The sequence below is a fragment of the [Leptolyngbya] sp. PCC 7376 genome (assembly GCF_000316605.1).
In the GTDB taxonomy this organism is placed as follows: Bacteria; Cyanobacteriota; Cyanobacteriia; order Cyanobacteriales; family MRBY01; genus MRBY01.
Genome location: NC_019683.1, coordinates 2,940,240 through 3,055,582, shown reverse-complemented (window position 1 = coordinate 3,055,582; position 115,343 = coordinate 2,940,240). Strand labels below are relative to the sequence as shown.

101 protein-coding genes, 2 tRNA genes and 8 pseudogenes are annotated in these 115,343 nt (G+C 44.3%); 56 read left to right on the top strand and 55 right to left on the bottom strand.

Annotated features, from left to right (window positions below; genetic code table 11):
• Positions 1-112 precede the first annotated feature (112 nt).
• The gene (locus tag LEPTO7376_RS13670) at positions 113-583 is read left to right on the top strand and encodes an MBL fold metallo-hydrolase (protein WP_015134759.1); all 471 of its coding nucleotides are present in this window, start codon (positions 113-115) and stop codon (positions 581-583) included.
• Positions 584-764: 181 nt separating this feature from the next.
• On the opposite strand, the gene guaA is transcribed toward LEPTO7376_RS13670, so the two are convergent.
• Positions 765-2,312 (bottom strand): glutamine-hydrolyzing GMP synthase, encoded by a 1,548-nt coding sequence (gene guaA / locus LEPTO7376_RS13665; RefSeq protein ID WP_225901217.1) that lies wholly within the window; start codon positions 2,310-2,312, stop codon positions 765-767.
• 350 nt (positions 2,313-2,662) lie between these two features.
• On the opposite strand from guaA, the gene moaA reads away from it, so the two are divergent.
• Positions 2,663-3,652: a GTP 3',8-cyclase MoaA gene (gene moaA, locus LEPTO7376_RS13660; RefSeq protein WP_015134757.1), complete on the top strand. Its 990-nt coding sequence runs from the start codon at positions 2,663-2,665 to the stop codon at positions 3,650-3,652.
• Between the two features lie 11 nt (positions 3,653-3,663).
• Here the strand turns inward: moaA and LEPTO7376_RS13655 are convergent, their stop codons facing one another.
• On the bottom strand, positions 3,664-4,122 hold the full coding sequence (locus LEPTO7376_RS13655) for a molybdenum cofactor biosynthesis protein MoaE (RefSeq protein WP_015134756.1): 459 nt from the start codon (positions 4,120-4,122) through the stop codon (positions 3,664-3,666).
• 169 nt (positions 4,123-4,291) lie between these two features.
• On the opposite strand from LEPTO7376_RS13655, the gene upp reads away from it, so the two are divergent.
• The 10 genes and pseudogenes from upp to LEPTO7376_RS27665 all read left to right on the top strand — a co-directional run.
• Positions 4,292-4,945, top strand: a complete 654-nt coding sequence (gene upp, locus LEPTO7376_RS13650) for a uracil phosphoribosyltransferase (protein ID WP_015134755.1) — start codon at positions 4,292-4,294, stop codon at positions 4,943-4,945.
• A 175-nt stretch (positions 4,946-5,120) separates the two neighbouring features.
• Positions 5,121-5,417, top strand: a complete 297-nt coding sequence (locus LEPTO7376_RS13645) for a hypothetical protein (protein WP_015134754.1) — start codon at positions 5,121-5,123, stop codon at positions 5,415-5,417.
• 76 nt (positions 5,418-5,493) lie between these two features.
• On the top strand, positions 5,494-5,760 hold the full coding sequence (locus tag LEPTO7376_RS13640) for a YggT family protein (protein ID WP_015134753.1): 267 nt from the start codon (positions 5,494-5,496) through the stop codon (positions 5,758-5,760).
• 206 nt (positions 5,761-5,966) lie between these two features.
• The gene (locus LEPTO7376_RS13635; protein WP_015134752.1) at positions 5,967-6,242 is read left to right on the top strand and encodes a hypothetical protein; all 276 of its coding nucleotides are present in this window, start codon (positions 5,967-5,969) and stop codon (positions 6,240-6,242) included.
• Between the two features lie 145 nt (positions 6,243-6,387).
• Positions 6,388-7,731, top strand: coding sequence for an acetyl-CoA carboxylase biotin carboxylase subunit (gene accC / locus LEPTO7376_RS13630; RefSeq protein ID WP_015134751.1), 1,344 nt, complete (start codon positions 6,388-6,390; stop codon positions 7,729-7,731).
• A gap of 107 nt (positions 7,732-7,838) precedes the next feature.
• The gene (locus tag LEPTO7376_RS13625; protein WP_015134750.1) at positions 7,839-8,126 is read left to right on the top strand and encodes a YggT family protein; all 288 of its coding nucleotides are present in this window, start codon (positions 7,839-7,841) and stop codon (positions 8,124-8,126) included.
• 87 nt (positions 8,127-8,213) lie between these two features.
• Positions 8,214-8,696 carry a hypothetical protein gene (locus LEPTO7376_RS13620; protein WP_015134749.1) on the top strand — a complete coding sequence of 161 codons (483 nt, stop codon included), beginning with the start codon at positions 8,214-8,216 and terminating at the stop codon, positions 8,694-8,696.
• Positions 8,697-8,772: 76 nt separating this feature from the next.
• Positions 8,773-10,083, top strand: a complete 1,311-nt coding sequence (locus LEPTO7376_RS13615) for a homoserine dehydrogenase (RefSeq protein WP_015134748.1) — start codon at positions 8,773-8,775, stop codon at positions 10,081-10,083.
• Positions 10,084-10,258: 175 nt separating this feature from the next.
• The gene (locus tag LEPTO7376_RS13610) at positions 10,259-11,107 is read left to right on the top strand and encodes an IS982 family transposase (RefSeq protein ID WP_015134747.1); all 849 of its coding nucleotides are present in this window, start codon (positions 10,259-10,261) and stop codon (positions 11,105-11,107) included.
• Between the two features lie 39 nt (positions 11,108-11,146).
• Positions 11,147-11,278, top strand: a pseudogene (locus LEPTO7376_RS27665) (IS630 family transposase); the annotation flags it as partial.
• A 270-nt stretch (positions 11,279-11,548) separates the two neighbouring features.
• On the opposite strand, the gene LEPTO7376_RS25750 reads toward LEPTO7376_RS27665, so the two are convergent.
• Positions 11,549-11,725, bottom strand: coding sequence for a helix-turn-helix domain-containing protein (locus tag LEPTO7376_RS25750; RefSeq protein ID WP_015134746.1), 177 nt, complete (start codon positions 11,723-11,725; stop codon positions 11,549-11,551).
• Positions 11,726-12,385: 660 nt separating this feature from the next.
• On the opposite strand from LEPTO7376_RS25750, the pseudogene psbD reads away from it, so the two are divergent.
• Positions 12,386-13,446 (top strand): annotated as a pseudogene (psbD, locus tag LEPTO7376_RS13605) (photosystem II D2 protein (photosystem q(a) protein)).
• Positions 13,447-13,543: 97 nt separating this feature from the next.
• Entirely contained in the window at positions 13,544-14,272 is a 729-nt protein-coding gene (locus LEPTO7376_RS13600) for a DUF2993 domain-containing protein (RefSeq protein ID WP_015134745.1), read from the top strand.
• Here the strand turns inward: LEPTO7376_RS13600 and LEPTO7376_RS13595 are convergent.
• Together LEPTO7376_RS13595 and ileS are read right to left on the bottom strand one after the other, a co-directional pair.
• The gene (locus LEPTO7376_RS13595) at positions 14,269-14,979 is read right to left on the bottom strand and encodes a diacylglycerol/polyprenol kinase family protein (RefSeq protein ID WP_015134744.1); all 711 of its coding nucleotides are present in this window, start codon (positions 14,977-14,979) and stop codon (positions 14,269-14,271) included. The genes LEPTO7376_RS13600 and LEPTO7376_RS13595 overlap by 4 nt on opposite strands.
• Before the next feature lie 46 nt (positions 14,980-15,025).
• Complete coding sequence (gene ileS / locus LEPTO7376_RS13590) at positions 15,026-17,917, bottom strand: isoleucine--tRNA ligase (protein WP_015134743.1); 2,892 nt, start codon at positions 17,915-17,917, stop codon at positions 15,026-15,028.
• Between the two features lie 326 nt (positions 17,918-18,243).
• On the opposite strand from ileS, the gene LEPTO7376_RS13585 reads away from it, so the two are divergent.
• The 3 genes from LEPTO7376_RS13585 to LEPTO7376_RS13575 all read left to right on the top strand — a co-directional run bounded on the left by LEPTO7376_RS13585 (position 18,244) and on the right by LEPTO7376_RS13575 (position 21,753).
• Positions 18,244-19,164 carry an AZOBR_p60025 family cell surface glycopolymer formation protein gene (locus LEPTO7376_RS13585; protein ID WP_051188778.1) on the top strand — a complete coding sequence of 307 codons (921 nt, stop codon included), beginning with the start codon at positions 18,244-18,246 and terminating at the stop codon, positions 19,162-19,164.
• A gap of 463 nt (positions 19,165-19,627) precedes the next feature.
• A complete protein-coding gene (locus LEPTO7376_RS13580) occupies positions 19,628-20,581 on the top strand; it encodes a homocysteine S-methyltransferase family protein (RefSeq protein ID WP_015134742.1) in 954 nt (317 codons plus the stop codon).
• Between the two features lie 125 nt (positions 20,582-20,706).
• Entirely contained in the window at positions 20,707-21,753 is a 1,047-nt protein-coding gene (locus LEPTO7376_RS13575) for a tetratricopeptide repeat protein (protein ID WP_015134741.1), read from the top strand.
• A gap of 32 nt (positions 21,754-21,785) precedes the next feature.
• Here the strand turns inward: LEPTO7376_RS13575 and LEPTO7376_RS13570 are convergent, their stop codons facing one another.
• Complete coding sequence (locus tag LEPTO7376_RS13570) at positions 21,786-22,226, bottom strand: phosphate-starvation-inducible PsiE family protein (RefSeq protein WP_264308898.1); 441 nt, start codon at positions 22,224-22,226, stop codon at positions 21,786-21,788.
• Positions 22,227-22,530: 304 nt separating this feature from the next.
• Between LEPTO7376_RS13570 and LEPTO7376_RS13565 the strand changes: the two genes are divergently transcribed.
• From LEPTO7376_RS13565 to LEPTO7376_RS13550, 4 genes are all read left to right on the top strand, one after another.
• Positions 22,531-23,385 (top strand): hypothetical protein, encoded by an 855-nt coding sequence (locus LEPTO7376_RS13565; RefSeq protein ID WP_015134739.1) that lies wholly within the window; start codon positions 22,531-22,533, stop codon positions 23,383-23,385.
• 130 nt (positions 23,386-23,515) lie between these two features.
• Complete coding sequence (locus tag LEPTO7376_RS13560; RefSeq protein ID WP_015134738.1) at positions 23,516-23,806, top strand: hypothetical protein; 291 nt, start codon at positions 23,516-23,518, stop codon at positions 23,804-23,806.
• Positions 23,807-23,939: 133 nt separating this feature from the next.
• Positions 23,940-24,551, top strand: coding sequence for an outer membrane beta-barrel protein (locus LEPTO7376_RS13555; protein WP_015134737.1), 612 nt, complete (start codon positions 23,940-23,942; stop codon positions 24,549-24,551).
• 156 nt (positions 24,552-24,707) lie between these two features.
• Positions 24,708-26,036: a (Fe-S)-binding protein gene (locus LEPTO7376_RS13550; protein ID WP_041763611.1), complete on the top strand. Its 1,329-nt coding sequence runs from the start codon at positions 24,708-24,710 to the stop codon at positions 26,034-26,036.
• 141 nt (positions 26,037-26,177) lie between these two features.
• On the opposite strand, the gene LEPTO7376_RS13545 is transcribed toward LEPTO7376_RS13550, so the two are convergent.
• Together LEPTO7376_RS13545 and LEPTO7376_RS13540 are read right to left on the bottom strand one after the other, a co-directional pair.
• On the bottom strand, positions 26,178-26,417 hold the full coding sequence (locus tag LEPTO7376_RS13545; protein ID WP_216700243.1) for an NfeD family protein: 240 nt from the start codon (positions 26,415-26,417) through the stop codon (positions 26,178-26,180).
• A 247-nt stretch (positions 26,418-26,664) separates the two neighbouring features.
• Positions 26,665-28,245: a TldD/PmbA family protein gene (locus LEPTO7376_RS13540; RefSeq protein WP_264308897.1), complete on the bottom strand. Its 1,581-nt coding sequence runs from the start codon at positions 28,243-28,245 to the stop codon at positions 26,665-26,667.
• 140 nt (positions 28,246-28,385) lie between these two features.
• Here LEPTO7376_RS13540 and LEPTO7376_RS13535 point away from each other — a divergent pair, with 140 nt between their 5' ends.
• On the top strand, positions 28,386-29,552 hold the full coding sequence (locus LEPTO7376_RS13535; protein WP_015134733.1) for a response regulator: 1,167 nt from the start codon (positions 28,386-28,388) through the stop codon (positions 29,550-29,552).
• 14 nt (positions 29,553-29,566) lie between these two features.
• Here the strand turns inward: LEPTO7376_RS13535 and LEPTO7376_RS13530 are convergent, their stop codons facing one another.
• The 7 genes from LEPTO7376_RS13530 to mraY all read right to left on the bottom strand — a co-directional run bounded on the left by LEPTO7376_RS13530 (position 29,567) and on the right by mraY (position 45,107).
• Positions 29,567-35,764, bottom strand: a complete 6,198-nt coding sequence (locus LEPTO7376_RS13530; protein ID WP_015134732.1) for an AAA family ATPase — start codon at positions 35,762-35,764, stop codon at positions 29,567-29,569.
• 381 nt (positions 35,765-36,145) lie between these two features.
• Complete coding sequence (locus tag LEPTO7376_RS13525; RefSeq protein WP_160148458.1) at positions 36,146-36,676, bottom strand: dihydrofolate reductase family protein; 531 nt, start codon at positions 36,674-36,676, stop codon at positions 36,146-36,148.
• A gap of 163 nt (positions 36,677-36,839) precedes the next feature.
• Entirely contained in the window at positions 36,840-37,019 is a 180-nt protein-coding gene (locus LEPTO7376_RS13520; protein ID WP_015134729.1) for a hypothetical protein, read from the bottom strand.
• 395 nt (positions 37,020-37,414) lie between these two features.
• The gene (gene hutH, locus LEPTO7376_RS13515) at positions 37,415-39,172 is read right to left on the bottom strand and encodes a histidine ammonia-lyase (protein WP_015134728.1); all 1,758 of its coding nucleotides are present in this window, start codon (positions 39,170-39,172) and stop codon (positions 37,415-37,417) included.
• Between the two features lie 185 nt (positions 39,173-39,357).
• A complete protein-coding gene (gene clpB / locus LEPTO7376_RS13510) occupies positions 39,358-41,952 on the bottom strand; it encodes an ATP-dependent chaperone ClpB (RefSeq protein ID WP_015134727.1) in 2,595 nt (864 codons plus the stop codon).
• Between the two features lie 190 nt (positions 41,953-42,142).
• Positions 42,143-43,957 carry a penicillin-binding protein 2 gene (gene mrdA / locus LEPTO7376_RS13505; RefSeq protein WP_015134726.1) on the bottom strand — a complete coding sequence of 605 codons (1,815 nt, stop codon included), beginning with the start codon at positions 43,955-43,957 and terminating at the stop codon, positions 42,143-42,145.
• Between the two features lie 64 nt (positions 43,958-44,021).
• Positions 44,022-45,107, bottom strand: coding sequence for a phospho-N-acetylmuramoyl-pentapeptide-transferase (gene mraY / locus LEPTO7376_RS13500; protein ID WP_015134725.1), 1,086 nt, complete (start codon positions 45,105-45,107; stop codon positions 44,022-44,024).
• Between the two features lie 184 nt (positions 45,108-45,291).
• Here mraY and LEPTO7376_RS13495 point away from each other — a divergent pair, with 184 nt between their 5' ends.
• Positions 45,292-46,128 carry an alpha/beta fold hydrolase gene (locus tag LEPTO7376_RS13495; RefSeq protein WP_015134724.1) on the top strand — a complete coding sequence of 279 codons (837 nt, stop codon included), beginning with the start codon at positions 45,292-45,294 and terminating at the stop codon, positions 46,126-46,128.
• Positions 46,129-46,251: 123 nt separating this feature from the next.
• On the top strand, positions 46,252-46,704 hold the full coding sequence (psbQ, locus tag LEPTO7376_RS13490) for a photosystem II protein PsbQ (protein WP_015134723.1): 453 nt from the start codon (positions 46,252-46,254) through the stop codon (positions 46,702-46,704).
• A 143-nt stretch (positions 46,705-46,847) separates the two neighbouring features.
• On the opposite strand, the pseudogene LEPTO7376_RS29105 reads toward psbQ, so the two are convergent.
• Positions 46,848-47,719: pseudogene (locus LEPTO7376_RS29105) on the bottom strand (IS630 family transposase).
• A 319-nt stretch (positions 47,720-48,038) separates the two neighbouring features.
• Between LEPTO7376_RS29105 and LEPTO7376_RS13475 the strand changes: the two are divergent.
• Positions 48,039-48,357, top strand: a pseudogene (locus tag LEPTO7376_RS13475) (transposase); the annotation flags it as partial.
• Between the two features lie 98 nt (positions 48,358-48,455).
• On the opposite strand, the gene LEPTO7376_RS13470 reads toward LEPTO7376_RS13475, so the two are convergent.
• Positions 48,456-48,806 (bottom strand): transposase, encoded by a 351-nt coding sequence (locus LEPTO7376_RS13470; RefSeq protein WP_071880692.1) that lies wholly within the window; start codon positions 48,804-48,806, stop codon positions 48,456-48,458.
• Between the two features lie 406 nt (positions 48,807-49,212).
• Here LEPTO7376_RS13470 and LEPTO7376_RS28705 point away from each other — a divergent pair, with 406 nt between their 5' ends.
• The 5 genes and pseudogenes from LEPTO7376_RS28705 (at position 49,213) to LEPTO7376_RS13455 (ending at position 51,886) form a co-directional block, all read left to right on the top strand.
• A complete protein-coding gene (locus LEPTO7376_RS28705) occupies positions 49,213-49,356 on the top strand; it encodes a hypothetical protein (protein ID WP_315861522.1) in 144 nt (47 codons plus the stop codon).
• A 143-nt stretch (positions 49,357-49,499) separates the two neighbouring features.
• Positions 49,500-50,310 (top strand): annotated as a pseudogene (locus LEPTO7376_RS23610) (IS5 family transposase).
• Positions 50,311-50,327: 17 nt separating this feature from the next.
• Positions 50,328-50,747 (top strand): annotated as a pseudogene (locus tag LEPTO7376_RS13460) (IS982 family transposase); the annotation flags it as partial.
• Positions 50,740-50,880, top strand: a complete 141-nt coding sequence (locus LEPTO7376_RS26455) for a hypothetical protein (RefSeq protein WP_160148457.1) — start codon at positions 50,740-50,742, stop codon at positions 50,878-50,880. The pseudogene LEPTO7376_RS13460 and the gene LEPTO7376_RS26455, both read left to right, overlap by 8 nt.
• Before the next feature lie 124 nt (positions 50,881-51,004).
• Positions 51,005-51,886, top strand: coding sequence for a carbohydrate kinase (locus tag LEPTO7376_RS13455; protein ID WP_015134721.1), 882 nt, complete (start codon positions 51,005-51,007; stop codon positions 51,884-51,886).
• Positions 51,887-51,911: 25 nt separating this feature from the next.
• On the opposite strand, the gene LEPTO7376_RS13450 is transcribed toward LEPTO7376_RS13455, so the two are convergent.
• Positions 51,912-52,658, bottom strand: coding sequence for a TIGR01548 family HAD-type hydrolase (locus tag LEPTO7376_RS13450; RefSeq protein WP_015134720.1), 747 nt, complete (start codon positions 52,656-52,658; stop codon positions 51,912-51,914).
• A 401-nt stretch (positions 52,659-53,059) separates the two neighbouring features.
• Between LEPTO7376_RS13450 and LEPTO7376_RS13445 the strand changes: the two genes are divergently transcribed.
• On the top strand, positions 53,060-55,300 hold the full coding sequence (locus LEPTO7376_RS13445) for a ShlB/FhaC/HecB family hemolysin secretion/activation protein (RefSeq protein ID WP_015134719.1): 2,241 nt from the start codon (positions 53,060-53,062) through the stop codon (positions 55,298-55,300).
• 27 nt (positions 55,301-55,327) lie between these two features.
• Positions 55,328-55,771, top strand: a complete 444-nt coding sequence (locus tag LEPTO7376_RS13440; protein ID WP_015134718.1) for a hypothetical protein — start codon at positions 55,328-55,330, stop codon at positions 55,769-55,771.
• Between the two features lie 40 nt (positions 55,772-55,811).
• Here the strand turns inward: LEPTO7376_RS13440 and hisIE are convergent, their stop codons facing one another.
• The 4 genes from hisIE to LEPTO7376_RS13420 all read right to left on the bottom strand — a co-directional run bounded on the left by hisIE (position 55,812) and on the right by LEPTO7376_RS13420 (position 58,376).
• Positions 55,812-56,444 (bottom strand): bifunctional phosphoribosyl-AMP cyclohydrolase/phosphoribosyl-ATP diphosphatase HisIE, encoded by a 633-nt coding sequence (gene hisIE, locus LEPTO7376_RS13435; protein WP_015134717.1) that lies wholly within the window; start codon positions 56,442-56,444, stop codon positions 55,812-55,814.
• A gap of 138 nt (positions 56,445-56,582) precedes the next feature.
• Positions 56,583-56,849, bottom strand: a complete 267-nt coding sequence (rpmA, locus tag LEPTO7376_RS13430; RefSeq protein WP_015134716.1) for a 50S ribosomal protein L27 — start codon at positions 56,847-56,849, stop codon at positions 56,583-56,585.
• 72 nt (positions 56,850-56,921) lie between these two features.
• Positions 56,922-57,272, bottom strand: a complete 351-nt coding sequence (gene rplU, locus LEPTO7376_RS13425; RefSeq protein WP_015134715.1) for a 50S ribosomal protein L21 — start codon at positions 57,270-57,272, stop codon at positions 56,922-56,924.
• Between the two features lie 174 nt (positions 57,273-57,446).
• The gene (locus LEPTO7376_RS13420) at positions 57,447-58,376 is read right to left on the bottom strand and encodes an L-lactate dehydrogenase (RefSeq protein ID WP_015134714.1); all 930 of its coding nucleotides are present in this window, start codon (positions 58,374-58,376) and stop codon (positions 57,447-57,449) included.
• A gap of 179 nt (positions 58,377-58,555) precedes the next feature.
• Here LEPTO7376_RS13420 and LEPTO7376_RS13415 point away from each other — a divergent pair, with 179 nt between their 5' ends.
• The 3 genes and pseudogenes from LEPTO7376_RS13415 to LEPTO7376_RS26815 all read left to right on the top strand — a co-directional run.
• Positions 58,556-59,194 carry a type II CAAX prenyl endopeptidase Rce1 family protein gene (locus LEPTO7376_RS13415; RefSeq protein WP_015134713.1) on the top strand — a complete coding sequence of 213 codons (639 nt, stop codon included), beginning with the start codon at positions 58,556-58,558 and terminating at the stop codon, positions 59,192-59,194.
• A 222-nt stretch (positions 59,195-59,416) separates the two neighbouring features.
• Complete coding sequence (locus LEPTO7376_RS28405; RefSeq protein WP_264308896.1) at positions 59,417-59,542, top strand: hypothetical protein; 126 nt, start codon at positions 59,417-59,419, stop codon at positions 59,540-59,542.
• 112 nt (positions 59,543-59,654) lie between these two features.
• Positions 59,655-59,872: pseudogene (locus LEPTO7376_RS26815) on the top strand (transposase); the annotation flags it as partial.
• 9 nt (positions 59,873-59,881) lie between these two features.
• Here the strand turns inward: LEPTO7376_RS26815 and lexA are convergent.
• From lexA to LEPTO7376_RS13350, 14 genes are all read right to left on the bottom strand, one after another.
• Complete coding sequence (lexA, locus tag LEPTO7376_RS13410; protein WP_015134712.1) at positions 59,882-60,490, bottom strand: transcriptional repressor LexA; 609 nt, start codon at positions 60,488-60,490, stop codon at positions 59,882-59,884.
• Between the two features lie 413 nt (positions 60,491-60,903).
• Positions 60,904-62,319: a folate/biopterin family MFS transporter gene (locus LEPTO7376_RS13405; protein WP_015134711.1), complete on the bottom strand. Its 1,416-nt coding sequence runs from the start codon at positions 62,317-62,319 to the stop codon at positions 60,904-60,906.
• A gap of 66 nt (positions 62,320-62,385) precedes the next feature.
• Positions 62,386-63,018 carry a transaldolase family protein gene (locus LEPTO7376_RS13400; RefSeq protein ID WP_015134710.1) on the bottom strand — a complete coding sequence of 211 codons (633 nt, stop codon included), beginning with the start codon at positions 63,016-63,018 and terminating at the stop codon, positions 62,386-62,388.
• 176 nt (positions 63,019-63,194) lie between these two features.
• Complete coding sequence (gene psb27, locus LEPTO7376_RS13395) at positions 63,195-63,608, bottom strand: photosystem II protein Psb27 (RefSeq protein ID WP_015134709.1); 414 nt, start codon at positions 63,606-63,608, stop codon at positions 63,195-63,197.
• Positions 63,609-63,696: 88 nt separating this feature from the next.
• Positions 63,697-64,701 (bottom strand): YdcF family protein, encoded by a 1,005-nt coding sequence (locus LEPTO7376_RS13390; RefSeq protein ID WP_216700242.1) that lies wholly within the window; start codon positions 64,699-64,701, stop codon positions 63,697-63,699.
• Positions 64,702-64,850: 149 nt separating this feature from the next.
• On the bottom strand, positions 64,851-65,318 hold the full coding sequence (panD, locus tag LEPTO7376_RS13385; RefSeq protein ID WP_015134707.1) for an aspartate 1-decarboxylase: 468 nt from the start codon (positions 65,316-65,318) through the stop codon (positions 64,851-64,853).
• Between the two features lie 67 nt (positions 65,319-65,385).
• On the bottom strand, positions 65,386-66,015 hold the full coding sequence (hisH, locus tag LEPTO7376_RS13380; protein ID WP_015134706.1) for an imidazole glycerol phosphate synthase subunit HisH: 630 nt from the start codon (positions 66,013-66,015) through the stop codon (positions 65,386-65,388).
• Positions 66,016-66,093: 78 nt separating this feature from the next.
• Positions 66,094-66,660, bottom strand: coding sequence for a DUF4340 domain-containing protein (locus LEPTO7376_RS13375; protein ID WP_015134705.1), 567 nt, complete (start codon positions 66,658-66,660; stop codon positions 66,094-66,096).
• A complete protein-coding gene (aroQ, locus tag LEPTO7376_RS13370; RefSeq protein WP_015134704.1) occupies positions 66,660-67,124 on the bottom strand; it encodes a type II 3-dehydroquinate dehydratase in 465 nt (154 codons plus the stop codon). Before aroQ ends, LEPTO7376_RS13375 begins: the two co-directional genes overlap by 1 nt.
• A gap of 62 nt (positions 67,125-67,186) precedes the next feature.
• On the bottom strand, positions 67,187-67,330 hold the full coding sequence (locus LEPTO7376_RS26810; protein WP_015134703.1) for a hypothetical protein: 144 nt from the start codon (positions 67,328-67,330) through the stop codon (positions 67,187-67,189).
• Between the two features lie 201 nt (positions 67,331-67,531).
• Positions 67,532-68,791 (bottom strand): competence/damage-inducible protein A, encoded by a 1,260-nt coding sequence (locus LEPTO7376_RS13365; protein WP_015134702.1) that lies wholly within the window; start codon positions 68,789-68,791, stop codon positions 67,532-67,534.
• Positions 68,792-68,854: 63 nt separating this feature from the next.
• Positions 68,855-68,927, bottom strand: a tRNA-Thr gene (locus LEPTO7376_RS13360).
• Positions 68,928-68,985: 58 nt separating this feature from the next.
• Complete coding sequence (locus LEPTO7376_RS13355) at positions 68,986-69,630, bottom strand: response regulator transcription factor (RefSeq protein ID WP_015134701.1); 645 nt, start codon at positions 69,628-69,630, stop codon at positions 68,986-68,988.
• A gap of 98 nt (positions 69,631-69,728) precedes the next feature.
• Positions 69,729-70,136, bottom strand: a complete 408-nt coding sequence (locus LEPTO7376_RS13350) for a ferredoxin (protein ID WP_015134700.1) — start codon at positions 70,134-70,136, stop codon at positions 69,729-69,731.
• 140 nt (positions 70,137-70,276) lie between these two features.
• On the opposite strand from LEPTO7376_RS13350, the gene LEPTO7376_RS13345 reads away from it, so the two are divergent.
• Positions 70,277-71,017, top strand: coding sequence for a DUF561 domain-containing protein (locus tag LEPTO7376_RS13345; RefSeq protein ID WP_015134699.1), 741 nt, complete (start codon positions 70,277-70,279; stop codon positions 71,015-71,017).
• A 223-nt stretch (positions 71,018-71,240) separates the two neighbouring features.
• On the opposite strand, the gene LEPTO7376_RS13340 is transcribed toward LEPTO7376_RS13345, so the two are convergent.
• The 5 genes from LEPTO7376_RS13340 to LEPTO7376_RS13315 form a co-directional block, all read right to left on the bottom strand.
• Entirely contained in the window at positions 71,241-71,429 is a 189-nt protein-coding gene (locus tag LEPTO7376_RS13340; RefSeq protein ID WP_015134698.1) for a hypothetical protein, read from the bottom strand.
• Positions 71,430-71,659: 230 nt separating this feature from the next.
• Positions 71,660-72,433, bottom strand: coding sequence for an imidazole glycerol phosphate synthase subunit HisF (gene hisF / locus LEPTO7376_RS13335; protein ID WP_015134697.1), 774 nt, complete (start codon positions 72,431-72,433; stop codon positions 71,660-71,662).
• A 102-nt stretch (positions 72,434-72,535) separates the two neighbouring features.
• Complete coding sequence (locus LEPTO7376_RS23605; protein WP_015134696.1) at positions 72,536-73,135, bottom strand: LexA family transcriptional regulator; 600 nt, start codon at positions 73,133-73,135, stop codon at positions 72,536-72,538.
• A gap of 319 nt (positions 73,136-73,454) precedes the next feature.
• Complete coding sequence (gene rph / locus LEPTO7376_RS13320; protein ID WP_015134694.1) at positions 73,455-74,180, bottom strand: ribonuclease PH; 726 nt, start codon at positions 74,178-74,180, stop codon at positions 73,455-73,457.
• 133 nt (positions 74,181-74,313) lie between these two features.
• Positions 74,314-74,385: transfer RNA gene (locus tag LEPTO7376_RS13315), tRNA-Lys, on the bottom strand.
• A gap of 278 nt (positions 74,386-74,663) precedes the next feature.
• Between LEPTO7376_RS13315 and clpS the strand changes: the two genes are divergently transcribed.
• Both clpS and LEPTO7376_RS13305 read left to right on the top strand, forming a co-directional pair.
• Positions 74,664-74,957, top strand: coding sequence for an ATP-dependent Clp protease adapter ClpS (clpS, locus tag LEPTO7376_RS13310; RefSeq protein WP_015134693.1), 294 nt, complete (start codon positions 74,664-74,666; stop codon positions 74,955-74,957).
• On the top strand, positions 74,958-75,248 hold the full coding sequence (locus LEPTO7376_RS13305; protein ID WP_015134692.1) for a DUF2103 domain-containing protein: 291 nt from the start codon (positions 74,958-74,960) through the stop codon (positions 75,246-75,248).
• An 8-nt stretch (positions 75,249-75,256) separates the two neighbouring features.
• Here the strand turns inward: LEPTO7376_RS13305 and LEPTO7376_RS13300 are convergent, their stop codons facing one another.
• Complete coding sequence (locus LEPTO7376_RS13300; RefSeq protein WP_015134691.1) at positions 75,257-77,506, bottom strand: ATP-dependent helicase; 2,250 nt, start codon at positions 77,504-77,506, stop codon at positions 75,257-75,259.
• 401 nt (positions 77,507-77,907) lie between these two features.
• On the opposite strand from LEPTO7376_RS13300, the gene LEPTO7376_RS13295 reads away from it, so the two are divergent.
• From LEPTO7376_RS13295 to glgA, 6 genes are all read left to right on the top strand, one after another.
• Positions 77,908-79,122, top strand: a complete 1,215-nt coding sequence (locus tag LEPTO7376_RS13295; RefSeq protein ID WP_015134690.1) for a septal ring lytic transglycosylase RlpA family protein — start codon at positions 77,908-77,910, stop codon at positions 79,120-79,122.
• A 118-nt stretch (positions 79,123-79,240) separates the two neighbouring features.
• Positions 79,241-80,221 carry an ATP-binding cassette domain-containing protein gene (locus tag LEPTO7376_RS13290; protein WP_015134689.1) on the top strand — a complete coding sequence of 327 codons (981 nt, stop codon included), beginning with the start codon at positions 79,241-79,243 and terminating at the stop codon, positions 80,219-80,221.
• A gap of 144 nt (positions 80,222-80,365) precedes the next feature.
• Entirely contained in the window at positions 80,366-81,022 is a 657-nt protein-coding gene (gene clpP / locus LEPTO7376_RS13285; protein ID WP_015134688.1) for an ATP-dependent Clp endopeptidase proteolytic subunit ClpP, read from the top strand.
• Between the two features lie 43 nt (positions 81,023-81,065).
• Positions 81,066-82,406 carry an ATP-dependent protease ATP-binding subunit ClpX gene (gene clpX / locus LEPTO7376_RS13280; RefSeq protein WP_015134687.1) on the top strand — a complete coding sequence of 447 codons (1,341 nt, stop codon included), beginning with the start codon at positions 81,066-81,068 and terminating at the stop codon, positions 82,404-82,406.
• Between the two features lie 16 nt (positions 82,407-82,422).
• Positions 82,423-83,256 carry an alpha/beta fold hydrolase gene (locus tag LEPTO7376_RS13275; protein WP_015134686.1) on the top strand — a complete coding sequence of 278 codons (834 nt, stop codon included), beginning with the start codon at positions 82,423-82,425 and terminating at the stop codon, positions 83,254-83,256.
• Positions 83,257-83,337: 81 nt separating this feature from the next.
• Positions 83,338-84,774 carry a glycogen synthase GlgA gene (gene glgA / locus LEPTO7376_RS13270; RefSeq protein ID WP_015134685.1) on the top strand — a complete coding sequence of 479 codons (1,437 nt, stop codon included), beginning with the start codon at positions 83,338-83,340 and terminating at the stop codon, positions 84,772-84,774.
• An 18-nt stretch (positions 84,775-84,792) separates the two neighbouring features.
• Here glgA and menD read toward each other — a convergent pair whose 3' ends face one another.
• The 3 genes from menD to LEPTO7376_RS13255 all read right to left on the bottom strand — a co-directional run bounded on the left by menD (position 84,793) and on the right by LEPTO7376_RS13255 (position 87,824).
• Positions 84,793-86,514 (bottom strand): 2-succinyl-5-enolpyruvyl-6-hydroxy-3-cyclohexene-1-carboxylic-acid synthase, encoded by a 1,722-nt coding sequence (menD, locus tag LEPTO7376_RS13265; RefSeq protein WP_015134684.1) that lies wholly within the window; start codon positions 86,512-86,514, stop codon positions 84,793-84,795.
• A 36-nt stretch (positions 86,515-86,550) separates the two neighbouring features.
• A complete protein-coding gene (locus LEPTO7376_RS13260) occupies positions 86,551-86,961 on the bottom strand; it encodes a hypothetical protein (protein WP_015134683.1) in 411 nt (136 codons plus the stop codon).
• Positions 86,962-87,050: 89 nt separating this feature from the next.
• Positions 87,051-87,824, bottom strand: a complete 774-nt coding sequence (locus LEPTO7376_RS13255; RefSeq protein WP_015134682.1) for an ABC transporter permease — start codon at positions 87,822-87,824, stop codon at positions 87,051-87,053.
• Positions 87,825-88,118: 294 nt separating this feature from the next.
• On the opposite strand from LEPTO7376_RS13255, the gene grpE reads away from it, so the two are divergent.
• The 3 genes from grpE (at position 88,119) to apcB (ending at position 89,944) form a co-directional block, all read left to right on the top strand.
• The gene (gene grpE / locus LEPTO7376_RS13250) at positions 88,119-88,808 is read left to right on the top strand and encodes a nucleotide exchange factor GrpE (protein ID WP_264308892.1); all 690 of its coding nucleotides are present in this window, start codon (positions 88,119-88,121) and stop codon (positions 88,806-88,808) included.
• Between the two features lie 68 nt (positions 88,809-88,876).
• Positions 88,877-89,236, top strand: a complete 360-nt coding sequence (locus LEPTO7376_RS13245; protein ID WP_015134680.1) for a hypothetical protein — start codon at positions 88,877-88,879, stop codon at positions 89,234-89,236.
• A gap of 198 nt (positions 89,237-89,434) precedes the next feature.
• Positions 89,435-89,944: an allophycocyanin subunit beta gene (gene apcB / locus LEPTO7376_RS13240; RefSeq protein WP_015134679.1), complete on the top strand. Its 510-nt coding sequence runs from the start codon at positions 89,435-89,437 to the stop codon at positions 89,942-89,944.
• 146 nt (positions 89,945-90,090) lie between these two features.
• Here the strand turns inward: apcB and LEPTO7376_RS13235 are convergent, their stop codons facing one another.
• Positions 90,091-91,011 carry a LysR family transcriptional regulator gene (locus LEPTO7376_RS13235; RefSeq protein ID WP_015134678.1) on the bottom strand — a complete coding sequence of 307 codons (921 nt, stop codon included), beginning with the start codon at positions 91,009-91,011 and terminating at the stop codon, positions 90,091-90,093.
• A gap of 212 nt (positions 91,012-91,223) precedes the next feature.
• Here LEPTO7376_RS13235 and LEPTO7376_RS13230 point away from each other — a divergent pair, with 212 nt between their 5' ends.
• The gene (locus tag LEPTO7376_RS13230) at positions 91,224-93,299 is read left to right on the top strand and encodes an S-layer homology domain-containing protein (protein WP_041765546.1); all 2,076 of its coding nucleotides are present in this window, start codon (positions 91,224-91,226) and stop codon (positions 93,297-93,299) included.
• Between the two features lie 67 nt (positions 93,300-93,366).
• Positions 93,367-94,626 (top strand): pitrilysin family protein, encoded by a 1,260-nt coding sequence (locus tag LEPTO7376_RS13225; RefSeq protein WP_015134676.1) that lies wholly within the window; start codon positions 93,367-93,369, stop codon positions 94,624-94,626.
• Here LEPTO7376_RS13225 and LEPTO7376_RS13220 read toward each other — a convergent pair.
• Positions 94,623-95,390: a PD-(D/E)XK nuclease family protein gene (locus tag LEPTO7376_RS13220; RefSeq protein ID WP_015134675.1), complete on the bottom strand. Its 768-nt coding sequence runs from the start codon at positions 95,388-95,390 to the stop codon at positions 94,623-94,625. The genes LEPTO7376_RS13225 and LEPTO7376_RS13220 overlap by 4 nt on opposite strands.
• Positions 95,391-95,520: 130 nt before the next feature.
• On the opposite strand from LEPTO7376_RS13220, the gene recJ reads away from it, so the two are divergent.
• Together recJ and LEPTO7376_RS13210 are read left to right on the top strand one after the other, a co-directional pair.
• On the top strand, positions 95,521-97,836 hold the full coding sequence (gene recJ / locus LEPTO7376_RS13215; protein WP_015134674.1) for a single-stranded-DNA-specific exonuclease RecJ: 2,316 nt from the start codon (positions 95,521-95,523) through the stop codon (positions 97,834-97,836).
• Between the two features lie 31 nt (positions 97,837-97,867).
• On the top strand, positions 97,868-98,803 hold the full coding sequence (locus LEPTO7376_RS13210) for an AEC family transporter (RefSeq protein ID WP_015134673.1): 936 nt from the start codon (positions 97,868-97,870) through the stop codon (positions 98,801-98,803).
• Positions 98,804-98,946: 143 nt separating this feature from the next.
• Here the strand turns inward: LEPTO7376_RS13210 and LEPTO7376_RS13205 are convergent, their stop codons facing one another.
• From LEPTO7376_RS13205 to LEPTO7376_RS13185, 4 genes and pseudogenes are all read right to left on the bottom strand, one after another.
• Positions 98,947-99,804: an IS982 family transposase gene (locus tag LEPTO7376_RS13205; RefSeq protein ID WP_015134672.1), complete on the bottom strand. Its 858-nt coding sequence runs from the start codon at positions 99,802-99,804 to the stop codon at positions 98,947-98,949.
• Positions 99,805-99,883: 79 nt separating this feature from the next.
• The gene (locus LEPTO7376_RS13200; RefSeq protein ID WP_015134671.1) at positions 99,884-100,402 is read right to left on the bottom strand and encodes a PTPA-CTERM sorting domain-containing protein; all 519 of its coding nucleotides are present in this window, start codon (positions 100,400-100,402) and stop codon (positions 99,884-99,886) included.
• A 250-nt stretch (positions 100,403-100,652) separates the two neighbouring features.
• A pseudogene (locus LEPTO7376_RS29100) lies at positions 100,653-101,523 on the bottom strand (IS630 family transposase).
• 420 nt (positions 101,524-101,943) lie between these two features.
• Entirely contained in the window at positions 101,944-102,261 is a 318-nt protein-coding gene (locus LEPTO7376_RS13185; protein WP_015134670.1) for a hypothetical protein, read from the bottom strand.
• A 244-nt stretch (positions 102,262-102,505) separates the two neighbouring features.
• Between LEPTO7376_RS13185 and LEPTO7376_RS13180 the strand changes: the two genes are divergently transcribed.
• From LEPTO7376_RS13180 to LEPTO7376_RS13170, 3 genes are all read left to right on the top strand, one after another.
• Positions 102,506-103,129 carry a VWA domain-containing protein gene (locus LEPTO7376_RS13180; protein ID WP_015134669.1) on the top strand — a complete coding sequence of 208 codons (624 nt, stop codon included), beginning with the start codon at positions 102,506-102,508 and terminating at the stop codon, positions 103,127-103,129.
• 133 nt (positions 103,130-103,262) lie between these two features.
• Positions 103,263-103,475 carry a DUF2839 domain-containing protein gene (locus LEPTO7376_RS13175; RefSeq protein ID WP_015134668.1) on the top strand — a complete coding sequence of 71 codons (213 nt, stop codon included), beginning with the start codon at positions 103,263-103,265 and terminating at the stop codon, positions 103,473-103,475.
• Between the two features lie 380 nt (positions 103,476-103,855).
• Positions 103,856-106,303, top strand: coding sequence for a glycogen/starch/alpha-glucan phosphorylase (locus LEPTO7376_RS13170; RefSeq protein ID WP_173391206.1), 2,448 nt, complete (start codon positions 103,856-103,858; stop codon positions 106,301-106,303).
• A 160-nt stretch (positions 106,304-106,463) separates the two neighbouring features.
• Here LEPTO7376_RS13170 and amt read toward each other — a convergent pair whose 3' ends face one another.
• The 4 genes from amt to LEPTO7376_RS13150 all read right to left on the bottom strand — a co-directional run bounded on the left by amt (position 106,464) and on the right by LEPTO7376_RS13150 (position 111,400).
• Positions 106,464-109,022, bottom strand: a complete 2,559-nt coding sequence (amt, locus tag LEPTO7376_RS13165) for an ammonium transporter (RefSeq protein WP_225901102.1) — start codon at positions 109,020-109,022, stop codon at positions 106,464-106,466.
• A gap of 158 nt (positions 109,023-109,180) precedes the next feature.
• On the bottom strand, positions 109,181-110,479 hold the full coding sequence (gene proA, locus LEPTO7376_RS13160) for a glutamate-5-semialdehyde dehydrogenase (RefSeq protein ID WP_015134665.1): 1,299 nt from the start codon (positions 110,477-110,479) through the stop codon (positions 109,181-109,183).
• 160 nt (positions 110,480-110,639) lie between these two features.
• On the bottom strand, positions 110,640-110,978 hold the full coding sequence (locus tag LEPTO7376_RS13155; protein ID WP_015134664.1) for a carbon dioxide-concentrating mechanism protein CcmK: 339 nt from the start codon (positions 110,976-110,978) through the stop codon (positions 110,640-110,642).
• A gap of 113 nt (positions 110,979-111,091) precedes the next feature.
• Positions 111,092-111,400, bottom strand: coding sequence for a carbon dioxide-concentrating mechanism protein CcmK (locus tag LEPTO7376_RS13150; RefSeq protein ID WP_015134663.1), 309 nt, complete (start codon positions 111,398-111,400; stop codon positions 111,092-111,094).
• Positions 111,401-111,796: 396 nt separating this feature from the next.
• Here LEPTO7376_RS13150 and LEPTO7376_RS23600 point away from each other — a divergent pair, with 396 nt between their 5' ends.
• Positions 111,797-114,382, top strand: coding sequence for an adenylate/guanylate cyclase domain-containing protein (locus LEPTO7376_RS23600; protein ID WP_015134662.1), 2,586 nt, complete (start codon positions 111,797-111,799; stop codon positions 114,380-114,382).
• A 22-nt stretch (positions 114,383-114,404) separates the two neighbouring features.
• Positions 114,405-115,172 carry a Ser/Thr protein kinase gene (locus LEPTO7376_RS13140; RefSeq protein ID WP_015134661.1) on the top strand — a complete coding sequence of 256 codons (768 nt, stop codon included), beginning with the start codon at positions 114,405-114,407 and terminating at the stop codon, positions 115,170-115,172.
• Positions 115,173-115,343 lie beyond the last annotated feature (171 nt).

The following is a 115,343-nucleotide window of genomic DNA, read 5'->3' as shown; positions in this document are numbered from 1 at the left end:
ATGTGGGAGTCTTTGTCTATGTTGCGTCGATTCAGCGCGATCAGCTCTACTATTTTAAGGTCTGCTGCAATCCTCACTGCGGTGCCAGTAGTTTGCCCAGAATTTTAGCCAAGTGGAAATTGAGACTGTCCCAATCACCGAAAATATTTATGTGTTGTATGGACGAGGCGGCAATATCGGTGTTTTGGTGGGTGAGGACGGCGTATTTTTAGTGGATGACCAATTTACGCCGCTCACTGCAAAAATCAAAGGGGCGATCGCCAAGTTCATCGACGAACCGATCAAATTTGTCATCAATACTCACTGGCATTTTGATCATACAGATGGCAATAAAAACCTAGGTAAAGAAGGCGTAGTGATTCTTCTAGGTCATGGAGAGATCACTGACTGTACAGGACTTGTGGAATATCGCAATATGCTGAGGGTAGTTCATGCCACTACTCTGACGGCGATCGCCAGCGGCAAAACCCTCGAAGAATTTATTGCCTCTGACCCAACCGCAGCCTTTGACGAAAAATGGGGAGAAACATTCCTCGAACCCGCTGCTTTTCAAACCATTGTCTATAGAGATTTATCCCGCTAAAACATTCTTGTAAGTTGCCAAAATAAAGACGAAAAAACGAACAGAAATATAATTGAGCTCTCATTTTTTTTGAGAACTTTTTCATTTTACAGGCCGTAATTTTGCACAAAAAAAGTCCCTCTGAATAAGAGGGACTTAAGAAGACTTTTAATCTTCTAGTCAATTGCAATTGATAATAAATCTATTCCCATTCGATGGTTCCAGGGGGCTTAGACGTAATGTCATAAACCACACGATTTACACCTTTTACTTCATTGACAATGCGATTAGAAATCGTCTCAAGGAGTTCATAGGGAGGCCGTGCCCAGTCGGCCGTCATACCATCTTCACTAGTGATCATCCGCAACACAACTGGGTGGGCATAAGTGCGTTTATCACCCATTACACCAACACTGCGGATCGGGAGCAACACAGCAAATGCTTGCCAAAAATCACTGTAGACATTTTGCTTTTTAATCTCATCCCGCACGACCCAATCAGCATCCCGGAGAATATTAAGGCGCTCGGAAGTCACTTCGCCGATAATCCGAATTGCTAGGCCGGGGCCAGGGAAAGGATGACGACGAATAATTTCTTGAGGTAAGCCAATATTTGCCGCAACTTTGCGAACTTCATCTTTAAAAAGTTTGCGGAGTGGCTCAACAAGTTTAAACCGTAAATCTTTGGGCAAACCACCAACATTGTGGTGGCTCTTAATTTTGACGGCGACACGCTCACCTGTTTTCGGGTCAACATTAGTGTCTGCAGATTCGATTACGTCAGGATAAAGCGTTCCCTGAGCAAGATAATCGAAAGGCCCTAAACGCTTCGATTCTTCCTCAAAGACAGCAATAAATTCATGACCGATAAGCTTACGTTTTTTCTCAGGATCGGTCACACCATCGAGCATATCGATAAAGCGATCGCGGGCATTAATGTACTCAACAGCAATATTAAATTGCTCATCGAAAATCTCCATCAACCGCTCAGGCTCACCCTTTCGCATAAAGCCTTGGTCGATAAACATACAGGTCAACTGATCGCCGATCGCCCGGTTTAATAAGAAAGCGAGCGTGGAGGAGTCTACACCACCAGAAAGAGCTAGCAATACTTTTTGGTCACCGATGCGGGCACGAATTTCGCGGATAGATTCTTCGACAAAAGCTTCTGTCGTCCAAGTCGGCTCACACTCGCAAATGTGATATACAAAATTGCGGATGAGCGCCATCCCATCTTTGGAATGTACTACCTCTGGATGGAATTGCACACCATAAAGCTTACGTTGGTGGTCGGCAACTGCTGCGCGGGGCGTGTTGTCCGTGTGAGCAAGCAATTCAAATCCATCAGGTAGATTCACACAAGAATCACCATGGCTCATCCACATTGTCGAGCCTTCACCCACATTAGTGAGGAGATCCGTCGGGTCGTCAATTTGAAGAGATGCTTTGCCATATTCTGCGTGTTCAGCGCGCTCGACTGTGCCGCCGAGCTGCTTCACCATGAGCTGCATGCCATAGCAAACACCTAGTACAGGAATGCCTAGGTTCCAGATTTCAGGATCACATTCAGGCGCAAACTCGTCATACACCGAGCTAGGGCCACCCGATAAAATGATGCCTCGGGGATTAAGCTGTTTTAACTGTTCTGCAGTGGTGCGATAGGAAATTACTTCAGAATAAACTTCTGTCTCACGAATCCTACGGGCGATCAACTCAGAATATTGCGAACCAAAATCTAAAATTACGAGCATTTGTCGTTGCAAATTGTTTGCTTTAGAGTCAGTGTCGGTTGTTTTATTTAGGGGAGTAGTGGTCACGTTCAGCAGAGATCCCTCGTGAAGTTAACAAGGAATGCAAACAAACATAAAATTTGCGCACTCCGTTTTGATACAACGCTATGAAGCTTGGCTGCACCATAAAGTTCAGTAAAGAAACTTGCTGAAAAAGTATTCAAAAAAACGGTCTTAAAGGAATTAAATATCAGAACAAAATAACACACATTGTTTTTTTGTGAAAGTCTCATCTAAGTCAGACAAAGGATTGTTATTTTCTGTATCCTCGAAATAGACTTTTATTAATTTTTTTGGGGTCAGTCGACGATATGAATAAGGTTGATTATTTGCGTATTAGCCTAATTGATCGTTGTAATTTTCGGTGTCGGTATTGTATTCCTGATGATGCTGAGTTGCAGTATTTACTCACTCCAGAACTCCTCAGTAATGAAGAGCTTTTGAAACTTATCCGCGAGGTCTTTATTCCAACTGGCTTTCGTAAATTTCGGCTAACGGGTGGTGAGCCACTTCTACGTCCAAATCTCGTTTCTCTCGTTGAGGCGATCGCCCAACTGCCGGAGGTAGAAGACTTGTCGATGACAACTAATGCCTTTTTACTTGAAAAAGTTGCGGTAGATCTTTACCAAGCGGGTTTAAATCGCCTAAATATTAGTCTTGACTCTCTTAATAAAGAAACCTTTGATCAAATTATTGGCAATTATGGCAAGAGTCGTTGGGATCAAACTTGGCGGGGGATTTTGGCTGCCTATGATGCAGGATTTAATCCCCTCAAACTAAATGTCGTGGTGATCCCTGGCGTAAACGATAGCGAGATTTTAGACTTGACCGCATTAACCCTCGATCGTAATTGGCACGTGCGGTTTATCGAATTTATGCCAATTGGCAATGGTGATCTATTTGATGAACGCGCTTGGATTCCGTCGGAGGAGCTACGCCAGCAGATTCGCGAAAGATGGGGATTAACAGAGGGGGAAATACAAGGCAATGGGCCTGCCGATGTCTTCCAAATTCCAGGGGCAAAGGGAACAGTTGGGTTTATCTCGCAGATGTCTGAATGTTTCTGCGATCGCTGTAATCGGATGCGGTTATCAGCAGATGGTTGGTTAAGGCCATGTTTGCTGAATGAGGCCGATCAACTTGATCTCAAAACTGCCCTTAGAACGAATATCAGTAGCGAAATCCTTCAGCAAAAAGTGCAACACCTATTGGATATCAAACCAGAAGTGAATTTTAAGTTGCGGGAAATGGGTAGTGATTTAGGGCAATATTCACGCACTATGTCTCAAATTGGCGGGTAATAAAGCTAGGACTATTCTGCTTCAGCGCGACAACCTTGTACCCATTCGCTGGCACCATCGGAAAAAAACTCTTTCTTCCAAATCGGCGCGTTGTGTTTCAAAGTATCGATCCCAAATTTACAAGCCGCAAATGCCTCTGCACGGTGGGGAGTGCTCACTGCAATTAGGACACTAATTTCACCAATCACAAGTTTGCCAACGCGATGGTGGATCACAACTCGATTTACATCTGGCCACTGGCTGCGAATTTGGCGGGCTATTTGCTGAAACACCACTTTTGCCATCGGTTCATAAGCCTGATATTCGAGATATTTAACGGCTTGGCCATCTGTTTTATTGCGCACGGTACCGCTCATCACAACCACCGCACCACTGGCAGGATCTTCGCTCCGGCGATACATCTCGTCAAAAGAAAGTGGCGCAATAGTAATTACAAATTCGTCATCGGCATAATTTGGCACTGGCGGCATCTTAATTCTTTTCTCTCAAAGGGTTGCGAAGTATTGGCTTGTCTAAACGGTCGTGGCGATCGCCCTCGGACTAGATGAGGAAGTGCAAATCTTTCAGGACAGACAAAGGCTTATGCTAATTTAAAATACCCCATTTCATTTGTCGCATTTATTTGCCGAAAAATTGCCCATGTCCTTGCAATTACGTGTTTATGTCCCCGACCATCCCCTCGTAAAACATTGGTTGGCGATCGCCCGTGACAAAAATACACCAACGCCTTTGTTTAAAACAGCGATGAAAGAGTTGGGTAAATGGCTCACCTACGAAGCCTCTCGCTACTGGCTACCAACCTTAGAAGCTGCCGTCGAAACCCCTGTCGCACCAGCTCCTGTGACTTTAATTCACCCCCAAGCTGAAATTGTCGCGATCCCCATTTTGCGAGCCGGTTTGAGCCTATTAGAGGGAGCACAGGAAGCGATCACCACTAACTCGGTGTACCACTTGGGCTACAAGCGCAACGAAGAGACTCTAAAACCCAGCTGTTATCTCAATAATCTCCCCGAAGAATTTTCTGAAGAAACCCGTGTTTTGCTTCTCGATCCAATGTTGGCAACGGGTGGCACAATCATGGCAGCCATGGCAGAAATCATTAAGCGAGGCGTAAATCCAGCAAATGTTCGGATCGTGGCAACCGTAGCAGCGCCTCCTGCTCTTAAGGCTCTAAGCGAAACCTACGAAGGATTGCAAGTCTATACCGCGATTATTGACCAAGAGCTAAATGAGCAAGGTTATATTGTTCCAGGCTTAGGGGATGCCGGTGATCGCACCTTTGGGACAAACTGATAATTCCGAATAGAGCGAAAAACCGCAGCCAACGATTGACCGTAAAAATTGCCGCGAAATCAGTCCTAAATTTATGTAAAAGTTGACTTACAAAAACTTTGCAAAATTCCCTAGGCAAGAGCGATCCCAACCGTTATTCTGGAAAGAATATTGAGGAAATAAAAGGATTAGAACAATGAGTCAGCGGTCTGGATTTGGTAGCGGTTTTTTATTGGGTGCACTATTCGGTGGTGTTATTGGTGGAGTAGCTGGGGCGATCGCCGCATCTCGAGTGAAACAGCAAGCAGCCAGCCGTGACGAAGACTGGATCGAGGGAGAAGAGCCACTCCAATTTGATGCCGAGGAAAATATGGAAATGGCTCGCCGTCGCCTCGAAAATAAAATCGCCCAACTCAATGGAGCAATCGACGATGTACGCCAACAAATGACAGTGATTCACTCCCCCAACGGACAAGAACACACCAATTCCTAATAACCGAACTATCGCTCGGGAAATAATCGGTTAAAATCAAGGCTGAATACATATCTCTAATCGGTTATCTAACACTATGGACGGCGCACAATTGCTACAGGACAGTCTTGGCAACTTTGTCCAAATTTATATTATTCTCCTCATCGTAAGAATTTTACTGAGCTGGTTTCAGACTGCCGATTGGGCGATGCAAGCCATGGGTTTTTTAGCTCCTGTTACTGACCCTTATCTAAACTTTTTCCGATCCTTTATTCCGCCTCTAGGTGGTATTGACCTCTCGCCGATTGTCGCGATCTTTTTGCTACAAGCTGTGGGTGGTGCACTCGGCAGTACCTTGTTTTAAATTTCCTGGGTCACACCAGCGAAAACTAAATTAAACGACTTTTGAAAGGGGATATTCGCGATAATGTCCCCTTTTGGATTTGGCAATAAATTTCGGTGTCTCATTCCAGTATTTTAAGAAGACATGACTTACAAAAGGCGATCGCCAAAGCAGCCGCTACCATAGAACTAGCCCAGAAAGATTAAGCAAAAAATACCAACTTTCCTATGGATGCCTTCAGCCTACTCCCTCCCGAATGGATCCAGAATGCGACCCATGCCATGGACTTTTGTTGTCCTAGTTGCCAAGAAACTCCTCTCAAAGCAAAACGCGCTTGGCTTAACCGTTATGCTCCGGTCACCGATTCCTTACATCGTCGCCGTTGGCAAGAATTTTATGAATGCGAATGTGAAACAGTTTGGTGGGCCTGGAGTACAGATCGTCCCCCTTCTCCCTATCAGAAGGATGACGATGCCGACGAATTCCGCCGCGGTCTTTATTAAAGTCAGCCCAAACTTCGGTTATTAAAGCTTTTTAATATCCAATAGGCGATCGCCTGCAACTGAAACTCGCTTGCCGAGCGTCACCCCTTGCCATGATAATGTTGGCTACCCATCGAGAGTGGGACGCAACAGCCAATAAACCATCATGCAATTTTCAAAAATTCTCATCGCCAACCGCGGAGAGGTCGCCCTACGGATTATTCATACTTGCCAGGAACTCGGTATCAAAACAGTTGCAGTGCACTCCACCGTAGATCGCCATGCCCTCCATGTGCAGCTTGCCGATGAGAGTATTTGTATTGGGCCACCCCAGAGCAGCAAAAGTTATCTCAACATTCCTAATATTATTGCCGCTGCTCTCAGTAGTAATGCTGACGCTATTCACCCTGGCTACGGTTTCCTAGCCGAAAATGCGAAATTTGCAGAAATTTGTGCCGATCACCAAATTGAATTCATTGGGCCTGCCCCTGAAGCCATGATTGCTATGGGTGATAAAGCCACTGCCAGAAAAACAATGCAGAAGGCGAAAGTTCCCACTGTTCCGGGTAGTCCTGGCCTTGTGCCAACGGAGGAACAAGGATTAGAAATTGCGGAAAAAATGGGTTATCCCGTCATGGTTAAAGCCACAGCTGGTGGTGGTGGCCGGGGCATGCGTTTTGTGCAAAATCCGGAGGAATTACCTCGTTTATACCGCTCTGCCAGAGGTGAAGCAGAAGCCGCTTTTGGTAATGGGGGAGTTTACATCGAGAAATTTATTGAACGTCCCCGCCACATTGAGTTTCAGATTATTGCGGATCAACACGGTAATGTCGTTCACCTCGGTGAACGGGATTGCTCGATTCAGCGCCGTCACCAAAAACTATTAGAAGAAGCACCCAGCGCAATTCTGACGCCGAAACTCCGTAAACGCATGGGTGAAGCTGCGGTCAAAGCAGCAAAATCAATTAATTACGTTGGTGCGGGTACGGTCGAATTTCTCGTCGATAAAAATGGTGATTTCTACTTTATGGAGATGAATACTCGGATTCAGGTAGAGCATCCTGTGACAGAGATGGTGACGGGTCTTGATCTGATTGCAGAACAAATTAAGGCAGCTCAGGGCGATCGCCTCAGCTATAGCCAAAAAGATATTGAGCTTCGTGGTCATGCAATCGAATGTCGGATTAATGCCGAGGATCCAGAGCATGATTTCCGCCCGACTCCCGGTACCATCAGCGGTTATCTTCCCCCCGGTGGCCCTGGTGTGCGGATGGACTCCCACGTTTATACCGACTACGTTATTTCTCCTTATTACGATTCTCTAATCGGCAAATTAATTGTTTGGGGGCCTGATCGGGATACCGCAATCCGTCGCATGAAACGTGCTCTCAGGGAATGTGCGATTACTGGCGTTGCGACAACAATCAGTTTCCATCAAAAAATTCTGAATCATCCTGTTTTCCTAGAGGCTGATGTTGATACGAACTTCATTCAGCAGCACATGATGTAAGACTTGAGGCGATCGCCAACCCAATTGAAGATTTTCCTTTAGTCCTGCCGCCAGAAAAGTTAGGATAGACTAACGTTTTTTGATTTGGTATTTTCGAGGATCGCTTAATGACTTGGTTACTGGCTAGCACGATTGCTCTCAATCTACTTCTCGGAGCATTTACCTTACTTTTTATTTTTCGAATTGTGCTGACTTGGTATCCACAGGCTGAGCTAGGCAAGTTTCCTTTAAGTTTAATTGCATTTCCAACAGAACCTCTGCTTGTGCCAACTCGCAAAATTGTCCCTCCTCTTGGTGGTATTGATATTTCACCTGTGATTTGGGTGGGGATTGTAACGTTGTTACGGGAAATACTTCTCGGTCAACAGGGTTTGTTAGTGATGTTATCTCGTTAAGCTATTAGTCTTAGTGTGTTGGAAGTCTAGTGGAACCCTAGTGGCTGGTTTACGTCTTTCATCGTGATGTGAGTCGGAAGAAATTTTATGATGCGCCGGATATTTGCAACAACAATATTAGGAGTAATGGGTCTAGGTGTGGCGATCGCCCCTGCAGTTGCCCAGGATGCCTCAAAGCAGTCTGTATTTGAGAGTGTGGCCCTTCGATCTGGGTTTAACCCAGATCCGTATACACTCCAAGGAGTTAGTGGCGGAGATGCCAAAGCGATGACCCAGCTCGGGGTTCAACAAACTCCTACTGGGGCTTGTTTAGGATATATCGACGAACGAGCCGATCATCGTATTGAACTCAAAACATATTTTAATTATTTAAAACTGGCCGTCGAAAGTACTGGCGATACAGTTTTGGCAGTGCGTGGACCCGGTGGCACTTGGTGTAACGACGATTCTTCGGATCAAGATCCAGTGATTGCTGGTGAATGGCAACCGGGGCCTTACGAAGTTTGGGTTGGTTCGCGCCAAGACAATGAATTTCATCCCTACAGCTTGCAACTGACACAGGTAAAGTAGTCCAGTTCTGGTTCCCGTAGATCAGCTAATAGGCGATAATAAAAATATCTTATTGATGTTGCGCTAGAGAAAAATTGTGGCTATCGGAATCGGTTTATTGGGCTTAGGGACAGTTGGTACAGGGACGGCAGAAATATTGCTTACGCCTCAGGGTCGTCATCCACTGCTCGGTGAAGTCGCTCTCAAAAAGGCTGGGGTGCGATCGCTAGATAAGCCTCGTAAAATTGATTTGCCCGATGGGTGTCTCACCACGGATCTCAATGAAATTGTCTCTGATCCAGAGGTTGATATCGTTGTGGAATTATTGGGGGGTCTAGAGCCTTCCCGCACACTCATCCTTGAGGCGATCGCCAACGGTAAACATATCGTCACAGCAAATAAAGCAGTGATTGCGAAACATGGCGAAGAAATTTTTAAAGCGGCAAATAAAGCGAGTGTTTATGTCCTATTAGAGGCAGCTGTTGGCGGTGGGATCCCGATTATTACGCCACTCAAGCAGTCTCTTTGCGTTAATCATATTAGTCGCGTTATTGGCATTATCAATGGCACAACAAACTACATTTTGACCAAAATGGCTCAGGATGGCGCTGATTTTGCGGCTGTGCTCAAAGATGCTCAAGATTTAGGTTACGCCGAAGCTGACCCCACAGCAGATGTGGGTGGTGGTGACGCGGCCGATAAAATTTCGATTTTGGCATCCCTCGCCTTTGGTGGACGAATTAAGCGAGAAGATGTCTATTGTGAAGGCATTACCTCAATCAGCGCCGCTGACATTACGTTCGCAACAAAACTAGGCTTTGTGATTAAACTCTTGGCGATCGCCGAGCGGCCTGACCTCGAAGAAGAAGCATTACAACTACGCGTTCACCCTACGCTTGTACCGGAAGAACATCCCCTCGCCAATGTTAATGGCGTCTTTAATGCCATTCTCGTCGAAGGCTCTCCTTTGGGTGAAGTGATGCTCTATGGCCCTGGTGCAGGTGCAGGCGCAACCGCTAGTGCCGTTGTATCCGATATTGTCCATGTTCTAGGACTTTTACACTCCGACAATACCGTCCGAGACCAATCCGAAAAAACACTAAACCCCCTCTTAGGCTGCAACCACGAACATTACAGCCCGACCTTATCTATCGATACCCTCAAAACTCGTTTTTACGCTCGTTTTTTATCGCAAGATTTGCCTGGAGTGATTGGGGATCTAGGGACTTGTTTCGGTAATCATCAAGTGAGTCTAGAATCTGTTGTACAAATTGGCCTAAAAGATGACTGTGCAGAAATCGTTGTAGTGACCCACGATGTGTACGAGGCAAATTTCCGTGAAGCTCTAAATGAAATCAAAAGCTTAGAAGCGATTAAAGATGTGCCCAGTATCTTACGAGTGCTTTAGTCAACATTAATGAATCATCATTTTTTCTCCTAATGAGCCAGATGCCATGGCAGATTATCTCGCTTGGATAGCGATGTCTTTTGTAGAAATGATTCATTAACTTGAGTTCTGGATAAGGAAAGAAAAGAAGAAAGCTCATATCGTGGCAGTTGAAACCAATCCACAGCTTTCCCCTATGCTTAGTTTAGACGCTTTATTTTGTGACGTTGACGATTTCTGCCAGGTCTTTGAACCTCAGTGGCATCAAGAATTACTTAGCTCTTGCAAAAGGTATCGTCACCGTTCTAGAAGCCTAAGCTTGAGTGAGGTGATGACGATACTGATTGCATTTCATCAATCTCACTATCGTAATTTCAAGCATTTCTATCTCCTGATGGTGCGACACTATTGGCAAAAAGCCTTTCCCAAAGCAGTGAGTTATCAACGCTTTGTGGCATGGATGCCCTCCAGCTTAGTGCCTCTATGTGCCTATTTATGTGACTGTTATGGAGATTGCACAGGCATTAGTTTCATTGATGCCACCAGTATCAAAGTTTGTCACAATCGCCGTATTGCCCAACATCGAGTCTTTAACGGTCATGCCGCTAGAGGTAAAACCTCTGTTGGGTGGTTCTTTGGCTTCAAACTCCATCTGGTCATTAATGACCGAGGAGAATTACTTCATGTACAAATCACTCCTGGCAATATTGATGACAGAAAGCCTGTCGTTGAACTGTTACGGAATTTATTCGGCAAAGTTTTTGGAGATAAGGGCTATGTGTCCCAAGCTCTGGCACAACATCTCAAAGAAGAACATGATGTGATGTTAATTGCTAAACCTCGCCGCAATATGAAGAATCACTTGATGCTCTGGCAAGATACATTCATCGCTCGTAAACGAGCTTTGATTGAAACCGTGATTGACCAACTGAAGAACATTTCTCAGATTGAGCACTCTAGACATCGTAGTCCAGCGAACTTCTGCGTCAATTTGCTGTGTGGCTTGATTGCCTATTGTCATCAGCCTAAGAAACCTTCTCTCTAACTCAATTAGAGTCTCATTTCCTTATCCAGAACTCACGTTCCTTATTCACCAGATTTGAACAAGATTTAGTGGTGCTGGTCTTTGTTGAAAAGCCGCATTCGAAAACAATTCAAACACTTTCCATCTCTGAGAGATGCGATGGATATGACTTTTCGTTCTGCTACGTCTTAGAGGATGTCTGAAAAGGGTCTGACCGTAACTTTTGTCGAAATGAGTTGCACGTAAAAATAAGTACTTCAGGCGATCAACCTGGCGGAATTTACGCAGTATTTATCGAACATAAAGACTTTTCAGACATCCTCTTAACTCTTTTGACCACTGCTATAGAGTCAGAGAAAAAGTATATTCGAGACCAGAAGGCATTAGACTAAAGCGCTCGTTTTTAGGGACAAGGGAATAAAGTTCTGACAAAGTCATCTGCCCTTGAGGCAGTCACACTCATCAAGCCACCGGCTTTGCCGAGGGGGTCTGACTCCATGTTTTCTCTAGTCGTTGTATCCAGAGATACAGACTATTAAGGCTAATACCGAACATTTCACAGACATCTTTTTTCGGGATACCTCGTGCTACCGCATCAAGGGCTTTACATCGTAGGTCATCACTATCAGCAGCTGGCATTTTTAATCTAGATGCAGACTCTCTCCTCATTCTAAAACTATCCAGCCACTGATATATATCGTAAGCTTTTACCGATTAAGGGTGTTGCTCTCGCACACAAGGAAACAGTTGAATATTTAAATTCTCTGGATGTCGTCGCAAGAGCTACTTCTCAATACAACGATGGACTCGATGGGGAACCAATAGACTATGGCATTAACATCAGTTTTGTTTTTGGGATAGTACATTTATCTCAACTGCACCTCGTGGTGGCCTGCCTTTTGGAGACTCAAAGTCTAATTTGAGAATATATCCATCAACAAAGAGTTCAAATTAGAGATATTTAGGGAGAAGAATCAAAACTATTAAGTCAAAGCTGTGGCTCTTTAGAAAGATATCATCATTCATTTTTTTATGAATGCTTACTTTCATTAAGTGCTTACTTTCATCTTTTTGGAGAACAGCCTTGCAAAGTATTTCCCTTTTACAAAGGAAATTTTACCAAAATTCATAGCAAGACTGGCGAAAAACTGATTCCTAACCTAAAATAGTTCGTTAAGAAAAGTAAATTTTTCTCACAATTGTGCTAGTTTTTATCATTTATCTTGAGCTTCCACAGTTTGGTCTTGTAGACCTGAAATCATATTTACTCATTAATTTAGATTTGGAGATTTCGTCCCTATGACTATTGCAGTCGGACGCGCCTCCCAAGAGCGGGGATGGTTTGACGTCCTCGACGATTGGCTGAAGCGAGATCGATTCGTTTTCGTCGGTTGGTCCGGTATTTTACTCTTCCCCTGTGCTTTTCTAGCAACGGGTGGATGGTTGACTGGTACGACCTTCGTAACTTCTTGGTACACCCACGGACTAGCGTCCTCCTACCTAGAAGGATGTAACTTTTTGACTGTAGCGGTATCTAGCCCTGCTGCTAGCCTCGGTCACTCCCTGATTTTCCTATGGGGTCCTGAAGCTGGTTGGAACTTTTGCCCGCTGGTGCCAAATTGGTGGCCTGTGGAGTTTTGTCGCCCTGCACGGTGCATTCGGCCTGATCGGCTTCATGCTGCGTCAGTTCGAGATTGCTCGTCTGGTCGGTATTCGTCCTTATAACGCGATCGCCTTTTTCTGGTCCTATCGCGGTATTCGTCAGTGTATTTCTGATGTACCCATTGGGTCAGTCTAGCTGGTTCTTTGCACCTAGCTTTGGTGTAGCAGGAATCTTCCGTTTCATTCTTTTCTTACAAGGTTTCCACAACTGGACCCTGAACCCCTTCCACATGATGGGTGTTGCGGGTATTCTCGGTGGCGCACTACTATGTGCGATTCACGGAGCGACAGTAGAGAACACATTGTTTGAAGATAGTGAGCAGGCAAACACGTTCCGCGCGTTTGAACCGACCCAAGCAGAAGAGACCTACTCGATGGTGACAGCAAACCGTTTCTGGAGTCAGATTTTCGGTATTGCATTCTCCAACAAGCGTTGGTTGCACTTCTTCATGCTATTCGTACCCGTAACAGGCCTCTGGATGAGCTCTGTGGGTATTGTTGGATTGGCGTTGAACTTACGTGCATATGACTTCGTATCGCAGGAACTCCGCGCAGCGGAAGACCCTGAGTTCGAGACATTCTATACAAAGAACGTCTTGTTGAACGAAGGAATGCGTGCATGGATGGCACCGCAAGACCAAATTCACGAACAATTTGTATTCCCTGAGGAAGTTCTTCCTCGTGGTAACGCGCTCTAAGTCTCTATTGATTAAAGCGTTTAGCCTCCATTGTGGAGGCTTTTTTTATGTTCGGAATGAGGTAGGGAATGCGTTATCTTATTGGAGCTATTGATTAATGAGACTGACTACAATGCTAAAGAATCTCGACAGCTTGGGCGAACAAACGATTAATCGCATCGCAACTGCAGCATTGTCTAGTCAGATGAAAGAGTCCGAGTCTTTTTCTGTGAATGTCAAGGTTGATCCACAAGAGTTGTCCCAAGGAATCGTGTCTGCATTCGCGATGGAAGGGAAAAATGTTGTGACTTCTAAGGGATTTCGGGCGACAGATTTTTCCTTGTTAATTGAGAATATTTCTGTGCATCCTTTTAAAGCTTTGATGGGTAATGTTCAGTTGCGTCAACCTGTTTTAGGGAATGCATTGCTAGGTGTGAGTACAGCTGATGTGAACGATGCGCTTTATCGCCAGTTACAAGTCTCGACTCATAATGGCTGTGTGGTAAATGATTTGAGCTGCGATTTTACGACACCGAATTTATTGAGTGTACAGATGGTGGTAGGTCATAAGGATACTAATGTGACTCAAGATTTGATGCTGGAGTTTACGGTTGGTTACGACGTCCACCGAAAGGCGATCGCCTTCCAGAATGTTGGACGTTCTGATAGCGATGAGAAGTTCGATGTGCTGTGCGAGAGTCTGCAGGATACTCTTCTGGAGCTGCTGAATTTGAACTCATTAATGTTTAGCGGTTTAGAATTTAGTGTCAAAAATCTGAGAATTACTGATGGAAATTTGGAGTTGATGGCGATCGCCAAGATTACTTCTTTTCCTAAGGCAATTTAGATTGAGACAAAATATTGACTCAAGTAAAAGGCGATCGCCGCGCTACCCACAGGAACAGATAGATTATCAATGCCGAACTGGGCAAAACTTTCGAGAAAAGTTGCGGTGATCGCAATAACTGCAGCAATTACTAATTGTTGCCAGGCGAGTAAGGAAAGAGTAGACAGAATGAGTAGGGCGATCACCAAGCTAACAAGAAACATTGTGGCGGTTCCTTCATAGCTTTTTTTATTGCCAAAAATTTTGTAAGGATGTTTGCCAAAATTACTTCCAATTACGGCGGCAAGACCATCACCCCAAGTCATAATCAGAATGCCTAGCACCGCAAAATAAGGCTGCTGAATTGACCAAAACCACCAAATTAAAATCCCCATGCTCAGCGCATAAAAAAAAGTGCCAAGGCTCTGGCGACCCACACTATTGACACTTGGCAAAATGGGTAAAAAATAAGAAGTTAATGCGATCAAGCCTGCTACAAATGCCGCTGCAATGCCAATTTCTCCCGGAATATTCCCAAACCACGCAATTAAAATCACATTGCCACTGCCGATATGAACAATTTTTCGAGTCATCTCAGGACTCATATTGGTGGTGCGGCTGAGTAATTCTGCACTACCAACAAGTGCGCCGAGATAAGCCAATACAATCCCAATTGGCATGCGCAGATTTGGGGCCAGTAGATACGAAAAAAATTGTTGAAAATCCATTGGAAAAGTATAAAAAAAGCGGGAGGAGTTCCCGCTTACTAATTATTTAGAATTTTGCGACGAGAGCCTCATTACAGCGATCGCAGATCGTCGGGTCATCGGCAAAAGAACCCACACTGGTTGAATAATTCCAACAGCGATCACACTTTTCTCCGTCGGCTTTTTGAACTGCAACTTGAAGTTTTCCGTCGGCTAATTCAATGGTGTCTTGGTATTGCTCACTGTCGAGGGTCTCCGTGACGAATTCCACTTGGGAAACTAACAATAGATAACGCAGCTCATCCACGCGATTGCCGTCATTTAGGCTTTCCTTGGGATTTAGTGCTGTCAGCCAATCAGTAAGTTTGCCATCAACATCACGCATCAAGACCTTTGCTTCAAGGGACGCACCGATCATTTTTTCGGTACGAGCCTTTTCGAGTACCTGATTAACGCCGTTACGAATTTCTCGTAACTGCTCCCACTTCTGGAATAATTCCTCATCGCTTGCCCATTGCTCGTCTAGCTTGTACCACCCAGAAGCGAAGACAGATTTTTCGCTAGTTTCGTAGGGAAGATTTTGCCAAATATCCTCTGCCATATGACAAAGTACCGGGGCGATCGCCTTAGTGAGCATCTCAAGAATTAGGGCAATGACAGTTTGGCAACTGCGACGGCGAGGAGAATCTGTATCCGAAATATACAGACGGTCTTTTGCGGCATCGAGGTAAAAATTAGAAAGATCAACCACGCAGAAATTTTGGACTTTCTGGAAGAATTTGAAGAATTGGAAGCTCTCAAATGCCTCTGTCACGTCACTAAAAACATTGCTCGCTTGATGGAGAATATATTTATCTAGTTCTGCTAAATCTTCGTAGGCGATCGCATTCTTTGCGGGGTCAAAATCATGGATATTACCGAGGAGAAAACGCGCTGTATTGCGGATCTTCCGGTAGACATCCGCCAACTGCTTCAGAATCGTTTGACCGATAGGAACATCCGAAGAGTAATCTACCGAAGAAACCCACAAACGCAACACATCAGCGCCATAGGGAGGCTCTTTTTTCTGATTTTTGCCGCCATTAATGATGATGTTTGGGTCAACCACATTTCCGACGGATTTACTCATTTTGTAACCCTTTTCATCCAGCACAAAACCGTGAGTCAAAACGGTTTTATAAGGCGCACAATTATTGACGGCCACACTAGTGAGCAAGCTCGACTGGAACCAACCACGGTGCTGGTCAGAACCCTCTAAATACATGTCGACAGGGTAATCCATTCCTTCCCGCTGTTTGGCGACCGCTGCCCAGGAAGAACCTGAATCAAACCACACATCCATGGTGTCAGTTCCCTTGCGATAGGTGTGGCCATTATTGCGATAGCTTTCGGGGAGTAATTCTTCCACAGGCTTTTGCCACCAAATGTTGGAGCCATCTTTTGCGATCAACTCTTTAACGTAATTAATGGTTTCTTCGTTGAGAAGTTCTTCATTGGTTTCCTCATCGTAGAAAACAGGAATTGGTACACCCCAAGTTCTCTGACGGGAAATACACCAATCACTGCGATCGCCCACCATTGGCGTAATGCGATTCTCTCCTTGAGCTGGAATCCATTGAACATCTTTAATTGCCGCAAGAGCTTGATCACGGAAACCTTCTACCGACGCAAACCATTGTTCAGTTGCCCGGAAAATTGTCGGTTTTTTTGTCCGCCAATCGTAGGGATATTTATGTTGATAAGCCTCTTCTTTTAATAAAGCTTGCTTGCCCTTGAGTGCTTCAATAATTTTGTCGTTCGCGCCATTGAGGACATTGAGACCTGCAAACTCACCTGCTTCGGTCGTCAACGTCCCTTCTGCATCTACAGGAGACAACAACGGTAAACCATACTTTTGACCAGTGATATAGTCTTCCTGACCGTGACCCGGAGCCGTATGAACTAAACCTGTACCAGATTCTGTTGTGATGTAGTCACCACCCGCAACAACTGGGCTTTTTCGATCAAAGAGAGGATGTTGATAGGTACATTGCTCGATGACATTACCTTTAAAACTTCCTTTGATAGAAAGAGCTGATTCAAAGGTTTCAGTCAAGGTTTCTGCCAAATCCTTTGCGACAATCAAATATTTTTGAGCGCAAAGCGTACCATCGGTTTCAACCACTGCATATTCCAAATCAGGGTTGATGGCTACAGCTAAGTTCCCAGGCAATGTCCAAGGGGTCGTTGTCCAGATTGCAACCCCTAAACTATCCGCATATTCACCAAGAATTTCTTTTGCTGTGTCGCTTAATTCCGTGATGGGGAAAGAGACGTAAATACTTTGGGATGTATGACCTTCTGGATATTCGAGTTCGGCTTCAGCCAGTGCTGTTTGGGAACTTGGACTCCAGTGAACAGGTTTGAGACCACGGTAGATATAACCCTTAAGCGCCATTTCACCGAACACTTCGATTTGTGCTGCTTCATAGTCAGGGGTAAGGGTAAGGTAAGGGTTTTCCCAGTCTCCCCAAACACCATATCTTTGGAAACTTTTTGCTTGTTTCTTTTGAGTCTTGATCGCGAAATCACGGGCTTTGTAGCGAAGTTTGATGGGCGTTAAGTTCTTACGTACCTCATCATTCATGCTCTGGAGAACTTTCAGCTCAATCGGTAAACCATGGCAATCCCAACCTGGCACATAGCGAGTTTTGTGGCCTTGGAGGAGCTTGTACTTATTGATGACATCTTTAAGGACCTTATTCAGAGCATGACCCATGTGGAGATCGCCATTGGCGTATGGAGGGCCATCGTGGAGAGTGAAGGTACTACCAGGGTTGTCTGCCGCGAGGGTTTCGTAAATCTGCTGTTCCTGCCAGAATTTCTGCAATTCTGGTTCTTTTTGAACAGCATTTGCCCGCATATTAAAGCTAGTTTTGGGCAGATTTACGGTATTTTTGTAGCTCTTTGCTTCTGTCACGACGGCAGGGTGGGAGTAGGTTTATAAATTTTTGCTATGTGCGATTTTAACGTGTTGCGGCTTGTATGGGTCGATATTGTTCGGTTTAGAGTTAGACACAATAAGACTGATCGGATGAAATTTTCTGATCCGAAAATCAAAAAGAAATAAAGATATTGATAATTACCTAAAATCGGACAACGTAATGATCAATGTGAGACGGCAGCAAAAATTCTTTTAGATTAAAGCGGACTCGGCGATCGCTCTTATCTCGAAAACTCAAGTTTTAGAAGTGGTTTCATGATGCTTCTGTGTACTTAATCTATGGGCGATCGCCTCTGTTCAGGATGTCGAATATCGAACAAGAAGCGAACTTGAACTTTGAGATTCATGAGAGAATTCGATCTGATATCGATCAGAAAACACCTTTAGATTTATATATACCAGTGTTATCAACTAGATCCAAACTGTTTTGGTTAGCATTATTTCTCATCCCGGCTATTCTTATTTTCCTTTTTTGGAGTGTCGCTTTTAATGGAGAAATAACTGGTTTTTTTCGTATTGGTGCCGAGTTTCCCAAATCGCCTTTTTTGAATCTTGAAACGGCTTTGATTGTTCCCGATGAAGTGGGCCATGATGGTCAAATGTTTTTGAGTATGGCGTTTGACCCAGCTTTGCAACACCCGGGAACAGTGGACGCGATTGATCTGCCAAATTATCGATATCGACGTATTTTTTATCCTGTTCTCGGTTATCTTTTCGGATTAGGAAAGACAGCTCTGATTCCCTACGCCTTAGTATTCGTCAACTATTTAGCTATCGTTGCAATTGTCTATATTGGCAGTGTCTATCTCGAAGACCAAGAGAGAAATCCAAACCATGCACTTTGGCTCCTAGGGATACCCGCTTTATGGATTACTCTGAGCCTTGGAACCGCAGAGTTAGTCAGTAGTGCTTTTCTCGTTGCTTCCCTCTACTTCTACCGTCGGCGTACCTATGGTTTTAGTGCGATCACCATTGCGGCAGGCTGTCTGACCCGAGAAACCTTACTGATCGTATGGATTTCATTAGTTGTCGCAGCACTGTGGGAACGCATTGATCGTTTGGCATTAGTGAAATTAGGTTCAGCCTGCATCCCTTTCCTGCTGTGGTCTTTCTATGTCAAACAGGCTGTTGGTTCTGGTTTAGGCACCGCAGCATCCAATAATTTGTATTTTCCTTTTTTGGGGATATTAGAAAAATCCAATATATTTTTCAATTTGGATTAACAGAGCTGAGTGTCAAATCTATATATGAAACTTATAGTTTTGTACTGATTTTATTCGCTGCAATCTTGTTATGTATCAGTCATTTTTTAGCTTGGGGGAAAGAAAAGGAACTGGGCTTGAGTAGCTTACTGATCTTAACTGCTTTCTCTAGTTTGACTTTGACAGTCTTAGGGTATTACGGAGATTATGTCAGAACTTTTGGGGATATATACATACTCCTTTGGCTGAGTTTTCCCTTGCTCAAAAACCGCGTTCCGGTTGCTATCTTGCCCACATATTCTCTATTTTATTTTGGACTTCCATTGTCTAGTGCCGGTATTTTGTATTCAATCATCGTCACGACTTAAAGCAGAAAATTCCTTTGCCTCAAAAATAAACCCTAAAGTATTGTGAATGCCCTGAGACGCTGTCGAATTGATTGAGCAAGATCAAGAAAATATCTTTCTCATTTTGGTTTGGACATATGAGTAAATATCGTGCGTCGTTGCCTCAGCTCAATGGTGGTTTTTTCTTAACTGACGGTGGTGCAGAAACAACTTTTTTGTTTGATAAAGGGTTTGAGTTGCCTCATTTTGCCTTGTTCGATTTGATGCGTAATCCTCTGGGTCGGGCTGCTATTGAAGAATATTTTCGGAATTATGCGGCGATCGCCCAGAAATTTAATGCAGGTTTTATTCTCGAAGCCCCCACATGGCGTGCGAATAAGGATTGGGGCGATCGCCTCGATTACACACCAGAAACATTAAAAGCTGCCAACCTTGAACTAATTACGCTCATGGAAAAAATTCGTGGGGATTTGGAAGCTGAACAACCTTTTGTGATCAGTGGTTGTCTTGGGCCAAGGGGTGATGGCTATGCTATTGATGATGCGATGACGGCAGCACAAGCGAAGGATTATCACCAAGAACAAATCAATACCTTTGCAGAGTCAAACGCCGATTTCGTTAGTGCCTTTACGATGAATTATGTTGATGAGGTCATTGGAGTTGTCTTAGCTGCCCAACAGGCAACAATCCCAGTGGTTATCTTCTTTACAGTCGAGACAGATGGCAAGTTACCCAGCGGTGAAACCCTGGAAAATGCAATTAAAGCTGTTGATGACGCGACCAAAAGTTACACGGCTTATTACGGAATTAATTGCGCCCATCCCATTCATTTTCGAGATGTTTTTCAGAGTAATTCTGATGCTGCGTGGATTCAACGCATTCGAGGCTTACGGGCTAACGCTTCAAAAATGAGCCATGAAGAACTGGATTCAGCGCCAGAATTAGATATTGGTAACCCTATGGAATTGGGCGCTGACCATACCGAAATTCTTAAACAGCTACCCCATATCAATATTTTGGGAGGCTGTTGTGGCACTGATGAACGTCATATTGAACAAATTGCCGTGGCTTGTCGTCCCTATTTTAATTAGTGGCGATCGCCTTCCCTATGGAAGTAAAAAGATACGATGCAAGGCAAAATGGGTAAGCTATGATCGTCTTTCGTCGCTATGATAAAGGCGATTTCGCCTGTCTATAAATTTTGCAAAAAGTCACCATGTTGCTCCAGCTCCGCCTTCGTTCTACATTGCCTTTCTTATTAACCCTTTGCCTTCTCATTAGCTTAGGCAGTGTGGGGATTTTGGGAACGACACCAGCCTTTGCTCAGGGGCGTAATAAACAAAACTCTGAAGCGACAACAACCCGACGGGAAGATGGTGACTTTCAGCTCCGACTTGGACAGCAAGCAGAAAAGCAAGGTCAACTCGATAAAGCTGTATTTCATTGGTTGAAGGCTGCCAATATCTATCAACGGTTTGGCGATGAAGAAAGTTTAGGGCTCACGTATGATTACCTCGGTGAATCCTATGTAGCTCTCGGTGAACCCCTTGAAGCAGAAAATGCCTTTCGTCGTCGGTTAGCCGTTGCCCGTGATCGCGACGATCTTCAGGCACAGATGTTTGCGCTAAATAATCTCGGAACGCTTTTCCTGCAAGAAGGTAATCTTCTCATGGCAGAGGAAGTGTTTACCGATGCTTTGGCGATCGCCCGCTCTGTAGAAAATGCATTAACCGCAGGCTTAAGTCTTAGCAACCTCGGATTAGCTGCGACTTTACGAGGAGAATATGGCGAGGCGATTAAACGGTATCAAACAGCTCTTCTGTTCCACCGTGAAGCAAAAAATCCCGCAGCTGAAACCCTGACGCTCACAAATTTAGGTGATGCCTTCCTATACGCAGGACAAGGCGAAAGCGCAATTATTGCTTATACAGACGCTCTCCTTGCCGCAGAAGATATTAGGGATTTTGAAAATAAATTTCGTGCCCTAGAAGGTCGTTATTTAACTCGTAAAACTATGAATCAAACGGACTTAGCCTTTAAAGAGCTAAACCGTTGGGCTAAATTTGCGCGAGAACAAAATAACCTGAATGAAGAATTTAAGACTGTTGAAAATGCAGCTTTTCTCTATGCAGAGCTTGGAGATCTTGAACAAGCTGAAATCTTTTTAATTAGGGCTGCTGAAATGGCAGAGCAGCTTGGTGCGTTAGATCGTCTGGCGTTTTATCAACAGAAATTATCAGAAGTAAAGTTTGGTCAGCGCTAAAATCTTGAACCTTTGTTCGTTTCACTGGCGATTTAGTCTGAATCAGGGTTTTGGTGATCCACTGTTTGTGTTTCTAGGGAGAGTTTCACCTTTTGATCGCTATTCTTATGACTTTGCTTCATAAAGTAGTAGCCGACGGTCAGGGAGAAAATGATTGCTGCAATGCCGAACATTTTCTCACTATCGATCGTTTTAATATCGAGAATAATCACTTTGCGGGCGATCGCAATAATGGCGACAGAGAGAACAACCTCAAAATGGGGCTCACCTTTAACCAAATAGGTTTTCATGATCGTCTCTAGCAGCTCAATGCCGATGATCACCAGCATAAATAGACCAAACACATCCAGCAGCTGATCAGTGCCAAGGATGAGGAATGGTGGCGCAATAATATCCTGAAAAATCACCCAGCCTAGATCAAGAGTGCCAAGGCCGATGGCGATCGCCAACATTGTCATAAGCAAGTGGGTCATCAGTTTTTCGTATTGCTTAAAAAGCTTTATCATTGAGCATCCGGCAAAGTTAAGTAGCTAGACCATACTGTAATACGAATATTGAGAGACTTGAAAGCCCAAGACATCACCCTTAACCCCAAGCTTTTACGGGAAGTACAGATGTCTGAAAAAAATCGGGGTATGATGAACTTAAGTCAAAAATAAACTTTATATTTTTGTATTTAATAAAGCATCTACAGGCAAGAAGCGTATTTCCTGCTGTATTTTTTCTATTATTGTTTAAGCAGTCCACATAGCATCGTGAACGTCGAGGTTTCCCGTCATGCGTAAACTCCATCTTCTTATACCCGCCCTGGCCCTAACTGTGGTTTTGGGAAGTTGTTCTTCCGGTGGGGATGAAGAGACCCCTGCAGAAGAAACCTCGGGACAACCAGCAACTGAGCAGCCAGCACCTACAGCCACCGCACCCGCAACGCCGCCCGCAGCAGCGCCAACTCCTGAAGCAGAAGCACAACCAGAGGAAGGCGAACCTTCAGATCTTTTAAGTGGCTCTGGTGCGAGATTAAGCCCTGTGTTTATTCCCTCCACTGACCCTGATGCCCGTCGAAATGCGACTGCTGAAGGTCGGAATGACCCCTTTGCCGACTTTACCTTTAAGCCCACCTCTGTGACTTTTGTGCCGGAGCCACCTCCTGAGCCTGTTGCTGCACCTCCTCAGAACGTGCCTCGCGTCACACCTGTTGCTAGTACGCCGTCTGCACCTTCTACTCCGACACCAGTTGCTAATAACGGCGGTAATAATAATGCTACGTTAGTTACGCTTGATTCTGGGAGTAATGCGGGGTCTGTTTCTTCGGCACTAGATTTTTCGCCGATATTACCTGATCTACCCACTGCTAGCCTTGCAGAGGAAACGGAGGTTACTGGTGTCGTGACGCTCAATGGTGTTGATAACATCATGGTGAAAGCGCCAAATGAAGAATACAGCCGCTATGTGCAGGTTGGCGATCTGATTGCGGATGGTCAAGTCAAAGTGAAGCGGGTTGATTTCCGTCGTAACTCTCCTGTCGTTGTGCTTGAGCAATTGGGCATTGAGGTTTACAAGGAAATTGATGATGTGCTTCTTGCCGATCGTGATAGTTCCCCTTCTCCTGACACCGAAGCTTCTGAAGGCTAAAAGTTAAAAGTAGTTTTCTTTGAAAAGCTGCAATAACTGAATTTGATTCGTTTGAAGTCGTCCTAGTTTGCTGGGGCGGCTTCTGCTTTAGGGGTAAAATTGGGTGTTGTTGTGCTGTGTTTTGGTTTTTATGGTGACTCAAAAGATTCTCGCTGGGGCGATCGCAGAAAAACTTGTACTTGAGAAACTGCCCTTGGCTATTTATCGGGAAGTGGCAGCCCATCTTCGGCAAGTATCTGGTGTGATGGTCGAGCTAGAAACCCAGCGATCGCAGGAGTTTGACTATTTCCAAAGTCAGATTGGGGCAATGATTATTCACTATCCCGAAGATCTGTCGGACGAGAATCGCAAAAAAATTACAGCTATTTTGGATTTTTATGGCGATCGCTATGGCCAGTGGCAACGCGACGCCTTGAAATAAGGGGCAGTTCCCTCGTTTCGGCCGTATTTTCCACCCCACAACTCTACCGATACAATTGGCACAGAACTAGATCCGCCTGCGTCAACAACAGGAGAACGAATCTTTTTTGTGTTTTAGAGGAGTTATTCGTCAAATGAAAAGTATTACAAGCATTCTTCCCGTGGCGGTGATCGCCTTAGCAACAATCAGTGTGATGCCCGCCCAGGCACAGCAAGTTTCCGAATTTTCCGTTCCCACAGACACTCAAACTCAAGTAACCGCTTCTGCTCTGACTAGCGAACCCATCACAATTGCCCAAGGTAGCGACCGTTACCCTGAAATTAGCGCTACTGGAAAATATAGCTATATTGGCGTTGGCGCAAATATTGGTCTCAGTGATGAAGACCAAGGTGTTGCAGATACTGGCTTTACTGTTATTAGTAAAGCTGCCCTCACCAAAAATATCTCTCTCCGTCCTAGCGTAATCATTGGTGACGACACGACGATTAACGTTCCTATTACCTATGATTTTCCCCTACGTGGCCGTGACCCCTTTGTCGAAAATCCGTTTACACCTTACATCGGTGGTGGCGTCGCGTTTGACACTGGTAGCAATGAAGATACAGATTTTCTCTTAACTACTGGTGTTGACTATCGTTTTGCGAAAAACTGGGTCGGTAATGTCAGCGTCAATGCTGGTTTCGCTGAAGACAATACTGATATTGGTGTTGTATTCGGTGTGGGCTATGCGTTTCCCCACAAATAATTAGAGAGCCATTCTTCCTCGGCAAATGCTAGCTGAGAGCTGATGAGGATGGTTGCATTTATTACGATTTAATTAAGCTTCGGCCTCTCAGGGATGGGAGGTTTTTTATTGGGGTCACAAACTTTTATAGTGACTAAATACCTATTACTGCGAGCTATGACCCTTTCTGAACCCCAAGCAACTGAAACTGGCTTTGATGTGATGCATCCTCCAGAGCAAAAGGAGATTGATAGTTGTGTGCATTGTGGGTTTTGTTTGGATACTTGCCCCAGTTATCGGGTGTTGGGGTCGGAGATGGATTCTCCTCGTGGTCGGATTTATCTCATGGATGCGATCGCCAAGGGGGATGCGGAGATTAATGCAGCCACGGTAAAGCATTTTGATAGTTGTTTGGGATGTCTAGCTTGTACGTCGGCCTGTCCATCGGGGGTAAGCTATGACGAACTGTTGGCCTCGATGCGATCACAGATTGAACGAAATTATCAACGATCTTGGGGCGATCGCCTCTTTAGATGGCTAATTTTTAATTTATTTCCCTATCCGGCGAGATTGCAGTTATTGTTGCCGCTGCTGTGGTTTTACCAAAATTCTGGGTTGCAGTGGCTTGTTCGAAAGTTGGGTTTCCTCAAAATTTCAGCAAGATTAGAGGCGATGGAAATGATTTTGCCTAAGGTGAATCTCGCCAAAGCAAAACAAAATTTACCTGCCGTTATTTCTGCTCAGGGAGCGCAGCGATACCGAGTGGGGATGATTTTAGGATGTGTGCAACGGTTATTTTTCTCGCCAGTGAATGAGGCAACAGCACGAGTTTTGACTGCTAATGGTTGCGAGGTGGTGATTCCAACGAGTCAAGGCTGTTGTGGCGCATTGCCAGCTCACCAAGGCCAAGATGAGCAAGCTCAAGCGATCGCCCGTCAGATGATCGATAGCTTTGCTGATCAAAATGTTGATTACATTATTATCAACGCCGCAGGCTGTGGCCATACACTCAAAGAATATGGCCGAATTCTTAGAGACGATCCTGCATACGCCGAAAAAGCTAAAGAATTTGCCTCAAAAGTACGAGATGTACAGGAATTTCTCGTTGAAGTTGGTTTAACTGCCGAGCTATCGCCAGTAACAACAGGCTCTTTTCCTGTTGCATATCAAGATGCTTGTCACTTGCTCCATGGCCAAAAAATTTCCGTGCAACCCCGAGATCTGCTCCGACAAATCCCGAATGTTCAGCTCTGTGAATCAGAGGAACACACATTATGTTGTGGTAGCGCTGGCGTGTTTAATCTGTTGCAGCCTGAAATTGCGGATGAGTTGGGCGATCGCAAAGCAAGAAATCTTGCCAAAACAGGCGCACAGGCGATTGTTTCCCCAAATCCTGGATGTAGCCTACAGATTAAAAAACATCTCAAAAAACAAGGTAAAGATATTCAGCTATGGCATCCGATGGAGCTACTCGATTTCTCGATTCGTGGTGTCAAATTAGAATAGCGCTTTAATACTAAATGACTGTCTATATCAAAGCTGCCAAACTGCTGACTGACTTAGACATAGCTTCTGAAGCAGCGATTTGGCAACCTTTAATGTTGGATAGCGAGATCTTAGATTTTATTAGGAGCAATAGACGATGAATTATTCTTCATTGTCTTTATGCCCATGAATTGCTTTATCTTTCTCCACCACAAGACGGCACCCCCTCGTTCCCAACACCAAAACATAAGTCCCGACTTTTAGTTCAATCTGTAGAGGCTTAAATAATTCTGCTGGATAATATCTGCCATCAAACAAAATCAAACCGGGTTGATGTAGCGCAATTGACTCTGTTACGACACCATAGTTTGCGCCATGGAAGTACGTAATCTCATTAGACAAAAATCTGCTGAACATACTTGTGTCACCCTTAATTTGGCTTCAAATCCTGTTATAAGCTACGAAAATCAATTTTGAAGTTTTTGTTAAGTTTGTGAAATATACGTATGATTTTTATGAAATCTGTAAAGAATATATTATTTGGATGCCTTTGTCTGCGTGTTTATACTAGCCTTCTCAAAAAGAAGAGTCTAGAACTGCCGTAAATACACCGCTTTTTTGAAGCTTTACCATAATTGTGGGAAGTAGTCTAACGCCCAATTCTAATGTTTTGCACCTGGATTGGTGGGCAGGCATGAGTCATTTGGGCAATTTGCATGGGTTCACCTTTGCCGCAGAAAGAAGTGCCGCGTTGTTCTCTTTCTGCTTCTGTGCCGATCGCTGTGACGCTATTCCAAAAATCGGTGGTCATGCTCTGATAAGTAAGATTTTTGACCATGCCTGCCAATTGGCCGTCTTTAATTCGCCATACGGCATCTCCTCCGAATTGGAAATTGCGACGTTGTTGATCGATGGAAAAGGTATCGTCCCCATCGATGAGGTAGCCATCTTTGGTGTTGGCAATCATTTCGTCTAGAGTCGCGGTGCGATCGCCCCCTTCTTTTCCTGCTTCGAGGCCAAGATTTGGAATTCTCACCATTGGAACACTGGCCCAGTTGTCGGCATAGGCGCAACCATTACTGCTTTCTCTGCCGAGCCGATAGGCCGTTTCGCGGTCAGTGAGGTAGTCCACGAGAATGCCATCTTTAACGACGTACCAATCTTCTGCTTTAACGCCTTCGTCGTCATAGCCGAGGGTGCTGCGGCCACCCGTCTGGGTGCGGTCAGCTTTGAAATTAACGCAGGGAGCAGCGTACTGAAAATTATTGAGCTTTTCGGTTGTCGCAAAACTGGTACCTGCAAAATTCGCCTCATAGCCATAGACGCGATCTAGTTCGGTGGGATGACCGACAGATTCGTGGATCGGTAACCACAAATGGCTAGGTTTAAGGACGAGGGTCGCTTTGCCATTGGGGACTTCTGGGGCATGAACTTTTTCAATGGCTTCTGCCGCAATGCGCTCTAAATTGGCATAAAACAAATCTGGCTGGATATGCTCATAACCTTTATTGAGAGGCGATCGCTCAAACTTTCGGCCTTGGGCATCACCCTTCGCTACTGCGCTACAACCCATGCCGCCGCCACTGCGATAAATTCTCTGCTCAATTAGTGAGCCTTCCGTTGAGGCAAAGAGCTTATCTTCCTGAGTGAACCCTAGATAGGCATAGGCTTTTTTGATGATGTCATCTTGGGCGAGTAACTTACTGCTGACATCAAGCAGTAATTCGGTTTTGTCAGTGAGGGGAATGTCGAAAGGATTGAGTTCTATCGGCGTTTCATAACGGTCTTGGTAAGCTGGCACGGGCACAAGACGTACGGGTTCCCGTTGACTGAGGTGACTACCCTTCGCAATTTCTACTGCAAGTTGCGCAACCCGTTCAATTTCTTGTGGTGTTTTACGATGGCTCGCCGCAAAACCCCATGATCCTTGCCACAATACCCGAATCCCAAATCCTGAGCTTTCATTATCGCTGAGGCGTTTAAGGGATAGATCTTGTGCCCAGAGGTTTTGGCGACGATAGGTGCATAACCGAATTTCGCCATATTCACAGCCAAGCTCTTTGATGCGTTGGATAGCAAGCTGAGCCAATGTTTTGATCGGGGTTGTTTTCAAAGGAGCTTGAACCATTGGGAAACCTTTGTTGCAGCGGTAAGGGATGATTTGTTTTAGGGTAGCACTGTCAAATGTATTGGAGGCGATCGCCAAATTCAGAAAAATGCCCCTGTTCAACAAAAATAACGGTGAATATAGGTAGAATCAAAGGGTCTGAGATCAAGATAAACTGTGCTTGAGATCACAGAGATTCGCCGCCAAGTGCATATTGCAGAGTGTGTCGTCCAAATTTTTTGCTACCGTAACGTATCCTCTCTATGGCCACGAACCAATCCAGACCGTACATTTTGCTGGTAGACGACGAACCGAATAATCTGTTCTTTTTAGAAGAGCTATTAGCCGGGGAGGGATATCGAACCCATGCGGCTCAATCTGGGCTGGAAGCTTTAGCTGCGGTGGAATGTGAATCACCAGACATCATTTTGCTCGATGTGATGATGCCAGGGATGAATGGTTTTGATGTGTGTGGATATCTCCGCGAAAATGAGGCCTATAGTACGATTCCAGTAATTTTTTTAACGGCTTTGGATGATGACGAATCTCGTCTAAAAGGCATCGAGATGATGTCGGATGATTATTTGACGAAGCCGATTAATAGCAAAATGCTGTTGTCAAAGTTGCGCAATCTCCTCAAGCTTCAAGAGATGCGACAGCGCCAATTGCAACAAAATGCTCAACAGCAGCTGGATGCAGCGCGGAATATTAGTGAGAATTTAACGGAAAAGTTTCGGCTATTTGTACCTGAGCAATTTCTACAACGCATTGCGCCGGAGGGAGTCGACTCGATTAAAGTGGGCAATGCTCGCGAGGAAGAGCTGACCATTCTCTTTTGTGATATTCGAGAGTTTACGGCGATCGCCGAAGGCCAAGATCCGAAACAGACATTTGCATGGCTCAATGGATTTTTTGAGCATATGAATGAGGCCATTTCCCGACACAATGGCTTTATCGATAAGTTTCTGGGCGATGCAATTATGGCTGTGTTTGACCGAGACGGTCACCATGCAGAGGATGCTATTTTTGCTGCGTTGATGATGGCAGAAAATTTGCAACTTCTCAATGAAACTTATCAAGATTCTTTGCTGACTAAACCAATTCGCATGGGCATTGGCATTCATACAGGGTTAGCTGTGATTGGGACTGTGGGGGCGTCTTCTCGGATGGATTCGACTGTGATTGGTGATGTGGTGAATACAGCTTCTCGTCTCGAAGAGCTGACTAAAACGTATAACTGCGACATGATTGTCAGTGGCCAAACCCGCGAACATCTCACCTCGGAAATTTCCGTCCAATGGCATTTACTTGATCAGCTGAAACCTCGTGGCAAGAAACAGCTCATCGATCTATATGAGGTCACAGCCACTGCAAAAAAGCCTTTACCCCACCGCCTAATTGACGTCGGGCGATCGCCTGCCTCTCAATAATATTTTTCGGCAGATTAGAGAGGTAATCGAATACAGAATGTAGAACCTTGGCCGATTTCAGACTGTGCTTCTAGGCTGCCACCGTGGGTTTCGACAACAATTTGATGGGCGATCGCCATTCCTAGTCCAGTTCCTTTTCCCACTTCTTTTGTCGTAAAGCCCTGCTCAAAAATCCGTTCTATTGTTTGTGCTTCCATACCATTACCATTGTCTTTGATTTGAATTTGCACTTGCCCATTTACCACTGAGGTTTGAATCGTAATCTGATTCGGAGATTGTTCTATCTCCTGATAGCTTTTTCCTTGGTTTTCCTCATCAAAGACATCAATTGCATTCGCCAAAATATTCATAAACACTTGATTGAGCTGACCCGGAAAACAAGCGACTTCAGGGATATCACCGTACTCCGTGACCACTTCAATGGCTGGACGCTGCCCGTTTGCTTTGAGTCTGTGACGCAAGATCAGAACTGTACTATCTAGTCCTTCATGGAGATTAAAGCGTTGTTTTGTTTCCGTATCGGCGCGGGAGAAGACACGTAAACTTCGACTGATGGACTTGATGCGATCACCACCATCTTTCATCGCCCGAATTAATTTGGGTAGATCCTCCCGCACAAATTCCAAATCAATCTCTTCCAAGTGCTCCTCAATGAATTCCCCCGGATTCGGAAATTCTTGAGCATAAAGATCAATCAAACTGAGTAAATCTTCAATATAGTCTTGAGCTGCACCGACATTCCCAACAATGCAACCCACCGGATTGTTGATTTCATGAGCAATCCCTGCCACGAGATTTCCCAAAGCCGACATCTTCTCACTTTGCACTATTTGCAGTTGTGCCTGAGTAAGATCTTGCAAGGCAGCTTCAAGAGCCTGTGATTTTTCGATCAGTGCTTGTTGATTCTGTTTCTGCTGACTAATGTTTCGCATAATTGCCGAGAAATATTTCACTTCCCCTTGCTCAGATTTATGGGCAATGATCAGCAAAGAGACAGGGATTTCTTCTCCCGCGGCATTGAGTACCGCTAGTTCTTCTAACCAAGTTCCTCGTTCAATTGCGATGGGCAAACCTGTCTTGAAGATAATGTCATTAACCCACTGGGGATGAAGATCAGGGATTGTAAAGTTCTGGACAGTCTCTGGTGTTCGCTCCGGAAATAGCGTTCTGAATTCTTGATTCAGCCAGATTAATTGCCCTTGAGCATCTGCCAAGGCAATATAATCCGAAGAAGCTTCCAGAATTGAGTTGAGGCGACGTTGATCTTGCTCAAGGCGCTTGCGATCGCTAATATCTTGGAATGACCAAATACGCCCACAATATTCCCCTGAAGATAATCGGACAGGATTAGAAATTCGTTCTAATATTCGACCATCTTTTAGCGAGATTTCATCGTAACCAACGACCTCAGACTCTTGATACAGATAGTTGACTTTATCCAGAAACTCTTGAGGAGCCACCAGCTGAGACAATACGAACCTGAGGAGTTGATCCTCCTCTTTTGTTTGAGAAATTTCTGAGGGAATACGCCAAATATCGAGAAATCTTTGGTTAAAGGCACTAATCTGGCGGCTGGTGTCTGTCACTAAAATTCCATTAAAGGAAGACTCTCGCTGGGCTTCTAGAAAAGCATTATTTTGTTGGAGTCGAGCTTCAGCCTGTTTCTGTTGCTCGAACAGACGAGAATTTTCAAGGGAAATTGCCGCTTGAGTGCAAATAAAATCAAGGATTGAGAGGCGATCGCTTCCAAAAACGCCTCGAGCTGATTGATTACTGACGTACAAAACTCCCTTCAGCTGTTTGTGATAGAGAATGGGGGAACAAACAATACTCTGGGGTTGATGGACCTGCAAATAATCATCGACCAATGGTAAATCCGTCTCAAGTCCGTCAATAGTGATAACTTCCTTGGTATTTTTCACATATTGAATCAACTTGCACGGTAACTCAGGATGATCATCCATCGGCAGGTGATAGATCTGAATCTTTGCAGGGGTTCCTATCGCGCGAAGCTCCCATGTTTTATCCTGATTTTGCAAAATCAGAGCACAGCGATCGCCACCCGAATTCTGGAGAATAATTGTGATCAATGTGGTGAGGAGCTCCTCAAAATCCAACAGCTTCGATAAGGCTTGGGAAGTCTTCAGAATAGAGAGTAAATCAAGACTTTGATTCAATCCCATAGTTGACGAATAGCTGGCCGTTTTAGAGGCATGGATTGAGAGTTGCGGTCGGGTAATAGAACGTAGATTTTCGAGCAGATTCAGTGGCTGATGGCGTTGTTGCAGAATGGGCTGTAATAGGTTTGGATAACTTGCTTCGAGAGCATCAGTTTTCGCCTTAGCTCCCCACTGGGCATAGCAATAGTAAGCTTCTTGCATGTAGACAGCCGCTTCTTTTTCCCATCCCAAATCTAAATAGAACTTTGCGAAACGTTCGTTGGCTAATGCTTCTTCTTGGATATATTCGTTAGCCTTGGCCGCGGCGATCGCCCGGTGATAAGCATCCACTGCATCATGACGTTGCCCTAACACGCGATAGCGTTCAGCTTTGACTAGCGCCAGCTTATGTTGATGGTTTGTCGGGGCGTGGCGAGCAAAGGCTTGGAGTTTCTTATAACTTTTTTCGAAGGACTCTGAAAAGTCTATGGCTAAGGTATCCTGAGCTGTGGGATAAACTGCGACCTGGGCAAGAGCAGTGTAAAAGTGAAAGACAGGAGCTGAGGCAAAAGACGCAAAACTAGGCAAAAATTGTGCGGCTGTGGTGAGATGTTCAATCGCTTCGGTGGATCGCTCAAAGATGTAGCACGCCATTGCTTTATGGAGATGCACCATGCCTAGGCCAAAACCATCCTTATAGGTACGTTGTAACGGCAAATTCACCGTCTCATCGTAGGCTTCGCCCATCAATGAACAGGGTTTATCTGATTGACCCAACAAATTTAAGACCTGTTGACGGCAGGCTTCATTCCAAATCAGCATTGTTTGTTGCTGAATGCGCTGAATCCCTTGGCTATAGGTTTTCAGCACGGATTCTAATTGCGTCAACTCTTGTCCCGCAAAATAGGCATGATAGCCATACACCTCGGCACAAATTGCAGCCGATTCAAGATCCCCTACTTCTAGCGCCAGTTGATAACCCTCGGCTAAACTCTCTAAGGTGTCGTGGAGCGGGTCTTGCCAATGTCGTACTCCTGCATTGAAGCGTACAAGGGTTTTGGGTTTTAGAGCTTTACCTTCTGGATACTGTTCAACTAGCTGAAGACCGAGCTGACCGAAGCGATACCCCGTTGAGACATCTCCTACTGCGCCACAAAGAATCATGCCGTAGGTTGTATAGACGGGGGCGGACAACACCGAATTGCCTGTTGTGATGGACAGCTCTACTGCCTGAAACATACAGAAGGGCATGAGCTGCGGGGCCGCCAATACTAAGACCGCAGAAAGCCGCCATAAGATTCTTAAGATCGCCAGACTCTGAGGATCTTTCATTGAGGTCAGCCTCAACAAGTCTTCAATGTCTCGCTCCCCCACCTGTTGGGTGATCGCCGCAATCCCTTGGGGAAAGTCCTCTGGTTGCGGGGTTTGAGGAAAAGATAAACCTAATTTTTCTAAGGTGGAAATTCCGAGCTGAATCGCCTCAGGGAGTTGCTTTTGGGCTACTAGAGCTTGAATCTGCGCTTCGTAGAAAGGGATACGATCTAAAAGGTTAGGCGTGTGCTTAAGGGCAACCCCCGACCATTGATCTAAATACTCAAATTCCCCTACTAACCCTGCGGCGATCGCCCCTTCTTGATAAAGGGCTAAGGTGAGCGGATAGTCTGCCTCCCAACATTGGTCAGATAGAAGCGTTAAACCCTCGGCCAAATAATCAAAAGCAGCTTGATAAGCGGTTCCTGCCCTAGCGGCTTGCCCAGCCTGTAGATTTAAGCGCACCAATTGCCATCGTTCCGCTGCGGTTTTGAGTAAATCCTGAGCTTGATTGAGATGATTGGCAATATCAAAAATACGGGGGGACTCTTGGAGGTTAGAGTTGCTTTTGAGTAAGCGTTGGCCAATTTGACGGTGGACTTGCTGTTTTTGCGTTGCCGGGATGAGCTGATAAGCCGCCTGTTGAATTCGGTCGTGTAGGAATCGATAATCAACAGAAACATCATCTGTTTTCTCCTCATCTTGTGCCCATTCTTGGAAGAACTTATAGGCTTCACTTTGGGGCAAAATCACCCCTGCTCGCAAAGCATTCCAAAGATGACTGGCAATATCCTCAGAAGAGGTTCCACAAATAATGGCTAAGGTTTTTAAATCGAACTGATTACCGATACAAGCTGCCGACTTCAAAATATCCTGTGTTTCTTGGGGAAGCCTCTGTAGGCGATCGCCCATAAACTCTACGACATTATCTGTAAGAGTGGCCTCTCGAACTCGTGCTAAATCACATGCCCAATAACCGAGATCGATATCGAAGGCAATTAATCCATCTTGATATAGCCCTTTCAAAAATTGAGTGGTAAAAAAGGGATTACCCTGGGTCTTTTGATAGACCAACTCTGTGAGTGGTTGCGCTAGCGACGAAGCGCAATTCAATGTTTCGGCGACTAAGCAATTAGCGTCTGAAATCGGCAGCGGCGTTAACGTAATCGTCGAAATGGAATTCTGTTCCTTTTCCAGTTCCCTCAACATCAACATCAAGGGATGAGCAGGATACACTTCATTATTGCGATAAGCACCGAGCAGCAAAAGATATTTTCTGTCTCCTTCACCCATCAAGATCCGAATCAAGTTTAAGGATGCAGAGTCCGCCCACTGTAAATCATCAAGAAAGAGTGTCAAGGGATGATTGGCAGTTGTGAACAGCGCAATAAACTTTTGAAAGAGCAGGTTAAATCGATTCTGAGCGGCAGTACTAGATAACTCGGGTGCATCGGGTTGTGCCCCAATCACCTTTTCTAATTCGGGAATAGCATCAACGAGAATTTGCCCGTTATCACCTAACGTTGCGAGAATTTTCCTTTGCCATGCTTGCAATTCTGCATCAGACTCTCCCAGCAACTGTCCGATTAACTGTCGGAAGGCTTGAACAAATGCAGAGAAGGGAATATTGCGGTTAAATTGATCAAATTTTCCTTTGATGAAATACCCTCGCTTTTTCGCGATAGGCTTTTGAACTTCGTTAATGACAGCAGTTTTTCCGATACCGGAAAGACCCGACACCAAGACCATTTCGCTGCTGCCCTTAGCAACGCGATCAAAGGCATCTAGTAGGGTTTGGACTTCGCTGTCGCGTCCGTACAGTTTTTCGGGGATGAGGAAGCGATCGCCCAGATCCCGTTGCCCCAACTCAAATTCATTGATCTCTTGAGAGTCCTGCCACTGACTCAAACACACCTCAAGATCATGCTTGAGTCCCAAAGCACTTTGGTAGCGGTCTTCCGCATTTTTCTGCATCAATTTTTCGACCATCCGAGCTACCGTTGACGGCACTTGAGGCTTGACCTGATCCACCGCTGTCGGTAATAGCGCAATGTGAGAATGGATCAGTTCCATCGGATCATCACTAGTAAACGGTAATGTTCCGGTCAATAGCTGATAGAGCGTAACCCCCAAAGCATAAAAGTCAGCACGGTAATCGATCGCCCGATTCATCCGCCCGGTTTGTTCTGGAGCTAGATAGGCAAGTGTCCCTTCTAAACCCTTGGGACTTTGAATTGACTGGGTCTCCTTGGGCAGAAGCGAGGCAATACTGAAATCAATAAGTTTGACTTGTTTTGACTCAGGATGAATGAGGATGTTGGCTGGCTTAATATCTTTGTGGATGACATTCTCTTGATGAAGCGCGTGCAGAATGTCCGCTAGTTGAATCGCAATCTCCAGAACCTCGGCCAGAACCAAGGAATACTGCTTTTCATAGAGATGAAGGGACAAAGATCCCAGATCCTCCATGATTAATGCGTAGCCATTGCCCCAAGAGACAAGGTCTAGGGGTTGAACAATACCGGAAATATTCAGATTTTTTGTAATCGTGTACTGATTTCTAAACTGAACCAGCTCGTTAAAAGTGGGGTAGGGGTTGGAGAGAACTTTAATGATGACTGGCTTTTTCGTCTCTATCTCCGTTGCCCGATAGACTATCGTGCGATCGCCCTGATAAAGCATTTCACCGAGAGTGTAACCCGGCAGGCTTAGGCTTGTCGCAGGATTAGTTGAGCTAGTCATTCGCGAGGAGAAAAAAGAGTCCAGTCTGCTATCAAAATCATCCAGATTATGTTCAGTTTTGGTGTGCTTTGTACGCCAAAACGTGAATTTATATAAGCCTAAGGTTTACTAAGTTCAGAAGGCAATATGCATCAATATAACTTACGTTCTGAGCTGGCCTACAATTACAGTCATTTCTTCGGGGATAGCATCCGAACTTCTGGACATATTGGCTTTTAAATATCCACAATTGCTACCCCTACGACATTAAATTGAGGGAATTTACTTAGAAAATATGAGCATTTGTTTTTTGTCTCGATTTGTTTAGTGTCATATAGAATGCATTCTTTTTTTGAGACTTTGGCGATCGCCTGTTTTGTGGCGAGCATTTAAACAATTTGACTAAGACTCAAGTTTTTTTATTCGGTATTCGATCTGAGTGAATCCCGATATTGAGGTGGAATTTTCTTGCCAGAGATAAAGATGCGAGGGTAAAGAATCAACTAGCTTAATTCCGTCTCCAAGGATGATGGGCATTACCGAAATGCTGAGATGTGTCAGTAATTCTGCCTTGAGTAGAGTGCTCACCAAATTTCCGCCTCCGACGACCCAGGTTTTTTTCATGCCCAGATTTTTTGCTTTTTGGATTGCCGTAATTGGTTCACGCTCGTTTTGGAGATTACACCCATCCATCTGTGGTACTTCTCGACGAGTACAAACCCAAGTTGGTTTGTTGCCGTAGGGCCATGAACCGTAGTTGTAAACAAAGTCATAGGTCTTGCGACCCATCAGGAGCGCATCGACAGTGCTAAAAAATGAGTCATAGTCGCTAGCTTCCTGATTGATGTGGAGTTTTTCGAGCCAAGCAACGCTTTCATTAACGTCTGCGATGCACCCATCTAAGCTAGTGGCGACGTAATATACGACTTTCATGAATACATTTTTAATTAGTTGTCTCTCAACTATAAAAAAAGAGGTTGTTTGCTCAACTCCCATGCCGTATTTATTTTGTAAAGGTTAGTCGTTCACCCTTGCTCTCAACTTGCATGGTTGTGCTGAGACCAAATTTACTTTTGAAAATCCTTTTGGCGATCGCCTACTGGGCAGAGAGAAGAAGAACTTCACCGGACTGAATCTTATGGACAAGTCTTTGTAGCTCATACTTTTCTGGATAAGTGAGGCGACGGGCTTTGATTGTCCGATTTAAAAAGTCTTCCATTTGAGGAGTGACCATTTTTTCGGCGTAGATGGCGGCGATCGCAGAGTTGATAGACATGGCAGAAGTAAGATGCATTTCCTTTGGTATGTCTTGAGTTTAGGTGTCATACCTACGTAATCCAGGGAAGGGTGGTACAGTCTCCAAAGTGTCACAAACGATATTTGTTTCATTTAATGCTTTTTGGTCGAATATCAATTTGTGCTTAGTTATGTTTGCGGCAATCGCCTGTTTCTCCATCAATGCAATATGAAAAAGGGAACCCAAACTTTTGATTCCCCCTTCCGTGATATTTGTGCAAGTTCTATTTCAGGAATGTCAGTCGTTCATCTTTGACGTCGACTTTGATCGTTTCGCCTGAAACAAATTCGCCTTTCAGAATACCTTTGGCGATCGCCATTTTTATTTATGGTGACGTTGTGGAGAGTTGCCATTACCCGCATCATTCACAAACTCTAAAATTGACCAGTTGGATAATCTTTTAAGAAAAGGTATGAAGCCTCAATATCAGGCGATAAAAAACGATCATGCTCTAAAAACGAAACAACTTGCCGATACTCATCAAAAAACTGTTGGGTGGTATCTGACAAAACCAAATTGGGGTTCTTTTCTCTTCTCAAATTAATAGCCTGAGCAGTATGCATCATCTCAATGCTCAAGATGTAGTAGAGATTATCAATCGACTCACGCACACGGCGCACAACTCGAGGGGCATTGGTGCTCAAATCTTCAATATTACCTGCAATAGAAATCAAATCTATCGACACTGGTTGTGCTAATTCTTGGTTCTCTGCTGCTAATGAAGCAAAGACTTTTTGAATTGCTCCGTAAGCATGAAATGTATTCTCTGTGCCGAGAAAACGACTGAGATGAGTGAAGTGTGGATCCGCAAGTTTAATTGTTCTCTGGGCAGATGCATTCGACAGATGACTCAAGGCGATCGCCGCCTCTTGGAAAGTGATGGCCCAAGGAAGCGGAGAAAAATTCGCGGTGGGAATGAGTGCACCTTGCAGATCACCCTCGTTGACATAGAGCGTTGCTTCTTCGAGTTGGTCTGATGGAGGCACAACATCTAAAACAATGGCTGGATTATCATCAGAAGAATTAAGCTGAATCTTTAACTGGCTTTCCAACTCAGCTAAAGTATTCTCGACAGCTCCTAAAGTGTAAGCTCCAGTACGATAACTCAATGGATCCTGTAAGGCTCTTTCTTCAGAGGGCAGCCATAAATAACTCCCGTCTAGAATTGTTCGTATATCTTTGGCAGCCGCATTGACATGGGGAAACGGTCTAATAATGTGGGCATCTTGCAAAAATGGTTCGATATTACCGTTTAAGGCTTCCAAACTTAACGAAAACAGTAATTTGTTGAGGGCCAGTAAATGTTTTAGCTCTTCAATGGCGATCGCCCCAAGTGCCGCAGAATAAGCATTTGAACTGAGAATCGACAGAGCATCTTTACCAAAGGGTACTAATGGCTCAATTCCAACCTGAATTAAAGCTTGACTCGCGGGCATTTTTTGACCTTGGAAATAAACATCACCTTCACCCATCATTGCCAGCCCGATATGAGTAATAAGTGTAATATCTGCCTCGCCAACAGAACCTCGAGATGGAACGACTGGCGTAATGTTGTTATTGAGAAAATCGCGGTATAGTTCAACGACTTTCGGCTGTACCCCTGTTGCTCCAAACAGCATGGCATTGAGTCGCGTCACCATAATTGCTCGCACAAGTTCCAGTTCCATTTCCGGGCCAACCCCTGCACTATGCGCGTAAATTAGATTGCGATTAAACACACGGGAGACTTCGATGACTTCTTCCGTCAAGCCACCACTGGCATTCACAAAAGCTTGGTCTTTATTTAAACCAACCCCTGCCGTCAATCCATAAATTTTATGCCCACTAGTCGCCGCTAATAGTAAGATTTCATGGGAACGACGCACTCTGTCTAAGGCTGCATCATTGAATGTGACCTGTGCTCCATTCGCAACTTTAACCACCTCGGCTGTTGTTAAGGTATTCCCTGTCAGAGAAACAGATGATATTGATTGACTTAACCATTTTTTCTGGATTGCAGGGTCGAGCTGATTGATGCTGGTATTCGGCGATTGCTCATTGGTTGCTTCACGGGCCTGGGCTTTAGGACTAGATACACCTAGAGACAGGGAAGCGAGGAAGGTAAGTAGCACAGCCGATATTTTATTGGGCATGAAATGTTGAGACCCTATTATTCAAAGGATTTTCTCAAAGAGAAAAGAGTGCAAAAATATATGTCTTCAGCAGATTAAAGTATTCAGAGACTTACTCTCTTGATCTAATAAGTATTTGAAATTAATCCACGACAATGCATGTTTTGCTCTCTGGATCTTAAAGGTACTTTGTGATCACCCTATCCTCATTTAGTAAATGTTAATCGTTCGTCTTTGACATGGACTTTGATGGTTTCGCCTGAAACAAATTCGCCTTTCAGAATGCCTTTGGCGATCGCCGTTTCAACATATTTTTGGACAGCGCGTTTTAATGGTCTAGCTCCATAGACTGGGTCATAACCAATGTCTGCAACAAAATTGTAGGCTTCGTCCGATAATTCAATACCAAGTTTTTGTTCGGCGAGTCGTCCTGCAAGGCCATTGATTTGTAATTTCACAATTTCCCGAAGTTGATCTTTTTTGAGACCGTGGAAAATAATCAGCTCATCAATTCGGTTGAGAAATTCTGGGCGGAAACTTGCGGTCATTGCCTCCATTACCCGCGATCGCATTTCCTCATAGCGAGAGTCATCCCCTGCCACATCGAGAATAAAATTCGAGCCGATATTACTGGTCATAATAATCACAGTATTTTTAAAGTCCACCGTGCGGCCCTGCGAATCCGTGAGGCGACCATCATCGAGGATTTGGAGCATCACGTTAAAAACATCGGCATGGGCTTTTTCAATTTCGTCAAACAGGATGACCGAATAAGGACGGCGACGAATGGCTTCGGTAAGTTGACCACCTTCCTCATAGCCGACATATCCCGGAGGCGCTCCCATCAGACGAGAAACGGCGTGCTTCTCCATGTATTCAGACATGTCGATGCGCACCAATGCTTCCTCCGTATCAAAGAGGAATTGCGCCAAAGCCTTTGCCAACTCAGTTTTACCGACACCTGTGGGACCAAGGAAAATGAAACTTGCGGTAGGACGATTGGGATCTGCTAATCCGGCGCGCGATCGCTGAATCGCTTCAGAAACAGCAGTAACCGCTTCTTCCTGACCAATCACTCGTTGATGCAATTCATCTTCGAGATGGAGTAGTTTTTCTTTTTCAGATTCAATGAGTTTACTGATGGGAATGCCAGTCCACTTCGAAATAATTTCAGCGATATCCGACTCTAAAACCTCTTCTCGCAGTAAAGAATCACCACTAACTTGCTGTTCTGAGAGTTTAGCCTCGATATCTTTAACTTGCTGTTGAAGTTGAGCTAATTTGCCATAACGTAATTCAGCCGCTTTGTTGAGGTCATAACCCCGTTCTGCCTGCTCAATTTCGAGATTTGTCGCGTCAATCTCCTCTTTGATATGACGAATTTTATCGATGACTTCTTTCTCAGATTGCCATTGAGCATTGAGATGAGATTGGTCTTCTTGGAGATCTGCGAGTTCTTTTTCCAGCTTCGCCAACCGCTCAACTGAGGCCGCATCACTTTCCTTTTTGAGGGAAATTTGTTCCATCTTGAGCTGAAGAATTTTGCGATCAATTTCGTCTAATTCCTCAGGCTTGGAGGTGATTTCCATCTTTAGTTTGGCGGCAGATTCATCGACTAAATCAATGGCTTTGTCGGGTAAAAAGCGATCGCTAATATAACGGTTAGACAACATCGCCGCGGCCACTAATGCCGTATCTGCAATTTTTACGCCATGGTGCAATTCATAGCGTTCCTTTAAACCTCGCAAAATCGAAATGGTATCGATGACTGTGGGTTCGTTGATCATGACCGACTGGAAACGACGTTCGAGAGCCGCATCTTTTTCAATATATTTGCGGTATTCATCAAGAGTTGTCGCACCGATACAACGGAGTTCGCCCCGCGCCAACATCGGCTTGAGCAAATTACCTGCATCCATTGCCCCTTGGGTCGCACCAGCGCCCACAACGGTATGGATTTCGTCGATAAAGAGAATGACTTGACCTTCGGAATCAGTGACTTCTTTGAGAACTGCTTTGAGACGTTCTTCAAATTCACCACGATATTTTGCGCCCGCAATTAGCGACCCCATATCCAACGCAATTAACGTCCGATCCTTGAGAGACTCCGGCACATCACGATTCACGATTCGTTGCGCTAATCCTTCGGCGATCGCCGTCTTACCGACACCAGGTTCACCGATTAAAACAGGATTATTTTTGGTTCTACGGGACAAAATCTGAATAGTGCGACGAATCTCATCATCCCGACCAATTACAGGGTCTAACTTACCATTACGTGCAAGTTCGGTGAGGTCACGACCATATTTCTCAAGGGATTCATATTTGCCTTCTGGATTTTGGTCGGTCACCTTTTGATTGCCTCGGATTTGCTTGATTATTTCCTTTAATTTATTTTCCGTTAAGCCGAACTCTTGGTAAATCTTCTTACCGAAACGGTCATCCCGCGCATAGCTCAAGATTAAGTGCTCAACGGAAATAAACTCATCGCCGAAAGATTTTTTGTGGTTATCAGCTCGGTCTAAAAGGGTATCTAAGCTGCGCCCTAAATAGACTGACTCACTAGGTTTCGAGATTTTAGGTTGGGTTGTGATAAATGAATCTGTGCGATCACGCAAACGAGGTAATGAGATTTCAGCTTTCGTAAAAATACTCTTTGCAAGGCCACCCTGTTCGAGCAATGCTTGCATGAGATGTTCACTTTCGAGTTGCTGCTGTTGGTTATGTTTGGCGATGTCCGGAGTTTGGGCGATCGCCTGCCAAGCTTTTTCCGTAAATTGATTAGGATTATTGGGTTGCATCGCCAAAATATAGAAATAACGTTCAATATTGCCCAAAAATCAGTATGACCCTGAGCCTTGAGCTTATGTCTATTCTATTTTTTTGCTGTACCTAAGCGACAGTAGAGAAATCCGACAACGAAAACCTAGGTTTCCCACAAAGAGGCGATCGCCCGCAAAGTTTATTCAATCAAACGATTTCAATATTTTATTATTCGGGAGATTGAGCTTCCTCAGATGACTCTGGCGGTTTGGCTCGTTCATCTTTGAGAGAGAAATAAGCCTTCATCACATCACGTACCATTGGCCCTGCCACAGAACCACCACCACCACCAGAGTGCTCCGCGAAAGCCACAATTACAATTTCAGGATTATCGTGAGGGGCATAGGCACCAAACCATGCGTGGTTTTCCCTGGGTGGTGCTTCAGCGGTACCACTTTTCCCTGCGGAAGGTGGGATACCTGATGCATTCATTACTTTACCTGTACCGCCGTTGACCACAGCTCGTAAACCCTTCTGGAGCGTCTCAACTGTCGATTTTTTTAGCTGTAAATCTTCTTTGGGAATATCTTCTCTTTGCACCAAGTGGGGCGTCACTAAATAGCCCCCATTTGCAGGCACCGCAAACATCCGCGCAATTTGTAATGGTGTTGCTAAAGTTAAACCCTGGCCAATGGACATATTGACTGTATCACCAACATTCCAATCACGATCAAGCCTTTCATTTGTCCAGTCATTATCAGGAATTAATCCCGGTGTTTCCTCTTCCAACTCAATCCCAGACAGCGATCCAAAACCCAATTGCCGCGACCAATGAATTAATGTTTCACCTTTAACGCCACGACCAACTTGCCCATAGAAGGTGTTACTACTCCATTGCATTGAGCGCACATAGCCAGCCATCCCAAAACCTGCTTTGTTCCATTCATAGAACCGGACCCCCGCCGCTGCGAGATAAGGAGTCGTTTGTAAGACTGTGTTTGCCGGGTATTTCCCTGACTCCATGCCGGCGATCGCCGTGACGACTTTGTAGGTTGAAGCTGGAGGAAAACCTCGAATGGCACGATTAATAAACGGATCTCCCTGAGCCGTAACCTCTGCCCATTCCTCAGGAGAAATGCGTCGCGAAAAAATATTAGGGTCAAAGCCAGGGAAGCTTGCCATTGCTAAGACTTCACCGTTGCGAGGATCTAGGGCGACAATTGCACCTTTACGTTCTCCGAGTACTTGTTGCGCGACTTTTTGCAGATCGAGATCAATCGTTAGCGTTAAATCTTGACCTGCCTCAGCTGGACGTTCCCCTAAAATTTTCACGAAGCGACCATCACGATCTACTTGAATTTCTTGTCCACCCCATTTACCGCGCAATTCAGTTTCTAGGGCGGATTCTAAGCCAAGCTTGCCGATATAGTCCTGAAGTCGATAGCCTTGATCTTTGTATTTGTCGTAGTCTTCGGGGGTCAGTTCGCGGGTATAGCCGAGGACATGGGATGCCGCATTGCCTTCGGGATAATCGCGAATGGGTTCGATAATAACTTCGACACCATCTAGCTGGGAGTGAAATTCTTCAATGGCCGTAATCTGTGCATCGGTGAGATTACGGGCGATGGGAATCGGTTCTGTGGAATAAACGTTATGTTCGTCGAGAAACGTTTCAATCTCATCGGGAGTCATGCCAATGAGTTGGCCGAGGAGATCCCGCGTAGCTTCCCAGTTTGGTTTGGTGCGGGCAAGGGGCCACAGATACGCAGAATGAGCTAATTTAGTCGTGGCTAAAATTTTCCCGTTTCGGTCAAAGATATTGCCGCGAACTGGGGGTTTTGGTGCTAAACGGACGCTATTTTCTCGGGCAACTTTTTGGAGTTCTTTGCCTTGAACGAGTTGTAAAAAGGCGAGGCGAGATCCCATCCCTCCAATCAGTGCAAGACTAACCATCAACATAATGGTCCAGGGTCTTGCTCCTTTGCCGACTGTACGACCGGTTTCTTTGCGTTCTACTTTGGCAATCGGGGTGATGAGAGTCATGGAGAAGCTACATAGCCACAGGGGATCAGTATGATTTTAGCTTGTGGTCTTCTAATTTATGTTTTTAGGTGATGAAAAAGCTCAGTACAACGAGCAAGGTACTGATGATATAAAACGTCCCAACAATTTGAGTCTCTGCCCAACCACTCAGTTCGAAATGGTGGTGGATGGGTGCCATTTTCAGGAGACGCTTACCTTTGCCTGTCTCATCTTTTGTGGCTTTGTAATAGCTGACTTGAGCGATAACGGAAATAGCTTCGATGCAGAAAATGCCGCTAATAATAAAGAGCCCCCATACATTGCCGCCGAGAATACCAACTGAGGCGATCGCCCCACCAAGGGCAAGGGAGCCGGTATCACCCATAAAGACTTTTGCTGGGTTACGGTTGTGGACAATAAAACCAAGACAAGCACCACTCATGCAGGCGCAAAATACTGTTAGGGCAGGGTGTTCAGGTAATACCAAAAGTCCCATGCCGAGGAGGGCGATCGCCCCGGTACCACCCGCGAGACCATCAACACCGTCCGTTAAATTTGTGGCATTGCTCTCTGCAACCATCGCAAAGCCAGCCAATGCCCAAAAGATAAATCCGAGGGGCAAACTTAAACCTGCAAAGAATTCAATGGTTGTTAAATCGGGTCGGGTAAAAGCCAACCACACGCAGAAGGCAATAGCTACAGCAATTTGTAGAACGAGTTTTGTTTTGGGGGAAATACCTTTATTTGATTTCAACCTTAAAACTTGCCAATCATCAACCCAACCGATGAGGCCATAGGCTGCCGTGACCAATGCGACGGCGATTGCCTCAAAATTAAACCCAGAAAAAACTAGACCTGCAACGATACCAACCGGGAGAAAAATTAGACCACCCATTGTCGGTGTGCCAGCTTTTCTGAGGTGGGCTTGAGGTCCTTCTTCCCTAATGATTTGTCCTGTTTTTAGTCGTTGTAACAGCGGTACAACCCAGACACCTAAGGCACTGGCGATCGCCGCAGAGACCATGAGCAGGATCCATAATGGAATACCTGCCGAGGCGTCAAAAGTTGTTACAGCGAAGGACAATCCAATCAATAAAGCAGTTAAAAGACCAAGTAGTTGATTGCCTGTCGGCTTGATTATGGTATTTGCGGGAGAAAATTTAGCGTCCACTATTTGCCACGGTGGTTATTAATGAAATTACTCAAAAGATATCACTTAAAAGCAAGAATCTAAACAGTCAAAGCGCTTTAGTTGTCCGCAGTATTTCCTATTTTTTTCAGAGAAAAGCATAATCTACGGCTATATCGCGCATTACTATATTGAGACCCAATGCTGTGAGGAACTCGAAAAATCAATGAAATTGCTCGAAAAAAAGATAACGGTCAACGGTCTGGAATGGTTTTATCGCGAGACAAAAACGAAAGTTGAAAAGCGTTTGCCCATCGTCTTTTTGCATGGTTTGCCCTCCCAAAGTTTCAGTTGGTGTGAGGTGATGACAAAGTTAGAAGCCGCGAATTTTTATTGTGTTGCACCGGACTGGATCGGATCAGGGTTTTCGAGTTTTCCCAGTACTAGGGAATTTGATTACACAGCCGAAGCGTTGCAAACAGCGCTAAAAGATTTTTTGAACGCGATTGAGATCGAACGTTGTCATTTGGTTGTCCAAGGGTACTTAGGGCATATCGGGATTTTATTTGCACAAAATTATCCAGAGTTGTGCGATCGCCTCGTGATTTTAAATAGTCCTGTGTTACCGGGAAGCAAAGTGCCTTTCAAAATGAAGCAATGGACGATTCCATTTGTTGGGGATATGTTGACCCAGGATCCGTTACTTGTTGATCGCACGCTTGAAGGTGGTAGTGGCTTTGTGATTAGTGATGGCAATTTAGACGTTTACCGCAAACCATTCTTGACGACTTCAGCTGCTGGGCGGGCGCTGATGGCCGTTACAAAAAAACTGGATCTAAAAACTGTATTACCAGAACTCTCCGAAAAATTAAAAGCGCGCACAGAACCAACGTTATTTCTCTGGGGTATGGAAGATGCTTGGCTAGATAATGATGGGTTAAAAAATTGGGTGAAGTCTGAAACCTCCCACAAATGGGTTTCCCTCGACGAGGCTAAACATTATCCTCAAGAGCATTTCGCCGAGGCGATCGCCCCAGAATTAAGCAAATTTCTTGCAGGTTAACTGCATATAGAAAAAGAAAAATTAAATCTCACACTGCCAAAACCTTTCTCTCACCCCTATTTATGAGATGATGAGGTCAAATTTAAACCCCCTGATACGTTAAAGAGCTTTACACATATCACCATGATGTTACGCCTACGGTCTGTTTTATCCTTGCTGTTAGTGGTTATCACCACTTTCCTCGTCAGTTGCTCTAGCCCTTCGGTGACAGTTCCTGACACCTACACCCCCGATCGCCTCTCCCAAATTGAGATGTTCTTGATCCCAGTTGACGAAGCTCGCGAAGGTATGAATACCCTTGGCGAATTTGTTCAAGATGATAACTGGATCGACACTCGCACTTACATTCACGGACCTTTTGGTTTCTTGCGCCGTGATTTAACCTACCTTGCAAATACACTTCTTCCCAGCGATAAGGCTCAAGCCCAAGAACTCGTTGATGAGATTTTTGCTCACTTAGATCGTCTTGATGCTGCGGCTAAGGACAACAATGCTGCGGTTACGAATTTTGAATATCGCAATGCTGTGTCTGACTTCGATGCTTATCTCGATCTCGTTCCCACTGAAGCTAGCTAATTGATTTTTTAGCTGAGTTCTTCACAACTAAATCTATTTTTCTTATTATTGGCGATCCATGGCGATCGCCTTTTTTATTGCAAATTTTAGGTCGTATTAGTCAGCTCACCCTTCAGCTAATAATATAGCAGCGAAGGAGAAGGTTAGGACATAGAACAGAAGGCTATTCTGATGGCATCGAACAAATCCTCAGTCTTCTTGATGAGCTTACTTACCTCCTTCTTTAACCTCCCCCAAAACTTCTCTATCTTGTTCAGGTGTGGTGAGTAGGGTGGCAAAAATATCACTTCACATCCTGCCTTCGCCACCAATGTTTGTATTCTTTCCTTTGGATGAACACTGGCATTATCCAGAATAATAATTTGACCCGGAATCAACTCTGGCACTAAGCAATCCTCTACCCATTGGCAAACTAAGGCGCTGTTGGCATAGCCCTCAAATACCATCGGTGCTATCTGCTCTCCCTCTCGCCATCCTCCAATCACGCTAACTCGTTCTGTACGATGACCTAACTTCTCTGCGATAAACCTCTCTGACTTATGGCAGTAGCCATACCCATAATCTAAGGTATTATCAAATCCACTTTCATCGATATATACGAGTCGTTCTTGGACATACTGCTTCAGTTGTGCCACAAATGCTTTTTCTAATTCTTTATCTCTCTCTTGATATCGATAGGTCTTTTTTTTCGAGTAAATTCAATTTTCCGTAGAGCTTCACGTCTGGATGCATCACTAATAGACTCTGGCCATTTCTCCGCCATTTCCTTCTGGGTTAGATGCCCATATTCCTCTGCAAAAGCACGAAAAGCATCTAGATCATTAATCTTCGGTTGAGGGCCTCGACGGTAATCTGTCTTCGGAGCGACTGAACCGATTTTCTCTCGTTGTTTCAGCCACAGGTCTAGCGTATTTCGGCTAATACCAAAGAAGCGACAGATATCACTTTTTCGTTCACCTTTATCGAAGGCGGCAACAGCTTTTAGGCGTAAATCAAGACTATGGGGAGCAGGCATGGCATCTATGTTTATTGCTTCTATCCTATTCTGTCTTAACCCACTCCTTGCCTGCTATAATAAGACGGTCATAAGACTTGTCGTACCATTGCCAATTCTCTTTAACGCCTTTCTCGCGAATAAACCCGATTTTTTCTATAGAAGTCGCCAGATAGATTAAGACACTTCATAATGGTTTTGCAGACAGGCTCAGGATTGAGGTTCACATGACATATCAAACTAAATGACCACTGCTATAGATTAAAACAAATCATCTACTGTGATGAGTCGGGAATGGATGAGCGAGATGGTCAGTATGGAGTCCAGGCAAACTGTTTAACTGTTTGCACCTTTTATTGTGGAAAGCTCTTGTAACCGCCATGCGTTTGAGGTGTGGTTAGAGAACTGTTTGCTACCGGAATTAAAGCCCAATCAGATATTGATTTTGGATAATGCCACTTTCCATAAGGGAGGAAGGGTTGCAGAAATCCTGGCAAAGGCGAAGTGTGAGGTGTGGTATCTGCCTCCCTATTCACCAAGACTTAAACAAGATTGCACAATGCTGATCTTGGCTAAAAAGTTGTATTCGGAAGCAATCCAGACATAGTCCATCCCTCAGAGATGCCACGAATATGACTCTGCGTACAGAAACTTCTTGACCCTTTTGATCACTGCTATAGTTACAGTCTTTGCATTTAAATCGTTGCCGCTTTTTGACAAAGCCGTTTTTGATGATGTGCTGTTGGCCACACTTCGGTCAGCTATGGGACATCCTTTTAAAATGAGTAAACCAAGCTCGAATGTCATCAAGGGTAATCTCAGAAAAAGCGACATTAATCGTTTGAGCTAAGTCTGGATAAGTTCTTGCCTCGATACCCCTTAATGTGCCCTTGAACTTTGACCAACAGTTTTCAATTGGCGAAAAGTCTGGGGAATAGGGAGGAAGGTAGATTAACTTGGCTCCCACTGCCTCAATCAGTTCATGGACTGATTCACCCAAATGAATCGAACAATTGTCCATCACCACATAGGTTCCTTCCCACATTATGGGCACTAACTTCTGATTGATAAAAGCTTCAAAGGTTACTCCATCTGCACTTCCTAACAAAACGTGATTTCGGGATAAGAAAGAAAAAGGAAAAAGTGCATATTATGGAAGTTGATAAGCAGTTCACTACCTTCTCACATAACCAGTCTAGAACCTTTGTTTTATTCCATTGATGATTTCTGCCAAGTCTTCGAACCTCAATGGCAACAACAATTACTGGCCTCAAAACAAAGACAGCGGCGTCGCCCCAGAAGTCTGAGTTTAAGAGGATGTCTGAAAAGTATATTTTGAGCATAGACATGTAGGTGATTCCACAAAGAAAATCCTCTGAAATTCCTATTTTTTCGTCAGGCTCATAATGACAAAAGTTACAGTCAGACCCTTTTCAGACAACCTCTTTTTTCGTCAGGCTCATAATGACAAAAGTTACAGTCAGACCCTTTTCAGACAACCTCTAAGAGAGATAATGACGATACTGATTGCTTTTGATCAATCTCATTATCGTCACTTCAAGTATTTCTATCTCATCAATGTGCGTCATCACTGGCGACGAGCCTTTCCCAGAGCAGTGAGTTATCAAGTTTTGTGGAATGGATACCTTCAACATTAGTATCGCTGTGCATCTATTGGCGCCACTGTTATGGCCAATGCATAGGCATTAGTTTCATTGATACTAGTGGCATCAATTGACCTCTTGCAAAAGAAGCGAGAGTAGGTAAAAAAGAGGAAAGTATCAGAGTCATAGCGATAGAAATGCTGACTTACGAACAGCTCCAACATTTATCGACAGAACAATTCAGGAGAGCCTGTGGAGTTAAACTTCAGACCTTCAATCGTCTGGTAGAAGTCCTAGCAGAAGCTAAAGCAAAGCAAAAACCCGGTCGTCCCAGTGTTTTATCCCTGGAAAATCAGCTACTCTTCACCTTGGAATATCCGAGGGAATATCGCACTTATTTTCCTATCGTTCAATCATGGGGCATTCATGAATCAACAGTTTGTCGCATGGTGCAAAAAACAGAGAATACACTCATCAAAGAAACCGATTGCCACTTACCCGGCATGAAACAGCTCCATGGTTCAGAAGAGTTATCTCTAACAGTAGTGGTGATGGATGCCACAGAACAGGCGATTGAAAAGCCCCAAAAAACAACGTCTTTACTACTCAGAGAAAAAGAAGCATCATTCCCTTAAAGCTCAAATAGTTATTGCTTGGCAGTAGGCACAGATTATCTGTTGTGACTGTGAGAAAGGTAGCACCCATGACTTCAAACTACTCAAAAAGAGTAGAGTGCATTTTCAGCAGGGACAACTCTGCCTTGCCGATGCCGGATATCAAGGTCTACACAAGCGACATCAGCGGAGTCACACTCCTCACAAGAAGCCTAAAGGTGCGGAGCAGAAACAGAAGAATCAGCTCTTAGCAGCTCAAAGAATCATCATTGAGATGGTATTCAGAATGCTCAAAAGATTTCGTATATTATCCAGTCGATATCGTAACCGCCGTCGGAGATGGGGATTAAGACTCAATCTCATTGCGGGTCTTTACAATTTTGAATTGCCATAACCTTTTGCAAGAGATCATTTGGCTTCAAACTACATCTGGTTATCAATAACCGTGGAGAATTACTCAATGTGAAGGTCACACCCGGCAACACCGATGATAGAAAACCGGTAGTGGAGCTTTTGAAAGGGTTATCGGGAAAAGTCTTTGCCGATAAAGGTTACGTCTCTCAACCTCTGGCACAGTATTTACAAGAAGAATATGATGTGATGCTTCTAGCTAAGCCTCGTCGCAATATGAAGAATCACTTGATGCTTTGGCGTGACAAAGTGTTTGCTCGTAAGCGAGCTTTAATTGATACCGTTATTGACCAACTGAAGAATATTTCTCAGATTGAGTATTCCCGCCATCGCAGTCCAGCGAACTTTTGTGTCAACTTGCTTTGCGGTCTAATTGCCTACTGTCATCAGCCCAAGAAACCTTCTCTAAAACTTGATTAGAACCTTGATTCCTTATCCCGAACTCACGTTATTTAGGAATAATTTCGGTTATACGGAAGGGGTAGATGCCACCTCTGTCGCTTGGGAGGCGATCGCCCTGACACAAAACCCAGCTCTCCTCAAACAGATATGACTAGCCCTACAATCTTTAGTGATAGTTGAGCTTTAATTAATATTGATTATTGCGATACACCCTTGCCCTCAAAATTATTATTTGTCTATAAAAGTAGAGAGCAGAAGTAGAGAAAAAGTAGTTTATGAAATATCAATCCAGCATCATCTTTGGAGAAGTGCTTTGGGATTGTTTTCCTGATGGCAATCAAGTGTTAGGAGGAGCGCCTTTCAACGTGGCTTGGCATCTACAGGCTTTCAGTCAAAAGCCTCTCTTTATTTCTCGTGTTGGTAACGATCGAGAGGGAGAGCTGATTTTACAAGCGATGCAGGATTGGGGAATGACCACTGAAGGTGTACAAATCGACCCTAATCTTGGCACTGGAATTGTTACTGTTAGCCTCAAAAATGGTCAGCCAAGCTACAGTATTGAGCATCCCAAAGCCTATGACCATATTAATGTGAATCTTTTTCCAAATTTTTCTGATTCAGCATTGCTATATCATGGCTCTCTTGCAATTCGGAATGATGTTTCAAAGCGGAGTTTAATTGAGCTCAAAAACAGATCTCAGCGAACAATTTTTTGTGATGTGAATTTTCGAGATCCATGGTGGCAAATCGAAAATCTTCAACCTTTTTTGCAAGATTCAACTTGGCTCAAATTAAATAACGAAGAGTTGCCAGCCCTTGTCCCAAACTTAGTAGATCGCGATCGCCAACTTGATTTTCTTTTCAATGAATATGATCTGCAATATATTTTGCTGACTGAAGGGGCTGCTGGTGCAACACTTTTTGAACTTGGTGGCGATCGCCTCACTGTTGCGCCAGACCAATCAACACAGGTTGTAGATACCGTGGGCGCTGGAGATGCCTTTTGTAGCATTTTTCTGTTGGGTATTCTTTCCAATTGGCCTCTTGCAAGAACCCTAAAACGCGCCCAAACCTTCGCCAGTGCCATTGTTGGCATTCAAGGAGCAACAACAACGGAAAAACATTTTTATCAACCCTTTCAGGATGCATGGCTATAACGTCGAAGCATTTTGAAAGAAGAATTTATAGCAATGCACTAAGAATCTGTGGCGTGATCTCAGTAACGCTCGGCAAGACAATATCCGCACCGACATCCTGTAAGTTCGAAGCGTAAAGATATTCCTTATCATCACCTGTCCGGGCGTGGGGAGGAATCACACCAATCGCACACCATTGTCTCGTGGGTTGTTGCTCCGCAGCCTTCCCAATCACTTTCATATCTGCTGCCGTGTCTCCGACATAGGCAACGGGCAAACCTTCATTCTCTGGGGATTCGAGCTGGGCGATCGCCTGAAACAATCCAGTGGGGTCAGGTTTTTCGGGCGCATCCTCCATCGCCACCAAAACAGGCTCTGTTAACCCGAGGCGTTTTTTCAAGATAAATTCGGCGGAACCTCGCATTGCGCCACTAAAAAAGCCCCATCCAAAATTATTGTCAGATAACCCATCAAGGTAGGTCATATTCATCAACAATGGTTCTTCTGTGATGTAGCCATCAAAATTGTTGCCGCGATACTTGAGTTGAAAGAAATTTACCAATTCGTCATAGTCAACGGCGATCTCCTCATCCCAGCGTTTAATAAATTCCTGCGACGCTTTCCAGTCATTATTCCAAAAACCCTCGGCTTTCAAGCTGTCAATTTCTGCCATTGAGGGACGATATTCTCCTTTGGTGTAATGCTCTACGGTATCGGCGATCGCCCGTCGGTAAGACTTGCTGACATCGCGCACCACACCATCGATATCGAAAATGACCAAACCCTTCAACATGACTCAAACCTCAGCAGCCGATACCAGCTTGCAACAACTTTATTTGTGAGCACCAAATCTTGTTGGCGACTCCTGCATCCTTCTTACAGCAAAGACCGCAAAATTTCCGACTTTGGTAACAATTTTGACAAGATTTTGGCGATATTACTGCGATTACATGACAACAACAGCTGAACTCAATAAATCAAAACTCCTTTTGAATTAGTCATCCCCGTAAAAATACGCAACCTCATTTCTGAATTACCCTGAAATCCTTGCCATAAGTTTGAATGATTGGATCAATTTCAAGCAAAACATCACGCAATTAACTTTCATTCCTTTTTGCTACGTTGCTAAAAAGTTGTGGTTAACTTGTAGGTGAATTTGTCTGACCTTTTAACCTGTTTCCCAACGATACGATTATGATTTGGCGTTTTCTTCTTCGTCGTTCTCAAACCTGTTCTCTGGCTTTAAAGCGTCTGTTAGTTGGAGTAATACTCTTAACAGCGACGGGAGTGACGAATGGGCAAACAGCTCAGGCTATCGTCTCAGAAACGTTAGTGGCAGAACAGGATCAGACAGTTCCTAATCTCCAGTCAAAGCTTGAACAAGTCGCATCATCTCAACAACTTGAAGTAGAGTTGCCTTCCAGCCAAACTCAGGCTAAAGATGTACCTGCGAGTTTGCCGTTAGCGGTGGCGATCGCCCCAGAAGCAGCAATCCAACTTCAACCAGAATTTTCAGGGAATATTGAGCCAGCGAATCAACCAGTAGAAGTCAGTGAATTTGAAGAGGCTACGAACAATCTAGAGAATAATTCCGTTGATTTAAAAGCTGAAATATCAAAACAGGAATCCACGGCGATCGCTACAAAATCTGACTCAGATTTATCCAACCTTTCTGAGTTGAGTATTGCGCCAGAAGAGTTGGATGCAATTCAGCAAAATCAAGATGATACTTCCCTTGTTTTAAACCTAAAAACTCCAGCGCAAGAACAAGAAACTGCGGCGATCGCCCAACCTCTCATCCTTACCCAAAGGCCAAATTCTAATACCGAACCCCTACCAGAAGTTCAGCCACTCCCCGACGAAACCACACCAACTCAAACGATCGACACACCGGAAACAGCGACACCATCATCGACTCCGACATCCACACCAACCACTAGCGACGATCGTAATGTCACTGGGCAGGTTCAGATCACTGGGAGCACTGTTTTTGGGGAAGAAGATTTTGCTCCAATTTTGGCAGAGCTTACGGGGACAAATATTAGTCTTGAACAACTTAATCGCGCTGCTGACCGAATTACCCAGCTTTATCTAGAGGAAGGTTACATCACCTCTAGGGCCGTCATTGTAGAAGACTCTTTGAATACTGATACCATCGAGCTGCGGGTGATTGAAGGTAAAGTTGACGCCATCACCCTACAGGGCAATGAGCACGTCAATGATAGTTATCTACTCAGTCGTTTGCGCCTCGGGGCCAAGCAGCCTTTAAACACAGGGAATCTAGAGGATCAGCTCCGACTCCTGAAGCTCAACCCGATTATCGATAATATCGAAGCAACTCTTAAAGCTGGTGACGGGGTTGGTGAAAGTGACCTAGACATCATCGTCACCGAAGCAAACACCGTCTCTCTCAATATTGGTGTCGATAATTTTTCGCCTGCGAGTGTTGGTTCAGAGCGGATTACGGCCGACTATATCCAGCAAAATCTCACAGGGGCAGGCGATCGCATTGGCGTTGGCTATATTCGCACAACTCGCGGTGGTGCTGAGAGCCTCGATGTTAATTACACTCGTCCGATCAATGCCAAAGACGGCACCATTACCTTGCGTGGTGTCCTTAGCAGCAACAAAGTTATCCAAGAGCCTTTCGATGTACTCGATATTCGTGGCGAATCAGAACGCTATGAACTCTCTTACCGTCAGCCTCTTGTTCGCACTCCTCGCGAAGAATTTGCCCTTGGTCTGGCTTTCACATACCAAGATGGTTTGACGTTCCTCGGTGATGAATTATTTGGTTTTAATGTTGGAACAGAGGATGGTAAAAGCACCACAAGCGTAATCAAATTTTCTCAAGACTTTATTAAACGCCAACCTGCCGGTGCCTGGTCACTGCGCTCACAATTCAGTATTGGTACGGGATTATTTGACGCAACAACCAATGACGAACCAATTCCCGATGGTCATTTTTGGAGCTGGCTCGGCCAAATTCAACGAGTGAAATTACTCAACCCCAATAATCTTTTAGTGGTTCAAGCCGATCTGCAACTGACGCCTGATACGTTATTGCCTTCCCAGCAATTTGTGATTGGTGGTGGACAATCTCTGCGAGGGTTCCGTCAGAATGCCCGTTCTGCGGATAATGGTTTCCGCTTCTCTGTCGAAGATCGCATTACCCTAGCTCGTGATGAATCAGGAGATGCTGTTTTCCAGTTGGCACCATTTTTTGATATGGGTACAGTCTGGAACAGCGAGAATAACCCCAATACATTACCTGATCAGCAGTTTTTAGCAGGGCTTGGTTTAGGGGCTTGGTGGCAAATCGAAAAGGGTTTTACTGTGCGTTTTGACTATGCACTTCCCCTCGTCGATCTTGATGACCGAGGCGATAATTGGCAGGATGATGGCCTTTATTTCAACGTAAATTACCTGTTCTAAAAGTAGTAGAGATAAGTATCCAACTCGATGCCCAGAATCAAAAATGCTCCTACTTTTAACCTTGAATCTTTGCAAGGGCAGCATGTCACTGAAATTTTAGGGGCTACTAATGCGGATTCTGAAGACTTCATCGAAATGCTTTTTTTGAATGTAGTAGGCGATCCCCAATGGCATCGGATATTCCTTGATGCAGGTATTGGCTTTTGGGAAAAAATGCCCAAAGAGAGCGCTTTCTATGATTATGAGGAGCATCACCTCATTGACTATGCTGCTCGCTGGAATCTAAGTGGAGCAAAGATCATATCAGCCAAATGTGTAGGCGAAACATGGAATGATTTAACCTCTCATTCTCGTATATTCGAGTTGTCTTATTTTAAGTTGGTAACAGATGCAGGGATATTAATTTTGGCGTATGTTGACCCACACAATATGGAATCAGAAACAGTTCTTTCATTTATTCCAGACAGATGATTTGCTAGTTATAAATTAACTAAGCGATCGCCATTTCTCTCTAACGACGACGGCTGTCTAGCTTTTTATAGACATCTCGCAAGTCAACGTTATGGTGGGCGATCGCCACAAGTGAGTGATAGAAGAGATCTGCTACTTCTCCTGCAATCTCATCTTTCTCATCATCTTTGCAAGCCATCACGACTTCGGCAGCTTCCTCACCGATCTTCTTGAGAATCTTGTTGTCGCCGGCAGCCAAAAGACTATTTGTGTATGAACCTTCCTGCGGATTGTCGCGGCGATCACGGATCACATTAAAGACTTCAGAAAGAGTATCGGCAGAGGGCGCAGATTCATCAGAGCCTATTTGGTGGAAACAACTACGTCTTCCTTTATGGCAAGCGATATCTCCAACTTGCTCAATTGTCATTAGAATAGCGTCGCTATCGCAGTCATAACGGAGTGCTTTGACATTTTGGAAATGACCGGAGGTTGCGCCCTTGTGCCAAAGTTCTTGGCGGGAACGGCTCCAATACCAGCCTTGGCCGGTTTCCATAGTCTTCGTTAGAGATTCTTTATTCATCCACGCCATCATTAATACCGTACCGTCGAGATAATCTTGGGCGATCGCCGGCACAAGCCCTTGTTCATTAAAACGAACCTTATCGAGTGGAATTGCGCCAACTAAACTCATGCTCCAGATCTCCCAAGTATTGGATAAAAAATCTAACTAGAAAATAAAAAAAGAAAGCCCAAAATTTTGAGCTTTCCTAGTATAGACGGCGAGGATTATTTCCCCAACCATTCAAATTGTTTTAAAACCAGATAAAACTTATGCAGTAGCATCAGCGGGGTAAACACTGACTTTGCGACGACCACGCTTGTAGTGTTCAAACTTCACAACACCATCGATGAGTGCGAAGAGAGTGTCGTCGTTACCGCGACCAACATTGTTACCGGGGTGAACTTTAGTGCCACGCTGACGGATGATGATGCAGCCAGTAGTGACAGCTTCGCCGCCATAACGTTTTACGCCGAGGCGTTGGGCGCGTGAGTCACGACCATTACGAGTACTACCCGTACCTTTCTTATGTGCCATGGTTAATTCTCCTAAATTCTGAACGTCGTAAAAATAATTTTAACGGTTAGTTGTAAGAAAAACGGTTAGAAATTAAGCTTCTGCGGGCTTTTCTGCAACGACTGTGCCACCTACTTTGATCGAGTCGATCATGAAGCGAGTGTAGTACTGACGATGACCACGCTTCTTACGAGTCTTTTTCTTGGGAAGCATCTTGTAAACGATTACTTTCTTCGCGCGGCGTTGATCAACAACTGTGCCTTCAACTGTTGCGCCGTCGATGAAAGGTTGACCAACAGTAACGCCATTGTCGTCGCTCACGAGGAGAACTTTATCAATGGTGTAGTTGCCATCAACTTCAACGTCAATCTTCTCGATATCGTAGAAGCGACCGGGTTCGACGCGGATTTGCTTACCGCCAGTCTCAATAATTGCGTAACTCATTTGAATATTATTTTGTATAGGTTGCCGTACAGGTAGTAATTCTTCGTTTTTGCAAATCTGAGGAATTACATTTTATGTGTCACCTGATCCGAGCAGGATATTGCAGACACAATCATCAATAATAGTTTTTCTTTCTAGCTTCGTCAACCAAATTTTTGATTGGATTGGTGAGGTCTAAGGGGTGAGGGAGGCGATCGCCTGTTTGATCACGTCAGCGGAGTGGTCGAGGGCTGCTTTTTCGGTAGGGTCAACGGCTGGCTCAAGAACGGTTTCAGCACCATTAATACTGACAATTGTGGGCAGAGAAATAGCTAAGTCTCGATAGCCAAACATACCGTTTTGGACTCTAGATACGGTCAAAATGCGGCGATCGCCCCGGAGAATCCATTTCACCAAAGTTGCAGTGACTAAGCCGATAGCGTGATTAGTGACACCTTTTCTCTGAATAATTTCGTAGGCCGCGGTGCGCACCTCAGTTGCAACATGTTCCTCTTTTTCTGTCGTCCAATCAGGCCAACTTCTGAGGTCTGTGCCACCAAGAGTCGCACTAGACCAGAGAACAACCTCCGAGTCACCATGTTCTCCAGCTACCTGGGCATGAATTGAGCGAGGTTCAATGTTTAATTCACGCCCTAAAATGTTCCGAAGTCGTGCTGTATCGAGCATAGTGCCTGTGCCAAGAACTCTAGTTATCGGTAGGCCAGAAGCTTGTTGAAAGACATAAGTCAGAACATCCACAGGATTACTGACAATAATGATGATGCCTTTATAATCCACAAATTCTGAGGCGATCGCCCGCATAATTGCCGCATTGTCCCGGAGTAAATCGAGGCGTGATTCTGTTGGAGAGCCATTGCGTCCTGCTGTAATGATGACGGCATCAGTTTTTTGGAGCTCTGATAAAGTCTCCACCTGCTGCACCGTTGCGGTGGGATAAAACGAAGAGCCATGAGCTAAATCCATTGCTTCGCCGAGAGCGCGGCTGGTGTTTTTATCATGAAGTAATAATTTTCTCGTAACGCCGGATGTCAACAGAGAAATGGCTACACTTGCGCCAACAGAACCTGTTCCGACAATACCTATCGATGTTTCAGAAAAAGCCATATCTTGATCGTCGAAAAACTCGTCTTCTGCATCTTAATTCGATCTTCTAGAAATGACCTCTCAAACATCTATTCTTAAACTCTTAAATATCTCCTCTTAATGACATCTTTATTGATGGTGGCAATCTCTAAAATCAAAGGTCTACGATTCCAACTTACCCAATCTAATTCCAAAGATTAATGACAAATTCATTGAAAGAAATAGGATTTTTGATCAAATCTCGTCTAATTAATTCTTGTTTGACTCTACCAAAAATCAATGACTGGATATGGGTTGTGATACTTCTATTTATTCTTGCTTTTATCACTATCCCTCTGGGTTTTAAGCTGAAATTCCTAAAGGTTGAGTTCCCTCAAATTCCTAAGATGCTTGTTTGTGGAATGATTCTAACGACTTTGTTTTTTCCTGCCATAGCAGAAGAGATCTTTTTTCGTGGATTGCTATTACCCCATAAAGTTGAATTGGCATCCCTTACAAATCAATTAATTTCTGGGAGTATAAGTTTAATCTTATTTATTGTTTATCATCCACTGAATGCCTTTCTTTTCGTAAAAAATGCGAGAGAAACATTTAGTGATTTTGTTTTTCTTCTCTCAGCAACATTTTTGGCGATCGCCTGTAGTTTTATTTATTTGAAAAGTGGCTGTATTTATCCATCGATAATAATTCACTGGATATTCGTAATAGTTTGGCTTCTCGGTTTAGGTGGTTATCAAAAAAACACAAGAATTCTTTATAAAAATAGAGGCTTCTATAAAATCAGAAAAAACAATATCACTTCAATGAAAATTATATTTTTGAGAGTTTTAAATGAATAATTTTATGGCAGTATACAGCAAATTTCGGTCTAGTAGAGTATAAAGAAATAGAAATATATTGAGTTACCAAAAGGAGAAGATAGCCTTGCCGAAAGCTTACTTATTAGACTTGAGACAAAAAATCATGGATGCCTATGAAAGAGGAGATGGTAGTCAACCCTTGCGAAGGATGAGAGACAGTCTCAAAAAAAACTTTATCCAGACCGTAAGGCTATAACACGAGTGCAACAAGCCAGGGTTGACTGTTGGCAGAAAGTGAAAAAGATTACGGCAAAAGACTTTATTGTTATCGATGAATCGGGTGTGAACTTAGCGATGGTAAGGCGGAAGGCACGTTCAGAGAAATGAAAGTGCGCCTACAGCCCAAAACCGAGCAAAAAAGAAAAGAATGGTTCTCTTATTGGAGCATTAGGCGTGAAGGATATGCTTGCAACTTCTCCTTTGTTAACGTGAGTTCGGATTGGCAAAGAAGCATTGCGAGGTGGTCATTCCTTCCACGAAAAAGCGGAAACCGCCTTACCCTTATGACCAAGAGGTTTACAAAAGCTCGCCATTTAATCGAAAACTTCTTTGCCAAACTTGAAGTAATATCGTGGGAAAGCCACTCGTTATGACAGGACAGCAAGAAATTTCCTAGGGGCAATTTATCTTGCCGCTTCTGTCATCTTGCTTAATTGAGGACACACCCTAGCCGTAATTTCGCCACACACCGATCAAAACACCCTGTATCTGCACATCTGTCGGGTTTGTTTTGATCGGTTGATAATTAGAATTTGCAGGCTTCAGCAAAATACAGTCTTCTTCGCGGTGAAAATGCTTGAGGGTCGTACCATAGCCATCTACCCTTGCCGCCACAATGGCGCCGTTTTTCACTCGTTCCGGCTCTAGAACTTTTTCCATAATTGCGAAATCGCCTTCCGCAATAAAATCTTCGATCATACTATCGCCCGTCACCCGAAGAGCGTAGCAATTGGGGTTATCTAAACCGGCTAACGTCAACTGATCAGATTGATCATCAGTGAAAGGTTCGACTAAACCACCCGCTGCAATACTACCCAGGATCTGAACGCCTTTATTTTGAGGTGGGTACAAAATCTTGATCGTGCGTGCTTGTCCATCAATCCAGTCAATATATTTTTTCTTCCGTAGACGCTCGAGACGACTCTGAATCGGAGCGGGGGATTTGAGTTTCATTGCAGCCATCATCTCTCGGATCGACGGAGAATGCTGGTTGTCGCGAATATATTGGACTAACCAATCGTGTAATTCTTTTTGGGCTTTTGTAAGTTTTTCCATGATCTCTTGCCGTGGCGATCGCCTAAGATAAAACTCAGAACATCGGTACTAGATTAATCATGCCATGAAATTTGATAAAAACGTATGAACTGACGAAAGTTTGTACTAAATTGCTGATTTTAGTGGGCTATTTTCAATAAATGAAATATCGATTTACCTTTAGAACTTACTCAAATCAATAACGCTAGCATCCATATTAATGTCAGCTCAACCAATAAAGAGACATTGAGGATATATCCCGAAAGCATTGATATACAAAGCTCTCAGAGATAAGCAAACAAGATTTTTTTAGAACCCCGAATATTTATTTATCCTCTTTTCATAGAGTGATAGCGTCATGATCTTTGGTTTAGAGCTAGGCGATCGCCCAACTCCTCAAGCTAGAAGAAATTCATCCAAGATGATGAAAATTATTAGTTTTTTGACTGACTACCAATTAAATCAGGTTCAACTGTTGGTAATAAAGCTGCTTCTGTTCCCGTAATATTTGTGCGACGCTCATACAATTCTGCTGGCTGAGAATGCCGAGGCAAATCTGCTTGGGGGTCACCAGCAGGCAACCATTTCACGAAAATCAACGGTAATAGCGTCGTTAAGTTAGTGATTGTGACGAGCAGCCACATATGCTCAAAATTCGTTTCTGTCACTCCGAGCCATGCCGTGAGCAAGCCACCCAATTCATGGGACAGCAAACCCGCAAGATTCCAAATTGACATCAAAAGGGCAAACATTGTTGCCTCTACTCCTTCCGGACAAAGCCGTGCCGAAAGAACAAGGACAGGCATAAACGCAATTTGACCTGTCATGGTCAGCACCAAATTATCGCCCAGACTAAACCAGCGATCATCAATGCCAAGGGAACGGTTCGCGTGGGTCACCAAAATTAAAGTAGTGAAGCCCAAAACACACGAAATGATAGTACTCCAACCCAAAATATTGCGGAAGGAAACTTGCTTAAGATATTTCTGATAGACACCAATACCAACAAGGGCAGCAATGCTTGTAACAAGACGGACACGCCCTAAAAATTCGGGGTTAAACTCCAGTTCATTCGTCGCGAAAAAGAAAAATGCAGAGTCGGCACTAGGAGTTGCTTGCCACAAAAAGACAAACGCTGTCGGTAATAGAATGGCCTTTTGGCGCATCGTATTCCATAAAATTTTGATCTGGCCGCCAATATTTGAGGTCGTGGCTTTAATAGATGCCGATGGGCAAGGCTGCTCCACAATCAATAGGGCGATCGCCGATACGATGAGTGGAAAACAAGCCGTAATCCCAAAGACCACACGCGTACTAAATTGCTCCAATAACCAGCCACTCAAATAAGCAGTAACGAGACTACCCACGGCGGAAAATGCCCAAGTTAATGATTGCAGCGAACCAACTCGATCCAGGGATTCTTCCCGTGCGCGCTCCACAACAACCGAGTCCACAATGACATCACTAATTGCCACAGACAATGAACTCAATACAATCATTGCCGCTGCAAGCCAAGCTTTATCCACAAAAGTGGCCATGGCAAACCATGCAAAGCAGCCCATTAATCCTGAAATAACCAAGTAGGATCTACGGCGGTAACCAAATAAGGGAAACCCGTCCGACAAAAATCCGAATAAAGGCTTGATCACCCAAGGGAAAGCGGCTAAACCAGTGAGGGCAGCAACCTTTGCTGGGGTTAAATTGAGGTCATCTTTGAGGAAAAAACTAACAGCAAGGCGAGATAAATTGAGAATGCCCTGGACAAAATACACCGTCAAAATTGCAAACAATTCTGGTGTGACCCGCTGCCCAAATAATTCGATCTTGTCTAGCTTTTTCAAAAAACTCATTAACGACGATTCAAGTAAAGTTTTGTAAATACTTACTCCAGTATAGTCAAGACTCCTATGAACGGCTTAGATTATCCCTTTGCCAGAGGCAGTAAAGTCTTTAATGGTTTGTTCTGAAAGGCTGTGGGTCGTTATGGCTTGAAGTAATGCAAAAGGAATTGTGATGTGATCGGCACCAGCAAGCATAGCAGCACCAATTTCAGCAGGGGATTTGAGACTCGCCGCCAAAATTGTCGTGTTACTCCCAGTCAATATTGCTTTCATTTCACTCACGAGACTACAGCCATCTCCTTGTAATCTTGTCGCTCGGTTAACATAGGCAATCGCATATTTTGCGCCTCCCTCAGCCGCAATCAAAGCTTGGGTTGGATGATAAATCGCTGTAACGGAACAGCTTATTTCTGATGAAAGTTTTGGGAGCGCGGCAAATCCAGTAAATGTCGCTGGAATTTTAAGCACAAGTTTGTCGCCAATTAAATCTTTTGCTTTGTGAGCTTCGCGGATCATGTCGTCTTCGGTTTGGCTGACGAGCTGATAGTACAATTCGCCATCGGTGATGCTAGCCAAAGTTTTTAGGGTTGTTGCAGGGTCAGTGTCGCTTTTTGCAAGTAAGGTCGGATTGGTTGTAATACCATTGACCCATCCCCATGACATGGCTTGTGATGCTTCGGTGGCGATCGCCGAATCTAAATAAATCATGGCCTGTCTCCCGTAAACCAAATTTCCCTGAATTTTACTTGGATTTCTGCCATTTTCCCTAGGGCAATGCAATAAAAAAACCTCTCAGTTTTCACTGAAAGGTCGTCGCTTAATTACTGAAATTTCTCAATCTGAAATTGTTAGTAATTTATTTAGTAAACAATTAGGGCGATCACCTAGATACCACGCTTAACTGCAATATTGACACTCTTAAACTCTTTGTCTAAACGAGTCTTGAGCTTTTTCGAAATAGGACGATTGCCATAGGAACTGTAATAACCAGCAAGTGCATTAAGAGCAGTTTGCATTGTGGTAAAAGAGCGGAGTCCAGAAACCTTACTATCACGACGATAGCGGGACATATATTCATTCATCTGTTGGCGAGCCTCTGCCTGAACTTCACCGCGATTCTCCGCATCAGCAGGGAGTTCGATCGCCGCAGTCAAATTCTCAACCACCAATAATGTGTCATCAACATACTTGCCAGTTAGACCAGTAGCAGATTCGCCACCACAAGCCGTGAGACCTCCAAAACTAACCACAACGACTAGGGCAAGTGCCACAAGGCGCGACAAAATCCGTCTTAGCATAATCTTTATTTAAAATATAAATAGCACTTTTATGAAACAGGTTTTATCCTACCGCGAAATCCCAGTTTTTGTAGGAGAGGCAAGGAAATCACCCCGTATAAAAACCGAAGTCTAAACTGATCCAACCCCGCAAGAAATAGTAGATTGTGCCAAATAAATCCTCAAATACTTTTGTCGTTACAGTTAGCGCATTGATAGACGGAATCAAGTCTGTTGGTTGAAATTTTGGTTTTAAATCCTCGTTATCACCTGCTATGCCATAAAAATTTGTTGGCCTGGGAATGACATTCATTTCTAACTTTTTAAACGTTAAATAGCTACGGCCCATATTGATTGCCGAAGTCACCAGCATCACTTCCTGTGGCTGTAATTCTCGCTCTTGCAATATTTTCAAACTATTGACAGCACTAGTATGAATATTTGGACTTCTCGGATCTTGAATAATCGCAGCTTCGGGTACGCCTTGCCGTTCGAGAAAGGTTTCGATACTTTGGGTTTCCAGTCGCAGTTTTTCTTCACCAGAAAGATTTTCTCTGACGCCTGCACTCACAATGACACTGGGGTTATTACGAGCTTGCTCTCGATAAAGTTGGGCGGTATAGAGGAGGCGATCGCCGCGATCTGTCAACTGAATATCACCACCACCAGGTAAATTAATACGCGTCGTATTTTGTCCAAGGAGAATTATGGCGCGCACCTGCTTATTTAAATCTTCTTTTGCGGCGACAGCACTACCATTTTCGTAAAATTTGACGATCTGCTGACTCACAATTGGCGTACTAAATAGCAGCAGCAGCGCAAAGGCAAAGGACAACCAAATTTTTAAAAGCTTCTCTTCCGATTTACGAAAAATACTGATTAAGGCTGCCAATAATAAACAAAGGGCTAAACTGAGGGGCTTAAACGGGAAAATAAAAAATTGCCATACTGGCTCTGGAATCTTTTGGGCAGGATCATAAAATGCCAAAATCATCAGGCTGAGCAGCACAGCACCACCAAAAGCTGCAAATAAACTTTTGGGAATGAATTTTAGGAATAGCCAGTAAATGATGTAGCCAGCCGCGAGCCACAGTAAAACTCGGATGAGGAGCAAGATCATACAGTTAGAAAAAAGGCGATCGCCTAAAAGTCCGTCTACATTATCTAATTAGATCTCGAAAAGCAGGTGATTTTGCCCTGAAATTATTCGGTATTCGCTGATCTATCTTAATTTCAGAAGACTATACACTTAATTTCAGGAGACTACACGGCGGATAGCGGGGGAATCGTCATCATTGGCTCAACCGAATCCTGATCTGTCACTGTCAAATTCATGCCAATCCCACCATCACGCTCTAAGCGTTGCTCAAAAAAGGTTTCACAGCCATTCTGTTCATCGGCAATAATAACCTTTGCACAATGACCATTCTCTAAAACTTCGGCTCGGTCTTTCATTTCATAGGCTGCAACAATGAGGCGATCGCCCAGTTCACAAAGATGAGCTGCTGCTCCATTCAGACAAACCACTCCACTTCCCGCATCACCTGGCAATACGTAAGTTGTTAAACGATTACCATTTTCGAGATTCCAGATGTGGACTTCTTCCAACGGTAAAATTCCCACCTGCTCAATTAGGGTGCGATCAATCGTGATACTGCCAACATATTCCAGCTTTGCCTCTGTGACCCGTAAATGATGCAATTTCGCGTGCATGAGTTTGATCTGAGCCATAGCCAAGGAAATATGAGGTGTAAGGAATTCGTCTTGTGTCGTTAAGGGGCAGATTGAGTCTGCTGCTTTAAGCGCTTTTTTTTACCCAATCAACAAAGTTTGCCAAAATTTTCAGACCGATATCAGAAGACTTTTCGGGGTGAAACTGCATTGCCATAAGATTATCTTTGGCGATCGCCGCAGTTACGGTTTGGGAGCCGTGGGTTACTGTCGCGGCATTAACCTCTGAATTGCTAGGTTGCACATAAAACGAGTGCACAAAATAAACATACGGATCAATCGCTAAATCTTGCCAAAGTGGCAAATCCTTTTGCACAACCTCAAGTTGATTCCATCCCATATGGGGAATCGTGATGCCAACTTCTGGCTGAAAACGCTTCACTTTACCGGGAATCACACCTAAACCTTTTTCCGTACCTTCTTCTGAAGCTTCAAACAAAATTTGCAGTCCCAAGCAAATCCCTAAAAATGGCTTACCACTCTGAACGGCTTGATGGATAGGTTCTTCGAGGTGGCGATCGCGAATATGTTGCATCGCAGGGTCAAAAGCACCAACACCGGGTAATAAAACAGCATCCGCTCCTAGAAGAACATCTGCTTGATCAGTAACAATGGTGGTCGCTCCAGCATTCTCTAATCCTTTACAGGCAGAGTGGAGATTCCCCATATCGTAATCAACGACTGCGATTTTAACCATTTGACTGTACTAGCTGCAAAAACGTTAAACATACAATAGTGGCTGTGCGATGTCGAATTCCCTCAGGGAACAATCCACTTAACTCAAAATTTCGGCGATCGTCTCAGGCTCTAACCACTCATGCAATTGACGATCTATAGCCTCTAGGAATGTCAAGGATAAGACACGCACCTCTAGGTTTCCATCTACACGGACATAAACCTTAGATTGATCATAATTGCTATGGCCAAAAGCTAAATTGTGCACCGAGCCATTATTAAACCTTAAAACCACTGAGGCAAAAGGATTGTCTAAACCATATTCCGCAAGATTTTCTGCTTGGACAGCAAAAGATTTCCCAGATTGATGATTCGTGAGTAAGCTGATGAGCTGCTGAACTTTAATTCGACTAACAGGAGCCGACTGAGGTGTAGTCATCCGCCAAGTAGCATCAGAAGAAACACTTTGCCGCTCAAAATCGAGAGTCTCACCTTGTACAAAAATCGTAAAACCAATTAATTGCATCTCCGCAACACTGAGCAAAGGTGGAAAATCAACTGACTCAGTAACAGATGGCGACAAAAAATGACCAAAGGCAAGTGCAAACCCACCACAAACAGCTGCAATAACTAAAAGAATCAATGTCCGACGCTGCAATCCCGCCATTATTTACTATATTCCATCCTTTCCTGTGCTTGAAGGTGAGTCACTAATGCTCTTAAACCCAACAAATAACTATCTTTGCCAAAACCACAAATCTGCCCAATAGCAATAGGCGCGATATACGAGTGATGGCGAAATGCTTCACGTTTGTGGATGTTACTCAGGTGAACTTCCACCGTGGGTATTCCAACAGCACTAATAGCGTCACGTAGAGCCACACTCGTATGGGTATAGGCTGCAGGATTAATCAGTATTCCTTGAACCTTTCCAAAAGACTGCTGAATACAATCAACCAACTCCCCTTCATGATTTGATTGGAATGTATCCAACACAATACCAAGGTTTTCAGCTTCTGCAAGGAGCTGTTGATTTATTTGATCAAGGCTCAAGGAACCATATATGTCTGGCTCTCTGATCCCTAACATATTTAGGTTGGGACCATGAATTGCAAGTATTTTAAACTGCACCAACTAATCCCCAACCTACATTTAGAAAACTTACTTTCCAAAGTTTGTCTCAAAGACGAAACTTAGTAATGACGACGGCGGTGGCGATCATTTACAGGAATGGGAATCAACTCAGGCTCGGGTTCTGCAATAGGACCAAGAAGAGTTTCAATGACTTTATCAGCCCACTCTTTGAGTTTTTCTAGAACTTTTTCGATATAACCCATCTAAAAGAAAACTCCTGTTATCACTATGTACTCCGACGTCTATCTAATCACAGATTAAAGTCTTTCAGAGCACGTTGTCTTTATAGATATATTAAGAATAGCACAACTTTTTAGGAGCGAGGGATGCAGAGTGAGGGATAACCGCCATTTACGTATCGTTTTGTGCTGTTATTTGAAGTTTTTAGTTTTTCTTTATATTGCTTAATTTTGGGTTGTCAATAATTGACGGCGCAGGCCATCAAGGGCATCACAGGCACTTAGATATCGAATTAGATCTCGCGCCCTATTTTCGCCATAGTAAAAGGTTTTGCTGGTGACTTGTGCCTTGGGGTCTGCCCAAGCAATACAGACCATGCCTACTGGCTTGTCGGTATCATCACTTTTTGGACCCGCTATACCGCTGATGGCGATCGCCCAATCTGTTTGCAGATATTTTTTCGCGCCTAATGCCATTTGTTCAGCGACGGTTTCACTCACTGCCCCAACAGTTTCAATGTCTTCAGCTTTTACACCTAATAAATCTTGTTTAATGCGGTTTTGATAGGAGATTACTCCACCCATAAAATAGCTGGAAGCTCCAGAAATACTGGTGATCATTGCCCCGAGTCCACCAGCGGTACAGGATTCGGCAACACTCAATGTTTGTTGGCGATCGCCTAACAACTCACCTAATACACTGGCCAAACTATCGTCATCGGAGCCAAAGTAATGTAGCCCGGCGATCGCCTTGATTTCGTCTACCACAGGTGCAATTAGCTGCTTGGCGGTTTCAACCGAATCTGCTTTTGCCGACACCCGTAATTTCACTTCGCCTTTAGAAGCATAAGGAGCAACAGTCGGATTTTCTTGCTCAAATAAATGATGTACTTTGCTCGCGAGGGTAGATTCACCGATGCCACGAAACCGCATCATTTCGCTATGGATAATCGACTGTCCCCAACCCTGAGATTTCAAAAAAGGAACAGCCGTATCCTGCCACATTCGATGCATCTCGTAGGGCACGCCAGGAAAAGTAAAAATTGTGAGATTCGCCTGCGGTTGCCAAATAATACCGGGGGCAGTGCCAATGGGGTTGGGGAGGATATCTGCACCCTTTGGAAGCAATGCCTGCCTGCGATTGCTGTCCACCATCGTGCGACCTCGCTTTGCAAATTTTGCCTCGATATCAGCAACAATCTCTGGCTGCTCGATAAGCTCCGTATCAAAATAAGTGGCGATCGCCTCAGTGGTCAGATCATCTGGCGTTGGCCCTAATCCACCTGTAAAAATTAAAATTTCAGACTCACGGGCGATCGCAATATCAATTAGAGAATGAATACGCTGGATATTATCTCCAACAACCGACTGAAAAAAATGCGGAATCCCTAGCTCCGCCAGTTCTCGCGCCAAAAAACGACTGTTGCTATTGACAATATCGCCCAGCAAAATTTCTGTGCCGACACAAATAATCTCTGCCGCCATTAATCTATCTCCATCAAGTCATAAAACCTGAACTTCACTGCCTTTTATTCTAGGCACTAAAAAAGCCCACAACAGGACTTGAACCTGCGACCGGCTGATTACAAATCAGCTGCTCTACCAACTGAGCTACGTGGGCGTTCGGTGTTTTCACCGGAAACAACTATAGCAAACCCTTACCGTGTTTTGTCAAGTATCTAAACTAATCCGTTATCCATTGCCCATCTAGCAAGCTCTGTACGGTTATTTAAATTAGTCTTGTTAAGCATGTTTGAAACATGACTCTCAATGGTGCGTTGACTGACATTGAGCTTTTCGGAAATTTCCCGATTAGACAATCCTTGAGACACGAAACTGACGACCTTTGTTTCAGTGGGAGTAAGCTCAACATTGCTCGGAACTTGGAGCATCGAAGATTTATTACCACTACCGGAATAGCTCAACATCCGTTTGGCTTGACTGAGAGAAGACTCAACCTGGGCAACAAGTTCTTCTGGCTCAAAAGGTTTCACAAGGTATACATCAGCTCCTTGGTTCAAACCTTGAATACGGTCTTGAATCTGACTTTTTGCGGAGAGAAAAATAACTGGAATCCAACTGGTCTTGGCATTTTTACGGACTTCTTGAATAAAAGAGTAGCCATCCATTTCAGGCATCATGACATCACAAATAATGAGATCTGGAACGTCTTCTTCAAGCGCTTTTAGGCCTTCGGCACCGTTGTTGGCAGTCATAATTTGATAACCCCGAAATTCGAGATAATCTTGCACTAAAAGGATGAGATTTGGATCATCATCGATTAGAAGCAGCTTGGTGGTCTGGGGGTTCAGGGAATCGCTCATACTTGAAAGGGTTCTGCAATGTTAATCAAATCTTAGCAACCAAATCTCGTGCTCTATATAAAAAAGTGTCAAAGTTTGTTCTTCAACTTTGTAAAGTTTTAGGGTTGAGGTAGGGGATATTCCGCAATGACATACTCTCTCACAGGGCGATCGCCGAGCAGATGTTCTTGAATAATCCGTTCGATGAGTGCCGGAGAAGCATTGCGATACCAAACCCCATCAGGGTAGATCACGAGAACTGGGCCTTGATTACAAACCCTGAGACAATTCGCCTTTGTCCGGAAAATGTGGGGAGATTCTGTGGATACACGATCTAATTCCAACTCCTTGAGACGTGTTTTCAAGTAGTTCCAGGCCTCAATACTGGCAGCTTTATCACAACATTTCGGTTTGGTTTGATCTGCACAAATAAACACATGGCGATCAATTTGTGAAATTCCTAAGTTGTCAACACAATTTTTTAAAGTTTCATCGCATTGCTCTGGGGGACGTTCGATATCAGTCATCGGCTTATTTTCGTTAGACTCTGCAAATTAAATTATTGATGGGACTAATTTTACTGAAGTCAGCGCTTTGAACACAGTGCTATGAACATTGGGAGATAAACTATAAAGGACTCAAAATATTTAGTACATATTTAGATCTTATGGATGTCATGCTAAAAAATGCCTTTGCTCAACGTCGGGCATTAAAAGTAATTAGTGGTCTCAAAAATTTGGACACTGACAATGTTCTCGCTGTGGTGAAGGCGGCGGAGATGGGTGGTGCAACGTTTGTGGATATTGCGGCGGATGCAGAATTAATTCGCCAAGTAAAAGAAACCATTTCTTTGCTTGTTTGTGTATCTGCGGTTGATGCTCAGGTTTTAAAAGATGCGGTTGATGCTGGTGCGGATCTCGTTGAAATCGGTAATTTTGATGCGTTCTATGAAGAAGGCCGTCGCTTTGAAGCAGAAGAAGTTCTAGCTCTTACAAAAGAAACTCGCGCTCTACTTCCCAACGTCACGCTGTCTGTCACAGTGCCTCACATTTTGGCATTAGATGAGCAAGTTGCTCTCGCAGAGGCTCTGGTTACTGCTGGTGCTGACATTATTCAAACTGAAGGTGGTAAAGCGAGTCACCCCATCAGTGCCGGTACGCTCGGCTTGATCGAAAAGGCGGCTCCTACTCTTGCGGCAGCCCATGCGATCGCCCGTGCAGTTGATGTGCCTGTCATGTGTGCGTCTGGTCTCTCTGATGTCACGGCTCCTATGGCGATCGCCGCAGGTGCAATGGGTATCGGTGTTGGCTCTGCAATCAATAAGCTCAACGATCCTTTGGCAATGGTCGCAGCCGTACGCAAATTAGTAGAAGCTCTCGAAACTTCCTCAGTAAAAGCCCAGCGCTAGTAATTTAGTTCTTTTTCTCAGCTGGCTATATTGCAAGGTTTAGCCGCATAATAAATTCCGGTAATGTGGAGATCTTTTCATCAAAGAGACCCACATTTTTTTGTTGCGTTCGAACGAAGGGAATCTCCTCGCAACAATATCCCAAGGGATTCACTTAAAAAATAATCAAAATAAAATTTCTGACATGAAAAGTTGATTCAGAAATAATTAGTCGGGCGAAGAACTAGGTGAGTAATAGTTTACTAAGGCAATGGTTCATGAGGAAATAAACAACCATCATTCCCGCAGCTGCGGCTGCCACTAGGGTTCCAGCCAACATTAGAGAGAACTCCTGTTGATCAAATGCTTGCTGCATGAGGTGGAGCGACCACGCCACAAGAGCGACATTGAATATGAGAATCGGAACCAGCATATTTTAATTTTTGTTAATTGATGTTTATTCTAGTACATCTTTCCCCACATCTTGGTGGATCGTTCAGGGTATCTTAAGATTTGCCAAGATATTCTGTATTGCTTAATTCCTAAGGATTACGGAGAAATCGATGTCTACACTGCCTCGAAATGAACAATCATTGTTTTTTGTCAAGCCCAGCTAGCAGAAAAATATTCTTTTACAAACTTATTTAAGGAAGTCTCCATTATTTAGCGGTTGGGGCGAACTGGAACTTTGTGTTGTTGTAAGTAAGTTTTGATTTCGGCAACGGTAAGTTGTCCGTAGTGCAAGAGTGAAGCGAGTAGGGCTGCTTCTGCTTTGCCATCGGTGAGGGCTTCATAAATGTGGTGGGTATTGCCTGCGCCACCAGACGCAATGACAGGGATTTCCACAGCATCGGCGATCGCCCGAGTGATTTCGAGGTCGTAGCCAGCTTGAGTGCCATCAGCATCCATACTTGTTACGAGCAATTCACCTGCGCCACGTTGCGCCATTTCTTTTGCCCATTCGAGCGCATCAATGCCTGTATTTTCACGACCACCCCGCACATAAACGTCCCAACCTGGATTTTCAGGGTCTTCACGACGACGCGCATCAATCGCCACAACAATGCACTGATTTCCAAATCGATCAGCAGCCTCATTAATAAAATCAGGATTACGCACTGCAGAGGAATTTATACTGACTTTATCTGCACCAGCCCGCAGGAGATTTTTGATTTGGTCTGTATTACTGATACCACCACCAACGGTCAAAGGAATAAAAACCTGTTCGGCAGTCCGATAAACGACATCAATAATCGTGCCGCGATCTTCGTGGGTCGCCGTAATGTCGAGAAAAACTAATTCATCTGCGCCTGCATCGTTATAAACCTTCGCCAACTCAACAGGATCGCCTGCATCTTTGAGATCTACGAAATTCACACCTTTAACAACCCGTCCAGCATTGACATCAAGGCAAGGCAAAATTCGTTTCGCGAGCATATTGTTTATTTCCCAAAATGACGGACAGTTTGAACTCGTATAAATATATCAAGGCTTGTTTCGGTGAACGTAACTTTGTTGATCTTAAAAGTCTAGGGTATTTTACAAGTTACGACGAATAACGGATTTGACGATTCCTGAGATATAAATCGAGCCTTCAGAGTACTTAATAGGAGGATAGTCCGGATTTTCGGAAGCTAATACAATCTGTCCATTTTCTCGCAGATATCGCTTCACTACATCCTCATCATTTATTGAGGCAATAACAATATCTCCTTCCTTAGGTCTTTCGAATAAAGGGTCTATTTTCTCGACAATCAACCAATCATCTTGATAGATACCAATACCAATCATTGAATCCCCAACAACTGGAAGAATCATCATATTTTCGGGTTTTGTGATCAGTTCTTCAAATAAATCAACTTCTTCATAATCACTTCCTCGCACTTCTCCCCCAGCACTAGATGTTCGATTACCACCGGCAGAAACTGCTGCGTTGTATTTGGGAAGTTTACGGAATCGAATAGAGAGTAATGCATCAATTAGAGCTTGACCACGTAGGCCTTCACCATGCCATAACTCCTCAATAGCATCCTCTAATGCATAGCGAATTGACTGTGGAACAGGAACTCTACAGGTTTTTTCCCCTGGCCCCCATTTGGGTTTACGACCAGATTTTTCTCGGAAACCACCACGTGACATAAAAAACCTCTTAAATTTGAATGCAAATGATCAAATAACGCAAATTAAAACCTTGAGTGTTGCTCGTGAAATTCAAAAGTAGGAATTTCCATCTTTTCTCCGTGGTTAAGTTGCAATAAAGCTGCAATCAAAAAGAATAGGATCCCAAGAAACTTTAGTACGACTTTTTCCGAACAGACTAAACTCAGCCCAATTTGCGAAGGCTCATTGTTTTTATTTTCCATAGTTTCTTTGTACTAAATAGCTAACACTTTCAATTTAGTACAAAACAACCATTATTTTCTTTGGGGTTTGAAAAAAGTCTAAAAATCAAACGCTTTTATTCAGAGCCATCAATCGCTAAGTTTTGCAGAGCTGTTAATTCTTGAATGCCTGTTTCAGCAACGTCAAGAATCTTGTTTAGTTCAGCCCGAGTATAACTGCCAGCTTCAGCAGTACCTTGGACTTCGATTAGATTTTTACCGTCAATCATCACTACATTAAAGTCGACATCTGCGGCAAAATCTTCGGGGTAATTTAAGTCGAGAAACGCTTCTCCTTCGATAATACCCACAGAAATCGCAGCGACTGGCGCAATAATTGGGGACTTTTCTAAGATGCCTTCTTTTACTAAACGGTCACAGGCGATCGCCACCCCGACAAAACCACCAGTAATCGACGTTGTGCGCGTTCCACCATCAGCCTGCATCACATCGGCATCAACTGTGATTGTTCTTTCGCCAAGCGCTTTGAGATCCACTGCGGCTCGTAAACTGCGGCCAATTAACCGCTGAATTTCTTGAGTACGTCCCGATAATTTCATGAATTCACGTCGCTGACGTTCAGGCGTTGCACCGGGCATCATCCGATACTCTGCCGTGAGCCAACCCTGCCCGCTATCTCGCAAAAAGGGTGGCACCCGATCCTCAACCGAAATCGTGCACAAAACCTTTGTATCGCCACAGGATGTCAGAACAGAGGCTTTGGCAAACTTTGTAAAATCCACCTCAAACTTGAAAGGACGAAGTTGATCAAAGGTGCGATTATCTGGACGTTGCCAAGCCATATTTTCAGCCGTCAGTGTAATTCAAAATTTTGACAACGCCATCATACCTGACTACATTCTCAACTATCTTCAGCATTATCCTAAAAATCAAAAAACCCGCAAAAACTTAATTTTGCAGGATTCTCTAAAAAAATGGGTCGTCAGAGATTCGAACTCTGGACCGATCGGTTAAAAGCCGAGTGCTCTACCGCTGAGCTAACGACCCGTTTGTGTTACTCAACACAGTTATACAATCTAGCATCGCTTTTTGAGAAACGCAACCCCAAATTCCAAATTAGTTATAAAACGTTTTCTAGCTCCGGCGATCGCCCAATTTGGAGATCCTGTGACGAGAACCGCGACTTGCCTTGTCATTTCAGAAGTAGCTCTTTAGAATATTGCTTAAGCATTACCATCATATAAATCGCTCAAAGCTTTGTAGAGAAAGCGATTTAACGACGTAATCTTAGATTTATTTTATTTTAATTATCACCAACATATCCCATGCCAACGGCTCCGACGATTACTCCAGAAAGCGCCAGTAAAACAATTCGCAAACCTTACCCAAATTTTAAGGTGATTGTTTTAAATGACGATGTGAATACGTTTCAGCACGTGGCAGAAAGCATCATGACCTATATCCCTAATATGACGAGCGATCGCGCGTGGGATTTAACAAATCAGGTGCATTTCGATGGACAAGCAACGGTTTGGGTCGGCCCCCAAGAACCAGCAGAGCTTTATCACCAACAGTTACGGCGAGCAGGTTTGACGATGGCTCCCCTAGAGGCTGCTTAAATGAGCCATTCTGATGAAGCAGGTCGTTTAGTCTGGAATCATTCAACCCATCTTGATGGCTTGATTCCAATTTTAAAAAAGCTGGTAGATTATCGCGGTATTCGCACGATTACGCCCGGTGCTCTCAGTCGAGCAAAAGGCAATATTCCCAAACTCAAACTCCGAATTTCTGTACCCCTCAGAGGGGGTTTTAAACTGATTGCTCGCAAAGGAAAATCAGTACAGGAAGTATTTATTGTCACTGAGCTATCGAAACCTGAACTCGAACAGGCGATCGCCACAGTCTTATAAACTAATAATCAGCAATGAGTGCGAATATGTTGCAGGGCACGACTCATTTCCTTTGCCTTGAGAGAACTCTTATTCGGTTGAAACACACTCCAAGAAAAAGCCGTTTCCTGAGCTGCCGATAACCATAACAACCGTTTCGCACGAGTCATCGCCACATAGAGCAACCGATACTCCTCTTCCTGCTTGAGTAATTGCGCTTCATTCCAAGCCCCCTTGGGATCGAGAAAAGCGGTTTCATCCGATGAGTCCTTCTCCTGTCGATGCACAAACTGCCGAATTTGCGCCCGCGCCACTTCCGCCAACGTATAATCTCCTAAAAATTTCGCGGCATTAGGCACCCAAGCTTCCCCAGAAATTTCGTCCTCATGGAGAAACGGCACAAACACATAATCCCAATCCAAGCCTTTCGCTTTGTGCATCGTCAGAATAGTCACCTGATTTTTGCGCGTATAAGCAGAGTCAGTGTCTTCATCAATATCTTTAAAGCCATCTCGCATCAGATTTTGCAGAATGCTGAGGGTTTGTTGTAGAGATTTTTTGTCGGTGACCTCTTGAGCAATGCGTTCGGATAATTTTTGAACCGTCGCCAATTCCGTACCGCTATAGTCGAGGGTCATCGCAAGGAAGGGAATCAGTTGATGATGCGGTAATTCCCAGCGGGCTTTTAGGAGGCGATCGCACAATGCACGAGCTTCGAGAATTTGCGGTTGGTCGGGTAAAGGATCGAGAGGAGATGGATAGAGAAATTTTTCGGGATAAGTGGCTAATCGACTAAGATCTTGAGTCGCAATTTGTTGGCGATCGCCCAAAACTTTGAGTGCATCTTGGAGACAATCTGGCGAATGGGGACGATCGAGAAACCGCAGAATTTGATAAATCTCAGCTGGAATTTGACTATTGTTATTGCCATCACGGGCTTCATAAACCTGAAATGAACTCTGTCGAAATCGCTCTTTGAGAATGTCCGCAATAAATTTGCCTTGGCGATGGCGGCGCACCAAAATTGCTGCATTATGTTCAGGGTTTTCAGTCAGTAATGCTTTGAGGCGATCGCCAATTAAATCGACCGTTTCATAAATATCTTCTGGCTGTAAAATCTCAACCCCTTGTCCCACAGGTTCAGGATTGGCATTCGGCTGGGGATCATCAGCGGCTACAGGCGCAATATTTTGCAAGCGATAGGCTCGGCGCTGCGGCGAAGATTCTTGGCCAGCCCAATTCAATAGCTGATTTGCTGCTTCGATAATTGGTGGACTTGAACGCCCAGCTTGTTGAATTTCGGCACAGTTCACCTGCTCACAAAAGCGATTGAAATAAAATGGATCAGCCGGCGTAAATGTAGAATTAATCGCCTGATTCGGATCACCCACCCGCACTAAATTTGTTTTTTCGGTTTGGCGATCGCCCGCCAAGAGAGTGAGCAATCGCTCCTGCAAGGGACTCGAATCCTGCGCCTCATCCTCAAAAACCCCATAAATTTGCGTTTGCCAAAGCTCCTGCAATTCCTCCACTTCCAGCACCCGCAAAGCCCCTAAAATCATGTCGTCATAATCAATCAAATTACGAATCGACATCAGCCCTTGATATTGCTCAAATAGCCCAGCCGCAATATCCATCACACTGTAGCGATCGCCGAGCTTTTCTCCCAAATACCACAAATCGGCGGGCTGTAAATTTGAGCTTTTTGCCTCGTGAATCACCGTCTGCGCCAACTGCGGCAAAATTTCTGTCCGTAACGCAAACTGTCGCCGTAACCGTTCTGTCTCCTCATCTTCCCGGCGATCGCCTTCGAGAAGCCGTTGAAATAGAGCCTCATTATCTTGAATCCAAATTTCAACAGCTTCCCTCACAACAGGATGATTAGCATGGGTGTGAGTTAAGGTTACTCGCTCTAGATCTAGCCCCGATACATCTGGATGGCGATTCGCAATCTGTAATGCAAGACCATGCAACGTTTGTACCGTAAAGCCAAGCACGGGTAGTCGCGCTTCTTTCAAATGGTCACAAATTTTTTGTTTAATACTACTCGCAGCAGATCGCGTAAAAGTCACAACTAAAAGTTGCTTTTGTTGATGTAACTGCTGCCGCGCTAAAGTCAGCACTGCAGCGATCGCCAAAGCATGAGATTTTCCAGAACCCGGCACTGCCGAAATAGCCATTGCCCCTGACTGCCATTGCGCCAATTCCACCTGCCCAGGCCGTAATCCTGCTGATAAATCTCGCAAATACCCTTGCTGACTCGAACTCAAGTGATCCATCTCAAGAAACAAAGTGATCCCCGACAGTGTTTTTTGTAGCTAAACAGACAATAAACGCCTTCAAAACATTTGCTTTTCTTATTAATTTAGACATAAAGCATTAGCAAAGATGCTAAATAAGAAATCATAATACGCTCTTTACCCTAACTTCCTTTCTTTAGCATCAAACCCTTGCCAATCAGGAAACTTAGCTTTTTTTAAAGATTGTGAAAGTAAAGGTCATAGACATTTTGTACTAGTGCAGCCGGGGATCGCCTAGTTTTCCACAGCAGGTTGTTAGGTTATAAAACTTAGGCCAAGAACAAATTTTTTAAATCAGTTGACGCGTCACTTCCGATTTTCGGGTATTTGGGTCGCGGCATCTCCAACTTTTTTTAATCTTTTAAACATCTTTTTTGTTTATGCGCTTATCGAAACTGACAGGATTTCTGTCTGGTTTAGGAGTTTCTGCCCTCGTCACAGCCACGGAATTTACTCCCATGGTGGCGATCGCCGAAGCAAGTCAACCAAAACACCACACTCGTATTGGCAAGCAGCCAAACGTTGACTTTGTTGCGACTCTGCAACCACTGACACAAACAAAAAATAGTGTTTCTCAGGCGGAAGATTCGACCGTGCTTGCAGCAGCTGAGCTCATGTCGCAGCGCCAGAGTTTGGCACAAAATCCCCTATGTCAATTAGTTTCTGAAACAGCAGAAACACCACTAGCAATTGCAGAAGCAAAAGTTGCGGCTCCAACACCCTCCAAATTTTCAAATTTCGTCTCAAGCTTTGTTCAAAAGTTTTTGCGGGTGATTGGTTTAGATCATTTGATGAGAACAAAGCCCATCAAAAAGAGCCCAGTCGCTGTTGTTAGCAAAACAATTCAGGTTAACGAAAAGCCTTCCCAAACAGCATCTAATCAACAAAGTAGTGCTCGCTTCGTTAGCGATCGCCCCCAAACAACAAGACCTTCTTTAGCCCAGGATTATGAACTCTGGGTAAAAGGTAGTTTGATTGCGACAGTGCGCTCCCAAGAGAAAGCTGATTTACTGGCCCAGCGATTGGAACGTCTCGTCGAAACCACGAATTTCAATGCGACAGCGATCACTCCAAAGCTCCACCAAGAGCAACCGGCGATCGCCATGGGTGATCAAATTCTCTTTGTTATTGATGAGTCCATTACCCGCGAAGACATCAAAAACTATGAGATCCTCGCAATCCGCTGGGCAAACAATCTGCGATTGGCCTTTGGCGTGCCTGCCCTCGACTTGATCACTGCCCAAACGCAAATGTATCAAGTAGAAGAAACTGGTCAATCTCTCGAAGGACTCGCCTCTTGGTATGGACCTTACTTCCATGGTCGTCTCACCGCTAATGGTGAAATTTATGACCAATATGCTTTTACCGCAGCGCATCCTTCAATGCCTTTAGACACATATCTCAAAATCACTAATCTCGATAATGAGAAAAGCGTGATTATCCGTCTAAATGACCGTGGCCCCTATATCCCGCCTCGGAGTCTCGATTTGTCCCTTGGTGCTGCACGTTGCCTAAATAGCGTTGAAACAGGCGTAATTCCTTACAAAGCAACAATTATGGAACGTCGTCCAACACTTGCGACCGAAGCTATCTAAAGAAATTTAGTCGCAAAATAGATTTTAAAAGCAGAGGCAGATTGTCTCTGCTTTATAATTTTTTTGCCCCGTCAGCATGGCTTAAACCTGCAGGCGATCGCCTTTCCGGAGTGCCCCTATGACCATCATCGCAGTCGATCAGCTCAGCAAGACTTATCCCGTCGCCCTCAAAGAGCCTGGTTTAAAAGGCACAATACGCCATTTCTTTAAACGCCGTTACCGCCAAGTTAAAGCCGTCGAAAACATTTCATTTCAAATCAAAGCCGGTGAAATGGTCGGATTCCTTGGACCCAATGGTGCTGGAAAAACAACGACTCTCAAAATGCTCACAGGCCTAATTCATCCTTCAGCAGGGAAAGTTCATGTCGCTGGAGCCACTCCCTTCAACCGTAAAGCCAGTTTTCTGCGCCAAATCAGTTTGGTTATGGGACAAAAGCAACAGCTTCTATGGGATTTGCCTGCCTTAGATTCCTTGCGCATTAATGCGGCTATTTACGATATCCCTGAAAGCGTTTTTCAGGAACGTCTTGCTGAACTCAGTGACATGCTCTCACTTGGCAACAAACTCACCCAGCCCATCCGTAAACTATCCCTTGGAGAACGGATGAAAGCAGAACTCCTTGCGGCATTACTCCATCATCCACGAGTTTTATTCCTTGATGAGCCAACTCTCGGACTTGATGTCAATGCCCAAGTTGCTGTGCGAGATTTTTTGCGAGAGTACAATCGACTTTACGGCGCGACAATTTTGCTCACAAGTCACTACATGGCAGACATTACAGCACTTTGTGAACGTGTTCTGCTCATTCATCAAGGCAGTCTTATTTATGATGGTGGCCTTGATGAATTACTGGCTGATTTTTCTCCCTACCGCGAAGTAAGAGTAGAACTAGCAACGCCCTATAACGAAAGTCAATTAGTTGTTTTTGGAGAAGTGGAAAGCATTAACGGTCAGGAAGTACGCTTTTTGGTAAAACGAGAACAATTAACCCAACGAATCGCCAAAATCTTAGAACGTCTACCCGTGCTGGATTTAAGCGTTAATGATCCACCAATCGAAGAGATTATTGGGCGTGTCTTTAGTCTAGGGGCAGTGTAATAGGTCAAAGCGGCTCCATCTCTGAAACTTTAGTGTGATGCAGTCTAGTCCGCTTATCGTTATCATAGTGATGGGATTTATGTCTCCGTAAGTCAGATTATCTTTACTACTCATTTTTGATTTTTATTAGGCGATCGCTCCACTATGGTTCAGTCACAAACTTCCTACCAGAATTTACTCAGCCAGTCTGCCCCCTATACATTCTCTATGGGTGGTGCCGTCGTACCGATGGTTGTCGAGCAATCTGGCATGGGTGAGCGCGCCTTCGACCTCTACTCCCGCCTCCTCCGCGAAAGAATCATTTTCTTAGGTAGTGCCATTGATGACACCGTTGCAGATTCCATCGTGGCGCAACTACTTTTTCTAGACGCTGAAGACGCCGAAAAAGATATTCAAATTTATGTCAATTCTCCCGGTGGTTCTGTATACGCGGGAATGGCAATTTACGACACGATGCAGCAGATTCGCCCTGATGTCGTGACAATTTGTTACGGGATTGCCGCGAGTATGGGAGCTTTCTTATTGTCCGGTGGTACAAAAGGTAAGCGGATGGCCCTACCGAGCTCGCGGGTGATGATTCACCAGCCTCTGGGTGGTGCTCAAGGTCAAGCTGTTGACATTGAGATTCAAGCCAAAGAAATTCTCTATATCAAAGAAAAACTAAATTCTTTAATTGCAGACCATACTGGTCAAGCATTTGATAAAGTGGCGGAAGATACGGAGCGCGACTTTTATATGTCCGCCGAGGAAGCCTGTGCATATGGCCTCATCGATAAAGTCATTACTCCGGAAGCCGCTTAAAAATTACTGTCTATTTTGATCAAGAGGCTCTACGAAAAAATTTATGTCTAAATATGACTCCCACCTTAAATGCTCTTTTTGTGGAAAATCCCAAGAGCAAGTCCGAAAGCTAATTGCAGGGCCGGGCGTCTATATTTGTGATGAATGCGTAGAGCTATGTAATGAGATTCTTGACGAAGAATTGATGGAAAATGCGGCAGGGATGGCTCCCACCGTCGCGCGATCGCCAGAAAAGAATCCTGAGAAAAGTCCTCCAGCCAAGATTAAGTTCGAGGACATCCCCAAACCACGAGAAATCAAAGAATATCTCGACGAACATGTCATCGGCCAAAACGATGCAAAAAAAGTTCTCTCTGTTGCTGTTTATAACCACTACAAGCGCCTAAGTTTACTACCAGACGAAGAAGAGCCGGATCCAGCTGCTGACGGCATTGAACTCCACAAGTCCAATATCTTATTAATTGGCCCAACGGGTTGCGGCAAAACGCTCTTGGCTCAGACCTTAGCAAAAATCCTAGATGTCCCCTTTGCGGTGGCAGATGCAACAACATTAACTGAAGCGGGTTATGTTGGTGAGGACGTTGAGAACATTTTGTTGCGCCTCTTGCAGGTAGCAGACCTTGATGTAGAAGAAGCACAACGCGGCATTATTTATATTGACGAGATCGATAAAATTGCTCGAAAGAGCGAAAATCCTTCCATCACCCGCGATGTTTCGGGGGAAGGAGTTCAACAAGCGCTTCTCAAAATGCTTGAAGGTACTGTCGCTAATGTTCCTCCTCAAGGTGGTCGTAAACATCCTTACCAAGATTGTATTCAGATTGACACAAAAAATATTCTGTTTATTTGTGGTGGTGCCTTTGTTGGTCTAGATAAGGTCATCGAACGCCGAGTCGGGAAGAAGAGTATGGGCTTTGTGCGCCCTGGAGAAGAAGGTTCTAATAAGGATCAACGCACAGCAAAACTTTTGCAACATCTCTCCTCTGAGGATTTGGTGAAGTACGGGATGATTCCAGAATTTACTGGTCGTATCCCAGTGATGGCTTCCCTAAACTCCCTTGATGAGGATACGCTCATTGAAATTCTGACACAGCCAAAGAACGCCCTTGTTAAGCAGTATCGCAAGTTACTGAAGATGGACAATGTAGAACTAGAATTTGAACCTGCTGCTGTTCGGGCGATCGCCCAAGAGGCATACCGACGAAAGACTGGCGCACGAGCATTACGAGGCATTGTCGAAGAATTAATGCTTGATGTGATGTACGAAATTCCATCGCGGGCTGATTTACAGCGCTGTAAGATTACGCAAGAAATGGTGGAGAAACGCTCTACAGCCGAGTTGCTTTTGCATCCTTCTTCCCTCCCTAAACCTGAATCTGCTTAGGCTTTAGTGTAGGGTCATGCCAAACATTTCAGTACGGGGAATTCCACACTATTTTGAGTGGATTCGAGTTGATCAATCAGCGAATAAACCAATCATGTTATTTGTGCATGGTTGGGGTGGCTCCAGTCAGTATTGGCGACAAACAGCCCATCAATTCAGTTCACAGTTTGACTGTTTAATTTATGACCTAAAAGGTTTTGGACAATCTCAGTTAACGCCAGACTATCAAGGCGATTTTGCGTTAGAGGATTATGCTCTAGATCTAGCTGAGCTGATTCATAATTTAGATATTTCAACCTCCTTCGTTCTCAACGCTCATTCGATGGGAGCCTCCATTGCTGCTCTATTTACGGAGCAATATCCTCAAAAAGTTGAGCGTTTAATTCTCAATTGCAATGGTGTATTTGAATATGATGAACGGGCCTTTGCGATTTTCCAGAAAATTGGTAGTGCAATTGTTCAGCTTCGTTATCCTTGGCTAATTTCAGTTCCTTTTATGGATCGAGTGGCGATCGCCCGTTTTCTGAATCGTCCGATTAATAAACAGGATCGCCAACAATTTTTAGCTGATTATCTTGCTGCCGATAGCGCTGCAGCTGGCGGAACCCTCATTGCTTCAGTCAACAAAGATATGGTGACTCGTTTACCCGCTGCCTTAAAAACCATTCAATGCCCAACTCTATTTCTCTCTGGCGAAAAAGATAAAATTATTCCCGCAGTACAAGCACAGGCGGCGATCGCCCTCAACCCAAACTTTCAATACGCAGAAATTCCACAGGTGGGACATTTCCCAATGTTAGAAAGCCCAGATATTTACAAAGCACAAATTCAGAAATTTCTGGATAGTTAAGCGAAATTTCCGGATTCTTTGTTGCTTTTGACTGGGTGGATGATACGCTCTAACAGATGATTCCATTCCGAGAAAACCTCTATGCGTATTTTGTTCGTCGCCGCCGAAGCTGCCCCTATCGCCAAAGCGGGAGGCATGGGTGACGTCGTCGGAGCACTTCCCAAAGCTCTAAGACAGTTGGGGCATGACGTACGCATTTTTTTGCCTTACTACGGTTTTCTCAATAACACCATGGACTTACCGTCAGAACCTGTCTGGCGAGGGACTGCAATGTTTAATGACTTTGCGGTCTATGAAACGACGTTGCCAGAGACTGATGTACCGCTGTATCTTTTTGGCCATCCAGCCTTTGATAAGCGCGAAATTTATGGTGGCATTGACGAATTTTGGCGCTTTACGTTTTTCTCCAATGGCGCAGCAGAATTCATTTGGAATCACTGGAAACCTGATGTTGTCCATTGCCATGATTGGCACACAGGTATGATTCCTGTGTGGATGCACCAATCTCCAGATATCAGCACCGTTTTTACGATTCATAATTTGGCTTATCAGGGGCCCGGACGCGCTTTCCTTGAGCAAACGACTTGGTGCCCTTGGTATATGGATGGCGATAATGCGATGGCATCAGCACTTATGTTTGCCAATCAGATCAATACCGTTTCACCAACCTATGCACAGCAAATTAAGACTGAACAGTATGGCGAAAAACTGGAAGGATTATTGTCTTGGGTTAGCGGAAAAAGTCAGGGAATTGTTAATGGTATTGATGCAGAACGTTATAACCCCAGTACAGATAAATTCATCCCAAAAACTTTTTCTAGTAAGACTTTAGAAGACCGCACCGCAAATAAAATTGCCCTACAACAAGAGACTGGTTTAGAAGTTAATAAAAAAGCTTTTTTGATGGCGATGGTTAGCCGCTTAGTGGAGCAAAAAGGTATTGATCTATTGATGAATATCCTAGATCAATTCATGTCCTATACTGATGCACAACTCATTGTTCTCGGCACCGGCGATCGCCAATATGAGACACAACTTTGGCAAATGGCCTATCGCTATAAAGGACGGATGTCAGTACAACTGCTTTATAACGATGGTTTGTCGCGCCGGATTTACGCAGGGTCTGATGTGTATTTGATGCCGTCTCGCTTTGAGCCTTGTGGTATTAGCCAGATGATGGCGATGCGTTACGGTTCAATTCCGATCGTGCGACGCACTGGTGGATTGGTTGATACTGTGTCTTTCCATGATCCAATTGAGCAGAGTGGCACAGGTTTTGCGTTTGACCGTTATGAGCCCCTCGATATGTACACCTGCATGGTGCGGGCCTGGGAAAGTTTCCGTTATAAAGACGAATGGACAAAGCTGCAACAGCGAGCGATGCAAACCGATTTCAGTTGGTATGAACCGGCGGCCAAATATCTCAAAATGTACCGTCAAAGCATTGGTGATGAAGCAGTTTTAACGGCGGATGAGGCAGATAAAATCGAACATTTTGGGAAACTATATCAGGTTTAAAGGTAGGGGATCAAAGGTTTAGCTAAAGGTACACAATAAGGATTGTAACCATTGTGTATCTCGGTGTCGGTCACCCAAAACTTCGAGTAAACGAACACCTTTTTTTGGCAAATTAGACACAGCGGCAATGAGTGCATCGGGATTGGTGATTTTTTGGTAGGTCACACCATAGGTTGCAGCAAGCTGTTTCAAATCTGGGCTTTGGGGTGTGATGAAATATTCTTTAAAAACATCATCTACTTGGGCAATAGGTAGCATTTCAAAAATGCCACCACCGCCATTATTAATGACAATAATCGTGAGAGACCCGCGACATTGGGACAGGGTTAAAAAGCCATTTGTGTCATGAAGTAACGCGAGATCTCCTGTGAGTAAGACACAAGGTGAATAGTTATGGGCAATAGCGATCGCCGTCGAGAGAGTACCATCAATACCGTTTGCGCCACGATTAAAATAGGGCTGGATTTGTCGCTGGTTTTGCTGCCAAAAGAACTCTGCGTAACGCACAGTCATACTGTTTGCAAAAAAAATAGCGCTTTTCTCTGGTAGGTATTGAGAGAGTAACCGAACAACCTTGGCTTCAATAAAATCGGCTTCTGAGTTAAAAGCTTGGGTGATCGCCGTGGTCGTTTGCTGTTGATAGAAGTGCCATTTTTGAGGGTATTCAGTATCAGATTGAGACCTGGCAGGCAGCAATTTTACAAGCTGTTCAACAGAAGAGAAAAGGGTTTGGGTGGGGCGGTGGAGCGGGTCAAGATTGTCGTGATAAGGCGTGATCATCCAAGTGGGAATGTGATGAGTTCGTAGCCATGCTCGCAGGATTTTGCTGGTGGGCAACGCGCCAATTTGAATCACGATTTCTGGTAATAAAGCTTCGGCCTGTCCATCATTTCGAAGAATAAAATCGTAGATAGTAATCAGCTCAAAATCAGCAAAATTTCTGAGGGGCGAAAGGGCTTCCGCAAGGACAGGAAATCCAAGATTTTTAGATAATGTGGCGATCGCCTTTGTATAGGTCTCAGGATTTTCGGGTTGATCAACACCAGCGATAATAATGCCTTTTTTTCCTTGCCAATGTTCAAGGGGTAGTCTACTTGGTGAAAAGCTCAGAGGAATAGGAGATTGTATGCCCTGAAAAAAAGTTTTAGGATTAATTTCATCGGCGAAAAAAGTGACGGAATCATCCAGAATATTTGGTGGCAGCGGATCGCGAAAAGGACAATTTAGATGCACCACTCCCTTCTGGGGAAATAATGATTTTTGCCAAGCTTGTACCATTGTCTGCCGCGCATATTGCAGCATGTTTAAACTTGCGACAGGAGTTGCCATTTCACTAAAAAACTGTGCAAATTCTCCAAATAAATTGAGTTGATTAATGGTTTGACCGGATGCACATTGACGCAATTCTGGGGGGCGATCGCCAGTCAAAATCAACAGTGGCACATAACTATAACGGGCTTCAATTACTGCTGGATAAAAATTCGCGCCTGCAGTCCCTGAAGTACAAACTAAAACCGTCGGAATGCCAGATGTTTTCGCTAAACCTAACGCCCAAAATCCCGCCGAACGTTCATCGAGAATCGGAATAGCTTCAATCTTTGGATGTCTAGCAAGGGCAACAGTCAGAGGAGTCGAGCGGGAGCCAGGACAAATAATCGCATTCCGCAACCCCAAACGCGCCAGGGTTTCCACCATCACCGATGCCCAGAGGCTGTTGAGGTTATTGAAATTTAAAGTCATACCCGCCCAGCGATCGCCCTCAGTTTTACGAATGCTCTATTTGATTTTTTCAGGATTTTTCATACGCTCTTCTAATTGCTCAAAGGTCTTGAGCACCAGGCGTTTTGCCTCGAGTTGCCATCCCCAGCGTTGCACTTGAATGGCTGCAGGAATGGCGATCACTGGCGCAATAAAATCGAGGGGTTGACGCAAAGAAATCCCAAACAATAATCCTAAACCTGCAATGCCCCAAAACGGTAAAGCAATAGATTGACGATTATCTTCAATGAGGGATGCGAAAAACCCTTTGGGCATGTCTTCGATCAATTCTGCTTTTAATGCTTCAATTTGGCGAGCATTCAAACCCAACGCAAATTTCCGGCGTAACTTCTCGATTTTACGGGCATCAGAACTGTATTCTGTCAGCTCATCTTCTGCCATCTGGATCAATTGTTCGAGTTTTGCCATGGTTCTCTCCTGCCTAGCCATACAAAGCTATTGTGACATTTGTCAGCCCCCAAAGTACAAGGTCTTTTGAGGGCTCTCTGCCCCAAAATCTAGAACTGGCGGCGACTTAAAACAAAGATGGCGATCGCCTGAAGAAGAATGACGTAAACGATGCCGTAAATTGCACTAGTGATCAGAATATTTGGCTCTGGAATAACACCATAGACCACTTCATTGCGAAAATTGAGGCGAGAGAGATCAGGAAGAATTGTATAGAGATTTTCGGTGAGCCATTGCACATTTGCATTTTTGCTGAGTTCCCCTAGTTTCACCAAGTCAGTACTAAAGTGACCCATCAGATAAATCCCGAAGGAACAGAGTGTTGCAAGCAATGAACTCGTAAACACACCGAAGGCGATCGCCACCGCGACAATCAGCATTAATTCCAGAAAAAGATAGCAGATTGATACCAAAATCGGCACAGTAAAAAACGGTCGCTCAGCCCAATTGAGAAAGCCAAAATAAATCACAACCATTGCTGCCAACATCACTCCAATCACTGCCGACAAACCAATATGCTTACCGATAATGAGTTCGGCTCGGCTAATAGGTTTAGGAATGAGAACCAAAATAGTACGTTTTTCGATTTCTTTATTAACGAGGCCAGTACCCACAAAAATAGCGACCAAAACACTCAAAATACCGATCATCCCAAGACCAAAATCCACTACGATTTTGTCGCCCGCTGTCGCAGAAATATCCGGCAAAATCTGCACCGCAATCCCAAAGGCCAGGGCATAGAAGCCGAGAAAATACAAAATGCGATCACGAATCACCTCACGAAAACAATTGGTGGCGATCGCCCAGATACGTTTAAGATTCATATTTTTCTCAGATCGTCGACAGCAGCAGGTTTAAATCAAAATTCAGCATATCAATATTTTTCGGAGACAGACAATCCTATCCGGTTTTCAGGAGAGATCAAAACATTTTGTAGTCCTCGATACTTTTTAACGTTTTACAAACAAGCTCTCTGTTCTACCCATGTCATAAGCGAAAATGCTTAATTGGCGAGTTATTTACCAAAATTCATCATCATAAATTGCTATCGATTTTTTTGGGTCTGAGGAGGAAACAACACAATGAGAAATTCGAGTCGCGCACAACTGCAAACTTTAATGGACAAAAGAAATGTTTCCACAGAGCTAGAACTCTCCCGTGCAGCTAATGTCGCAGAACGGCAAATCTATCGCTTAGGCCAAGGTTTGATTCATACGTTTCCTATCACTGATGTGGTGAAATTAGCGCAATATTTCGAGCAGAGTGTTGATGAATTTTTAGCAACTTTTTTGCCAAATGCTCTCCAACCCATTGAGTTTGAGCAAAGTGTTGATCAGTCTGCAGAAATTGCAGCTCTCAAAGCAGAATGTGAACGTCTCGAAAAAACCCTAGAACAACAGACTACTGATGAGTCTGAAGAAGTTGCAGCTCTCAAAGCAGAATATGAGCGTCTCGAAAAAACCCTAGAACAACAGGGCATCACTCTCCAACAACAATGGCAACAGGAAGCTCTGGATCAGCTCGAACCCTGGCTCCTCCAATGGTCTGCGGCTGCCAATGCTGCAATCGAAAGACCCAATTTCCCAGCAAAAGCCCTTGTGTCTCTTGCCAAACCCTTTGAACAACTTCTAGAGAATTGGGATGTCCAGCCGATTGGTGTAGTCGGCGACACTGTTGAATACGATCCCACAACCCACCAACTCGTCAAAGATGGCTTCGACGTCGAACCCGGTGATACTGTTACTGTCCAAAATATTGGCTATACTCAGGGCGATCGCCTACTCCACCGGGCTAAAGTTGTCGGTTAACCCAACAGCGTTTCCGGATTACAACCGAAACAGATCGAGTACTTGGGTAAACCCTGAAAAATTGTGCCATGCCAGCTAATACCTGCATCATCAGCAACAATTCTGAACAGAAAGCCAAGCTGGCCCAATGCTTTGAGCGAAACGCCTTGCTCTCCACCAGTTTCCCTCGCAATTTACAGAATATTTTTGAGCTCGCTCAGCAATCACCATTGCTACTCATCGTCATTGCTCTCAAGCAAGATCCAACCCTTTCTAAGAAAATCTGCCATTCTCTCAAAAAAAATCCTCTCACCAAAAACACGCCTCTCATCCTAATCAAGAAACAGGGTTTATCAGAAGACCAACAACTCGCGGATGCTTATTTACCTGACGATTTCAGTATGCGAGACCTAGAACAACTCGTACGCCAACTCACAATCGGCTATTAGAGACAACGCCAGATAAGGCTGCCTCTCCGCAAGAGAAAGACTGTTTATTATATTTTTTAAAGAAATATGTCGAATAGCGGTAAAAGCTGGGAGTATAGAGGCTGTAAAAAATTACGATAATGACGATGCGAAGGCATCTTCATGGGATGATATTTCCTAAACGAGCTTAATAAAAACTGCTGTTCGGAGAAAATTTTAATGCAGGACGCTGTTACAAGTCTGATCAGAAATTATGATACAACCGGGCGTTACTTAGACAGTAATGCCATTGACAATCTCAAGAGCTATTTTGCGACTGGTGCTGACCGAATTACAACAGCAGCAATCGTTAATGGGAACTCTGCTGAGATTGTTAAGTTTGCAGCAAATCAACTTTTTGAGGCCGTTCCAGAGCTTTTACTTGCTGGCGGAAATGCCTATACGACCCGCCGTTATTCTGCTTGTTTGCGGGATATGGATTACTATTTGCGCTACGGCACCTACGCAATTATCGCAGGCAATAATGACATCCTGAATGAGCGCGTACTACAAGGTTTGCGGGAAACTTACAACTCTTTAAGTGTGCCGATTGGACCGACTGTTCGCGGTATCCAGTTCATCAAGGAAGCGATTAAATCTGCGGCAGCGGAAGCAGGTATTGCGGATACATCTTTTATCGATGAGCCTTTTGAACACATGATTCGGGAGTTCAGCGAAGTCGATATCTAGATTTTGTCAAAACAAACGTAACTCAATCCAACTGATTTTACTTTTCAAATTTTTTTTAATATAAACCTATCTCTGATAATCACCCTGACAGTAGTTGGGGGATTTTTTTTGCCAATTTTTCATTTGATTACAAGCAAAAAAAAAATCTAAGCAATAAGCTGTGAATTATTCGGCGCTTTAGCAATACACTGCATCACTTGGCTGCAGAAATACTGAATAGGCGGAATTTCAAGGCGATCGCTGGTTGTTACGAGCACAACTTCCCGGAAATCTTTAGCATCGGCGAGGGGGACGACAACTAAGTCAGGGTCACGGCGCGCTTCAATTAAAGCAGATTGAGGTAGAAGCGCTAACATATCGCCCTGACGGACAACTCCTCGGAAAGCGTCAAGGCTATTCAGTTCAACGGTTGTACCAGTGGTTAAACCTTGTTTATTGAGCTGTTCTTGCACATAGCGCTGCATGCCATAGCCATCTTTAAAGACAACCTGTGGATAGTTCGCCAAATCCCGCCAACTTAAGCTTTTATGGGAAGCAAGGGGATGCTCATGACTCACTAAAACCTCAATACTTTCGCGGTAGAGAGGCTGCACGATCATGTCTGGACTCGCCGTCAGAAATCGATTATTCATCACGATCGCCACGTCGATCAGATTATCCCGCAATACTTTCAGGGCGCGATCGCTACCAAGGGCAGTAATACGCAGTTGGGTCTGGGGATACATCCGATAAAATCGCTTGAGCACAGGGGGCAGATGGTAGGCACAAACAGAATGAATCGCCGCAACGCAGAGTTCAGATTGCTTACCGGAGATCAACTCATCAATTTCTTGTTTTGCATTATTCCAACTGCTACAAATTCTGCGGGCATAGGGCAAAAACCTTTCGCCAGCCAAGGTGAGCTTGACTTGAGCATTCCGGTGAAAAAGTGGTGTCCCAACAATACCTTCTAAACTCTGGATCTGTCGGCTCACCGTGGATTGGGTAACGCGGCATTGCTTTGCGGCTTGTCCAAAATTTCCTGTCGCGGCGATCGCCAAAAATGCTTCTAATTGCTCCAGTCTCATACTTCCTTCCCCTCATATTGATGATAGTTAGTCATCCATTGATGATCTTAATGCATCACTTCCTTAAGATTTTGTTAAAAATAATACTTTTTGGCCAGAGTGTCATTTTTTGAGCGGCAAAAGAATACATTCTGTAAATCCTGTCGGAAAAACCGTGGCGAATCCCAGCAAGAATTTATGATGGATGCGTCAATCCCTTTCTTGCCATGGCGATGATGCAGCAAAAGCTCTATGTAAATCCAGAAATCGGTGACGACGAAAATAGCGGTAGTCAGGAGAACCCTCTCAGAACCATCTCCACTGCCATCAAACGGTCAACATCGGATTGTGTCATTCACATTGCAGCAGGGAACTACACCCGGAAGCGTGGCGAACTATTTCCGTTGATTTTGCCGAGTGGTGTGCAATTGATCGGTGATGTAGCAAGTCAGGGGCATAGCGTCACGATTCGCGGCAGTGGCATCTACAACAGCGATCGCCTCAAAACTCAAAATGTGGCGATCGCCATGTTATCCGGCAGTGCTCTGAAAGGGGTCACAGTCATTAATCTCGAACGTAAAGGGACAGGGGTTTGGATTGAGGAAGGTCGCGTTGAAATCGAAAATAATTGTTTTCAGCATTGTCGGCGGGAAGCAATTTTTGCGGCAGGCACCAGCAAAGCCCTCATTTTTGACAATCTTTTTCTCGACAACAAGGGCAATGGCATTTTTATGGCGAATAATGCCAAGGGAGAAATTTGTCATAACCAATTCCAAGGCAATCAATATGCGATCGCCCTGAATGAACAAGCAGCACCCTTTATTGCCCATAACCGCATTGCTCAGAATCAAATCGGCATTTTTATTGCGAAGCAAACCCAGCCTGTCCTCCGCCGCAATCTCATTGAAAACAATCATGATTTTGGTGTTGTGATCAGCGGTAATGCCCAGCCTGATCTCGGTCTAACTCAAGACCCTGCGGGCAATATTATTCGCCAAAATTTAGAGGCTGATCTCCGCAATAAAACAGACGACGTAATTGTCTCTGTCGGCAATGACCTTAATCCAGTCACCACAGCGGGCATGGTGGAATTTGCGGCAGCCACTGTCCCCATCACAAAAATGGGAATGACTCCTTTCCGGGATGTGCTGAGCCATTGGGCAGAACCCTTTATTCAAGTATTGGTTGAAAATCGTTATTTACAGGGATTTCCCGACGGCACTTTTCGGCCAGACGCACCGCTCACCAGAGCTGAATATGCGGCATTATTGGCTCGCTGTTTTGATTTACCGCGCCCTCTCGGTGTACAGGATGCCGAGTTTGCAGATATTGCGTCAGATTTCTGGGGTAAAAATGCGGTAACTAAGGCTGTGACGATGGGTTTCCTCGTCGGCTATCCCGACGATACCTTCCGGCCTCAGGCTCCTCTCACTCGTTTACAAGCAATCATTTCACTCGCAAAGGGATTGGGGTTAAAAGATGGCAATCCTAAAGTGCTCCAAGCCTATGGCGATCGCCCATTAATTCCCAGCTATGCCCTCAATTCCGTCGCTGTCGCCACCCAAAATCGCCTAGTGGTTAGCTACCCGAAAACGGATCGCTTGCAGCCATTACACGACATTACGCGGGGAGAAATCGCGGCTCTATTGCACCAAGCTCTCGTCATCAATCAAAAATTACCCCTCCTCAATTCTGAGCACATCGTCGAACCGCTGCCCTATCTCCCCACTTTTAGCGATGTCACTTACCATTGGGCAAAACCTTTCGTCACGGCGATCGCCAATCTCGGATTAGTGCAAGGCTATAAAGATGGCTCCTTCAGACCGGATGCTCCTCTCAAACGAGCCGAATTCGCAGCCTTGCTCAGCGATATTTTTGCACCAAACCCTGTTCGCCCAGCCAAAAACTTCTTCGATATTCCCGCAGATTTTTGGGCAGCCACAGCCATCCAACAGGCTTATCGTGGCGGATTTCTCTCGGGCTTTCCCGACCAAACTTTCCATCCCCACCAAGGCTTACGGCGAGTTCATGTCATTCTTGCCCTTGCTAATGGTCTCAATTTGCCATCAGCCCCCCAGAGCGTTTCTTTAAACCAATATTTGGATGTCAACGAAATCCCGGAATATGCCAATGAAGCTGTTGCTGCATCCACTCAAGCTGGTCTCATCGTGAACTATCCTGACCCAAAAATTCTCAACCCCAACGGAGAGGCAACTCGTGCTGAAGTGATTGCCCTCTGCTACCAAGCTTTGGTCTATCTTCAACGCGCCGCCCCAGTAGACTCCACGGCAATCGTTAACGTCACTTAGGGGTCTGATTAAAACTCTCGAAAGAAAGGGTTATGATGGACGCACAAAAATTGTTGCGGTATCATCTTTGCCCTATTCTCCCCAGCCGAACCCAGCCGAAATTTTCACGCTCGATAATGGTTTACAGGTGATCCATCAATATCTGCCCGCCTCGTCTGTGGTGGTGAGCGATATTTGGGTAAAAGCCGGGGCGATCGCCGAGCCGCCGGAGTGGGAAGGTATGGCTCATTTTTTAGAGCATATGGTATTTAAAGGCTCTGATCAGGTGTGTCCGGGGGAATTTGACCACATCATCGAAAATCGTGGCGGCACGAGTAATGCCGCAACCAGCTACGATTATGCTCACTTTTTTATCACCACAGCCCGCGATCAGCTCAGTGAAACATTACCCTACCTCGGCGACATTTTACTAAATGCCACCATTCCTGACGAAGAGTTTATTCGTGAGCGATTGGTGGTTCTCGAAGAAATTAACAGCAGCAACGATGATCCCGACTGGCTCGGTTTTCAAGCTTTAAATCAGACGCTATATCAACAGCATCCCTACGGGCGTTCGATTCTCGGTCATGAGGAGCAACTGTGTGACTACACACCGAATCAAATGCGTTGTTTTCATCGCACCTATTATCAACCGCATAATATGTCGATCAGCTTAATTGGCAATATTCAGGCAGAACCTGCCATCGAGTTACTTGAAACAGTCTTTGCAAAGTTTCCAGTCCCCGCCGAATGCCCTGCATTTAATGTGGAAGCTGAACCGCCTTTGATTTCGCCTCGCCGTAGTGATGTGCGGTTTCCCAATATTGAAGTATCGCGCCTAATGATGGGTTGGCTCTGTGATGGCATCGAAAATTTTGATGATGCGGTGGGATTAGACGTGCTGTCGGTCATTCTTGCGGGCACCATGTCATCTTGGCTCGTGCAGGAACTTCGCGAACAACGTCATTGGGTATTGGATATTAGCAGTGGATTCTCGTTGCAACGGGATTCGAGTTTATTTACGCTCCAGGCTTGGCTCAATGAAGAACATATCTCGGATGTAGAAAGCGTGATCGGCGATCGCCTCACTTATTTGCAAAACCATACGGTGTCCGAAACAGAATTAAATCGCGCAAAATCAATTCTCTGCAATGACCATATTTTCTCGATGGAAACGCCCAGTCAACTCGCCGGACTCTATGGCTACTATCACACCCTCGGGCAGCTAAATTATGCCCATATATATCCACAACTGGTACGCCGTTTAACCGTTAATGATTTGCAACGGCTCGTCCGCCAATATTTATCACCAGAACGCTGCGCTGTTGTTACAGTAAATCCTTGCTAAATTTCAATAATCTCACTAGTTTCTAAGAGTTGTTCAAGGCCTACTTCTGAGAGTAGGGACTGGGGCGATCGCCGACTACTTTTTTGACTAAGACAATACCAACAATCAGTTGGCTCAAAGTGTTGAAAAAATATATTTTTCTCGAAGTAGTTATCAAGACTTTTTGTGAGCATTTCGAGGAGTTGATTTAATTCGGACTCAATTTTTTGATGCCAAATATACGAGTATTTAAAGGTTGAAGATTGAGGAGGTTTACCAGCTTCAATAAACCAATAAGTCATCGACAAATCATCAGGATTATAATCCGTTTTTTCTGCCATCAAATATAAATATAATTTTGTTTGCCAATGATTTTTTAGGCGGTCAGGTTGTTTCGGTTGGCGGTAGGTTTTCCAGTCATGAATTTCGAGACCATCACCTCGAAAGAGAACCCAGTCACAAATAATCGTCAATAAGAAATCTTGTTTCAGTAGGGTCTGGCGATACTCTGCAACGGAATGGCGATCACCACTTTGTATTTGAAAGTAAGGGATTTCTGCAAGTAATGATTGCACCGACTTTTTGAGCTGCTCATCATCAGTGATTTGCTCTAATGGAAAGCCAGAATGGAGCTGCTGCATCGCAAGGTGAAATCGAATCCCCCATTCTTGTTTTTGCTGTTGGACAGGATTTAGGGGAGTCGCTAATTGATCGAGGTAAGCATTCTGAAAACTAGGTGGACAATCTTGAAATTTCTGGAGATGCGCTTGGGAAACATAAAACATGATTTTCGGCAGTTTTTCTCTCTATTTTTCGCGGCATGACCTATCAAAATCAACTATCGCTTTTACAATAATAAAGTATAGAAATCCCTGAATTTTTCCATCACTAAAATTCACTTAGCCAATCCCATTTATGTCCCCAACAACTTGGCAGCTTCCAGCAAATTTTGATATCCCACAAACCTTTATCGAGCAGGTACAAACCCTAACCGATGGACGCGGCGATCGCCACCTCACTCAATTGTTATGGCAGCGGGGTTTTACCGAAGAGAATCAAGCAGAATTACTGGGGTTTCTAACGCCGGATCACTATCAACCCACCTCGCCATTTGACTTTGGGCAGGAAATGAAGCGGGCGATGCGACGGCTAGTACAGGCGATAAATCAAGGAGAGAAAATTGCGATTTGGGGAGATTTTGATGCGGATGGTGTGACAGCCACCAGTGTTCTTTGGGAAGGGTTAGGACAATTTTTCGAGCAGAAAACGCAGCTCACTTATTATGTCCCCAATCGTCTAACGGAATCCCACGGCCTAAATAATGCTGGAATTGAACAATTAAAAAATCAGGGCATAACTCTAATCGTCACTTGTGATACGGGCAGTACCAATTTGGCGGAAATCGCCTATGCCAAAGAGTTAGGCCTCGATATTATCGTCACTGATCACCACACCCTCCCGAATGATCGTCCCGATGTATTAGCGATTATCAACCCGCGTTACTTTGCAGAAAATCACCCGCTTTATCATTTATCTGGGGTTGCTGTTGCCTACAAACTCGTCGAAGCGCTCTACGAAACATTGCCTGATATTCCGACTCAACCTGTCACAAATTTGTTGGATTTAGTCGCGATTGGGTTGATTGCAGATTTGGTAGCACTGAAAGGAGATTGCCGTTATCTGGCGCAAAGGGGAATTCGTCAACTCCAAAAACAATTAAATCCGCAAACAGTTGTCCATCCAGGGATTAAATTTCTCCTCGAAGCTTGCCGAAAAAATGGCGATCGCCCTACCGATATTTCTTTTGGGATTGGCCCTCGTATTAATGCGGTGAGCCGGATTCATGGGGATGCCAGTTTTTGTGTGGAGCTGCTGACTAGCCGTGATTTGAACCGTTGTCGAAGATTGGCAGAGCAAGCAGAATCGGCAAATACCCGCCGCAAAGAAATTCAAAATGTAGTTGTCCAGCAGGCAAAAAAACAAGCTGCAACGTTTGATTTATCCACCACTGGGGTTTTAGTTTTAGGCGATCGCCAATGGCAGGGGGGTGTGCTGGGTTTAGTCGCAAACCAAGTGGCACAGGAATTTGGGCGACCGACAATTTTATTAACCTATGACCGCGACCAAGACCTCTGGAAAGGCTCCGCACGGTCAGTTCAGGGCATCGATTTATATGAACTCGTCCATTCCCAAGGGCATTTATTGCATCGATTTGGCGGACACCCTTTCGCTGCAGGATTAAGCCTAAAACCTGAAAATCTTGAGCTTTTCAAACTCGGCATTAATCAAAAAGCGCGGCAATTATTGGGCGATCGCGCAGGGCAGACAGGCAAACAAATCAAGGTTGATTTAGTAGTAAATGTAGGGGAATTAGGTGCGGGGCTATTCCGCGAACTCAAATGCCTCGAGCCCTGTGGTATGGGCAATCCTGTCCCAAAAATTCTCGTTCAAAATTGCGGCTTAGAGATCACCAAATTCCATAAACTCCGCGATAAATTTAACCGAAAACTGAATTATTACAAAGTGGATTTTTTGTTATGGGATGACACAGGGGAACTTGAGGGGATTTGCTGGGGAAAACATCCCGACGAAATCCCGCAGGGAAATGGCTACGATCTTGTGGTGGAGCTGGATATGGTGAGCATTAACCCCAGAGAACAAAAATCGATCGTGAGATTGGAGGCGATCGCCCCAAGCACCAACGTAATGCAACAAGACTCGTCTTTTAATAATCTCGTTGATTTCCGCCAAGAAACAGCATTGAAACTCACTAAAAAACAATATGTTATCCAGCAGGACTGCCCGATCACTTGGCAAGATTTACATGATAATTATCATCGCGCTCGTCAAAAATCAAAGCCTTTAGCGTTGGCCTATAACTCACCAAAAATTGTCGATGCCGAGGAGGCTTTTAAAGTATTAATCGGCATCGCCAAATATCTTGTCCAACACAAAAAGATTATCCCTCTAGACGCAGTTCGAGAAAAAATAGGCTGTGGCGATCGCCTGCTCAAACTTGCTTTAGAAGCCTTAATTAATTTCGGTTTTAGTTATGAATTTACCGACGACAAGCTGAATATTAAAGCTATAGACAAACAATTTAAACCCGAAAAAATCACCCGCTTTCAAACTACTTTTGCCGAAGAGAAATTTCAACAACAATACTTTTGTGATGTGCCGCTCCCCGTTATCCAACAAACCTTAGAACTATCGCCTACAGATTTAAGTTAACGTCAGTAGCAAACCCAATTTTCAGATCTCAATGAGCATTATTCTGATTCAACTGGCGGCAATCTACGGCAAACTCGGACTCGGTATTGGCGCAGGCTGGATCTTCGGGAAATTTTCTTCTGAGGCGATCGCCAAAAAGATTGGTCAGTGGCTCTTTTGGGTTGGCGTGCCGATCAGTGTTTTTGCCTTTGTGCGACAAATCGATTTGAGCGGTTCTATCTGGTTAGCACCCGCTGTTGCATGGCTTGCGATGGGTTTATGTCTAGGGTGCGCATGGCTTTGGCTACGCTATACACCCCACGATCTCGATAAGCCAGCCCAAGGTAGTTTTTTACTCAGCTCAACCATCGGCAACACAGGCTATCTCGGCTTTCCCATCAGTTTGGCGATCGCCGGAGAATCGATGTTTGGCTGGGCGTTATTTTATGACTTGCTGGGCAGCTTACTGTGGGGCTATGGCATTGGTGTGATGGTAGCCGCTTACTATGGCGAAAAAGAGAAAACCTCAGTTGCCAAGATTATCGGCAAAATGTTTACCCAAGCAGCAATTAATCCCGCTATTTGGAGTTTGATATTGGGTTTGGTTTTTCGTGGTATCGCTTTTCCGAATCTTCTCGAACAAACCCTACATTACATTGCGTGGACTGTAATCGCTCTGGCGATCGCCCTCATTGGCATGCGTCTCAGTCACCTCAAAAACAACGCCAACATCACCCAAATTCGTAGCAGCTTATCTATCAAAATGCTGCTTATCCCTCTCATCTTTGCGTTGCTCCTTCCCCTATTTGATGTGCCTCGCAATATTTGTCTTGCCCTACTACTCCCTATGGCAATGCCGCCTGCCTTTGCTACCCTCATCGTCAGCGAAACCTATCAGCTTGACCAAGAATTAAGCGTTTGCTCCCTTGCCACAGGAACCTGTTTACTCCCTTTTACCCTACCGATTTGGGTTATCTTATTCAGCTAAGATCAATCAACAGTTCCCCGCTATCACCAAATCCAAACAAAGAAAAACTCCCATCTAAATGATGAGAGTTTTTAAGGTTATTCACTTAAGTTAAGCGTTGAAAATTTTTATTTAACGTGAGTTCTGGATAAGGAATGATAGGTCTAATCAAGCTGTAAAGAAGGTTTTTTGGGTTGATGGCAGTAAGCAATCAGCCCACACAGCAAGTTCACACAAAAGTTTGTGGGACTGCGATGTCGGGAATGTTCAATCTGTGAGATGTTCTTCAGTTGGTCAATAACTGTCTCAATCAAAGCCCGCTTACGAGCAAAAAGTTTATCTTGATAAACCATCAAATGATGCTTCATATTTCGACGAGGTTTAGCCATTAGGGTCACCTCATGTTCCTCTTGAAGATGCTGGGCTAAAGATTGTGAGACATAGCCTTTATCGGCAAAGACTTTACCCCATAAGTCTTGCCATAACTCCACTATAGGTTGGCGGTCATCGGTATTTCCGGGCGTCACTTGGACGTTGAGTAATTCTCCTCGCTCATTGATGACCAGGTGTAGTTTGAAGTCGAAGAACCATCCCACCGAAGTCTTGCCCCTTGCCGCGCAACCTTCAAAAACACGGTGTTGAGAGATACGGCGATTATGGCAAACCTTGATGCTGGTGGCATCAATGAAGCTAATACCAGTGCATTGTCCGAAGCATCGTCGCAGATATGTACAGAGAGGAATCAAGCTCGAAGGTATCCATGTCACAAAGCGTTGATAGCTCACAGCTAGAGGAAACTCTTGTTGCCAATCGCATTTCACCTTGATGAGATAGAAATGCTTGAAATTTCGATAGTAAGATTGATGGAAAGCAATGAGAATAGTCATCACCTCACTCAGACTGAGGCTTCTCTGACGGCGACGGTATTTTTTGCCAGAGCTGAGTAACGCTTGATGCCATAAGGGTTCAAAGACTTGGCAGAAATCATCAACATGGCAAAACAGAGCCTCTAGACTGGACATGGGAGAAAGCCGTGGATTCGTTACAACTTCCACGATATGGGCTTTCTCCTTTTCTTTCCTTATCCAGAACTCACGTTATTTAAGCCTCTTCAGATTCTTCATCTTTGCGACGACCAGCCGCAGCAAATAAACCACTAATTACAGGCAATACAGCCGCAGGTGTCGGTACTTGTTGGACGGCATAAACAGTTAATTTGGAGATCGTAAAATCATCATTGAAATTAGATGCACGAAACCGCAAGACACTACCTAAAGGAACAGATGAATCAAAGCTGAAAACTCGATTATTACCAACACCAAGGATATCTGTATCAGGCAAAATCACATTCCCATCTACGGAAAAACTAAAATCATCATTGAATCCAACCCTTGAAAAGACGACTGAAATTGATTGAACAAGCTCACTCCCAAAATCAAAATCAATGAATTCATTAGGGTTAGCTGCAGCATCAACTTGATTTGGGATGTCATTAAAGATTCCAGGTTTCTGAACAAATAAGCCACGGTTATCTCGTCCAAGTCGACTAGTGGGGATAGTACTTACGTCGACCGTTAAACCGCCTTCAGTAAAAGCTTTTGAAACACCAACAGGCAGCACTGCATTCGGCCCTCTGAAGTCGTAAATAATTTACAATTCATCAGCAGGTTTAGCTAGAACTACGAAGGCGATCGCAGCAACGGAGACAGATAGGGCAAACTTATTCATATCGACAAACACCCATGTAATAGGGAGATGTATTTTTCAGATCGCACTTAGGTGACTCCTTGTATAGGCAATTACATAGAGTTCTTCAATTTAAAAAAGCAAGCTTCACGAAATCTTTAAAATATAGCAGCGAAGGAGAAGGTTAGGACATAGAACAGAAGGCTATTCTGATGGCATCGAACAAATCCTCAGTCTTCTTGATGAGCTTACTTACCTCCTTCTTTAACCTCCCCCAAAACTTCTCTATCTTGTTCAGGTGTGGTGAGTAGGGTGGCAAAAATATCACTTCACATCCTGCCTTCGCCACCAATGTTTGTATTCTTTCCTTTGGATGAACACTGGCATTATCCAGAATAATAATTTGACCCGGAATCAACTCTGGCACTAAGCAATCCTCTACCCATTGGCAAACTAAGGCGCTGTTGGCATAGCCCTCAAATACCATCGGTGCTATCTGCTCTCCCTCTCGCCATCCTCCAATCACGCTAACTCGTTCTGTACGATGACCTAACTTCTCTGCGATAAACCTCTCTGACTTATGGCAGTAGCCATACCCATAATCTAAGGTATTATCAAATCCACTTTCATCGATATATACGAGTCGTTCTTGGACATACTGCTTCAGTTGTGCCACAAATGCTTTTTCTAATTCTTTATCTCTCTCTTGATATCGATAGGTCTTTTTTTCGAGTAAATTCAATTTTCCGTAGAGCTTCACGTCTGGATGCATCACTAATAGACTCTGGCCATTTCTCCGCCATTTCCTTCTGGGTTAGATGCCCATATTCCTCTGCAAAAGCACGAAAAGCATCTAGATCATTAATCTTCGGTTGAGGGCCTCGACGGTAATCTGTCTTCGGAGCGACTGAACCGATTTTCTCTCGTCGTTTCAGCCACAGGTCTAGCGTATTTCGGCTAATACCAAAGAAGCGACAGATATCACTTTTTCGTTCACCTTTATCGAAGGCGGCAACAGCTTTTAGGCGTAAATCAAGACTATGGGGAGCAGGCATGGCATCTATGTTTATTGCTTCTATCCTATTCTGTCTTAACCCACTCCTTGCCTGCTATATGCTCATCTTAGCTTTATAAAAACAGTCTTTTTCTCTGATTATCAGATATTTTCTTCATCGGAACTTCATATGTAAAAATTTTGTTAACGCAAAAATAGCTCAACTTTTCTTAAATATAAATTCCGTTCAGGCCAACCAAAACAATCATCTCCCAAGACACAAATAACAATTGAGATAGAAGATTAAATAATTTGTTTTGTCTTCCGAGTAGTCAAGTTCACAAAAAAAGGCGACCTATACAAGTCACCTTTTCTAGATTTGGAATAATTCAACTTTTCGGAAGTCACTCAACAATTCACATAGCAGAAAAAATCATGGTTTTCCAAATACACAAAAATCGCGGCTACTGCCAAAACTAATTTAAGTCGCAGAGGAAGCCGTTTTACTAGAAAGCTTTTGTCGTTTATTTGATGTTTTTGATGTTTCAGTCGCCTCAAGGGGAACAAATTCAATATGGTTGAATAGCGTTGTCACAAAGGCAAAGAGCAAAAATGGCAGAGACAAAATAACCACTAGAGCAACTGTTGCAAGAGCATAAACCTGACGTGTTGCACTCCATAATGCCAAAGTTGAAGCTAGGCTTAAGAAAATTACAATTAACCAAACAATAATTTGCCCATAGATATCCCCAAATGTAAGCGTGCAGATCATTCTGTACTTCTGATTCTCATTATCCATAACTTTTTCTTTAGATTCTCAAAAAAATATCAATTAAAATGTGCAGATGTTGTTTCGGTTGTAGACGATTTACGACGATGATTTGGGACAACTGCAATATCAATTAACAAAAAAATAAGCTTTTTCAAACCATCGTCAAATCATGAAAAAGTTTTTTGTGGTGTTGTCGAAAAATGCGGCATTTTCTTACTAAGTTCGATATCCTGAAAAGCGTAAAAACACTCAGATGCTGTGGAGACAGACAATGGCAGAGGCATCTTTAGTTGAAAACCGAGATTATACTCTAATCATCGATAAAAGCGGCAGTATGTGTACCAGTGATCTGCCCGTCAAAAACAAGACACGCTGGCAGGCAGCGCAGGAGTCAACATTAGCCCTTGCTCGCACTTGTGAAAAGATCGATCCAGACGGGATTACGGTCTATCTCTTTTCCGGGCGTTTCCGTCGTTATGACAATGTGACTGCCGATAAAGTAGTGCAGGTTTATGCCGAGAATGATCCAATGGGTCGAACAGATCTTGCGGGTGTGTTGCAGGACGCGCTAGACAATTACTTTTCGCGGAAATCTAGTGGTGAAGCGAAGCCTAACGGCGAGACCTTTCTCGTAATCACTGATGGCGAGCCGGACGATTGCAAGGCGGTAATGCGGGTGATCATTGATGCAGCTAACAAGGTTGATCGGGATGAGGAAATTGGGATTTCCCTCATTCAAGTAGGTGGCGATCGCAAGGCTACAGCTTACCTAAAAGCACTTGATGATCAGCTCGAACAAGCTGGTGCAAAATTCGATATTGTCGACACGGTAACCATCGACCAGATGAATGACATGTCCTTAACAGAAGTTCTCTTAAATGCCTTGATTGATTAGGTGTTTGACGGGGGTTTGTAACTTTATCTTCGGGACGGCGATCGCCTCTCAAAGACTTTGATATCATATCGGCACGATTGAGCCAGTCTCACAATAATCGCGCACCTATTCTCGTAGAATCAAAGGGATAATCATGGGAGAAGCCAAACGCCGCAAAAAGAAACTGGGGGATAACTACGGCAAAGAAGAACGCCTTTACCCTTGGTTCCCTCTAACCAAAAGCCAAGCAGAAAATGCGTACAATCTCACCACAAAAGGAGCTTGGATTGGCATCGGTCTGATGGTTGCCCTATGGGTCACTGTCCGCGTCATTGGTCCTGGTCTAGGATGGTGGGCAGTAGACTAAAGTAGACCACTATAAAAAGCTTTAGAATCAGAATATTTCGTCACAGAAACTCATTAGTCTTGACAATGTCATGTTCCATTAACCCATCTTTTGCAGGATTAATGGAGACACAGCAAAATGAGATTTGTGACGGTGATTAATTTGGATAAAACCAATTAATTTGAAACCTCACATTGCAACTATTTCTGATATTTGAACAGTACTTGAATAACTATACTTGTCGCTTCAGCAAACCCGAAGGAATTTGTCTGAGCATTATCAAACGCCGTTAGTTACGTTAGGAGTAATAAATTATCGTGCAAACTCAACCCTCATCCTCCTCTATCAATAGCAGCACTCTCAGTATTGAGAGTTTACAAGCCAGCGGCGAGCGTACAGGGATGGATAAAGAAAGCCTACGCCGAGCATTTTTTGAACATTTATTTTATTCAGCAGGCACCGACAAAGCTGATGCCAAATTACGAGACTATTACATTGCATTAGCCAATGTTGTTCGCGATCGCCTACTACAGCGTTGGAAAAAGACAGAAGAAACCTACCTCACGAAAAATGCGAAGAGGGTTTGTTATCTCTCCGCTGAGTTTCTGATGGGGCGCTACCTTGGCAACAACATGATTAGCCTCGGTATTTACGAAACCATCGGCGAAATGCTCGATGACGATGGCATCAAACTAGAAGAAGTTCTCGAACAGGAAGTTGATCCCGGCCTTGGAAATGGTGGCTTGGGTCGTCTAGCCGCTTGTTTTCTAGATTCCCTTGCCTGCCTAGAAGTGCCAGCGATCGGCTATGGTATCCGCTATGAATTTGGTATTTTTCATCAATATATCCGCAACGGTTGGCAGGTAGAAGTTCCCGATAAATGGCTCCGCAATGGCAACCCATGGGAAATTTGTCGCCAGAACGATGCTCTCGAAATCCCTTTTGGTGGACACACAGAGGTTTACCATAGCGAAAAAGGTCATCCTTGTACTGTCTGGGTACCAGCGCGTCGCGTTAAAGCACTGCCCTACGACACCCCTGTCCCTGGCTACAACAACAATACTGTCAACGTTTTGCGCCTCTGGAGTGCTTCTGCGGCAGAGGATGAAGGCTTTGATTTTGAAGCATTTAATGCTGGAGATTATGACGGTGCAGTAGCCAGTCAAATTTCTTCAGAGAATATTTCGAAGGTTCTCTATCCCAATGACAATACGCCCCAAGGTCGCCTGCTCCGTCTAGAGCAGCAGTTTTTCTTTGTGTCAGCGTCATTGCAGGACATGATTCGCTCTCACCTCAAGAAGCAGCCGACCTTAGATAACTTCTTTGATTTCTATACGATTCAGCTCAATGATACCCACCCGGCGATCGCCGTTGCGGAGTTGATGCGACTCTTAGTTGATGAGCAAAATGTACCTTGGGATCGTGCTTGGTTTATCACCCAGAAGACCCTCGCTTACACAAACCACACCCTATTGCCCGAAGCATTAGAGCGCTGGCCCGTCGAGATGTTTGAGCATCTATTGCCTCGACACCTAGAGATTATCTACGAGATCAATTTCCGCTTTATCGAGAATCTCAAAACATGGTACGCCGGAAACGATAACCTTGAGGAACTCATCAATGAACTCTCAATTATCGAAGAGTACCCTCAAAAATCAATTCGGATGGCGAACCTTGCCTGTGTGGGTAGCCATGCCATCAATGGTGTTGCAGCACTACATACACAACTGCTCCAATCAGATACTCTTAAAGGCTTTGCAAGTATTTGGCCCGAGAAATTCTTTAACAAAACAAACGGTGTCACACCCCGTCGTTGGATTCGTCAATGTAATCCAAAACTCACAACATTAATCTCCAGCAAGATTGGGGATCAGTGGATTAGCCACTTGGAGCAGGTGCAGAAGATCGAAGAATTTATTGACGATCCTGTGTTCCGTAAAGACTGGGCAGCGATCAAACATGCCAACAAAGTGAAACTCGCTGAATATATAAAGCAGCACAATGGCATTGAGGTTAACCCCGATTCCATCTTTGATATTCAAGTGAAGCGTATTCACGAATATAAGCGTCAGTTACTAGATGTGTTGTACATCATCACCCTCTACAACCGCATTAAAGCCAATCCAAGCGTTGATATGGTTCCCCGCACCATGATTTTTGGCGGTAAGGCAGCGCCTGGATACTTTATGGCAAAACTGATTATTAAGTTAGTCAATGCCGTTGCAGAAGTGGTTAACAATGACCCGCAATGTTGCAGTCGCCTGAAGGTTGTCTTCCTCGAAAACTTTAATGTCTCCCTTGGTCAAAAGATCTATCCAGCAGCGAATTTATCTGAGCAGATCTCCACTGCGGGTAAGGAAGCGTCTGGAACAGGCAACATGAAGTTTGCGATGAATGGTGCACTCACTATCGGTACGCTTGATGGTGCAAACATCGAAATTCGCGAAGAAGTCGGTGCAGACAACTTCTTCCTCTTCGGTATGACGGCGGATGAAGTCTATAGCTTAAAGGCGAATGGCTATAATCCAATGCATTATTACCACAGCAATAATGAGCTGAAAGAAGTTATTGACCGCATTGCACGGGGTGATTTCTCCCACGGTGATACTGAAATGTTTAAGCCGATTGTAGATTCTCTCCTACACAGTGATCAGTATGTTCTATTGGCTGATTTTGGCTCTTATATCCAATGCCAAGAAAAGGTTTCTGCAGCTTATAAGGATCAGGATAAGTGGACAAGAATGTCAATTCTAAATGCGGCACGAGTTGGGAAATTCTCTTCTGACCGCACAATTGATGAGTATGTGCGAGAAATTTGGGACGCAAAAGCTGTTCCTGTTTCTCTCTAAACTAAGAACATTAATTAAATAGCAAATTATTCAATATATGAGCAGTATCCTGAAGCGTTTAGGATACTGCTTTTTTAGGATTAAACTAACTTCAAATCTTTCATCCAGATTGAACGTACAGAAGCGTTAATGTGTACGCTCAACTAGTTTTTAAGCATCTCTAGGATTCAGACGTTTGAGGAGCACATTTCAAGAGAGCCTCAATCAACAGTTCAACTTTAATTGGCTTACTCACAAAGTCATCCATCCCGGCCTGATAGGCTTCGGCAATATGTTCACTCATTGCATTGGCACTAAGGGCAATCATACGAGGGCGATCGCCAGGAGAATATTTTTCACAAATATTTCTGGCAGCTTCCAAACCGCCCATTTGGGGCATTAGCAAATCCATTAAAATCACATCGTAGCGTTCATTCTCAAGACATTCCAGAGCTTCAAGTCCATTTTGAGCCAAGGTCATTTCATAACCCAAACGTTTTAGGAGCTGGCGAATAATAGTTTGGTTAATTCTGTTATCTTCAGCGACCAAAATTCGGAGTGGATGCTGTTCACCGAGGGGAGTCTGCAGATCAAGTTTAGTAGGGCTAGCCGTTACTTTAGATTTCTTGGTCGTTAGGTTTTCAAGCAATTCGAGCTCAAAACTAAATTCACTCCCTTCTTGGAAAACACTTTTCACTTTTATTTCGCTCCCCATAATCTTGAGAAGCTTTTGGCTAATCGACAAGCCAAGTCCTGTACCTTCGGCATTTTTTTCGCGATCGCCCGCCTGCTCAAAAGGTTTAAATAATTTTGAAAGCTTATCCGGCTCCAGACCGACACCTGTATCTTTTACACAAAAAAGCAATTTCACAACGGAAGACTCATTGGCTTGTTGGCGTCTCAATAATTTCACTTCGAACTGAACACTTCCCTGTTCCGTGAACTTAATAGCATTCCCCAATAAATTTAAAATGACCTGCTTTAAACGCAACGCATCTGCAACAACTGTTTGGGGCAGATCAGGATCCAGCTTTGAAGAAAAGGTTAATCCTTTTTGCTCAGCTGACGCGCCAACCAAATTGATAATGTCTAGTAAAAAAGTGGAGAAAGCAAAGGCATTTGGAGCAAGCTCAAGTTTTCCAGCTTCAATCTTTGAGAGATCCAAAATGTCATTGATCAACTCCAGCAAATGTGATCCAGATTGATGGAGTAGAGAGACATTATCTAACTCTTGGGGATCAAGATTAGGTGAATTTTCTAAGAGCTGGGTTACACCTAAAATGCCATTGAGGGGAGTGCGCAATTCATGACTCACGTTAGTTAAGAACATGCTTTTGGCAATATTTGCCGCCTCAGCCTTGTCTTTGGCGATCGCCAACTCTTCGTTAGTCTCCTGTAGAGAACGAGTACTAACCGAAAGAGCTTCAATTAACTGGTTATATTGCAAGGCAATCAAACCTGCTTCCGTAAAGGGTTCAATCGTTAAACGCTCATCCAAATCTTCTGTCTGCGCTTGGTGGGCGATCGCCAACGAGAGATCATAAAAATCATTATGGGCTGAATGCTCAGATATATTTAAACCAATTTTTTCATCTTCAAAAGAAACCCTTAAAGGAAAAAAAGAATTCACCCATTTCAGAATGACCCATGTCGCTCCAAACGACCAGAGAAAACAGACACCAGCACCTAAAGCTTGGACAGCTAACTGGGATAAACGATTTAAACCAGTATCCAAAAGCACAGGGTCAGCAAATAGTGCCACAGCGATAATGCCCCATATCCCTGCGCCACCATGGACGGCGATCGCCCCGACAGTATCATCAATCTGCCGATATTCAAGATAATCCTCTACCATCACCATTGCCAAAGTGGCAATCATCCCAATAAAGAAAGACTGGGATGTATTGATAGCATGGCAGCCGGCTGTTACCCCAACCAATCCTGCCAAGGTGCCGTTCATCACCGTTTCCACTGCAGGTAAACGATGCCGCCGCCAACTTACGACACAACCCATGAGCATCCCGCCGACACCTCCCAAAATGGTGTGCACCATAATCAGAGGAACCTGATCATTTAAAACTAAAGTGCTGCCTGCATTGAAACCGAGCCAACCCAGCCACAGCAACATAATGCCCAACATCGACAACGGTAAACTTGAGCCTTGGATTTTATGCGATCGCCCCTGTTCATCAAACCGGCCTTGTCTTGCCCCGATTACGATCACTGCGGCCAGTGCAATCCCTGCTCCGACCCCATGTACGACTGAAGAACCCGCAAAATCGATATACCCTAAGCGCTCTAGCCAACCGACTTTCGTACCACTAAAGATGCCGTTCCATACCCAATGTCCAAACAATGGATAAATAACACTGGAACTCAGAACAACGATTAGCAAATAACCTTCAAACTTCAGACGTTCTGCAACCGCCCCTGACACAATGGTTGCAGAGGTGCTGCAAAACATCGCTTCAAAAAAGAAGAATGCGGCCAATAATGATTCCCGGTCAACATCGATAACAAAACCATTGCCGCCCAGTAGCCCAAATATTGATGTCCCAAACATTAGCCCAAAACCAAATATCCAAAACAGGGCAATGGACAGACCAAAATCAATGAGATTTTTGAGAGCGACATTTATATTATTCTTTGAGCGGGTTAAACCAGACTCTAAGCACATAAAGCCAGGCTGCATCAAAAAAACTAACCCAGAACATAACAGCAGCCATTGAATATCGATCATAAATGGCGGTTTCCCAATCTCCATGATTTATACGCTACTAATATTACGGGTGATGTTTTTCTGGGGAAATCGCGACTGATAACGATTCGTATCACGACCATGCGTGATCGACATCACATGTGCAGCATGGTGATGATCACATTGCATAATCAGCCCACTTAACGTTCAGAGGGGAGATCCCGATGGGTAAAAGATTTCGCCTGGTCACCCGTATAAGTCGCAGCAATTTGACCATTACCAACTAGATGATATTTATACGTAACTAATCCCTCTAAACCAACGGGACCCCTAGGAGGCAAGGTTTGAGTACTGATACCAACTTCCGCACCAAAACCATACCGGAAGCCATCAGCAAACCGTGTTGAGCAATTATGGTAAACCCCAGCAGCATTCACCTCATTGAGGAATTTCTGAGCTGCATTTGCATCTTCCGTAATGATGCCATCCGTATGCTTAGAGCCATAGGTATTAATATGGGCGATCGCCGCCTCAAGATTTTCGACCACCTTAATAGCGAGGGTGAGATCACTATATTCAGTGCGCCAATCGTCTTCCGAAGCAGGATTCACATGAATAAACTTTTGGGTTTCATCATCTCCCCGCAGTTCAACATTGTTCGCTTGGAGTGCCACAGCAATTTGAGGCAAAATATCACCGGCAATTGCCAAATCAATCAGTAGCGTTTCAATGGCATTACAAGCGGCTGGATAATGCGTTTTCGCATCGACAATAATCGGAATAGCCTTACTTAGATCTGCTGCTTGATCCACATAAATATGACAAATACCATCAGCATGGCCCAAGACGGGAATATTCGTATTTTGCTGCACATATTGCACGAAAGCATTAGAGCCGCGAGGAATAATCAAATCGACATATTTATCGAGAGAAAGCAATGTTTTAATCTCTTCTCTCGTCGTCAAAAGAGTCACTGCATCAGGTGAAACAGTTGTTGTTTGCAATGCTTCTTTAATGATTTCAGTGAGCACAGAACAGGACTGAATCGCCTCTTTTCCCCCTTTTAAAATGACACCATTACCAGATTTAATCGCCAAGCTTGTAATCTGAATGAGTGCTTCAGGACGCGCCTCAAAAATAATGCCTAAAACTCCCAGAGGACAGGTCACTCGTTTCAAGATCAAACCATCATCCAATTCTCGGTGAATCTGTAGATGCCCCAATGGATCAGCCAGATTAATCAAATCTCGAATCCCGGCGATCGCCGAATCGAGTTTACTCGCGCCAAGCTTCAATCTTGCGTAGAGAGCCGGTGCAATACCATCCTTTTCTGCTGCGGCACAATCCTGTTGATTGGCTGCCACAATCCGATCTTTATTCTTTTCTAGCCCTGCGGCGATCGCCGCCAAAGCCCCATTACGCTGAGCTAAATCTAAAACACCCAATGCTTGAGCTGCTGCACGGGTTTGCTGAGCCAATGCCAATAAATCCTGATCCATGCTTCCATGCCTCCTCAGTCTTCAACAAAGAAAAAATTAATGCCTACGGTTATTACTACTTAAATTGTGGATTAAAACTTGACCAATAAAAAAAGCCCATCATTGTGGGCTCCTATCGGAAATACTATAAAGATAAAAAAGTCTTTTCAAAATTCCTTCGTTAAGGTGCCGCTGTCCCTTCTGCATTGGAGCGATATGGCTCCGACTCTGGCGTGTAGTCAATCGGTAAAATTGCACAGACGTTAGGATGGGGACGAGGAATAATCACCCAAGTTTCGAGAACACCGCCTTCAGCTTTCTCAACAGCTTCAATGCCAGCAGCCATAGCTGTTTTCACTTCGGAAACATTACCGCGGATATTGATATTAAAACGAGCACTACCCACACGGATATAGCCCACAAGCGTAACGCGGCCTGCTTTTACCATCGCATCCGCCGCGGCAAGTACTCCGGGAAAGCCTTTTGTTTCGAGTGATCCAACCGCAGACTGAGAGGGCATATAGTGTCTCCTTTATTGAATATATTAGTAAAACTTATTGATACTTAGTTCATTATCCAAGCACATATTATTGACCAATCTGGTCAAAATACCAAGGTTTTTTCTGAATAAACCTAGGTTCGGTATTGATTTGCAGCTTCGGTATATTCCAGTGGGAGAATCGTGACCACATTATCTGGAGGATTTGGAACGGTGTAGTGAGTCGTGACTTCACCGCCAAAGATTTCTTCTGCTGCCCTGAGTCCTGCTTCCATTGCTGGTCGAACTTCTGAGGTTGTACCACGGATCACCACCATGAAATTACCTCGTTCTGCTTTATCAAAAAATACGATGGTGACGCGACCGGCTTTGACCATAGCATCGGCAGCGGCGAGGACGGCGGGGAACCCTAGGGTTTGAATTACGCCCACGGCTTCTTGCATTGTTTCGAACTCCTTGGTATGTGGTGGCAGGAGTACATTGTCCCACATCCTTCACCGATGTTTATGAATTACTCTGAAAAGTCTGTCATAGGGTGGTAAGGGGATTCAGACTTATAATTACGGAAGAAATTCAGTATTTATACTGATGGTGTCAAACTTTTTATGCATAATGATGACGTTGCTAGGGCGATGCTATTTTTGAGACCGTATAATCATGACAAAGCAGCATTATTAATGGTCAAGCTTCGTCATTAAATCCGGTTTATTTATTTTTTCCTAGCTATCTGTAATTGGGTATCTTTCTGCATCTTCGTCTTTCGTTTTTCGGGTTATTTGTTACATCGTCTTTTTCATCAGGGTATAGGCATTGAACACCACCACATTACACCTTAGGGAATGAAGTTTTTTGCGCGGAGTTTGACGTTTAAGTTGGTAGGGTATTTTTCTACTCTATCGCTGTTGACGGTGTCTGCGGTAGGGGCGATCGCCCTGTTAGAAAGCCGAAAGACGTTAAAACGCTCGATCTATGAACAGTTAGAGACAACAACAAATTTACAGAAACAAACCATTGAGAGTTGGTTTAAAAATCAGCAGGAACATTACATTGCCCTCAGCCAAAATTCGCAGCTGAAATTATTCATGGGCACGTTGCTAGAAGAAACAGCAACGGCAGAAGAACGAGAAAAGGCACAGCAAGGATTATTTTTATTGCTCCAACAGGAGACAATGACGACGCCCAGTATTCGAGAGTTGATGATTCTCGATGAGGAGCAAGGCACAGTTCTCTTTTCAACGAAGCCTCAAAATATCGGCGCTCGCTATGGCGATGAGAGCTTTTTTCAGGACGGGCGTCGTGAGTCAACAGTGCAATATCCCCGCCAAGAGGATGGTGATTTTATTTTTAGCCAACCGATTAAGGGCTCATTTCAAGAATTTATCGGGGTATTAGTTGTCCGGCTCCAATCTTCTGATCTTGCTGAGACGGTTCTACAAATTCATGAGCCTGAAGCTTCTCGGTTTAATTACATTGTGACGACGGATGGCTATCTATTATCCGACCATGTGCCCTTGTTGGCAGCCTCGCAGAATGAACAAAACGCAAAGATACAAGAGGCGATCGCCGGAGAAAGTGGGCAGGCTGTCTACGAGAATTTATTAGGTGAAACAGTTTTTGGACTCTATCGTTGGCTCCCAGAATATAAACTCGCCCTTTTTGTTGAGTTGGAACGAGACAATGCTCTTAAACCATTACAAGCCTTAGTCTGGAAAGTTATTGTCTTTGGCGGAGTGGTTATCTGTTTTGCGATTGGTGGCAGTGTGCTGATCGCGCGATTTATTACAAAACCGATCCTCGCAATTAAAGACACAGCAATCGAAGTTTCCCAAGGAAATTTAGAACTGAAAGCCCCCAAATTCACAGAGGATGAGGTTGGGGTACTTGCCGATGCGTTTAATCAGATGACCGAGGAGTTTGAGCTGCTTTATGGTGAGTTTAATGACCAAGTCACCCAGCTTGAGATGGCGGAAATCTCTGCCCAGCATAGTTTTTATGAGTTACAAAAGGAAAAAAAGAAAGTTGATGAAGTCAAATCTCAGTTAGAACATGCCAATGACGAAATTTCAAAGCTGAATGATCGTCTAAAAACAGAAAATATTGGTTTGGCCGCCGAGCTTCAGGAAACCAATGACCGCCTAAATCAGTTCCTTGAGGCCATTCCAGTGGGGATTCTGGTCTTTGATGGTGGTGGTAATCTCGTTTACTTTAATCGCAAAGCACAGCGACTCTTGGTCGGAACAGAAAATGAAGAGGTGGCGATCGCCGAAATTTCGAATTATGCTCTCCGCTCAACGGAAACCCATGTGGCCTGTAAGCCTGAGTTGCGATTAGGACAACGCGCCCTACGCTTTAAACAGAGTAATACCTACGATGATGTCGAAGTTTATCGCAATCAACAGATCATTCCGATTGAGGCTTGGGAAACACCGATTTTAAATGACTACGGCACAGTCAGATATGCCATTGTTGCGTTCCAGGACATCACCGAAAGACGTCAAGCAGAGCAAGAAAAACAAGAATATACCCATAAATTGTGGCAGCTCAATCAGGCCAATGAACGGTTTGTGCCACGCCAGTTTTTGCAGCTCCTCGATAAACACACTATTGTCGATGTACGTCTCGGAGACAATGTCCAAAAAGAAATGACTGTGCTCTTTGCGGATATTCGTGGCTTTACGGGCCTGAGTGAAAAGATGAGCCCAGAGGATAATTTCAAGTTTATTAATGCATTCCTCTCGCGGATGAATCCAGCCATCAGTCGCCATGCAGGTTTTATCGATAAGTATATTGGCGATGCAATTATGGCGTTATTTAGTCGCCCGGCCCACGCAGATGATGCATTACAAGCGGCGATCGCCATGCTCCGCACCCTTGATGATTACAACAAAACGCGACAACGTCCTGATCGACGACCCATTCGCATTGGCTTAGGCTTAAATTCCGGCTTAATGCGTTGTGGCACAGTAGGTGGCGAACAGCATATGGAAAGTACGGTGATTAGTGATGCGGTCAATCTAGCATCCCGTTTAGAACGTCTTACCAAAATTTATCGCACGTCACTGCTGATTTCCCACCACACATTTTTGCGCCTCGAAAATCACGATCATTATCATATTCGTCTTATCGATAATGTCACCGTCACAGGCAAATCCATTGCGGTCAGTGTGTATGAAGTATTTGATGCTGATCCTCCGGCGATCGCCGCAACCAAAAAAGCCAATCGTGTCACCTTCGAACAGGCATTTGTGTTGTATCGCCTTAAGCAATTTATTAAAGCCCAAAAGCTCTTCCAGCAATGTCTCAACCATTGCCCCGAAGATTATGTCAGTCAGCTCTATGTAGAACGCTGTCAGCAGAATATGATGAATAAATTGATGAAAAAATCGCTGCCTACAGAGCCGTATCTTGATGGTGGCAAACTTTAAAAAATAGATTTCATTCGCATTCGTGGCAGGCTCGCAATTTTTAACGGAAGACCAGGAAAATCAACTTTTGGGCTATCCTCGCATTTCGCCAGTAGAGCAACAAGCAAGGAGGCAAGAGCTCACCGCATTCGGTCTTGAAGGAATCTGTCAGGCAGGTGAACAATCTCTCTGCGACTTACAAATTTTAGGATTGGGCTATGTGGGTTTAGTCGTTCTTGTCATTAGAGAAGGCAAACAATTTGCCCTAAAAATCCGCCGTACTAATGCAAAGCGAGAAAGTTTACTCCCAGAAGCCAAAGCAATTCGACAAGCCAACAAAGTAGGTGTTGCTCCCAAGATTTATCAAGCTAGTGATAACTTTATACTGATGGATTTTATCGAGGGAAAATCATTTTTAGAGTGGTTACAATGGGCGATCGCCAAATACCCAACCTCAATTATTTTGGATGTAATAAATAATCTTTTAGAACAAGCATATAAACTCGATCAAATCGGCTTAGATCGCGATGATATGAAGTGCATTACCAAGGATGTGATTGTAACTGCAACACATCAACCTGTTCTCTTGGATTTTAGTAATGCCAGTGGCGATCGCCGTCCTCAGAATGTCACGGCTTTGGTGCAAGGATTGTTTTGGGGGAGTGTCATCGCGAAGTATCTCAAGCCATTATTGCCGCACTGTAATCAAGAACAATTATTATCTCATTTACGCCACTATAAAGGTCACCCAAATCGCACTAACTTTGACACTCTGAAACAGGCGATCACTTTGTCCTCACTGAATCTTTAATAAAGAAGAAATTCATTTTTTGTACCAGAGCACTCCATGGATAAAAGACTTGAAGTCCAGCAGTGACAAGCAATACAGGTTCAAGACAGGCAGGTGATCAGCACAAATTCTGCGCCACAATAACCTTCTGATTTTTCATTGAAACACTTCAAAAATCAGCATTAACTAGGA

Excerpts from the sequence above, each read along its gene's own strand:
- guaA (WP_225901217.1), bottom strand. The coding sequence starts at position 2,312 with ATGCTCGTAATTTTAGATTTTGGTTCGCAATATTCTGAGTTGATCGCC.
- moaA (WP_015134757.1), top strand. The coding sequence starts at position 2,663 with ATGAATAAGGTTGATTATTTGCGTATTAGCCTAATTGATCGTTGTAAT.
- LEPTO7376_RS13655 (WP_015134756.1), bottom strand. The coding sequence starts at position 4,122 with ATGCCGCCAGTGCCAAATTATGCCGATGACGAATTTGTAATTACTATT.
- upp (WP_015134755.1), top strand. The coding sequence starts at position 4,292 with ATGTCCTTGCAATTACGTGTTTATGTCCCCGACCATCCCCTCGTAAAA.
- LEPTO7376_RS13645 (WP_015134754.1), top strand. The coding sequence starts at position 5,121 with ATGAGTCAGCGGTCTGGATTTGGTAGCGGTTTTTTATTGGGTGCACTA.
- LEPTO7376_RS13640 (WP_015134753.1), top strand. The coding sequence starts at position 5,494 with ATGGACGGCGCACAATTGCTACAGGACAGTCTTGGCAACTTTGTCCAA.
- LEPTO7376_RS13635 (WP_015134752.1), top strand. The coding sequence starts at position 5,967 with ATGGATGCCTTCAGCCTACTCCCTCCCGAATGGATCCAGAATGCGACC.
- accC (WP_015134751.1), top strand. The coding sequence starts at position 6,388 with ATGCAATTTTCAAAAATTCTCATCGCCAACCGCGGAGAGGTCGCCCTA.
- LEPTO7376_RS13625 (WP_015134750.1), top strand. The coding sequence starts at position 7,839 with ATGACTTGGTTACTGGCTAGCACGATTGCTCTCAATCTACTTCTCGGA.
- LEPTO7376_RS13620 (WP_015134749.1), top strand. The coding sequence starts at position 8,214 with ATGATGCGCCGGATATTTGCAACAACAATATTAGGAGTAATGGGTCTA.
- LEPTO7376_RS13610 (WP_015134747.1), top strand. The coding sequence starts at position 10,259 with ATGCTTAGTTTAGACGCTTTATTTTGTGACGTTGACGATTTCTGCCAG.
- LEPTO7376_RS25750 (WP_015134746.1), bottom strand. The coding sequence starts at position 11,725 with ATGCCAGCTGCTGATAGTGATGACCTACGATGTAAAGCCCTTGATGCG.
- LEPTO7376_RS13600 (WP_015134745.1), top strand. The coding sequence starts at position 13,544 with ATGAGACTGACTACAATGCTAAAGAATCTCGACAGCTTGGGCGAACAA.
- LEPTO7376_RS13595 (WP_015134744.1), bottom strand. The coding sequence starts at position 14,979 with ATGGATTTTCAACAATTTTTTTCGTATCTACTGGCCCCAAATCTGCGC.
- LEPTO7376_RS13585 (WP_051188778.1), top strand. The coding sequence starts at position 18,244 with ATGTCGAATATCGAACAAGAAGCGAACTTGAACTTTGAGATTCATGAG.
- LEPTO7376_RS13580 (WP_015134742.1), top strand. The coding sequence starts at position 19,628 with ATGAGTAAATATCGTGCGTCGTTGCCTCAGCTCAATGGTGGTTTTTTC.
- LEPTO7376_RS13575 (WP_015134741.1), top strand. The coding sequence starts at position 20,707 with ATGTTGCTCCAGCTCCGCCTTCGTTCTACATTGCCTTTCTTATTAACC.
- LEPTO7376_RS13570 (WP_264308898.1), bottom strand. The coding sequence starts at position 22,226 with ATGACCCACTTGCTTATGACAATGTTGGCGATCGCCATCGGCCTTGGC.
- LEPTO7376_RS13565 (WP_015134739.1), top strand. The coding sequence starts at position 22,531 with ATGCGTAAACTCCATCTTCTTATACCCGCCCTGGCCCTAACTGTGGTT.
- LEPTO7376_RS13560 (WP_015134738.1), top strand. The coding sequence starts at position 23,516 with ATGGTGACTCAAAAGATTCTCGCTGGGGCGATCGCAGAAAAACTTGTA.
- LEPTO7376_RS13555 (WP_015134737.1), top strand. The coding sequence starts at position 23,940 with ATGAAAAGTATTACAAGCATTCTTCCCGTGGCGGTGATCGCCTTAGCA.
- LEPTO7376_RS13550 (WP_041763611.1), top strand. The coding sequence starts at position 24,708 with ATGACCCTTTCTGAACCCCAAGCAACTGAAACTGGCTTTGATGTGATG.
- LEPTO7376_RS13535 (WP_015134733.1), top strand. The coding sequence starts at position 28,386 with ATGGCCACGAACCAATCCAGACCGTACATTTTGCTGGTAGACGACGAA.
- LEPTO7376_RS13530 (WP_015134732.1), bottom strand. The coding sequence starts at position 35,764 with ATGACTAGCTCAACTAATCCTGCGACAAGCCTAAGCCTGCCGGGTTAC.
- LEPTO7376_RS13525 (WP_160148458.1), bottom strand. The coding sequence starts at position 36,676 with ATGAAAGTCGTATATTACGTCGCCACTAGCTTAGATGGGTGCATCGCA.
- LEPTO7376_RS13520 (WP_015134729.1), bottom strand. The coding sequence starts at position 37,019 with ATGTCTATCAACTCTGCGATCGCCGCCATCTACGCCGAAAAAATGGTC.
- hutH (WP_015134728.1), bottom strand. The coding sequence starts at position 39,172 with ATGCCCAATAAAATATCGGCTGTGCTACTTACCTTCCTCGCTTCCCTG.
- clpB (WP_015134727.1), bottom strand. The coding sequence starts at position 41,952 with ATGCAACCCAATAATCCTAATCAATTTACGGAAAAAGCTTGGCAGGCG.
- mrdA (WP_015134726.1), bottom strand. The coding sequence starts at position 43,957 with ATGACTCTCATCACCCCGATTGCCAAAGTAGAACGCAAAGAAACCGGT.
- LEPTO7376_RS13495 (WP_015134724.1), top strand. The coding sequence starts at position 45,292 with ATGAAATTGCTCGAAAAAAAGATAACGGTCAACGGTCTGGAATGGTTT.
- psbQ (WP_015134723.1), top strand. The coding sequence starts at position 46,252 with ATGATGTTACGCCTACGGTCTGTTTTATCCTTGCTGTTAGTGGTTATC.
- LEPTO7376_RS28705 (WP_315861522.1), top strand. The coding sequence starts at position 49,213 with ATGACGATACTGATTGCTTTTGATCAATCTCATTATCGTCACTTCAAG.
- LEPTO7376_RS13455 (WP_015134721.1), top strand. The coding sequence starts at position 51,005 with ATGAAATATCAATCCAGCATCATCTTTGGAGAAGTGCTTTGGGATTGT.
- LEPTO7376_RS13450 (WP_015134720.1), bottom strand. The coding sequence starts at position 52,658 with ATGTTGAAGGGTTTGGTCATTTTCGATATCGATGGTGTGGTGCGCGAT.
- LEPTO7376_RS13445 (WP_015134719.1), top strand. The coding sequence starts at position 53,060 with ATGATTTGGCGTTTTCTTCTTCGTCGTTCTCAAACCTGTTCTCTGGCT.
- LEPTO7376_RS13440 (WP_015134718.1), top strand. The coding sequence starts at position 55,328 with ATGCCCAGAATCAAAAATGCTCCTACTTTTAACCTTGAATCTTTGCAA.
- hisIE (WP_015134717.1), bottom strand. The coding sequence starts at position 56,444 with ATGAGTTTAGTTGGCGCAATTCCACTCGATAAGGTTCGTTTTAATGAA.
- rpmA (WP_015134716.1), bottom strand. The coding sequence starts at position 56,849 with ATGGCACATAAGAAAGGTACGGGTAGTACTCGTAATGGTCGTGACTCA.
- rplU (WP_015134715.1), bottom strand. The coding sequence starts at position 57,272 with ATGAGTTACGCAATTATTGAGACTGGCGGTAAGCAAATCCGCGTCGAA.
- LEPTO7376_RS13420 (WP_015134714.1), bottom strand. The coding sequence starts at position 58,376 with ATGGCTTTTTCTGAAACATCGATAGGTATTGTCGGAACAGGTTCTGTT.
- LEPTO7376_RS13415 (WP_015134713.1), top strand. The coding sequence starts at position 58,556 with ATGACAAATTCATTGAAAGAAATAGGATTTTTGATCAAATCTCGTCTA.
- lexA (WP_015134712.1), bottom strand. The coding sequence starts at position 60,490 with ATGGAAAAACTTACAAAAGCCCAAAAAGAATTACACGATTGGTTAGTC.
- LEPTO7376_RS13405 (WP_015134711.1), bottom strand. The coding sequence starts at position 62,319 with ATGAGTTTTTTGAAAAAGCTAGACAAGATCGAATTATTTGGGCAGCGG.
- LEPTO7376_RS13400 (WP_015134710.1), bottom strand. The coding sequence starts at position 63,018 with ATGATTTATTTAGATTCGGCGATCGCCACCGAAGCATCACAAGCCATG.
- psb27 (WP_015134709.1), bottom strand. The coding sequence starts at position 63,608 with ATGCTAAGACGGATTTTGTCGCGCCTTGTGGCACTTGCCCTAGTCGTT.
- panD (WP_015134707.1), bottom strand. The coding sequence starts at position 65,318 with ATGGCTCAGATCAAACTCATGCACGCGAAATTGCATCATTTACGGGTC.
- hisH (WP_015134706.1), bottom strand. The coding sequence starts at position 66,015 with ATGGTTAAAATCGCAGTCGTTGATTACGATATGGGGAATCTCCACTCT.
- LEPTO7376_RS13375 (WP_015134705.1), bottom strand. The coding sequence starts at position 66,660 with ATGGCGGGATTGCAGCGTCGGACATTGATTCTTTTAGTTATTGCAGCT.
- LEPTO7376_RS26810 (WP_015134703.1), bottom strand. The coding sequence starts at position 67,330 with ATGGGTTATATCGAAAAAGTTCTAGAAAAACTCAAAGAGTGGGCTGAT.
- LEPTO7376_RS13365 (WP_015134702.1), bottom strand. The coding sequence starts at position 68,791 with ATGGCGGCAGAGATTATTTGTGTCGGCACAGAAATTTTGCTGGGCGAT.
- LEPTO7376_RS13355 (WP_015134701.1), bottom strand. The coding sequence starts at position 69,630 with ATGAGCGATTCCCTGAACCCCCAGACCACCAAGCTGCTTCTAATCGAT.
- LEPTO7376_RS13350 (WP_015134700.1), bottom strand. The coding sequence starts at position 70,136 with ATGACTGATATCGAACGTCCCCCAGAGCAATGCGATGAAACTTTAAAA.
- LEPTO7376_RS13345 (WP_015134699.1), top strand. The coding sequence starts at position 70,277 with ATGGATGTCATGCTAAAAAATGCCTTTGCTCAACGTCGGGCATTAAAA.
- LEPTO7376_RS13340 (WP_015134698.1), bottom strand. The coding sequence starts at position 71,429 with ATGCTGGTTCCGATTCTCATATTCAATGTCGCTCTTGTGGCGTGGTCG.
- hisF (WP_015134697.1), bottom strand. The coding sequence starts at position 72,433 with ATGCTCGCGAAACGAATTTTGCCTTGCCTTGATGTCAATGCTGGACGG.
- LEPTO7376_RS23605 (WP_015134696.1), bottom strand. The coding sequence starts at position 73,135 with ATGTCACGTGGTGGTTTCCGAGAAAAATCTGGTCGTAAACCCAAATGG.
- rph (WP_015134694.1), bottom strand. The coding sequence starts at position 74,180 with ATGGCTTGGCAACGTCCAGATAATCGCACCTTTGATCAACTTCGTCCT.
- clpS (WP_015134693.1), top strand. The coding sequence starts at position 74,664 with ATGCCAACGGCTCCGACGATTACTCCAGAAAGCGCCAGTAAAACAATT.
- LEPTO7376_RS13305 (WP_015134692.1), top strand. The coding sequence starts at position 74,958 with ATGAGCCATTCTGATGAAGCAGGTCGTTTAGTCTGGAATCATTCAACC.
- LEPTO7376_RS13300 (WP_015134691.1), bottom strand. The coding sequence starts at position 77,506 with ATGGATCACTTGAGTTCGAGTCAGCAAGGGTATTTGCGAGATTTATCA.
- LEPTO7376_RS13295 (WP_015134690.1), top strand. The coding sequence starts at position 77,908 with ATGCGCTTATCGAAACTGACAGGATTTCTGTCTGGTTTAGGAGTTTCT.
- LEPTO7376_RS13290 (WP_015134689.1), top strand. The coding sequence starts at position 79,241 with ATGACCATCATCGCAGTCGATCAGCTCAGCAAGACTTATCCCGTCGCC.
- clpP (WP_015134688.1), top strand. The coding sequence starts at position 80,366 with ATGGTTCAGTCACAAACTTCCTACCAGAATTTACTCAGCCAGTCTGCC.
- clpX (WP_015134687.1), top strand. The coding sequence starts at position 81,066 with ATGTCTAAATATGACTCCCACCTTAAATGCTCTTTTTGTGGAAAATCC.
- LEPTO7376_RS13275 (WP_015134686.1), top strand. The coding sequence starts at position 82,423 with ATGCCAAACATTTCAGTACGGGGAATTCCACACTATTTTGAGTGGATT.
- glgA (WP_015134685.1), top strand. The coding sequence starts at position 83,338 with ATGCGTATTTTGTTCGTCGCCGCCGAAGCTGCCCCTATCGCCAAAGCG.
- menD (WP_015134684.1), bottom strand. The coding sequence starts at position 86,514 with ATGACTTTAAATTTCAATAACCTCAACAGCCTCTGGGCATCGGTGATG.
- LEPTO7376_RS13260 (WP_015134683.1), bottom strand. The coding sequence starts at position 86,961 with ATGGCAAAACTCGAACAATTGATCCAGATGGCAGAAGATGAGCTGACA.
- LEPTO7376_RS13255 (WP_015134682.1), bottom strand. The coding sequence starts at position 87,824 with ATGAATCTTAAACGTATCTGGGCGATCGCCACCAATTGTTTTCGTGAG.
- grpE (WP_264308892.1), top strand. The coding sequence starts at position 88,119 with ATGGACAAAAGAAATGTTTCCACAGAGCTAGAACTCTCCCGTGCAGCT.
- LEPTO7376_RS13245 (WP_015134680.1), top strand. The coding sequence starts at position 88,877 with ATGCCAGCTAATACCTGCATCATCAGCAACAATTCTGAACAGAAAGCC.
- apcB (WP_015134679.1), top strand. The coding sequence starts at position 89,435 with ATGCAGGACGCTGTTACAAGTCTGATCAGAAATTATGATACAACCGGG.
- LEPTO7376_RS13235 (WP_015134678.1), bottom strand. The coding sequence starts at position 91,011 with ATGAGACTGGAGCAATTAGAAGCATTTTTGGCGATCGCCGCGACAGGA.
- LEPTO7376_RS13230 (WP_041765546.1), top strand. The coding sequence starts at position 91,224 with ATGATGCAGCAAAAGCTCTATGTAAATCCAGAAATCGGTGACGACGAA.
- LEPTO7376_RS13220 (WP_015134675.1), bottom strand. The coding sequence starts at position 95,390 with ATGTTTTATGTTTCCCAAGCGCATCTCCAGAAATTTCAAGATTGTCCA.
- recJ (WP_015134674.1), top strand. The coding sequence starts at position 95,521 with ATGTCCCCAACAACTTGGCAGCTTCCAGCAAATTTTGATATCCCACAA.
- LEPTO7376_RS13210 (WP_015134673.1), top strand. The coding sequence starts at position 97,868 with ATGAGCATTATTCTGATTCAACTGGCGGCAATCTACGGCAAACTCGGA.
- LEPTO7376_RS13205 (WP_015134672.1), bottom strand. The coding sequence starts at position 99,804 with ATGTCCAGTCTAGAGGCTCTGTTTTGCCATGTTGATGATTTCTGCCAA.
- LEPTO7376_RS13185 (WP_015134670.1), bottom strand. The coding sequence starts at position 102,261 with ATGGATAATGAGAATCAGAAGTACAGAATGATCTGCACGCTTACATTT.
- LEPTO7376_RS13180 (WP_015134669.1), top strand. The coding sequence starts at position 102,506 with ATGGCAGAGGCATCTTTAGTTGAAAACCGAGATTATACTCTAATCATC.
- LEPTO7376_RS13175 (WP_015134668.1), top strand. The coding sequence starts at position 103,263 with ATGGGAGAAGCCAAACGCCGCAAAAAGAAACTGGGGGATAACTACGGC.
- LEPTO7376_RS13170 (WP_173391206.1), top strand. The coding sequence starts at position 103,856 with ATGGATAAAGAAAGCCTACGCCGAGCATTTTTTGAACATTTATTTTAT.
- amt (WP_225901102.1), bottom strand. The coding sequence starts at position 109,022 with ATGATCGATATTCAATGGCTGCTGTTATGTTCTGGGTTAGTTTTTTTG.
- proA (WP_015134665.1), bottom strand. The coding sequence starts at position 110,479 with ATGGATCAGGATTTATTGGCATTGGCTCAGCAAACCCGTGCAGCAGCT.
- LEPTO7376_RS13155 (WP_015134664.1), bottom strand. The coding sequence starts at position 110,978 with ATGCCCTCTCAGTCTGCGGTTGGATCACTCGAAACAAAAGGCTTTCCC.
- LEPTO7376_RS13150 (WP_015134663.1), bottom strand. The coding sequence starts at position 111,400 with ATGCAAGAAGCCGTGGGCGTAATTCAAACCCTAGGGTTCCCCGCCGTC.
- LEPTO7376_RS23600 (WP_015134662.1), top strand. The coding sequence starts at position 111,797 with ATGAAGTTTTTTGCGCGGAGTTTGACGTTTAAGTTGGTAGGGTATTTT.